This is a genomic window from Achromobacter ruhlandii (genome assembly GCF_002082135.1).
Classification (GTDB): domain Bacteria; phylum Pseudomonadota; class Gammaproteobacteria; order Burkholderiales; family Burkholderiaceae_B; genus Achromobacter; species Achromobacter ruhlandii.
In genome coordinates this window covers 1,322,546-1,436,269 of sequence record NZ_CP017433.1, presented here as the reverse complement: position 1 = coordinate 1,436,269, position 113,724 = coordinate 1,322,546, and the positions used below count along the sequence as shown (strand labels likewise).

The 113,724-nt window shown below is 67.9% G+C and carries 99 protein-coding genes and 4 tRNA genes (1 of these 103 running past the window's edge); 31 read left to right on the top strand and 72 right to left on the bottom strand.

Annotated elements, in window-relative coordinates; all coding sequences use genetic code 11:
• Both AruCF_RS29055 and AruCF_RS06510 read left to right on the top strand, forming a co-directional pair.
• Positions 1-380: the 3' portion of a hypothetical protein gene (locus AruCF_RS29055; RefSeq protein ID WP_157130033.1), read on the top strand. Its footprint begins 505 nt before the window's first position; only the last 380 of its 885 coding nucleotides appear in the window; its start codon lies off the left edge, out of view; its stop codon occupies positions 378-380.
• 398 nt (positions 381-778) lie between these two features.
• Complete coding sequence (locus AruCF_RS06510; RefSeq protein WP_049072664.1) at positions 779-1,483, top strand: DUF3053 domain-containing protein; 705 nt, start codon at positions 779-781, stop codon at positions 1,481-1,483.
• 66 nt (positions 1,484-1,549) lie between these two features.
• On the opposite strand, the gene AruCF_RS06505 is transcribed toward AruCF_RS06510, so the two are convergent.
• On the bottom strand, positions 1,550-3,037 hold the full coding sequence (locus tag AruCF_RS06505) for a sensor domain-containing diguanylate cyclase (RefSeq protein ID WP_049072663.1): 1,488 nt from the start codon (positions 3,035-3,037) through the stop codon (positions 1,550-1,552).
• A gap of 146 nt (positions 3,038-3,183) precedes the next feature.
• On the opposite strand from AruCF_RS06505, the gene AruCF_RS06500 reads away from it, so the two are divergent.
• Complete coding sequence (locus AruCF_RS06500) at positions 3,184-4,329, top strand: GGDEF domain-containing protein (protein ID WP_049072662.1); 1,146 nt, start codon at positions 3,184-3,186, stop codon at positions 4,327-4,329.
• Positions 4,330-4,376: 47 nt separating this feature from the next.
• Here the strand turns inward: AruCF_RS06500 and AruCF_RS06495 are convergent, their stop codons facing one another.
• From AruCF_RS06495 to msbA, 3 genes are all read right to left on the bottom strand, one after another.
• The gene (locus AruCF_RS06495) at positions 4,377-4,604 is read right to left on the bottom strand and encodes a hypothetical protein (RefSeq protein ID WP_049072661.1); all 228 of its coding nucleotides are present in this window, start codon (positions 4,602-4,604) and stop codon (positions 4,377-4,379) included.
• A 145-nt stretch (positions 4,605-4,749) separates the two neighbouring features.
• Complete coding sequence (locus AruCF_RS06490) at positions 4,750-6,567, bottom strand: monovalent cation:proton antiporter-2 (CPA2) family protein (protein ID WP_049072660.1); 1,818 nt, start codon at positions 6,565-6,567, stop codon at positions 4,750-4,752.
• A gap of 48 nt (positions 6,568-6,615) precedes the next feature.
• A complete protein-coding gene (msbA, locus tag AruCF_RS06485) occupies positions 6,616-8,391 on the bottom strand; it encodes a lipid A export permease/ATP-binding protein MsbA (protein WP_049072658.1) in 1,776 nt (591 codons plus the stop codon).
• A 109-nt stretch (positions 8,392-8,500) separates the two neighbouring features.
• Here msbA and AruCF_RS06480 point away from each other — a divergent pair, with 109 nt between their 5' ends.
• From AruCF_RS06480 to AruCF_RS06470, 3 genes are read left to right on the top strand one after another with little or no spacing between them, the layout of a single operon-like run.
• Positions 8,501-9,472, top strand: a complete 972-nt coding sequence (locus AruCF_RS06480) for a glycosyltransferase family 9 protein (RefSeq protein ID WP_049072657.1) — start codon at positions 8,501-8,503, stop codon at positions 9,470-9,472.
• A 15-nt stretch (positions 9,473-9,487) separates the two neighbouring features.
• Positions 9,488-10,252, top strand: coding sequence for a YdcF family protein (locus AruCF_RS06475; RefSeq protein ID WP_049072656.1), 765 nt, complete (start codon positions 9,488-9,490; stop codon positions 10,250-10,252).
• Between the two features lie 2 nt (positions 10,253-10,254).
• A complete protein-coding gene (locus AruCF_RS06470) occupies positions 10,255-10,530 on the top strand; it encodes a YkgJ family cysteine cluster protein (RefSeq protein ID WP_049077601.1) in 276 nt (91 codons plus the stop codon).
• An 80-nt stretch (positions 10,531-10,610) separates the two neighbouring features.
• On the opposite strand, the gene AruCF_RS06465 is transcribed toward AruCF_RS06470, so the two are convergent.
• Genes AruCF_RS06465 through dnaE form a run of 7 tightly spaced genes read right to left on the bottom strand, consistent with a single transcriptional unit; the run spans position 10,611 to position 19,768 of the window.
• Complete coding sequence (locus AruCF_RS06465; protein ID WP_049072654.1) at positions 10,611-11,759, bottom strand: glycosyltransferase family 4 protein; 1,149 nt, start codon at positions 11,757-11,759, stop codon at positions 10,611-10,613.
• Positions 11,734-12,459 carry a polysaccharide deacetylase family protein gene (locus AruCF_RS06460; RefSeq protein WP_100504340.1) on the bottom strand — a complete coding sequence of 242 codons (726 nt, stop codon included), beginning with the start codon at positions 12,457-12,459 and terminating at the stop codon, positions 11,734-11,736. The genes AruCF_RS06465 and AruCF_RS06460 overlap by 26 nt, the downstream gene beginning before the upstream one ends.
• Before the next feature lie 17 nt (positions 12,460-12,476).
• Entirely contained in the window at positions 12,477-13,592 is a 1,116-nt protein-coding gene (locus AruCF_RS06455) for a glycosyltransferase family 4 protein (protein ID WP_049072652.1), read from the bottom strand.
• Positions 13,589-14,344 carry a glycosyltransferase family 2 protein gene (locus AruCF_RS06450; RefSeq protein ID WP_049072650.1) on the bottom strand — a complete coding sequence of 252 codons (756 nt, stop codon included), beginning with the start codon at positions 14,342-14,344 and terminating at the stop codon, positions 13,589-13,591. Before AruCF_RS06450 ends, AruCF_RS06455 begins: the two co-directional genes overlap by 4 nt.
• On the bottom strand, positions 14,341-15,189 hold the full coding sequence (locus AruCF_RS06445) for a polysaccharide deacetylase family protein (RefSeq protein ID WP_049072649.1): 849 nt from the start codon (positions 15,187-15,189) through the stop codon (positions 14,341-14,343). Before AruCF_RS06445 ends, AruCF_RS06450 begins: the two co-directional genes overlap by 4 nt.
• Entirely contained in the window at positions 15,186-16,277 is a 1,092-nt protein-coding gene (locus AruCF_RS06440; protein WP_049072648.1) for a glycosyltransferase family 4 protein, read from the bottom strand. The genes AruCF_RS06445 and AruCF_RS06440 overlap by 4 nt, the downstream gene beginning before the upstream one ends.
• Positions 16,277-19,768 (bottom strand): DNA polymerase III subunit alpha, encoded by a 3,492-nt coding sequence (gene dnaE / locus AruCF_RS06435; RefSeq protein ID WP_049072647.1) that lies wholly within the window; start codon positions 19,766-19,768, stop codon positions 16,277-16,279. Before dnaE ends, AruCF_RS06440 begins: the two co-directional genes overlap by 1 nt.
• A 129-nt stretch (positions 19,769-19,897) precedes the next feature.
• Between dnaE and lpxO the strand changes: the two genes are divergently transcribed.
• Positions 19,898-20,797: a lipid A hydroxylase LpxO gene (gene lpxO, locus AruCF_RS06430; RefSeq protein WP_049072645.1), complete on the top strand. Its 900-nt coding sequence runs from the start codon at positions 19,898-19,900 to the stop codon at positions 20,795-20,797.
• A gap of 71 nt (positions 20,798-20,868) precedes the next feature.
• Here lpxO and AruCF_RS06425 read toward each other — a convergent pair whose 3' ends face one another.
• The 3 genes from AruCF_RS06425 to hrpA all read right to left on the bottom strand — a co-directional run bounded on the left by AruCF_RS06425 (position 20,869) and on the right by hrpA (position 28,015).
• The gene (locus AruCF_RS06425; protein WP_049072643.1) at positions 20,869-22,164 is read right to left on the bottom strand and encodes an ABC transporter ATP-binding protein; all 1,296 of its coding nucleotides are present in this window, start codon (positions 22,162-22,164) and stop codon (positions 20,869-20,871) included.
• Between the two features lie 9 nt (positions 22,165-22,173).
• Positions 22,174-23,907 carry an ABC transporter permease gene (locus tag AruCF_RS06420; protein ID WP_049072642.1) on the bottom strand — a complete coding sequence of 578 codons (1,734 nt, stop codon included), beginning with the start codon at positions 23,905-23,907 and terminating at the stop codon, positions 22,174-22,176.
• Positions 23,908-24,076: 169 nt separating this feature from the next.
• The gene (hrpA, locus tag AruCF_RS06415; protein ID WP_080977356.1) at positions 24,077-28,015 is read right to left on the bottom strand and encodes an ATP-dependent RNA helicase HrpA; all 3,939 of its coding nucleotides are present in this window, start codon (positions 28,013-28,015) and stop codon (positions 24,077-24,079) included.
• 136 nt (positions 28,016-28,151) lie between these two features.
• On the opposite strand from hrpA, the gene argA reads away from it, so the two are divergent.
• From argA to AruCF_RS06400, 3 genes are all read left to right on the top strand, one after another.
• Positions 28,152-29,510: an amino-acid N-acetyltransferase gene (argA, locus tag AruCF_RS06410; protein ID WP_049072641.1), complete on the top strand. Its 1,359-nt coding sequence runs from the start codon at positions 28,152-28,154 to the stop codon at positions 29,508-29,510.
• Positions 29,511-29,630: 120 nt separating this feature from the next.
• A complete protein-coding gene (locus AruCF_RS06405; protein ID WP_006384045.1) occupies positions 29,631-29,903 on the top strand; it encodes an oxidative damage protection protein in 273 nt (90 codons plus the stop codon).
• Positions 29,904-30,038: 135 nt separating this feature from the next.
• Positions 30,039-31,991 (top strand): phosphocholine-specific phospholipase C, encoded by a 1,953-nt coding sequence (locus AruCF_RS06400; protein ID WP_049072640.1) that lies wholly within the window; start codon positions 30,039-30,041, stop codon positions 31,989-31,991.
• Positions 31,992-32,078: 87 nt separating this feature from the next.
• On the opposite strand, the gene phoU is transcribed toward AruCF_RS06400, so the two are convergent.
• From phoU to AruCF_RS06375, 5 genes are all read right to left on the bottom strand, one after another.
• Complete coding sequence (gene phoU, locus AruCF_RS06395) at positions 32,079-32,804, bottom strand: phosphate signaling complex protein PhoU (RefSeq protein WP_049072639.1); 726 nt, start codon at positions 32,802-32,804, stop codon at positions 32,079-32,081.
• A 163-nt stretch (positions 32,805-32,967) separates the two neighbouring features.
• Positions 32,968-33,648 carry a ribose-5-phosphate isomerase RpiA gene (rpiA, locus tag AruCF_RS06390; RefSeq protein ID WP_049072638.1) on the bottom strand — a complete coding sequence of 227 codons (681 nt, stop codon included), beginning with the start codon at positions 33,646-33,648 and terminating at the stop codon, positions 32,968-32,970.
• Between the two features lie 38 nt (positions 33,649-33,686).
• The gene (locus tag AruCF_RS06385; protein WP_049072637.1) at positions 33,687-35,351 is read right to left on the bottom strand and encodes an isovaleryl-CoA dehydrogenase; all 1,665 of its coding nucleotides are present in this window, start codon (positions 35,349-35,351) and stop codon (positions 33,687-33,689) included.
• 54 nt (positions 35,352-35,405) lie between these two features.
• Positions 35,406-36,935 (bottom strand): amidase, encoded by a 1,530-nt coding sequence (locus AruCF_RS06380; protein ID WP_049072636.1) that lies wholly within the window; start codon positions 36,933-36,935, stop codon positions 35,406-35,408.
• Between the two features lie 99 nt (positions 36,936-37,034).
• A complete protein-coding gene (locus AruCF_RS06375) occupies positions 37,035-38,411 on the bottom strand; it encodes a DNA recombination protein RmuC (RefSeq protein WP_372364180.1) in 1,377 nt (458 codons plus the stop codon).
• A gap of 178 nt (positions 38,412-38,589) precedes the next feature.
• On the opposite strand from AruCF_RS06375, the gene AruCF_RS06370 reads away from it, so the two are divergent.
• Positions 38,590-39,324 (top strand): PhoP regulatory network YrbL family protein, encoded by a 735-nt coding sequence (locus AruCF_RS06370; RefSeq protein ID WP_049072634.1) that lies wholly within the window; start codon positions 38,590-38,592, stop codon positions 39,322-39,324.
• A gap of 14 nt (positions 39,325-39,338) precedes the next feature.
• Here the strand turns inward: AruCF_RS06370 and AruCF_RS06365 are convergent, their stop codons facing one another.
• The 9 genes from AruCF_RS06365 to AruCF_RS06325 form a co-directional block, all read right to left on the bottom strand.
• Entirely contained in the window at positions 39,339-40,019 is a 681-nt protein-coding gene (locus tag AruCF_RS06365) for a DNA-3-methyladenine glycosylase (protein WP_235432797.1), read from the bottom strand.
• A gap of 49 nt (positions 40,020-40,068) precedes the next feature.
• Positions 40,069-40,425 (bottom strand): Spx/MgsR family RNA polymerase-binding regulatory protein, encoded by a 357-nt coding sequence (locus AruCF_RS06360; protein WP_049072630.1) that lies wholly within the window; start codon positions 40,423-40,425, stop codon positions 40,069-40,071.
• Positions 40,422-41,231, bottom strand: a complete 810-nt coding sequence (locus AruCF_RS06355) for an ABC transporter permease subunit (protein ID WP_006384055.1) — start codon at positions 41,229-41,231, stop codon at positions 40,422-40,424. Before AruCF_RS06355 ends, AruCF_RS06360 begins: the two co-directional genes overlap by 4 nt.
• Positions 41,228-42,148 carry an ABC transporter permease subunit gene (locus AruCF_RS06350; protein WP_049072628.1) on the bottom strand — a complete coding sequence of 307 codons (921 nt, stop codon included), beginning with the start codon at positions 42,146-42,148 and terminating at the stop codon, positions 41,228-41,230. Before AruCF_RS06350 ends, AruCF_RS06355 begins: the two co-directional genes overlap by 4 nt.
• On the bottom strand, positions 42,145-43,272 hold the full coding sequence (locus AruCF_RS06345) for an ABC transporter ATP-binding protein (RefSeq protein ID WP_049072627.1): 1,128 nt from the start codon (positions 43,270-43,272) through the stop codon (positions 42,145-42,147). Before AruCF_RS06345 ends, AruCF_RS06350 begins: the two co-directional genes overlap by 4 nt.
• A 5-nt stretch (positions 43,273-43,277) precedes the next feature.
• A complete protein-coding gene (locus tag AruCF_RS06340) occupies positions 43,278-44,381 on the bottom strand; it encodes a polyamine ABC transporter substrate-binding protein (RefSeq protein ID WP_049072626.1) in 1,104 nt (367 codons plus the stop codon).
• Between the two features lie 150 nt (positions 44,382-44,531).
• Positions 44,532-45,197 (bottom strand): 3-deoxy-D-manno-octulosonic acid kinase, encoded by a 666-nt coding sequence (locus AruCF_RS06335; protein ID WP_232732924.1) that lies wholly within the window; start codon positions 45,195-45,197, stop codon positions 44,532-44,534.
• A gap of 55 nt (positions 45,198-45,252) precedes the next feature.
• A complete protein-coding gene (locus tag AruCF_RS06330; protein WP_080977355.1) occupies positions 45,253-45,675 on the bottom strand; it encodes a group II truncated hemoglobin in 423 nt (140 codons plus the stop codon).
• Positions 45,675-48,206 (bottom strand): ABC transporter permease, encoded by a 2,532-nt coding sequence (locus tag AruCF_RS06325; RefSeq protein WP_049072623.1) that lies wholly within the window; start codon positions 48,204-48,206, stop codon positions 45,675-45,677. Before AruCF_RS06325 ends, AruCF_RS06330 begins: the two co-directional genes overlap by 1 nt.
• A 113-nt stretch (positions 48,207-48,319) precedes the next feature.
• On the opposite strand from AruCF_RS06325, the gene AruCF_RS06320 reads away from it, so the two are divergent.
• The 3 genes from AruCF_RS06320 to AruCF_RS06310 all read left to right on the top strand — a co-directional run bounded on the left by AruCF_RS06320 (position 48,320) and on the right by AruCF_RS06310 (position 51,202).
• Entirely contained in the window at positions 48,320-49,294 is a 975-nt protein-coding gene (locus AruCF_RS06320) for a TRAP transporter substrate-binding protein (protein ID WP_049072622.1), read from the top strand.
• A gap of 95 nt (positions 49,295-49,389) precedes the next feature.
• Entirely contained in the window at positions 49,390-49,890 is a 501-nt protein-coding gene (locus tag AruCF_RS06315; protein ID WP_049072620.1) for a TRAP transporter small permease, read from the top strand.
• A 34-nt stretch (positions 49,891-49,924) separates the two neighbouring features.
• Positions 49,925-51,202 (top strand): TRAP transporter large permease, encoded by a 1,278-nt coding sequence (locus tag AruCF_RS06310; RefSeq protein WP_049072616.1) that lies wholly within the window; start codon positions 49,925-49,927, stop codon positions 51,200-51,202.
• A gap of 927 nt (positions 51,203-52,129) precedes the next feature.
• Here the strand turns inward: AruCF_RS06310 and AruCF_RS06305 are convergent.
• From AruCF_RS06305 to AruCF_RS06270, 8 genes are all read right to left on the bottom strand, one after another.
• On the bottom strand, positions 52,130-53,113 hold the full coding sequence (locus AruCF_RS06305; protein ID WP_049072614.1) for an ABC transporter ATP-binding protein: 984 nt from the start codon (positions 53,111-53,113) through the stop codon (positions 52,130-52,132).
• Complete coding sequence (locus AruCF_RS06300) at positions 53,103-54,110, bottom strand: ABC transporter ATP-binding protein (RefSeq protein WP_049072612.1); 1,008 nt, start codon at positions 54,108-54,110, stop codon at positions 53,103-53,105. The genes AruCF_RS06305 and AruCF_RS06300 overlap by 11 nt, the downstream gene beginning before the upstream one ends.
• Positions 54,107-55,594 carry an amidohydrolase family protein gene (locus tag AruCF_RS06295; protein WP_049072611.1) on the bottom strand — a complete coding sequence of 496 codons (1,488 nt, stop codon included), beginning with the start codon at positions 55,592-55,594 and terminating at the stop codon, positions 54,107-54,109. The genes AruCF_RS06300 and AruCF_RS06295 overlap by 4 nt, the downstream gene beginning before the upstream one ends.
• On the bottom strand, positions 55,594-56,787 hold the full coding sequence (locus AruCF_RS06290) for an amidohydrolase family protein (protein WP_049072610.1): 1,194 nt from the start codon (positions 56,785-56,787) through the stop codon (positions 55,594-55,596). Before AruCF_RS06290 ends, AruCF_RS06295 begins: the two co-directional genes overlap by 1 nt.
• Positions 56,788-56,817: 30 nt before the next feature.
• Positions 56,818-57,759 carry an ABC transporter permease gene (locus AruCF_RS06285; RefSeq protein ID WP_049072608.1) on the bottom strand — a complete coding sequence of 314 codons (942 nt, stop codon included), beginning with the start codon at positions 57,757-57,759 and terminating at the stop codon, positions 56,818-56,820.
• The gene (locus tag AruCF_RS06280; protein ID WP_049072607.1) at positions 57,749-58,741 is read right to left on the bottom strand and encodes an ABC transporter permease; all 993 of its coding nucleotides are present in this window, start codon (positions 58,739-58,741) and stop codon (positions 57,749-57,751) included. Before AruCF_RS06280 ends, AruCF_RS06285 begins: the two co-directional genes overlap by 11 nt.
• 87 nt (positions 58,742-58,828) lie before the next feature.
• Positions 58,829-60,406, bottom strand: coding sequence for an ABC transporter substrate-binding protein (locus tag AruCF_RS06275; RefSeq protein WP_049072605.1), 1,578 nt, complete (start codon positions 60,404-60,406; stop codon positions 58,829-58,831).
• 71 nt (positions 60,407-60,477) lie between these two features.
• Positions 60,478-61,221 carry an aspartate/glutamate racemase family protein gene (locus tag AruCF_RS06270; protein WP_049072603.1) on the bottom strand — a complete coding sequence of 248 codons (744 nt, stop codon included), beginning with the start codon at positions 61,219-61,221 and terminating at the stop codon, positions 60,478-60,480.
• A 323-nt stretch (positions 61,222-61,544) separates the two neighbouring features.
• Between AruCF_RS06270 and AruCF_RS06265 the strand changes: the two genes are divergently transcribed.
• Positions 61,545-62,189 (top strand): GntR family transcriptional regulator, encoded by a 645-nt coding sequence (locus tag AruCF_RS06265; RefSeq protein WP_231133078.1) that lies wholly within the window; start codon positions 61,545-61,547, stop codon positions 62,187-62,189.
• A gap of 142 nt (positions 62,190-62,331) precedes the next feature.
• Here the strand turns inward: AruCF_RS06265 and AruCF_RS06260 are convergent, their stop codons facing one another.
• Positions 62,332-62,622, bottom strand: coding sequence for a DUF3579 domain-containing protein (locus AruCF_RS06260; RefSeq protein WP_006388526.1), 291 nt, complete (start codon positions 62,620-62,622; stop codon positions 62,332-62,334).
• A 147-nt stretch (positions 62,623-62,769) separates the two neighbouring features.
• Between AruCF_RS06260 and AruCF_RS06255 the strand changes: the two genes are divergently transcribed.
• Together AruCF_RS06255 and argF are read left to right on the top strand one after the other, a co-directional pair.
• Positions 62,770-63,951: an aspartate aminotransferase family protein gene (locus AruCF_RS06255; protein WP_049072599.1), complete on the top strand. Its 1,182-nt coding sequence runs from the start codon at positions 62,770-62,772 to the stop codon at positions 63,949-63,951.
• A 56-nt stretch (positions 63,952-64,007) separates the two neighbouring features.
• Complete coding sequence (gene argF, locus AruCF_RS06250) at positions 64,008-64,949, top strand: ornithine carbamoyltransferase (protein WP_026382721.1); 942 nt, start codon at positions 64,008-64,010, stop codon at positions 64,947-64,949.
• 67 nt (positions 64,950-65,016) lie between these two features.
• Here argF and AruCF_RS06245 read toward each other — a convergent pair whose 3' ends face one another.
• The 5 genes from AruCF_RS06245 to AruCF_RS06225 are packed head-to-tail and all read right to left on the bottom strand — an operon-like array spanning position 65,017 to position 68,918.
• Entirely contained in the window at positions 65,017-65,904 is an 888-nt protein-coding gene (locus tag AruCF_RS06245) for an alpha/beta fold hydrolase (RefSeq protein ID WP_080977354.1), read from the bottom strand.
• Positions 65,905-65,927: 23 nt separating this feature from the next.
• Positions 65,928-66,491: a DUF4286 family protein gene (locus AruCF_RS06240; RefSeq protein ID WP_049072598.1), complete on the bottom strand. Its 564-nt coding sequence runs from the start codon at positions 66,489-66,491 to the stop codon at positions 65,928-65,930.
• Between the two features lie 12 nt (positions 66,492-66,503).
• Positions 66,504-67,034 (bottom strand): carboxymuconolactone decarboxylase family protein, encoded by a 531-nt coding sequence (locus AruCF_RS06235; protein ID WP_049072597.1) that lies wholly within the window; start codon positions 67,032-67,034, stop codon positions 66,504-66,506.
• Between the two features lie 2 nt (positions 67,035-67,036).
• Entirely contained in the window at positions 67,037-67,993 is a 957-nt protein-coding gene (locus tag AruCF_RS06230) for a Bug family tripartite tricarboxylate transporter substrate binding protein (RefSeq protein WP_049072596.1), read from the bottom strand.
• Positions 67,994-68,051: 58 nt separating this feature from the next.
• Entirely contained in the window at positions 68,052-68,918 is an 867-nt protein-coding gene (locus tag AruCF_RS06225; protein WP_174655165.1) for an amidohydrolase family protein, read from the bottom strand.
• Positions 68,919-69,020: 102 nt separating this feature from the next.
• Here AruCF_RS06225 and AruCF_RS06220 point away from each other — a divergent pair, with 102 nt between their 5' ends.
• Positions 69,021-69,965 (top strand): LysR substrate-binding domain-containing protein, encoded by a 945-nt coding sequence (locus AruCF_RS06220; RefSeq protein WP_049072595.1) that lies wholly within the window; start codon positions 69,021-69,023, stop codon positions 69,963-69,965.
• Here the strand turns inward: AruCF_RS06220 and AruCF_RS06215 are convergent.
• Genes AruCF_RS06215 through AruCF_RS06195 form a run of 5 tightly spaced genes read right to left on the bottom strand, consistent with a single transcriptional unit; the run spans position 69,962 to position 77,926 of the window.
• On the bottom strand, positions 69,962-71,335 hold the full coding sequence (locus AruCF_RS06215; RefSeq protein WP_049072593.1) for a heavy metal sensor histidine kinase: 1,374 nt from the start codon (positions 71,333-71,335) through the stop codon (positions 69,962-69,964). The two genes, AruCF_RS06220 and AruCF_RS06215, sit on opposite strands and share 4 nt — an antisense overlap.
• Positions 71,332-72,018: a heavy metal response regulator transcription factor gene (locus AruCF_RS06210; protein WP_049072592.1), complete on the bottom strand. Its 687-nt coding sequence runs from the start codon at positions 72,016-72,018 to the stop codon at positions 71,332-71,334. Before AruCF_RS06210 ends, AruCF_RS06215 begins: the two co-directional genes overlap by 4 nt.
• A 37-nt stretch (positions 72,019-72,055) precedes the next feature.
• Positions 72,056-75,259 (bottom strand): efflux RND transporter permease subunit, encoded by a 3,204-nt coding sequence (locus tag AruCF_RS06205; RefSeq protein ID WP_049072591.1) that lies wholly within the window; start codon positions 75,257-75,259, stop codon positions 72,056-72,058.
• Entirely contained in the window at positions 75,256-76,422 is a 1,167-nt protein-coding gene (locus AruCF_RS06200) for an efflux RND transporter periplasmic adaptor subunit (RefSeq protein WP_080977353.1), read from the bottom strand. Before AruCF_RS06200 ends, AruCF_RS06205 begins: the two co-directional genes overlap by 4 nt.
• A 4-nt stretch (positions 76,423-76,426) precedes the next feature.
• Positions 76,427-77,926, bottom strand: a complete 1,500-nt coding sequence (locus AruCF_RS06195) for an efflux transporter outer membrane subunit (protein WP_049072590.1) — start codon at positions 77,924-77,926, stop codon at positions 76,427-76,429.
• Between the two features lie 251 nt (positions 77,927-78,177).
• On the opposite strand from AruCF_RS06195, the gene argG reads away from it, so the two are divergent.
• The gene (gene argG / locus AruCF_RS06190) at positions 78,178-79,518 is read left to right on the top strand and encodes an argininosuccinate synthase (RefSeq protein WP_006388517.1); all 1,341 of its coding nucleotides are present in this window, start codon (positions 78,178-78,180) and stop codon (positions 79,516-79,518) included.
• Positions 79,519-79,704: 186 nt separating this feature from the next.
• On the opposite strand, the gene AruCF_RS06185 is transcribed toward argG, so the two are convergent.
• From AruCF_RS06185 to rnr, 12 genes are all read right to left on the bottom strand, one after another.
• Entirely contained in the window at positions 79,705-81,633 is a 1,929-nt protein-coding gene (locus tag AruCF_RS06185) for a potassium transporter Kup (protein ID WP_049072589.1), read from the bottom strand.
• Positions 81,630-82,745 carry a sensor histidine kinase gene (locus AruCF_RS06180; protein WP_372364183.1) on the bottom strand — a complete coding sequence of 372 codons (1,116 nt, stop codon included), beginning with the start codon at positions 82,743-82,745 and terminating at the stop codon, positions 81,630-81,632. The genes AruCF_RS06185 and AruCF_RS06180 overlap by 4 nt, the downstream gene beginning before the upstream one ends.
• Before the next feature lie 87 nt (positions 82,746-82,832).
• Positions 82,833-83,504, bottom strand: a complete 672-nt coding sequence (locus tag AruCF_RS06175; protein WP_006218435.1) for a response regulator transcription factor — start codon at positions 83,502-83,504, stop codon at positions 82,833-82,835.
• 65 nt (positions 83,505-83,569) lie between these two features.
• On the bottom strand, positions 83,570-84,049 hold the full coding sequence (locus tag AruCF_RS06170) for an ExbD/TolR family protein (RefSeq protein WP_049072586.1): 480 nt from the start codon (positions 84,047-84,049) through the stop codon (positions 83,570-83,572).
• The gene (locus AruCF_RS06165; protein WP_049072585.1) at positions 84,049-85,029 is read right to left on the bottom strand and encodes a MotA/TolQ/ExbB proton channel family protein; all 981 of its coding nucleotides are present in this window, start codon (positions 85,027-85,029) and stop codon (positions 84,049-84,051) included. Before AruCF_RS06165 ends, AruCF_RS06170 begins: the two co-directional genes overlap by 1 nt.
• A 1-nt stretch (position 85,030) precedes the next feature.
• On the bottom strand, positions 85,031-85,828 hold the full coding sequence (locus tag AruCF_RS06160; protein ID WP_049072584.1) for an energy transducer TonB: 798 nt from the start codon (positions 85,826-85,828) through the stop codon (positions 85,031-85,033).
• Positions 85,829-86,473: 645 nt separating this feature from the next.
• A tRNA-Val gene (locus tag AruCF_RS06155) sits at positions 86,474-86,549 on the bottom strand.
• A 146-nt stretch (positions 86,550-86,695) separates the two neighbouring features.
• Complete coding sequence (locus tag AruCF_RS06150) at positions 86,696-86,968, bottom strand: HU family DNA-binding protein (RefSeq protein WP_003812968.1); 273 nt, start codon at positions 86,966-86,968, stop codon at positions 86,696-86,698.
• 360 nt (positions 86,969-87,328) lie between these two features.
• Positions 87,329-88,009 (bottom strand): Fe2+-dependent dioxygenase, encoded by a 681-nt coding sequence (locus tag AruCF_RS06145; protein WP_049072583.1) that lies wholly within the window; start codon positions 88,007-88,009, stop codon positions 87,329-87,331.
• A 53-nt stretch (positions 88,010-88,062) separates the two neighbouring features.
• Positions 88,063-89,307, bottom strand: a complete 1,245-nt coding sequence (locus tag AruCF_RS06140; protein ID WP_049072582.1) for a cystathionine gamma-synthase family protein — start codon at positions 89,305-89,307, stop codon at positions 88,063-88,065.
• 50 nt (positions 89,308-89,357) lie between these two features.
• Positions 89,358-90,095, bottom strand: coding sequence for a 23S rRNA (guanosine(2251)-2'-O)-methyltransferase RlmB (gene rlmB, locus AruCF_RS06135; RefSeq protein WP_049072581.1), 738 nt, complete (start codon positions 90,093-90,095; stop codon positions 89,358-89,360).
• 212 nt (positions 90,096-90,307) lie between these two features.
• Positions 90,308-92,773, bottom strand: coding sequence for a ribonuclease R (rnr, locus tag AruCF_RS06130; protein ID WP_049072580.1), 2,466 nt, complete (start codon positions 92,771-92,773; stop codon positions 90,308-90,310).
• A 181-nt stretch (positions 92,774-92,954) separates the two neighbouring features.
• On the opposite strand from rnr, the gene AruCF_RS06125 reads away from it, so the two are divergent.
• Positions 92,955-93,039 (top strand) — tRNA-Leu (locus AruCF_RS06125).
• 179 nt (positions 93,040-93,218) lie between these two features.
• Here the strand turns inward: AruCF_RS06125 and AruCF_RS06120 are convergent.
• The gene (locus AruCF_RS06120; RefSeq protein ID WP_049072579.1) at positions 93,219-93,830 is read right to left on the bottom strand and encodes a tRNA-uridine aminocarboxypropyltransferase; all 612 of its coding nucleotides are present in this window, start codon (positions 93,828-93,830) and stop codon (positions 93,219-93,221) included.
• A 192-nt stretch (positions 93,831-94,022) separates the two neighbouring features.
• Between AruCF_RS06120 and AruCF_RS06115 the strand changes: the two genes are divergently transcribed.
• Positions 94,023-94,107, top strand: a tRNA-Leu gene (locus tag AruCF_RS06115).
• Positions 94,108-94,455: 348 nt separating this feature from the next.
• On the opposite strand, the gene AruCF_RS06110 is transcribed toward AruCF_RS06115, so the two are convergent.
• The gene (locus tag AruCF_RS06110) at positions 94,456-94,899 is read right to left on the bottom strand and encodes a GNAT family N-acetyltransferase (protein ID WP_049072578.1); all 444 of its coding nucleotides are present in this window, start codon (positions 94,897-94,899) and stop codon (positions 94,456-94,458) included.
• A gap of 118 nt (positions 94,900-95,017) precedes the next feature.
• On the opposite strand from AruCF_RS06110, the gene AruCF_RS06105 reads away from it, so the two are divergent.
• The 4 genes from AruCF_RS06105 to AruCF_RS06090 all read left to right on the top strand — a co-directional run bounded on the left by AruCF_RS06105 (position 95,018) and on the right by AruCF_RS06090 (position 100,159).
• Complete coding sequence (locus AruCF_RS06105; protein ID WP_049072577.1) at positions 95,018-95,926, top strand: DMT family transporter; 909 nt, start codon at positions 95,018-95,020, stop codon at positions 95,924-95,926.
• 31 nt (positions 95,927-95,957) lie between these two features.
• Positions 95,958-96,902 (top strand): AEC family transporter, encoded by a 945-nt coding sequence (locus AruCF_RS06100; RefSeq protein WP_049072576.1) that lies wholly within the window; start codon positions 95,958-95,960, stop codon positions 96,900-96,902.
• Positions 96,903-97,075: 173 nt separating this feature from the next.
• Complete coding sequence (locus tag AruCF_RS06095; protein WP_049072574.1) at positions 97,076-98,299, top strand: YeeE/YedE family protein; 1,224 nt, start codon at positions 97,076-97,078, stop codon at positions 98,297-98,299.
• 189 nt (positions 98,300-98,488) lie between these two features.
• Complete coding sequence (locus AruCF_RS06090; protein ID WP_049072572.1) at positions 98,489-100,159, top strand: FMN-binding glutamate synthase family protein; 1,671 nt, start codon at positions 98,489-98,491, stop codon at positions 100,157-100,159.
• Between the two features lie 53 nt (positions 100,160-100,212).
• Here AruCF_RS06090 and AruCF_RS06085 read toward each other — a convergent pair whose 3' ends face one another.
• Both AruCF_RS06085 and AruCF_RS06080 read right to left on the bottom strand, forming a co-directional pair.
• Positions 100,213-101,589, bottom strand: coding sequence for a phospholipase D-like domain-containing protein (locus AruCF_RS06085; protein ID WP_049072571.1), 1,377 nt, complete (start codon positions 101,587-101,589; stop codon positions 100,213-100,215).
• Positions 101,590-101,708: 119 nt separating this feature from the next.
• Entirely contained in the window at positions 101,709-102,041 is a 333-nt protein-coding gene (locus tag AruCF_RS06080; RefSeq protein WP_049072568.1) for an ElaB/YgaM/YqjD family protein, read from the bottom strand.
• 348 nt (positions 102,042-102,389) lie between these two features.
• Between AruCF_RS06080 and egtD the strand changes: the two genes are divergently transcribed.
• The 3 genes from egtD (at position 102,390) to AruCF_RS06065 (ending at position 104,904) form a co-directional block, all read left to right on the top strand.
• Positions 102,390-103,367, top strand: a complete 978-nt coding sequence (gene egtD / locus AruCF_RS06075; RefSeq protein WP_049072567.1) for an L-histidine N(alpha)-methyltransferase — start codon at positions 102,390-102,392, stop codon at positions 103,365-103,367.
• A gap of 34 nt (positions 103,368-103,401) precedes the next feature.
• Positions 103,402-104,718 carry an ergothioneine biosynthesis protein EgtB gene (gene egtB, locus AruCF_RS06070; protein WP_049072565.1) on the top strand — a complete coding sequence of 439 codons (1,317 nt, stop codon included), beginning with the start codon at positions 103,402-103,404 and terminating at the stop codon, positions 104,716-104,718.
• A gap of 109 nt (positions 104,719-104,827) precedes the next feature.
• Positions 104,828-104,904: transfer RNA gene (locus AruCF_RS06065), tRNA-Met, on the top strand.
• A 564-nt stretch (positions 104,905-105,468) separates the two neighbouring features.
• On the opposite strand, the gene AruCF_RS06060 is transcribed toward AruCF_RS06065, so the two are convergent.
• The 3 genes from AruCF_RS06060 to AruCF_RS06050 form a co-directional block, all read right to left on the bottom strand.
• The gene (locus AruCF_RS06060; protein ID WP_049072564.1) at positions 105,469-106,383 is read right to left on the bottom strand and encodes a hypothetical protein; all 915 of its coding nucleotides are present in this window, start codon (positions 106,381-106,383) and stop codon (positions 105,469-105,471) included.
• A gap of 171 nt (positions 106,384-106,554) precedes the next feature.
• Positions 106,555-106,746 (bottom strand): hypothetical protein, encoded by a 192-nt coding sequence (locus AruCF_RS06055; protein ID WP_049072561.1) that lies wholly within the window; start codon positions 106,744-106,746, stop codon positions 106,555-106,557.
• A 129-nt stretch (positions 106,747-106,875) separates the two neighbouring features.
• A complete protein-coding gene (locus AruCF_RS06050; protein ID WP_049072559.1) occupies positions 106,876-107,112 on the bottom strand; it encodes a hypothetical protein in 237 nt (78 codons plus the stop codon).
• Positions 107,113-107,369: 257 nt separating this feature from the next.
• Between AruCF_RS06050 and AruCF_RS06045 the strand changes: the two genes are divergently transcribed.
• Complete coding sequence (locus AruCF_RS06045; protein WP_049072557.1) at positions 107,370-107,561, top strand: hypothetical protein; 192 nt, start codon at positions 107,370-107,372, stop codon at positions 107,559-107,561.
• Positions 107,562-107,618: 57 nt separating this feature from the next.
• On the opposite strand, the gene yddG is transcribed toward AruCF_RS06045, so the two are convergent.
• The gene (gene yddG, locus AruCF_RS06040; RefSeq protein WP_049072555.1) at positions 107,619-108,527 is read right to left on the bottom strand and encodes an aromatic amino acid DMT transporter YddG; all 909 of its coding nucleotides are present in this window, start codon (positions 108,525-108,527) and stop codon (positions 107,619-107,621) included.
• A gap of 171 nt (positions 108,528-108,698) precedes the next feature.
• On the opposite strand from yddG, the gene AruCF_RS06035 reads away from it, so the two are divergent.
• The gene (locus AruCF_RS06035) at positions 108,699-108,941 is read left to right on the top strand and encodes a 6-phosphofructokinase (protein WP_049072554.1); all 243 of its coding nucleotides are present in this window, start codon (positions 108,699-108,701) and stop codon (positions 108,939-108,941) included.
• Between the two features lie 42 nt (positions 108,942-108,983).
• Here AruCF_RS06035 and AruCF_RS06030 read toward each other — a convergent pair whose 3' ends face one another.
• The 4 genes from AruCF_RS06030 to AruCF_RS29775 form a co-directional block, all read right to left on the bottom strand.
• The gene (locus AruCF_RS06030) at positions 108,984-110,558 is read right to left on the bottom strand and encodes a sensor domain-containing diguanylate cyclase (RefSeq protein ID WP_049072553.1); all 1,575 of its coding nucleotides are present in this window, start codon (positions 110,556-110,558) and stop codon (positions 108,984-108,986) included.
• Between the two features lie 340 nt (positions 110,559-110,898).
• Positions 110,899-111,171, bottom strand: a complete 273-nt coding sequence (locus AruCF_RS06025; protein ID WP_049072552.1) for a hypothetical protein — start codon at positions 111,169-111,171, stop codon at positions 110,899-110,901.
• Positions 111,152-111,682 carry a hypothetical protein gene (locus AruCF_RS06020; protein ID WP_049072551.1) on the bottom strand — a complete coding sequence of 177 codons (531 nt, stop codon included), beginning with the start codon at positions 111,680-111,682 and terminating at the stop codon, positions 111,152-111,154. Before AruCF_RS06020 ends, AruCF_RS06025 begins: the two co-directional genes overlap by 20 nt.
• Positions 111,672-111,929, bottom strand: coding sequence for a hypothetical protein (locus tag AruCF_RS29775; protein ID WP_254431174.1), 258 nt, complete (start codon positions 111,927-111,929; stop codon positions 111,672-111,674). The genes AruCF_RS06020 and AruCF_RS29775 overlap by 11 nt, the downstream gene beginning before the upstream one ends.
• Here AruCF_RS29775 and AruCF_RS06010 point away from each other — a divergent pair.
• Positions 111,916-113,343 carry a tyrosine-type recombinase/integrase gene (locus AruCF_RS06010; RefSeq protein WP_254431173.1) on the top strand — a complete coding sequence of 476 codons (1,428 nt, stop codon included), beginning with the start codon at positions 111,916-111,918 and terminating at the stop codon, positions 113,341-113,343. The genes AruCF_RS29775 and AruCF_RS06010 overlap by 14 nt on opposite strands.
• A 3-nt stretch (positions 113,344-113,346) precedes the next feature.
• Here the strand turns inward: AruCF_RS06010 and AruCF_RS06005 are convergent, their stop codons facing one another.
• On the bottom strand, positions 113,347-113,697 hold the full coding sequence (locus tag AruCF_RS06005; RefSeq protein ID WP_049072548.1) for a hypothetical protein: 351 nt from the start codon (positions 113,695-113,697) through the stop codon (positions 113,347-113,349).
• Positions 113,698-113,724: the final 27 nt, after the last annotated feature.

The following is a 113,724-nucleotide window of genomic DNA, read 5'->3' as shown; positions in this document are numbered from 1 at the left end:
GCCACGAATGCGACGGCTCCGGCCACGTCTACGTCAAGCACCAGGTAGCCGAGCGCAAGACCGACGTGCAGGAGTTCAAGGAGGAATGCGAGTGCTGCGAGGGTCGCGGCTTCGTGTTCGCCTTCCAGGACATTCCGGGGATCGAGGAATACGTGAAGGCCTGCCGCCCTGCTCCCGCTGGCGTATCCACGGTGGAAGGCCCTTGGCCTGTCGACGGCGACCATCTACCGGCTGTGCGCGCGCGGCGAATTGGTCAAGGCGCCGATCGGCAGCACCAGATCGGTGGGCATCACCGCCGCGTCGGTGAATGCTATGCTGGCGCGCATGTCACAGCCGGTCACCGAAGAGGTCGACGAGCCCAGCACCCCGACGATGGGTAGCTAAATGGGTAGCCAGGGGCAATTACCGCAACAAGAAAGCCCCGAAAACCCGCACCAGTCCTATATCTGGCCGAACACACCCGAGCAATACGACATCATCCTAGTTTGATGCTCGCTGCCTTGCCGCTGCGCGGCAGGTTCCGCATGATGCGTGATACAGGAAAGCCGCCATCGCGGCTTTCCTGCCGTTGGCGCCCCCCTTTGGATCATCACCGTTATCAGTTGCGGCGCAAACTTTCACGTCAATGTGTGTGAATTTTGTATCGCGACACTTCGATTGAAATGAAGTTTGAAACCGATGGCGACGGCGACGATGACCCGATAAGCTCGCCACCGGCTGGCTGGCCCCAGAAGTCAGAGGGCTGCGCCATTTCCCATGTTTTCCGGAGAATCACGTAATGAAAACCCTGTTCCGTCCATTCCTGCTGCTGGCCCTGGCCCTGCCGCTGGTGCTGGCCGCCTGCGGCAACAAAGAACCCGAGCAACGCGCCGCGTTCATGCAGTTCCTGCAGACCCGCATCGTCGACAAGCCCGGCGTGCGCGTGCCGCAGCTGACGGACGAAGAAAAGAAGTCGTTCGGCGACTACGCTGCCCAGTATGCGGTTATCACCGATTTCAATGCCGGCATGGATGCTTCGGTCAAGCCGATGGGCAGCCTGATGCAGAAAGGCGCCGTGCGTTCGCTGAACGATGTGATTGCTCGCCGCGACGACATCAAGACGGTGCAGACCGCGCTCAAGGACATGGGCGAGGCCCTGACCAAGGAACAGGGCAAGGCCGACGCCGCGCATGCGCAGCTCAAGCAGCCCGACGACCTGAAGGCGGTGTACGACAAGGCCTATGACAAGACCGTGACCGTGCCGGCCAACACGTTCCGCGAAGTGCTGCCGCAAATCAGCGGCACGCTGGACAGCAGCCTGAAGGTTGCGGAGTACGTGGAAGCCCACAAGACCCAGATCGACCTGTCGGGCCCGGCCCCGCGCGTGCAGGATCCGACCGTGCTGGCCGAGCTGAACAAGCTGCTGCAGGAGCTGAGCGCGCAGGCGCAGAAGGTGCAGCAGGCGCAGACCCGCCTGCAGGCGGTGATGCTGGGCGGACGCTGATCCCCCGTCGTTGATCGACGACAGGACGGCCCGACGCGGCCGTCCTTTTTTTTGCCAGCACGGGGGTCAGCCGGCAGCGGCGGGGTCGTCCGCCATCACCACCCGGTTCCGCCCCATCTCCTTGGCCCGATAGACCGCGGCATCAGCCGCCTCGACCAGGGTGGCGACATCGTCGTCCGGTCCGGGTATCACCGTGGCCACGCCAATGCTGACCGTCACGATGCCGCCCTCGTTGTCCTCATGCTGCGCGCGCAGGCCAACCACGGCCTCGCGGATGCGTTCGGCGACTTCCAGCGCTCGCTCCTTCGGGGTATCGGGCAGCAGCGCGACAAACTCCTCGCCGCCATAACGCGCCGGCAGGTCACGCGGGCGTCGCGCCTTGCCGCGCACCGTCAGCGCCAGCATCTTGAGCAACTGGTCGCCTTCCTGGTGCCCATAGCGATCGTTGTAGAGCTTGAAGCGGTCGGCGTCGAGAAACAGCAACGACAGCGGCTGGCGTTCGCGCGCGGCGCTGGCCCATTCGCGCGCCAGGGCTTCGTCGAACGTGCGGCGATTGGCGATACCGGTCAGGCCGTCGGTCTGGGCCTCTTTCTCGAGTTGGCTCTCGACCTCCCGCCGCAAGCGGGTCTCGCGCCGGTATAGGACGATCTGCGCCATCACCGAGGCGAACAGCGCGAGCGTGACGGGGATGATCAGCATTGCGCGACGCACCCAGGGCTCGAGCACCTCGTCGACCGCCATCGCCACATCGATGATCAAGGGCGCGCCAGGCACGCTGTCAAATGTGTAGAGGCGGTTGACACCGTCGGGCGCCAGCACGCCGACGAACACGCCCTCCCGCCGCGCCACGAACTGCTGGAAATCGAGCGCCTGGCCAATGTCCGAGCCGAGATCCCGCGATGAATAAGGCGTCCGCGCAATCACCACGCCATCGTTACGGTAGATGGTGATGGCGTCGCGGGGGCCGATCGACAGGCTGGCGAAGCGCTCGCGAAAATACGCCAGGCGCAACGAGCCGGAGACCACGCCCGCGAAACTGCCATCCGGATTGGAGATCCGGCGGCTGATGCCGATGCTTTCATCGCCGCCGCGCAGGCGGCTGAGATAGGGGCGGCTGATGTACATGCCGACATCGGCATTGTCGCGATGGATCTGGAAGAAATCACGATCGGCGAAATTCACGTTCGACGGCAGCAGGCTCTGCGAGTCATAGCGGATATTGCCATCCTTGTCCAGGATGAGGATGGTGCCCAGATACTCGGCGCTGGCGGCGCGGTCGAACAGGAAGCGCTGCAGGGTGGCGCGGGGCAGGCTTTCGATGTCGGGCTCGTGCAGTCGCTCGATGACGCCCTGCAGCGACAGGTCGTAGACGCGGATGGTACGGCCGATATCGGCCGAGAGAACTTCCGCCAGGTTGCTGGCGGCCACGTATGCCAGGTTCCAGGTGATGCGCCTGTCCATCCACAGCAACGCGACGGCGGCGGCGCAGATACCGATGGCGATCAGCCCCGCCAGGGCATACAGACTGCGGTGTAATAACCCGTGGGACTTCAAGACGGCGCTCCTTCGCTATCGCGGTGGGGTGTCGTGCATTTTTTACGGGCCATAATGCCGCAAGCCTACCCGCGCAGGCAAGCACGCGGATGCGGCGCTACCATGGCGCGTCGGCGTGACGTTTTCCTATCCCATTTAACAAATCTATGAATAACACGGACAGGATTTACAGCGTGCCCACCCTGCGGTTCACGCGGTGGCTGATCGATCCGGGACGCAATGTGCCGCCCGATATCCGGGTCGCGCTGGTCCGCGGGCTGTTCGGTTCGCTGCCGATTTTCTTTGGCGGCATCATCAATACGCTGCTGGTGGCCGCGTTGATCACGCTGCGCCGTCCCGACCCGCCGTTCCTGATATGGCTGGCGTTGGAATTGATGATCTGCGCCTCGCGCATCGCGGTACTGGTGTCCGCCCACCGCTCGGCGCTGGCCGGCCGACCGACACCGACCGATCTGTACGTCGTGCTGGCGCTGCTCTGGGCCGGCAGCGTCGGCTACGGCACCTTCATCAGCCTCATCAGCGGCGACTGGATCGCGGCGACGCTGGCCTGCCTGTCCGCCGCATCGATGGTCGGCGGGATCTGCGTGCGCAATTTCGGCGCGCCACGCTTGTCTGCCACGATGGTTGCGCTAAGCGTGGGGCCGTGCGCGCTGGCCGCCCTGTTTACCCGGGAACCCATTTTCTGGCTGGTGCTGGTGCAGGTGCCGCTCTATATGGCGACGATGTCGATGGCTTCGTATCGCCTGAACGCCATGCTGGTGTCGACCATGCTGGCCGAGCGCGAAAACGAGCGCCAGGCGCGGCAGGATTCACTGACCGGTTTGCTGAACCGATATGGACTGCTGCGGGCGCTGGATCTGGCCGTGGGCCGCGCGGGCCAGGGCAAGGCCGAGTTCGCGGTGCTGTACCTGGACCTGGACGGCTTCAAGTCGGTCAACGACACGTATGGCCACGGCACCGGCGACGCGCTGCTCAGGCAGGTTTCGGAGCGGCTGCTAGCGCTCAAGCCATCCGATGCCGAGGCGGGGCGCATCGGCGGCGATGAATTCGTGTTGCTGATGCGGCTGGACAGCGCGGAGGACATCCGTCGGTTTGCCGAGCGCATCATCGACAGGGTCCGGCAACCCTATGATCTTCAACAGGAAATGCCGATCTACATCGGTGGCAGCATCGGTATCGCGCTGATTCCGCGGCACGGCGCCGACACCGCGGCGGTGCTGCACGCGGCCGACCGGGCGCTGTACCTGGCCAAGTCGGCCGGCAAGAGCCGGGCGGCGATGGCCCAACTCTGACCGGTAGCCGGGCGCGCGCCCCCCACGGCCACGCGCCCGGACCGGCGTCAGGTCGCCGTGGCGGCGATGCGGAAGGGAAAGGCCTTGGCGCTGCGGACCTTGTCGGTTTCGCGGTGGGCATTGATGGCCCAGGCCTGACCGGCGCTGCCCGCCGCCTGGACCAGCTGGCGCATGGCGCTGGCGGAAAAGCCGCAACGCAGGGTCAACGCCTGGCGCCTTGCCAGCTCAAACCCGACAGCGTGCGGGGTCGTGGAAATCCGATCCGATTGCAGCATGGCAGCCTCCTGGCAGAGACGCTTCGGAAGTGAAGCGCGGTTGGAGATAAATCTACCTCAGCCGCCCGGGCTTGCGCGTGAAATGATGCGTAAAGTAATGCAAAGAGGCTGTAATACGTAAATCGATCGGCCTGTCACACGCCGGTCATGCCGGCGCGCCAGGGTCGGCGTGACCCGCCGGCGCCACCGTTTCGCGGTCCGGTTGGTCATTCCTCCCATCGGCCGGGCCGGTCATGTTGCCGTACAGCAGCGACCGTCCGGCGAACAGCCCGCCGGCCACCTCCAGGTCGAAGCGGTCGCTGTCGCGCCTGCGCACGTCGGCCACGACTTCGGCGGCCTCGTCCGGCGGCACGCCGACGGCGCGCAGCGCGGCTTCGCCGAAGACCAGGGCCGATTCAAAGGTTTCACGCACCTGATAGTCGACCCCTTCCTTGGCCAGGGCCAGCGAATGGATACGGTCGTAGGCGCGCACCACCAATTGCACCAGCGGAAATTCGGCCTTGATCAGCTTGACCATGTGGTCGACCGACTGCGGATTGTCGATACAGATGAGGATGGCCTTGGCGGTTTCGGCGCCGGCGGTGCGCAGCATGTCGATGCGCGTACCGTCCCCGTAATACACCTTGACGCCCCATTTGGCCGCCGCGCGGATGGCGTCGGTGTCGGTATCCAGGATCGATACCTTCATGTCGCGCGCCAGCATTGCCTGGGTCACGATCTGGCCGAAACGGCCAAAGCCGACGATCAGGGCGCAGCCTTCCAGGTCCTGCGCCACGTCCACCCCCTCCATCGACGGCACGGGTTTGGGCAGCAGCCAGCGCAGCGCCAGCACGCACAGCGGCGTGAACGCCATGGAAATGATGACAACCGCGATCAGCACCGCGGCCAGGTGCGCGTCGAAAATGCCGGCGGCGGCGGCCGCGCCATACAGCACGAAGGCGAATTCGCCGCCCTGCGCCAGCAGCGCGGCGCGGGTCAACGCTTCGGCATGGCTGGCGCGCAGCAGGCGCGCGACCAGGTAGACGCCGATGGACTTGACCAGCATGAACACGACCACGCCCGCCAGGATCAGTTGCCATTCGCGCGCCACGGCGGCCAGGTCCAGTGACATACCGACGCCGAGGAAGAACAGGCCCAGCAGAATGCCGCGGAACGGCTCGATCTCGGCTTCCAGCTGGTGGCGGAAGGTGGACTCGGACAACAGCACGCCCGCCAGGAACGCGCCCATGGCCATGGACAGGCCGCCCAGCTCCATCAGCAGCGCCGCGCCCAGCACCACCAGCAGTGCGGCGGCCGTCATGACTTCGCGCGCGTGCGCCGCGGCCAGCAGGCGGAATAAGGGATTGAGCAGCCAGCGGCCGGCCGCCAGCAGCGCCAGCACGCAGCCGATGGCAATGCCCGCCTGCAGCCACGGATCGCCATGCTCGCCGGTGCCGGCCGGCGCCAGCAGCGCCACCAGGGCCAGCAGCGGCACGATGGCCAGGTCTTCGAGCAACAGGATGGAAACGATGCGCTGGCCCTGGGCGCTGGCGGTCTCGTCGCGCTCGGCCAGGATCTGCATGACGATGGCGGTGGACGACAGCACGAAGCCCATCGCCGCCATGAAGGCCGCCGGGCCCGACAGGCCGGCGGCCAGGCCGACCGCGGTCAGCAATGCGCCGCAGGCCACCACCTGGGCCACGCCCAGGCCGAAGATTTCGCCGCGCAGCTTCCACAGCCGCGACGGCTGCATCTCCAGGCCGATGATGAAGAGGAACATCACCACGCCCAGTTCGGCCACGTGCAGGATGGAGCGGGGATCGGAGAACCAGCCGATGCCGAACGGACCGATGGCCAGGCCGGCGGCCAGGTAGCCGAGGACGGAGCCGAGTCCCAGGCGCTTGAACAGGGGCACCGCGATGACCGCCGCCCCCAGCAGAACGACGACGTTGACGAGCTGGTTGCCTTCTGCGGGCAGGGACATGGGCGGCTCCTGGGTGGCCTGGCGCGGCGCACGCGGCGCCGCGCGCGATCAGTCTTCGCGGAACTGCATGTTGTAGAGCGAGGCGTACAGGCCGTCGGCGGCCAGCAGCTCGGCATGCGGGCCCTGTTCGACGATCTTGCCGGCGTCCAGCACGATGATGCGGTCGGCGTTCTGCACGGTCGACAGGCGGTGCGCGATGACCAGCGTGGTGCGGCCCTTCATCAGGCGTTCGAGCGAAGCCTGCACCTGGCGTTCGGACTCGTTATCGAGCGCCGAGGTGGCTTCGTCGAGGATGAGGATGGGCGCGTTCTTGATCAGGGCGCGGGCGATCGCCAGGCGCTGGCGCTGGCCGCCGGACAGGCGCGCGGCGTTTTCGCCAACGGGGGTGTTGATGCCCTGCGGCAGGCCTTCGACGAAGTCCAGCAGGTTGGCGGCGGCGAGCGCGTCGCGCACCTGCTGTTCGCTGGCCTCGCCCAGGGCGCCGTAGCCGACGTTGGCGGCGATGGTGTCGTCGAACAGCACCACGTCCTGGCTGACCAGCGACAGGTGCGAACGCAGGCTGCGCAGCTTCAGGTCGTTGATCGGCACGTCGTCGACGTAGATGGCGCCGCTGTCGGCCAGCACGAAGCGCGGCAGCATGTTGACCAGCGTGGTCTTGCCGCTGCCGGAGCGTCCCACCAGCGCCACGGTCTGGCCGGGTTCGACCACGAACGACACGTCGTTGACGGTGTCGCGGTCGGCGTCGGAAAAGCGATGGGTGACGTTGCGGAATTCGACCTTGCCGCGCACGGGCTCGGGCAGCTCGCGCGTGCCGGTGTCGCTTTCGGGCACCTGGTCGATCAGGGTGAACACACTTTCGGCCGACACCAGCATCTTCTGCATGCGCGCGGCCAGGTTGGTCAGGCGTTTGATGGGGTCGAAGATCTGCGCCAGCGCGGCCATGAAGGAGGCGAAGCTGCCGACCGTGAGCGAGCCGTTGTTGGCCTGCCCCAGGGCGACGGCGATGACCGCGCCCACCGAGATCGAGATGCACACCTGCGTCAGGGGCGTCAGGGCGGCGTCGGCGGTGGCGGTGCGCATGGCGAAGCGGCGCAGGCGGCCGCTGACGAAATCGAAGCGGCCACGTTCGACCTCGTAGCCGTCGAACAGCTTGATGACGCGCTGGCCGTCGATGCCCTCGCTGACCACGCGGGTCAGTTCGGCGTTCATGTTGACGGTGTCGCGGTTGATGCGGCGCAGGCGCTTGATGAAGGTGCGCGCGATCAGCACCGAAACGGGCAGCATGACCAGGATGATCAGGGTCAGCACCCACGAGGTGTACAGCAGCACGCAGATCAGGGCGATGACCACCAGGGTTTCTCGCACCAGCACGGTGATGACGTCGGTGGCGTAGCCGGTGACGTTGCCCGCGTCGATGGTGAAGCGGTTCAGCAGGCGGCCGGTGTCGCCGCGCTTGAAATCGGCGTCCGGCAGGCCCAGCAGGCGTTCGAACATGTCGCGCCGCATGCCCAGCAGGACGTTGTTGGCCACCCAGGCCAGCAGGTAATCGCTGAAGAAGTTACAGACCCCGCGCAGGAAGATCAGGCCCACCACCGCCAGCGGCAGTGCCCAGACGTAGTAGGGTTTGGCGCCCGAGAAGCCGTCGTCCAGCAGGGGCTTCATAATGACGGCCAGCGTGGGCTGCGTGGCGGCGGCGCCGGCCATCAGCAGGGTCGCCAGCACCAGCCCCTTCCAGTAGGAGCCAACCCGGCTGTAGATACGGCTCCAGAGTTCGGCTCTGACGGGCTGAGAGCCCGCGGGCGTGTTGCGTGCGGCAGAATTCAATGGAATCACTCGCTTTTATACAATTGTGCCCCGGATTGTACTGGCTACGCGTTGCCGCGCGGGGCCGGGCGTCCCCCCTTTCAGTTCCTATCGCGCGGTGCGCCTGTCCATGTCCGAAATCAGTTGCCTCTACGTTCGCCTGCCCAATTGGGTGGGAGATGTCTGCATGAGCCTACCCAGCCTGCGCACCTTGCAGGCGGCCGGCCTGCCCCTGGTGATCTGCGCCCGCCCCTGGGCCCGGGACCTGTTGGATGGCGTCGACAAACGGGAGTTCCTGCCGATGCTGGGAAAAGTGGGGCCGGATCGCGCGACGGTCGGCGCCCACCGCCGTTCCCTGGGCGCCGCGGGCCGCCATGCCCGGGGGCTGCTGCTGCCGGATTCGTTGTCCAGCGCGCTGGTGTTCCGCCTGGCGGGCGTGCCGTCGGCCGGCTACCGCGACGACGGGCGCAGCTTCCTGCTACGCTGGCCGGTCGCCAAGCCGGAGGCGGCGCTGCATGCGGTGCAGTCCTGGCACCACCTGACGCGCGAAGCGCTGGGCCGCTGGGGACTGCCGACCGGCCCCGCCGAGCCGGCCCCCACGCTCGACCTGCCCCTGACGCCGGCCCACGAGAACGCCGCCGCGCTGGCGCTGGAAGCGGCCGGCCTGGCCGGACAGCGCTTCGTGCTGATCGCCCCCACGGCGACCGGCCTGCACAAAGGCAAGGTCAAGGTCTGGCCCGGATTCGATACACTTACCCGCGCGCTGCAGGCACGGGGCCATACCGTGGTAATGTGCCCCCCTCCAGCGGAAACCGACGAAGCCCGGCGCAACGCCCCCACGGCACAGTTGCTGCCCCCGTTGCCCCTGGGTGCGTTTGCCGCCCTGACGGCGCGGGCCGCGTTGGTGATTTGCAACGACTCCGGCGTGTCGCACGTCGCGGCGGCGGCGGGCGCGCGGGAGCTGACGCTGTTCGGCGTCACGCGGCCCGGCCGCACCGGCCCGTGGTCGCCCCGCGCGGTATGCGTCGGTTCGGAAACGGCCTGGCCATCCAGCGAAGTGGTGGAACAGCGGGCCAACGCGATGCTGGACGATGCGCAGTAAACAGTTTGTCTTGAAATGACCATGTCCAGCTATCTCACGAATCTGATCATTCCCTACAACCTGTGCCTGACCCTGGTGGTGGTCGGTCTGGTCCTGGGCCTGTTCCGGCTGCGCAAGACCGGCGGCGCCCTGATCGTCGCCGGCCTGCTCTGGGCGCTGGCATGGTCGCTGCCGGCGACCTCGCTGTGGCTCGGAGGCGCGCTGGAAAGCCGCTACCCGCACCTGCCGCCCGCCGAATCCCCCACCGCCGACGCCATCGTGGTGCTGGGCGGCAACACCGCCAATGGCCGCGCCAACTGGTTCCTGCCCTATGACAAGGACACCGCCGTGGTGCGCGTCGACACCGCGGCCCAGCTGTACCTGGCGGGCCGCGCGCCGAAGGTGGTGCTGTCCGGCGGCGCGCTGGAAGGCGACGTCAGCGAGGCCCGCGGCATGGCCCACGCCATCCGCCAGCAAGGCGTGCCGGAATCGGCGCTGATCCTTGAGAACGCCAGCCGCACCACCTACGAGAACGCGGCCCTGACCGAAGACCAGCTCAAGACCCGCGGCATCGGCAAGGTGCTGCTGGTGACGTCGGCCCTGCACATGCCGCGCGCCATGGCGGCGTTTTCCAAGCAGGGCGTGGTGGCCATCGCCGCCCCAGCTCCGCCGCAGATCGTGGCGCCGGCCGACGGTTCCCTGAATCCGTGGCTGCCCGACCAGCGCACCTTCGACGCCAGCCGTTCCATCATCAAGGAATACGCCGGGCTGTTCGTCTACTGGCTGCGCGGGTGGGTCTGAGCATGACGGCAACGCTGGCCTGCCGGCCGGGCTGCGGCGCCTGCTGCATCGCGCCGTCGATCACCCGGCCGATCCCCGGCATGCCCGATGGCAAGCCGGCCGGCGTCCCCTGTATCCAGCTGCTGCCGGACATGCGCTGCGCGATCTTCGGCCAGCCGTCGCGGCCGGATTTCTGTGGCGGGCTGCAGGCGCAGGCCGACATGTGCGGTGGCGATCGCGAATACGCGATCCGCTGGCTGGGCGAGCTGGAGCGGGCCACCGCGCCGGCGACGCATTGAATCGCGGACGCATCGATCGCATTGCATGAAAACGGGACCCTGGCGGTCCCGTTGTTGTTTTTGGGCCAGCGCGGCGGAGGTCAGCCGCGCTCGGCCAGCACGTCCTGGTACAGCGCCTCGTAGCGCGCCGCCACGGCCTCCCAGCTCTGGTCGCGGGCGATGGCCAGACCGCGCTCGGACAGGGCCGCGCGCAGTTCGGGCTCGTCGCCCAGCCGCTGCAGGGCCTGCGCCAGTTGGGCGCCATCGCGCGGGTCCTGCAGGATCAGGGCGTCCTTGCCCGCCGACAGGTACTGGGCGAAGCCGCAATAGGCGGGCGAACTGACCACCACCGGCAGGCCGTGCGACATGGCTTCCAGCGGCGCCATGGCGTAGCTGTCGTTGAGCGTCGGATGGGCGTAGATGTCGGCCGCCGCGAAATAGCGCGCGACCTCGGGCGTCGGGTCGACCAGCGACACGCGGCTGGCAACGGCGCCTGCCGCGCGCACCCGGTCGCGGGTGGCCTGGTCGGCGCCCACCACCAGCAGGCGGTACCTGGGCGGCAGCAGCGCCAGCGCATCGAGCAGCGCCGGCAGGCCCTTGCGCAGCGGATTGCGCGCCACCAGCAGGCAGCCGATGGTGTCGGCATCCCAGCCGACCTGCGCCCGGGTGGCGGCGCGCGCGGCGGCGGACTCGGGCGCCGGCAGCTTGACCCCGGGCGCGATGATCTCGACCGGCAGCCGCGGGCCGTAGCTGCGGTGCAGCTGGTCCATGATCAGGCCGGACACCGCCACCACGCGCCGCGCGGGCGCGCGGCGCACGCGCGATTTCTCCAGCAACAGGTAGGTGACCAGGCGCGGGCTGAGCCAGGCGAGCGCGCGCTTGAGCGGCTTGACGCGCGTCAGGCGGTTGTAGCGCACCGGCGTGACGTGCATGACCTGGATTTCACCGGCCCAGCCGTTCATGTGCGAGTGCACGATGTCATAGCGGCCGCGGGTCAGGCGGTCGGCCTTCCAGGCGAAATACAACACCCGCATCCAGCTGGGCAACCAGCCAGGAAAGCGCACCGGCAGGAAGGGAAAAGGCAGGTCGCTGTCGAAGTCGCGCGCCACCACGGAAACGTCGTGGCGCTGGCCCAGCACGCGCATCAGCTCGACCCCGTAGGCCTCGGCGCCGCCGAAGCGGTTGCCGAAGCGGTCGACCAGCAGTGCGATGCGCAGCCGCCGCTCAGCCGCGCCCGCGCTTGTCTTCATAGCGGGTCAGGCACTTCTGCAGGAAACGGAAAATGCCGGTCGAGCGCGACACCGTCACGCGCGGCAAACCGAAGGGGTCGTCGCTGGCGCTGGCCAGGCCGCGCTTGGTCAGGGTGGCGTTGTCGTAGCCCGCCTCGCGCGCCATGACCAGGTGTTCCGGGCCGTGATCGCCATAGGGATAACAGAAGGCGGTGACGGGCGCGCCCAGGGCCTGTTCCAGCACGTCCTTGGATTCGACCATCTGGCGGCGGGCCTCTTCGGGCGTCATCTCGGGCAGATGGACGTGGTCCAGCGTGTGCGAGCCGACCTCGTGGCCGGACGCGGCCCACTGGCGCATCTCGTCGACCGTCATGAGCGGCGAGAACGGGATGCCGATCTTGGCGTCCCAGACGTTGCCGCCGTCGAATTGGTTGGCCACCAGGTAGTTGGTGGCGGTGAATCCCAGCTTGTCCAGTACCGGCATCGCGTTCTGGACCACGTTGCGGTAGCCGTCGTCGAACGTCAGGCCGAACACCTTGCCGTGGCGCTCGCCGCGCACGTACGGCATGATGTCGCGCATCGACAGGCCGCGGTAGCCCAGGAAGCGCATCCAGCGCATCTGACGCGCGAAATCATCCGGGTGCACCGTCAGGCCGCGAAACGGCGTGCCCTTGGGGTTGGGCTCGCCGATCTGGTGGTACATGAGAATTGGGATAGACATGGCGCGATTATAGAGGCTCAGTGTCCGCCCAATGTCCGCTGGTAGACGTCGACCGTGGCTTGCGCGAAACGCGCCAGGTTGAAGTCGCGCTCGGCGGTCTGGCGCGCATGGGCGCCCATGGCGCGGACCTGCGCCGGGTCGTCCAGCATGCGGCGCAGGCGCGCGGTCATGGCGGCCACGTCGCGCACCGGCACGATCCAGCCGTCGACGCCGTCGGTGACGTTCTCGGGCAGGCCGCCGGCGTCGGTCACCAGCGCCGGCAGGCCCAGGCCCATGATCTCGCGGCAGGCGAACGACAGGGCCTCGCGGTACGACAGCACGAAGCCGGCGTGGCACGAGGCCAGCGCCGCGCGCACGTCGTCGAGCAGGCCGGGAAAGCGCACCTGGTCGAGCATGCCGAGTTCGCGCACGCGCTCGAGCTTGGCCTCGGACGGCGGGTCGCCGGCCACCAGCAGCAGCACGCGCTCCCTGTCGCCCGGCGGCAGCGCCGCCACGGCGGCCACCAGGTCGAGCCAGCCCTTGTCGTAATCGGTGCCGCCGGCGCTGCCCAGCAGCAGCTTGCCGCGCCAGTCCGGGCCGAAGAAAATCTCGCGCAGCTTGTCCAGGCTGTCGGGCGGCGGCGGCGCGAAAAAGCGCGTGTCGATGCCATGGCGGATCGTGGTGATCGGCCGCTTGCTGTAGGGCGAATCGGCCAGCAGCCGATGGATGTAGTCGCTGACCGCGATGCTGTGGTCGGTGGCCAGCGCCACGCGCAGCTTGTGGCCTAAGCTGGAGACCGGGTGGTCGTTGTGCTTGGTGAACACGATGCGCGGGCGGCGCGCCATCGCCAGCATGGCCAGCATCACCTGCTTGTGGTCGGCCGAGCCGTTGGCGTGGATGATGTCGAAGCGGCCCTGCTTGATCAGGTGGCGCAGCCGCGCCCGGTCGCCGAACCAGGATGACGGCCGCGTGGTGTAGCGCATGTCCACCACCGTGACGCCGGGAATCGCCTTGGCGTAGCGGTACAGCCGGCTGCTGGCCGGCGCGGCCACCGTGATCTGGTGATCGGCCGCCAGGGCGCGACACAGGTTGATGATGTAGGTGACGTGTCCACCGCCGTTGCCGGCGTGGAAATTGGTGTAGAGGATCTTCACTTGTTCTTCTCGGCCAGGAACATCAGCTTCGAATAACGGAAGAAACTGCCCGCCGCCGCGGTCACGGCCAGCACCAGCCCATGGCGGCCGTCGAGAAAGCCGCGCCGGATCAGGTAGATGCGCACGAAGGTCCAGAAGCTGTGGCCCAGCGCGCCGAACACCGAGGTGCGCTTGCCCTTGGCGTACATCATGGCGGCGGCGTCCGACGAATAGCGGTTGATCTTGGTGACCAGCGCGTCCAGGTTGTCGTACGGGTAATGATGGAAATGGCCCTTGAGCTGCAGCGGCGGCTGGCCGTTGGCCGGCACCACGCGTTCATGCACGGCGGCGTCGTTGAAGCGCGCCGCGCCGCGCTTGAACAGGCGCAGCACGTAGTCGGGCCACCAGCCGCTGTGGCGGATATCGCGACCGCAGAAATTCGACAGGCGGGCAATCTCGTAGGTGTCGGCGCGCGGCGCGGCCAGGGTGTCCTGGATCTCGCGGGCCAGCTCGGGCGTGACGCGTTCGTCGGCGTCGATCGACAGCACCCAGTCGCCGCTGGCCAGATCGAGCGCGCGGTTCTTCTGCGGGCCGAAACCGGGCCAGTCGGACGTCACCTCGACCCGCGCGCCCAAGGCCCGCGCCAGCTCCACCGTGCCGTCGGTGCTGCCCGAATCCACCACGATGAACTCATCGGCGAAGGCGACTGACTTGAGGCACTCGGCGATATTGGCCGCTTCGTTCTTGGTGATGACTATGACTGATAACTTCATCCGCGATTCCTAAGACGCTTTTTCCAGGCCTTCCAGGCGTGATAGCGCGGTCCCCAGAAGGGATCGCGCGACAGCCAGATGCGCCGGTTCAACCAGGAGCCGCCCTGATTGCGCACCGCGAAGCGGTAGATGTGGCCGGGGTCGGCGCCAGGGGTGTTCTGGCCGAAAGGGTCGGTAGTGTACAAGTGGCGAAAGCCCGCCTGCCGGGCGGCCGCCACGTAGTCGGCGTCGAAATAGCCCTGCGGCCAGCACAGATGATCGCTGACCGCGCCCAGGCGCCGCGTCAGAGTCTCTCGTGAATCGGACAGTTCCTGCGCAATGTGTGCCTTCTTGGCCTCGACATCAGCGCCGCAGACCTTGTCCCAGCGCGTGTGGGTGTGGGTATGCGAATGGAATTCGAAGGTGCCGGCGGCCCGCATCGCTTCGATTTCGCTCCAGCGCAGCATGACATCGTCGGCGCGGCCTTCGGCGATCAGCTTCTTGCTGGCGTCGTGGTCGGGCGTGGCCGGCAGCGGCAGGCCCTGGCCGGCATGCGGACGCACCGGGCCGTCGCCGATCCAGCCGGTGATGGTGAACAGCACGGCGCGCATGCCATGGCGCGCCAGCACCGGATGGGCGTGGACCCAGTTGTTGAGATAGCCGTCGTCGAAGGTGATCAGCACCGAGCGCTCGGGCGCCGGCGCGCCGGCCAGGTAGGCGGCGAACTGGTCGGCCGACAGCGACTGGTAGCCGGCGCGCGCCAGGCGCGCGATCTGGGCCTCGAACACGTCGGGCATGGCGTTGATCATGCCGCCGGCCGGCGTGACGTGGTGGTACATCAGCACCGGGACGTTGGGCGCGTTCATCGGCGCCGCTCCGCCAGCCAGCGGGTGTAGACGGCCTCGGTGGTCTCGGCCAGGCGGGCGGGCGAGAACACGCCCTCTTCCCAGACCATCTTGCGGCCGGCCTCGCCCATGCGCTGGCGCAAGGCGGCGTCGTCGATCAGTCTTTCGAGCGCGGCGGTGAGCGCGGCCGGGTCCTTGGGCGGCACCAGGATGCCGGTTTCGCCGTCGCGGAACATCTCGGACACGCCGCCGACGTCGGTGCCGATGACCGGCAGGCCGCTGGCCTGGGCTTCGACGTAGACGGTGCCGGAGGCCTCCTGCTGGGTCGCCAGCGCGAACAGGTCGCAGCCGGCCAGCAGATTGGGCACGTCGCGGCGCGTGCCCATCAGGTGGATGCGATCGGCCAGGCCGCGTTCGGCCACGTAGGCCTGGGTCTGCTCGAACACCGGCGAGCCGCCGCCCACGAACACCAGGTGCAGCTTGGGCCGGGTGGCCATCAGCGGCGCGATGGCGTCGATCAGGTCCTTGTGGCCCTTGGTGACGCGCATCACGGCGACACAGCCGACCACCAGATCGTCCGGCGCCAGCCCGAGTTCCTCGCGCAGGGTCGAATGCTCGACCGGCGGCGGCAGCACGATCGGCGAATAGACCGTGGCGACGCGATCGGCCGGCACCCCGCGTTCGATCAGGTGCTCGCGCACGTGGTCGCTGACGGTGGTGACGCGATGCGGCAGGCGCGTGTACGACCAGAGCGAGCCGACCTTGTTGGACAGGTGGCGGGTGCGCACGATCAGCGGCGTGCCCGCCAGGCGGCCGGCCGCCGCGGCGATCACGGTGTCGCGCCGGCTGTGGGTGTTGAGCACGTCGAAGCGCCCTTCGCGCAGGATGCGGCGGATGGCGGCGACGCCCTTCAGGTAGTTGACCGGCCCGTCCATCTCCAGCGTGTGGACGGTGAAGCCGGCGTCCGACAGGCGCTCGGCCAGCAGCGCGGTCGGCTGGCAGATGGCTTCCAGGTGATGGCCACGCGCGCGCATGGCGTTCATCTCCTTGAAGATACGGCCTTCCTGGCCGCCGAAACTGGTGGCGGCTTCCGAGTGGACGATGCGCATCAGTACGTGACCTCCACGCCGTTCGGCTTGGTCCAGGCGTTCAGGTTCTCGAGCAGCGTGTCGGCCATGCGCACGCGCCATTCCTCGCCCAGCCGCACCGTGCAGAGGAAATTGTTCTTGGTGTAGACGATGTCCACCGGCACGCCGGGGATGCCGTTCTCGGGCTCGGCGCGGAACGGGTTGAGCATCTGGCGCAGGCGCGCGGCGTCGGCGCCGCCATTGAGCTTGACGCGCAGCGACTTGGCGCGCGCCTCGCGCGCCAGTTGCAGGTCGTACAGTTGCTCGGCGACGATGCGCATGCCGCCCGAATAGTCATCGTTGCTGACCTTGCCCTGGACGATGACCAGTTGGTCTTCGCGCAGGCGGTTGCGGTGCTTTTCGTAGAGTTCGTTGAAAACCGAGATCTCGACCTGCGCGGTGCCGTCGTCCAGCACCGCGAACACCATCTTGCCCCGGCGTGTCATCATGACGCGCACGCTGGCCAGCACCCCGCACATCCATTGCAGGTCGCGCTGCGGCTCGACCCGCGCCAGCTGCATCGGCACGATCTGGCGCACTTCGTCGCGCCAGGCGTCGAACAGGTGGCCGCTGTAGTAATAGCCCAGCGCCGATTTTTCCTCGGTGAGCTTCTTGTGCAGGTCCCACGGCGCCACCTTGGCCAGCTCGCCGGCCACCACGTCGCTGCTGTCGTCGCCGAACAGCGAGGACTGGTTGGCGCTGCGGGCGGCCTGCTCGGCCGCTTCCATGGCGGTCGGCACCGAAGCCAGCATGGCGGCCCGGTTCGGCTCGATGGTGTCGAACGCGCCGGCCTTGATCAGGGCCTCGATGGTGCGGCGGTTGACCGCGTGCTTGCTGACGCGGCGGCAGAAGTCGAACAGGTTCTGGAACGGGCCGCCTTCCTTGCGGGCGCGCAGGATGTCCTCGACCGCGCCCTGGCCGGTGCCCTTGACCGCCCCCAGACCGTAGCGCATGGTGCGCGGCGGCTTGCCCTTTTCGGTGTACTTGTCGGCCACCGGCTCGAAGCGGTAGCCCGAGAAGTTGACGTCCGGCGGCAGCACCTCGACGCCGTTGTCCTGGGCGTCGCGGCAGAAGATCTGGACCTTGTCGGTGTCGTCCATGTCGGAGGACATGGTGGCGGCCAGGAACTCGGTCGGGTGGTAGGCCTTGAGCCAGGCGGTCTGGTACGAGATCAGCGCGTACGCGGCCGAGTGCGACTTGTTGAAGCCGTAGCCCGCGAACTTCTCCATCAGGTCGAACAGCTTGACCGCGAGATCCGGATCGTGGCCCTTTTCCTTGGCGCCCTTCTCGAACAGCTCGCGGTGCTTGGCCATTTCCTCGGGCTTTTTCTTGCCCATGGCGCGGCGCAGCAGGTCGGCGCCGCCCAGCGAGTAGCCGCCGATGATCTGCGAGATCAGCATCACCTGTTCCTGGTAGACGATGACCCCGTAGGTGCTCTTGAGCGTGCTCTCCAGATCGTTGTGGAAGTAGTCCACCGCGGCACGGCCGTGCTTGCGGTTGACGAAGTCGTCCACCATGCCCGATTCCAGCGGCCCCGGACGGTACAGGGCCAGCATGGCGATGATGTCTTCGAAGGTGTTGGGCCGCAGCTTCTTGAGCAGTTCCTTCATGCCACGCGATTCCAGCTGGAATACGGCAGTGGTGTTGGCATCGCACAGGATCTTGTAGGCGGCCGGATCGTCGAGGCTGAGCGCCATGACATCGAAGTCGCGCTTGTCCTCGTTGAACTGGCGCACGTAGCGCACGGCCCAGTCCAGGATGGTCAGGTTGCGCAGGCCCAGGAAGTCGAACTTGACCAGGCCGGCGGCTTCGACGTCGTCCTTGTCGAACTGCGAGACGGCGCTGTTTTCCTGCCCCGGCTGGCAATACAGCGGGCAGAAGTCGGTGAGCTTGCCGGGCGCGATCAGCACGCCGCCGGCGTGCATGCCGATGTTGCGGGTCAGGCCTTCGAGCGGCTTGGCCAGGTCGACCAGCGCGCGCACTTCCTCTTCCTGCTCGTAGCGGTCCTTGAAAGCCGGCTCGTCCTTCAGGGTGCGTTCGAGCGTCCACGGATCCATCGGGTTGAACGGGATCAGCTTGGACAGGCCGTCGCAGAACATGTAGGGCATGTCCAGCACCCGGCCGGCATCGCGCACCACGGCCTTGGCGCCCAGCGTGCCGAAGGTGGCGATCTGGCTCACGGCGGCGCGGCCGTACTTTTCCTTGACGTAGTCGATGACGCGTTCGCGGTTGTCCTGGCAGAAGTCGATATCGAAGTCGGGCATCGAGACCCGCTCGGGGTTCAGGAAGCGCTCGAACAGCAAGTCGTAGCGGATCGGGTCAAGGTCGGTGATGCCCAGCGCGTACGCCACCAGCGAACCGGCGCCCGAACCCCGGCCCGGGCCGACCGGCACGCCGTTGTTCTTGCCCCAGTTGATGAAGTCTTGCACGATCAGGAAGTAGCCCGGGAAGCCCATCTGGATGATGGTCTTGCATTCCCAGCGCAGGCGCTCGTAGTACTGCTCGCGCTTGGATTCGCGTTCGGCCTCGTCCGGGAACAGGAAGGCCATGCGCTTTTCCAGGCCCTCTTCGGACAGCTGCACCAGGTAGTCGTCCAGCGACACGCCGTCGGGCGTGGGGAAATTCGGCAGGCGCGGCTTGCCCAGCACCAGGCTGAGGTTGCAGCGCTTGGCGATCTCGACCGTGTTGGCCAGCGCCGAGGGCACGTCGGCGAAGCGGCGCGCCATTTCCTCGGAACTGAGCAGGTATTGCTCTTTGGTGAAGCGGCGCACGCGGCGCGGATTGGCCAGGATCTCGCCTTCGGCGATGCAGACGCGGGCTTCGTGCGCCTGGAATTCGTATTCGTCCAGGAACTGCACCGGGTGGGTGGCCACCACCGGCAGGCCGGCCTCGGCCGCCAGGCGCATGGCGGCCTGGGTGTAGGCTTCGTCGCCATCCATGCCGGCGCGCTGCAGCTCGATGTAGTAGCTGCCCGGGAACATATGCGCCCACTGGCGCGCCAGCGCCAGCGCCGACACCGCGTTGCCGGCGTCCAGCGCCTGGCCGACGTCGCCGCCGCGGCCGCCCGACAGCACGATCAGGCCGTCCTGGCCCTGCAGCCATTCGCGGCGGATTTCGGCGCGGCCCTTGCCCTGGTTGGTCAGGAACGCGCGCGACAGCAGTTCGCACAGGTTCAGGTAGCCCTGGTGGTTGCGCACCAGCAGCAGCACGCGGAACGGCTTGGCGGGATCTTCGTCGTTGCTCAGCCAGACGTCGCAGCCGGCGATGGGCTTGATGCCCGCGCCGCGCGCGCCCTTGTAGAACTTGATCAGGCCGAACAGGTTCGACAGATCGGTCAGGGCGACCGCGGGCTGGCCCAGCTTGGCCACGCGCTTGATGAGGTCGGGGATGCGCACGATGCCGTCCACCACCGAGAACTCGGAGTGGACACGCAGGTGGACAAATGGGGACGGGGTTGTTACGGCTTCGGACATGGTAGGAATTGTACCCAGTCGGGCGGTCGAAAAGCGCTGCCGGAGCGATCGCGCCGACGTGCGTCCGGCGCCCCTGTGTAACAATAGACGATTGGACCTGACTCACCCGCCGCAGGACGAGATTTACGTATGAAATGGCTGATACCCGGGATCTGGCTCGCCGCCATCCTGTTCGCGCACTTCCGTGGCCGCGTCAAGCTGCCGCTGGGCCGGCAATTGCTGGATCACTCGGTGCTGCTGGCGCCGATCAACGCCTTCATGGTGCTGAGCTCGCGCGTGCCGTCGACGCCCTACCTGACCACCAGCGAAATCGCCGAGCTCAAGGTGCTGGACGACAACTGGGAGACGATCCGCGACGAAGCCCTGCAAATGGCCGAGATGCGCCGCATCAAGGCGGCCGACAGCCACAACGACATCGGCTTCAATTCGTTCTTCAAGTACGGCTGGAAACGCTTCTACCTGAAGTGGTATGACGCCCGCCACCCCTCGGCCGAGGAACTGTGCCCCAAGACGGTGGCCATCCTGAAGACGCTGCCCAAGGTCAAGGCGGCCATGTTCGCCGAACTGCCGCCCGGCGGCCAGCTCAACCCGCACCGCGACCCGTTCGCCGGGTCGCTGCGCTACCACCTGGGCCTGGCCACGCCCAACGACGACCGCTGCCACATCATCGTCGACGGCGAAACCTACAGCTGGCGCGACGGCGAAAGCGTAGTGTTCGACGAGACCTACGTGCACGAGGCCTACAACCACACCGACCAGAACCGCATCATCCTGTTCTGCGACGTCGAGCGGCCGCTCAAGTGGGGCTGGGCCGAGGCCTTCAACCGCTGGTTCGGCCGGGTCGTGATGTCGGCGGCCAGCTCGCCCAACGACGGCGGCGACCAGACCGGCGCCATCAACAAGCTGACCCATGCGCACTGGGTCATCGACCAGAAGCGCAAGGCCTTCAAGGCCTGGAACCGCAACGTCTACAAGGCCACCAAGTACGGCCTGATCATCCTGGTGATCGCGGGCTTCATCGCCCTGTGATCGGGCCGACCGCGCGGATCGCGCGGTCATCACGCCAGCACGGCGGGCCGTCCGGCCCGCCGCTCCCCACCCTACCCCGCGGCGCGCTCCGGCAAGGTCAACAGGCCGGTGTGGTAGTCGTAGCCGTAGATTTCGCCATAGCGCCCCCATTCCACCGCGATCTTCAGCACGCGCTCGGCTTCGTCGGGCTTGAGGAATTCCTCCAGCGAATCCAGGAAGTTCTTTTCCGGCAACTCGCCGGCAGGCTCCTGCTCCAGGCTGTGGCGAATGTGCGCGGCCAGCGGCACGTGCGCCAGCAGCTGGCGGCCGAAGATGGCCTGCTTCTGGCCCTGGTCGGCCTGCACGTAGCGCTGGCCCAGCGGCGTCAGGAAGATGTCGCCCTTGTCGATCTGGGCCAGGCCGAACAGGCCCAGCGCTTCGCAGGCCGGCAGCAGGTCGTCGTCCGAGATCTCGGCTTCCTCGGCCAGCTTGGGCAGGTCGGCGCGGCCATTGAACGGCGCCTCCGCCAGCACGTCCAGCACGCCTTCCATGCGCTCGACCTCGGTCTGCGGAAAGCGGTAGCCCAGGCCCTGCTGGCGCGGCGTCGGCACGTCGTGCGCCGGGCGCTGCGTCATCAGCGCATAGACCTCGTCGATCAGCGCCCGCACCTGCGGCGAATCGGCGTTGCGCGGCCGCGGCAGGCCGATCTGCACCTGGCTGCGGATGCGGCCGGGGTCGCTGGAGAACACGATGATGCGGTCGGCCATCATGACCGCTTCCTCGATGTTGTGCGAAACGATCAGGATGCCCTTGGTCGAGATGCGGCTCTCGTCCCACAGCTCCAGCATGTCGTCGCGCAGCGTTTCGCCGGTCAGCACGTCCAGGGCCGAGAAGGCTTCGTCCATCAACAGCACGTCCGGGTTCATGACCAGCGCGCGGGCGATGCCGACGCGCTGGCGCATGCCGCCGGACAGCTCGCGCGGCAAGGCGCCGCCGAAACCGCCCAGGCCCATCAGGTCGAGCACCGCATCGGCGCGCCTGGCGCGCTCGGCCGGCGCCACGCCCTGGGCCTCCAGGCCCAGCTCGACGTTCTGCTGCGCGGTCAGCCAGGGAAACAGCGCGAACGACTGGAACACCATGGCGATGCCCGCCGCCGGGCCGTACACCGGCTGGCCGCGGTAGGTGACGGTGCCCTGGTCGGCGTTGACCAGCCCCGCCATGATGCGCAGCAGCGTCGACTTGCCCGAGCCGGACTTGCCCAGCAGGGCCACGATCTCGCCTTCGCGCAACGTGAAGTCCACGTGTTCCAGCACGTGCCGGGCGGTGCCGTCCGCGGCGCGGAACGACTTGCCGACGTCGTGCAGTTCGATCAGGAAATTGGAATTCATGAGGACTCCCTACCGGCCGCGGTCTTCGGCCAGCAAATACAGTTTGCGCCAGAAAAACCGGTTCAGCAGCATGACGAAAATGCTCATGACGCCGATGCCGAGCGCGATGCGGTGGAAATCGCCCTGCTCGGTCATCTGCTTGATGTAGCTGCCCAGGCCATCGGCCACCAGGGAGGTATTGCCCCAGGACACGTACTCGGCCACGATGCTGGCGTTCCAGGAGCCGCCGCTGGCCGTGATGGCGCCGGTGATGAAGCTGGGGAACACCGCCGGCAGGTACACCCGGCGCCATAGCAGCCAGCCCTTCAGACCGAGGTTGCTGGCGGCCAGGCGCAGTTCGTTCGGAATGGTCGAGGCGCCGGCCACCACGTTGAACAGGATGTACCACTGGGTGCCGAAGATGATCAGCGGGCTGAGCCAGATGTTGGGGTTGAGCTTCAACGCCACCATCACGAACACCACCGCCGGGAACAGCAGGTTGACCGGGAACGCCGCCAGGAACTGCGCCACCGCCTGCACCCGCTGCGAATACTTGGGCCGCAGGCCGATCCAGACCGCGATCGGCACCCAGATCAGCGACGCCAGCCCGATCAGCACCATCACCCGCACCAGGGTGATGCCGCCCAGGCCGATCACGTGCAGCACCTCGCTCCAGCCCACCTCCGCGTGCACGAAGACGACCAGTTTGTAGGTGGCCAGCAGCGCGCCGGCGGCCAGCAGCGCATCCCAGACGCGCGTCCAGCGCGGGTCTGGCGCCTTGGCGCGGGCGCGGATCGAGGTGCCGTCGTACGACACGCTGAACCAGCCCAGCGCGCGCCGCATCTGCGCCCAGAACATATTGGACAACGCCTGCATCCAGCGGCTGCGGCGGGTCCAGTCCAGCAGCCAGGACTGCTGCGCCACGTCGGCCTGCGATTCCTCGAAGCGGAACTTGTCGGCCCAGGCCAGCAGCGGCCGGAAGAACAACTGGTCGTAGAGCAGGATGCCGGCCATCATGGCGCCGATGGCCCAGGCGATGGCGCGGCCGTTCTCGGCGTCGATCGCCACGGCGATGTAGGAGCCGATGCCAGGCAGCTTGATGTCCTGCCCGGCCACCGAGATGGCCTCGGCCGCCACCAGGAAGAACCAGCCGCCGGACATGGACATCATCATGTTCCACAGCAGGCCCGGGGTGGCATACGGCAGTTCCAGCCGCCAGAAGCGCTGCCAGCCGGACAGCCGGAACACGCGCGCGGCCTCGTTCAGTTCGGCCGGCACGGTGCGCATCGACTGGTACAGGCTGAACGCCATGTTCCAGGCCTGCGAGGTGAAGATGGCGAAGATCGCCGCGCACTCGACCCCCAGCAGGTTGCCGGGAAACAGCGCGATGAAGGGCGCGATGGCGATGGCCTGGAAACCCAGGATGGGCACCGATTGCAGGATGTCCAGCATCGGGATCATGGCTTTTTCGGCGGTGCGGAACTTGGCCGCGATGGCCGCGAAGATGAAGCTGAACAGCAGCGAAAAGGCCAGCGCCGTGAACATCCGCAGGATGGTGCGCAGCAGGTAATACGGCAGGTAGATCGGATCCAGCGAGATCGGCAACTCTTCGCCGACGGCGAAGGGACGGCTCATTTGCGAGGCGCCGTAGGCCATCGCGGCCAGCACCACCAGCACCAAGGGAAGAAGCGCCCAGTCCCAGCGATTGGGCGAAGAGCGGGACGACGAGGACGGGCGCGTCCGGGTGCTGAAGAGCTCGAACATGTCGGCAATGCTCCAGGGAGCGGGGTGAAGGCCCGCGCATTGAAGCATAACCAGATGACGCGTCACTGAACAGAAAACGACTGAAATCTGGGTGTAATACGGGACGGCTCAAACCGCCCCGTATTACACCGGTGAAAAGGCCACCGCCCGCGTCGCCCGGCCCCGCAAATCAGCGTTGCAGGGACTCCCAGCTTTTCATCAGGCGCTTGACCGACACCGGCATCGGCGTGCGCAATTCCTGCGCAAACAAGGCCACCCGCAGTTCCTCCAGCAGCCAGCGGAACTCGTCCAGGCGGGGGTCGGGCGCCCCTTTCAGGGCCGAGCGGGCCCGCTGGTACTGGGTCAGGAGCGGCGCCATCTCGGCCACCAGCTTGGCGTCGCGGCCGGGGTCGGCGCGCAGCTTGTCGATGCGCGCCACCGCCGCCTTCAGGTAGCGGGGGAAATGCGACAGCTGGGCGTAGGGGGTGTCGCGGATGAACCATTTGGGCATCAGCGCCCCCAGCTGCTGCTGCAGGTCAGCGTAGGCGGCGGCGTGCGGCTTGGCCTGTGGCAGCTTGCGCTGCAGGGCCGCGTATTCCGTCAGCACCGCGCCCGCCAGGCGCGCCACTTCCTGGGCCAGCAGGCCCAGCCGGCCCTTGCCCTCGGCCCGGCGCGCCTCGAACTGCTGTTCATTGACCGGCCAGGGCTCGGCCAGGCAGGCCTGGCAGAGCGCGCAGTCGATGATCTGGTCGCGCAGTTCCTCCTGCGTGCCCAGCGTCATGTAGAGCATGCTGATCTTGGTGAGGTCGGCCAGGTTCTTTTCCAGGAACTTGACCTGCTCGCGCAGGCCCAGCCGGAACAGCTTGAGCAGGCCGGCGCGGTGCGCCTTGCGCGCCTCGTCCGGGTCGTCGAACACGTCCAGGTCGCAATGCGCGCCGCGATCGACCAGCGCCGGGTAACCGATGACCGATTGGCCGCGGCGCTTGATCTCCATGATTTCCGGCAGCGGACCGAAGGTCCAGGCGGTCAGGTTCTCGTGCGCCAGCGCCTGCGCCACCTGAGTGTCGCTGGCGGCCAGTTGCTGGAAGGTGGCCTGGGCCTGCTTGCCGAACTCGGCGCGCAGCTGCGCCAGGTTGCGGCCGGCGGCCAGCATGCGGCCGTGCTCGTCGACCACGCGGAAGTTCATGAACAGGTGCGCCGGCAGCGTCTCGAGCTTGAAGTCGGCGGCGGCCGGGCGCACCTGCACCTGATCCCACATGTCGGCGATCAGCGCATCCACCAGGCCGGTCTGCGGGTCGCCCAGGCGCTCGAACCAGCGGTCGTAGAAGCCGGCGGCATAGTCGGGCAGCGGCACGCAATGGCGGCGCAGCTTCTGCGGCAGCGACTTGAGCAGCAGGTGCACCTTCTCCTTGAGCATGCCGGGCACCAGCCATTCGCAGCGCGCCGGATCGATCTGGTTCAGGGCGAACAGCGGCACCGCCAGCGTCACGCCGTCGCGCGGCGAGCCGGGCTCGAAGTGGTAATCGAGCGCCATCGACACGCCCTGCCACTCCACCTTCTTGGGGAAGACGTCGGTGGTGACGCCGGCGGCCTCGTGCCGCATCAGTTCGTCGCGCGTCAGCAGCAGCCTGGCCGCTTCGGCCTTGTCGAGGCCGTTGACCCACTTTTCAAGCGTCGCCGTCTGCGAGATGTCGGCCGGCAGCTGGCGGTCGTAGAAGGCGTAGATCAGCTCGTCGTCGACCAGGATGTCTGGGCGGCGGGTCTGGTGTTCCAGCTTTTCGATGCCGGCGATCAGCTTGCGGTTGTGGGCCACGAAGGCCAGGCGCGTGTCGATCTCGCCCGGCACCAGCGCCTGGCGGATGAACAGCTCGCGCGCCTCGCGCGGATGGACCCGGCCGTACTGGATGCGACGGCCGCTGTAGATGGTCAGGCCGTAGAGCGTGGCGCGTTCGTTGGCCACCACCTGGCCGGCCTTCTTTTCCCAGCGCGGGTCGGACCAGTTCTTGCGGATCAGGTGGGCGCCGACCTTTTCCAGCCAGACCGGGTCGATGCGCGCGACGCAGCGCGCGTACAGCCGGGTGGTCTCGACCAGCTCGGCGGCGACGATCCAGCGCCCGGCCTTCTTCACCAGGCGCGAGCCCGGATGGATGTGGAAGCGGATCTCGCGGGCGCCCTGGTAATGGCCGCCCTCGTCGCTCTTGAAGCCGATGTTGCCTAACAGGCCCGACAGCAGTGCCATGTGCAACTGCTCGTAGGTGGCCTCGACCTGATTGACGCGCCAGCCCTGCTCGCCCACCAGGGCGGCCAGCTGGGTGTGGACGTCGTGCCATTCGCGCAGCCGGATGGGCGACAGGAAGTTCTGCCGCAGCAGGCCCACCAGCTTTCGCTGCGAGGCCTTGTGCTGCACCTGCTCGCCGTACCAGCGCCACAGCTTGAGGAAGGAAATGAATTCGGACTTGTCGTCGGCGAACTTGGCGTGCGCGGCCTCGGCCGCCTCGCGCTCCTGCATGGGGCGGTCGCGCGCGTCCTGCACCGACAGCGCCGAGGCGATGATCAGCATTTCCGCCAGGCACTGGTGCTCGCGCGCGGCCAGGATCATGCGGCCGATGCGCGGGTCCACCGGCAGCTTGGCCAGTTCGTGGCCGGTGCGGGTCAGGACGAACGAGGCGCCGGTGCGGCTGGCGTCGTCGCCGTCGTCGGCCGCGGCCAGCTCGATCGCGCCCAGCTCCTGCAGCAGGTGGTAGCCGTCGGCCACCGCGCGCCCGGGCGGGGCCTCGACGAACGGAAACTGCTCGATGTCGTCCAGCTTGAGCGACTTCATCCGCAGGATCACGGAGGCCAGCGAGGAACGCAGCACCTCGGGGTCGGTGAAGGCGGCGCGGGCGTTGAAGTCGGCTTCGTCGTAGAGGCGGATGCAAAGGCCCGGGCCGACGCGGCCGCAACGGCCGGCGCGCTGGTTGGCCGAGGCTCGGCTGACCGGCTCGATGCGCAGCTGCTCGACCTTGTTGCGCCAGGAATAGCGCTTGACGCGCGCCAGGCCGCTATCGACCACGAAGCGGATGCCGGGCACCGTCAGCGAGGTTTCCGCCACATTGGTGGCCAGCACGATGCGGCGCGCGTTGCCGCGCGGATGGAAGATCTGTTCCTGTTCGGCCTGCGACAGGCGCGCGTACAGCGGCAGCACTTCGGTGCCGGCCGGGTGGCGCTTGCGCAGCGCCTCGGCCGATTCGCGGATCTCGCGCTCGCCGGGCAGGAACACCAGCACATCGCCGGGGCCGTGGCGGGCGCACTCGTCGACCGCGTCGACGATGGCGTCGATCAGGTCGCGTTCCTCGTCGCCCGACATGCGCTCGCGGTCGCGGCCCGGCTTGGCCGGCGCGGCGTCTTCCTCGGCTTCCTCGCGCACCGGGCGGTAGCGCACCTCGACCGGGTACAGCCGGCCCGAGACCTCGATCACCGGCGCCGGCTTGTCCTCGGACGCGGCGAAATGGCGGGCGAAGCGCTCGGCGTCGATGGTGGCCGAGGTGATGATGACTTTCAGGTCGGGGCGGCGCGGCAGCAGCTGCTTCAGATAGCCCAGCAGGAAGTCGATGTTCAGGCTGCGTTCGTGCGCCTCGTCGATGATGATGGTGTCGTAGCGGCGCAGCAGCGGGTCACGCTGCGATTCCGCCAGCAGGATGCCGTCGGTCATCAGCTTGATCGACGCATTGGGGCCGGTGCGATCGTTGAAGCGCACCTGGTAGCCCACCACCTCGCCCATCGGCGTGTTCAGCTCCTCGGCGATGCGCTTGGCCACCGAGGTGGCGGCCAGCCGCCGCGGCTGGGTGTGGCCGATCATCTTCTGGCGGCCGCGGCCCAGTTCCAGGCAGATCTTGGGCAGCTGGGTGGTCTTGCCCGAGCCGGTCTCGCCGCTGACGATGACCACCTGGTGGCCGGCGATGGCGCGCGCGATTTCCTGGCGCCGCGCGCTGACGGGCAGGTCCTCGGGGTAGGTCACGGCGGGAATGGGCCGCTCGGGGCGGGGCGCCTGGCGCGCCGCCGGGGCCGCGGCGTCGGCGCGCGGCTTGCCCGGGGCCCGGGTCGGCCCGTCGGCCTGTACGGGCGGCCGCGGGCGGGAAGATTCTGGCATGTACGATTTGTCCGGTTAGCTGCCTATTATATAAACGCCGCGCGGCCATATAATTTCGCCACGCCGTCCCGTGACGGCGCGTTGACGCGGCCCCCGGGCCGCGTTGTTGCCACTCTCAGGAATTGCCCCACCCATCATGCCCGACCTGGAACCAGACACCGTCTCCGCCCTTGAAGCCCCCGAATTCGCCCCTGCCCAGTTCGTCCGATGGTTCCGAGACGTCGCGCCCTACGTGCATGCGTTCCGAGGCAAGACCTTCGTGGTGGCGTTTGGCGGTGAGTTGGTGCAGGCCGGGGCGCTGAACGCGCTGGTGCAGGACCTGTCGCTGCTGTCGTCGCTGGGCATCCGCCTGGTGCTGGTGCACGGCTCGCGCCCCCAGGTCAATGAACAATTGCGCCTGAAGGGCTTCACCCAGCAATTCGACCGCGGCCTGGCGCCCACCGACGCCGCCGCGCTGGAATGCGCCAAGGAAGCCGCCGGCGAGATCCGCCTGGACATCGAGGCCGCCTTCAGCCAGGGCCTGCCCAACACGCCGATGTCGCACGCGCACATCCGTGTCATCTCGGGCAATTTCGTCACCGCCCGCCCCACCGGCGTGCTCGACGGGGTGGACTACAAGCACACCGGCCAGGTGCGCAAGATCGACGTCGACGCGCTCAAGTTCGCCATCGAGAAGGGTTCGTCGGTGGTGCTGCTGTCGCCGCTGGGTTTCTCGCCCACCGGTGACGCCTTCAACCTGGCCATGGAAGACCTGGCCACCAGCGTGGCGGTGGCGCTGCGCGCCGAAAAGCTGATCTTCCTGTCCAGCGAACAGGGCGTGCTGAACGAAGACGGCTCGGTCGACACCGAGCTGGCCCGGGTCGACGCCGACGCGCTGCTGGCGGCCGGCTCGCTGGACGAGGAAACCGGCGCCTACCTGCAATACGCGTCGCTGGCGGTCAAGCGCGGCGTGGCCCGCGCCCACCTGGTGCCGTTCTCGCTGGACGGCAGCGTGCTGCTGGAAATCTTCACCCACGATGGCGTCGGCACCATGGTGGTCGAAGACACGCTGGACGACCTGCGCCCGGCCACGCTGGATGACGTCGGCGCCATCCTCAGCCTGATCGAGCCGCTGGAAGCCGACGGCACGCTGGTGCCGCGCCCGCGCAGCGTGATCGAGCGCGACGTCGAAAACTTCACCGTGCTCGAGCACGACGGCGTGATCTACGGTTGCGCCACGCTGCACAACTTCCCCGAGGATCACATGGCCGAGATGGCCTGCCTGATCGTGCACCCCGAATGGCAGGGGTCCGGCGAGGGCGAGATCCTGCTGCGCCACATGGAATCGCGCGCCCGCGCCAGCGGCGCCAAGCGGCTGTTCGTGCTGACCACCCGCACTTCGCACTGGTTCATGAAGCGCGGCTTCGTGCAGGGCGGCATCACCGACCTGCCGCGCGAAAAGCAGAACAACTACAACCGCTCGCGCAACAGCCTGGTGTTCATCAAGAAGCTGTGACGCGGGCCCGCCCCCGCGGCTTTTGGGGGACCCTACCCGCAGTGCCCGCAGGGGCTTGGCGGCCTTGTGGCGCCAAGCCCGCTAAAATGACGCATTACCCATTCTTTCCGGCAGCGAACCATGGCCCGTACCGTCAACTGTGTGAAATTGAAGCGTGAAGCCGAAGGGCTCGATTTTCCGCCCTACCCCGGCGAACTCGGCACCCGCATCTGGCAGAGCATTTCCAAGGAAGCTTGGGAAGAGTGGAAGCAGGTGCAGACCCGCCTGGTCAACGAAAACCGCCTGAACCTGGCCGACGCCCGCGCCCGCAAGTACCTGCAACAGCAGATGGAACGCTTCCTGTTCGAGGACGGCAGCGTCGAAGCCCAGGGCTACGTTCCGCCCTCGGCCTGATGCCGCCGCGCCGCCATGCGCGGCACGCCTGCGAAGCCCCTCGTCCGCGAGGGGCTTCTTGCTTCTGGCCGGCCGCCGTGGCGCCGCCCGGGCCTGGCTTAAGATTCCGTCATTGCTGGCCGTATTAACGCTGTCATGAAAGAAGATCCGAGTTCCGCCTCTTCCTCCGACCTGCCCCGGACCATCCGGCGCGCGCTGGCGGTTGCCCCCGATCGCAAGCACGGCACGCTCAACGACGTGCGCCATGTCGTCATCCTGATGCAGGAAAACCGGTCCTTCGACCACTATTTCGGCGGCCTGGCGGGGGTGCGCGGCTTTGCCGACCCGCATCCGGCGCCCACCAAGGCCGGCGACGTCCTGACACAAGCCGACGGCGCCGAGCGCGCGCGGCCCTATGCGCTGCAGGGCGAGTACGCCAGCGACACGCCCGTGGGCTACATCACCCCGCATACCTGGGACGACGCCCAGCGCGCCTGGAACGATGGCCGCATGGACCAATGGCTGGTCGCCAAGCGCCGCCTCGGCATGGGCGCCTACCGCCCGGCCGAGGTGCCATTCCAGACGGCGCTGGCCAACGCCTTCACGCTGTGCGACGCCTACCACTGCTCGATCCAGGCAGGCACCAATCCGAACCGGCTGTTCCTGTGGACCGGCACCAACGACCCGCTGGGCCGCGCGGGCGGCCCGGCATTGGTCAACACTTTCGACCGCCTCGGGCCGGCCGACCAGGGCTACGGCTGGACTACCTACCCGGAACGCCTGCAGGCCGCCGGCATCGACTGGCGCATCTACCAGGACATGGCGGACAACTTCCACGACAATCCGCTCGCCGGCTTCCGCCAGTACCGCCGCCAGCACGATGCCGGCGGCGCCGACGCGCCGCTGCGCGACCGGGGCCTGTCCACCCGCACCCTGGACGACCTGGCGCGCGATGTGGAACAGGGCGCGCTGCCGCAGGTCTCCTGGATCATCGCCCCCGCCGCCGACTCCGAACATCCCGAGGTCTCGTCGCCGCGCCAGGGCGGCGCCTACACCGAACGCGTGCTCGATATCCTGACGCGCAACCCGGCCGTCTGGAGCGGCTGCGTGTTCCTGGTCACCTACGACGAGAACGACTGCTTTTTCGACCACATGCCGCCGCCCGCCCCCCCGGCGCGCGACGCCGATGGCCGCTCGGGCGGCCTGTCCACCGTAGAACTGGACGGTGAATACCACGACACGCGCCACGGTCCCAGCGCGGCCACGCCGGACGATCCCCCGGCGCTGCATGGTCGCGCCTTCGGCATGGGTCCGCGCGTGCCGATGCTGGTGGTATCCCCCTGGAGTCGAGGCGGATGGGTCAATTCGCAGGTGTTCGACCACACCTCGGTGATCCGCTTTCTCGAAGCCCGCTTCGGCGTGGCCGAACCCAACATCAGCGCCTGGCGCCGCGCCGTGGCCGGCGACCTGACCTCGGCCTTCGATTTCGCCGGCGACCGCGCCGCGCTGCACGCCGACAGCGTGCGCCACGCCTGCGCCCTGCCCTATGCGCTGGAGGCCGTGGGCCGCATGACCGCCGACGGTGAACACTACCGCCTGACCTTCCGCAACCCCGGCACCGTGGGCGCGGTGCTGCATGTGTACGACCGCCTCGCGCTCGAGCGCGCCCCGCGCCGCTACACCATCGGCGCCGGCGCGCGGCTGGACGACGGCTGGCGCCTGGATGCCGAGGGCGCCTACGACCTGTGGCTGCTCGGCCCGGACGGCTTTCATCGGCGTTTTCGTGGCGACGCGCGGGATGCCGGCCTGCTGGAGGCGCAACTGGTGCCGGTAAGCTCGGGCGTGCGCCTGCGGCTCGTCAACCACGGCGACACGCCCCTGCCCGTGCAGGTCGAATCGCGCATGGGCGATGGCTGGCGCGCCATGGCCCACGTGCAGGCCGGTGGCGCGCTGGAACTGAAGTACGCCGGCTGCGAGGGCTGGTACGACCTGGAGGTCGGCGCCCAAGGCTTGCCGGCCTTCGGCCGTCGCCTGGCTGGCCGCATCAACGCGGGCAAGTCCGGCGTGCCGGATCCGCGGCTGTGCCAGGGCGCCGAACTGCCGCTGTAGGCGCACGCGCAACGAAAAACCCCAAGCGCCGAGGCGTCTTGGGGTTTTTTTGTTGCCTGACGGCGGGCGACCGGGCGGCCGCGGCGATCAGTCGTCCTGTTCGGGGGTGTCTTCTTCGCCGCGCGCCAGGCGCTCGGTGTTCTTGACGCCGGTGTGGCGCACGTCGGCGCCCTTGACCATGTAGATCACGCGTTCGGACATGTTCTTGGCATGGTCGCCGATGCGTTCGAGCGCGCGGGCGATGAAGATCATGTCGATGGCGCGCGAGATCGTGCGCGGATCTTCGATCATGTAGGTGATCAGGTGGCGCAGCGCCCCCTTCCATTCCTTGTCCACTTCCTTGTCGCTGCGCACGACGGCGGCAGCCAGGATGGGATCGAGACGGGCGAAGGCGTCCAGCGCCTGGTGCAGCATGGTGCGCACGTTCGAGGCCATGTGGCGCAGCTCGATCACCGGGATGTGACGGACTTCCGATTCGTGGATACGACGCGCCACCGTGGCCACTTTCTCGGCCTCGTCGCCGGAGCGTTCCATGTCGGTCAGCATCTTCGACACGGCCATCAGCATGCGCAGGTCGATGGCGGTGGGCTGGTGGCGGGCGAGGATGCGGCTGATGCTTTCGTCGATCTCCACTTCGTGGCGATTGACTTCCTTTTCGCGCTCGCGCACCTTTTCAACCAGCGTCAGGTCGCCGCTGGCCAGCGCGTCGATGGCCTCCTGGATCATGGCCTCGACCACGCCGCCCATTTGCAAGAATTGCGAACGGACGCTTTCCAGATCAGCGTCGAACTGCTTGTTTGTATGCTCCGTCATCCGGGCTCCCTGCGTGGTTGGTCTCATTGCATTGCCCCGATATGAAAGCGTTTCAATCAAGTATGGGCCTGCACAACCGGCAAGGTTATGACCCAAGTGTGACAGGATTATGAATCGCGGCCGGAGCGCCCGCAAGCGCGCGCGATCCGGCCCCTGGACGCACTCAGGCGCGGCGATCGAGGCGGCGGATGCCGCCCTGGGTGGCCAGCAGCGCCACGTCGGCGCCGGCGATGGCGAACAGGCCGCAGGTGACCACGCCCGGCAGGTTGTTGATGCGGGCTTCCAGGCCGGTGGCGTCGGTGATCGACAGGCCGGAGACGTCCAGGATGATGTTGCCGTTGTCGGTCACGAAGCCTTCGCGCAAGCGCGGCTGGCCGCCCATGGCCGTCATGGCGCGGGCCACCGCTTCACGCGCCATCGGGATGACCTCGATCGGCAGCGGGAACTTGCCCATGACATCGACCAGCTTGGATTCGTCGGCAATGCAGATGAAGCGGTCGGCCACCGAAGCCACGATCTTCTCGCGCGTCAGCGCGCCGCCGCCGCCCTTGATCATGTGCAGGTTGGCGTCGATCTCGTCGGCGCCGTCGACGTAGATCGGCATCGACGTCACGTCGTTCAGGTCCAGCACCTTCAGGCCATGGCCGGCCAGGCGCGCGGCGCTGCGCTCGGAACTGGCCACGGTGCCAGCGATGCGCCCCTTGAAACGCGCCAGGCCGTCGATGAAGAGATCGGCCGTGGAACCGGTGCCGACGCCGATGATGACATCGGGTCCGGCGACCTGTTCAACCAGTTCCAGGGCCGCGTCGGCGGCTTGTTGCTTGAGTTCTTGTTGCGAGAGCATGGCGGAGTGCGCAAAAAAGGTGGGTGAAGCCGGGAAATTTAGCATGCGGCCGCGGCCGGCCAGGCCCGCGCCAGCACCGCCGCCACGTCGGCGCCGGCCGCCAGCTCGCCGAACACGCCGCCCGCCGCGCCCAGCCGGCTGTGGACAAAGCCTTGCGCCACCGGCTCGGGCGCGTGCCGGATCAGCAGCGCCGCCTGCCACAGGCGCGCCAGGCCGCAGGCAATGCGACGGGCCTGGAACTCGGCCTGGCCCGCATCGGCCAGCAGCGCGCGCCAGCGCGCCAGCGCCGCATCGAATTCCGGGTAGCGGCCGCTGGCGGGCGCGAATTCGCCTTCCAGCGCCGGCAGCGCCTCGGGCTCGCGTTGCAGCGCGCGCAGCACGTCCAGCGCCATGACGTTGCCCGAGCCCTCCCAAATCGAATTGACCGGCGTTTCGCGGTACAGGCGCGGCATCGGGCCTTCTTCAACATAGCCGTTGCCGCCCCAGGCCTCCATGCATTCGGCCACCGCCGCGATCGCGCGCTTGCAGACCCACAGCTTGGCGGCCGGCGTGCCGACCCGCGCCAGGGCGCGCGCGCCGGCGTCGCCGCGCTCGTCCACCGCGCGCGCCAGGCGCAGCCCCAGCGCCTGGGCGGCTTCCGACTCCAGCGCGAGGTCGCCCAGCACATTGCGCATCAGCGGCTGCGCCAGCAACGGCTTGCCGAAAGCCTGGCGGTGGCAGGCATGGTGCAGCGACTGCACCAGGGCCTGGCGCAGCAACGCGGCGCTGCCCAGCACGCAATCGAGGCGGGTGGTGGCGGCCATCTCCAGCAGCACCGCCAGGCCGCGCCCGGGTTCGCCGACCATGACGCCCCACGCGTCCTCGAACTCGACTTCGGCGCTGGCATTGCTGTGATTGCCCAGCTTGTCCTTCAGGCGCCGGATGCGGACCGCGTTGCGCGGACCATCCGGAATCCAGCGCGGCACCAGAAAGCAGCTAAGGCCCTCGTCGGTCTGCGCCAGCACCAGATGGGCGTCGGCCTGCGGCACCGAGAAGAACCATTTGTGGCCCACCAGCGAATAGGCGCAACCGCGCCCGATCGCGCCCAGCGGCGCGGCGCGTGTCGTGACCGCGCGCAGGTCGGAGCCGCCCTGCTTCTCGGTCAGGCCCATGCCGATCAGCGCGCCGCGCTTGCCGGCCAGCGGCGCGTCGGCGCCATCGAATTCGCGCGAATAGAGCGCGGGCAGCCAGTCGCCGGTGTAGTCGATCACGCCCGCCGGCTCGCGTTGCAGCAAAGGCACGGCGGCAAAGGTCATGGTGGTGGGACACAGCGTGCCGGCCTCGACCTGGCCCTGCATCAGGTAGGCCGCCGCACGCGCCACCTGCGCGCCCGGCACCGGCTGGGCCCAGGCGCGGCTGTGCAGGCCGCGTGCCACGATGCCGCTCATCAACAATTGCCAGGCGGGATGGAAATCGACGTGGTCGATGCGATGGCCGGTCCGGTCATAGGCCTGCAGCCGCGGCGGATAGCGGTTGGCGTCGACGCCGGCGGCCAGGGTCTGGGCGCGGCCGAGCCAGGCCCCATGGGCGCCGAGGTCGCCGAGCCAGGCGCCGGCGCCCTCGCGGACCGCCGCCTCGCGCAACGCCGGGTCGGTCTCGAACAGCGAATAGTCCTCCAGGGGCGGGACCTGGTTGAGTACGGTGTGGGTCACGAACGACGGCATGCTGGCTCCTCTTCGTTGATGCGCCGTGCACCTCGGCGCGCCCCGCCCGCTGGCCTATCTGGCGATGGGCGCCACCCGCTGCCAGGGCCGCAGGGCCTCGACCTGGGCGGCCAGTTCCAGCAGCCAGGCCTCGCTGCCCAGCGGGCCCATGACCAGGATGCCGATCGGCAGGCCGTCGGCCGACAGGCCGAACGGAATGGAAATGGCGGGCATGCCCGTCAGGTTGGCCAGGGGCGCGAACGGCGAATAGCCGATCACGCCCTTCTTGCCCAGGCGATAGGCCAGGTAATCGGCGTTGTCCATCGCATAGCGGCCGATGGGCGCCGGCGGTTGCGCCAGCACCGGCGACAGGAACAGGTCGTGGCCCTGCGTGCCCTCGCGATGCAGGAAGCGGCCAATGCGGCGCGTGATCTCGTGGCAGGTATCGACGCAAGCCACGTACTGCGCGCCGGAAATCGCGCGGGCGTACTCGCGCGCGCCCAGCGTGGTCGGCTGCAATTCGTCCGCGGCAAGGCGACGATTGCGCGCGCCGACGAAGCTGTCGATGGCATTGGCGGCGGCGCTGGCGATCAGCGGCAGCATCGGCGACAGCACTTCCTCGGAACCCACCGGCGGCGCGGCCAGCACCAGTTCGTGGCCCAGGCCGGCGAACAGGCGCGCGGCCTCGTCGACCGCCGCCGCGACCTCGGGATGGATCGGCTCGCCTTCGTAGGTGGTGTTGATATAGGCAATGCGGCGACGCGGCGATGAGCGCGGATCGGCCGACACCCGCGCCACGATGTCGCGATAGGATTCGCCCGGCCTGGCCGGCGCCGCATAGGGCGCGCCAACGTCGGCGCCGGCGCTGATATCCAGCGCCGCCGCGCAGTCGCGCACCGACAGCGTCATCATGTGTTCGGTGGCCAGGCCGCCCCAGCCCTCGCCCTTGAGCGGGCCCAGCGGCATCATGCCGCGCGAGGGCTTCAGGCCCAGCACGCCGCAGCACGAGGCCGGGATGCGGATCGAACCGCCGCCGTCGCTGCCGTGGGCGATGCGCACCATGCCGCTGGCCAGCGCCGCGCCCGCGCCGCCGCTGGAGCCGCCAGCGCTGTGCCCGGCCTTCCAGGGGTTCTGGGTGGGCGCGCCGTAGACGGGGGATTCGCTGGTGGGGCTCAGGCCCAGTTCGGCGCTGGTGCTGCGGCCGAACGGGATCAGGCCGGCGCGGCGGTAGCGCTTGACGATCTCGGCATCGACGCTCCATTCCACCTGGCCGTACAGCACCGAGCCCATGGCGCTGGGCAGCCCCAGCGCGGCGGTGCCCAGGTCCTTCAGCAGCGTCGGCACGCCCAGAAACGGACGTTCGCGCAGCAGCGCCAGGCGTTGTGCGGAAGACAGGGTCGCCAGTTCATCGTCGAGCGCGCGCGCCAGGTCCAGGCCGAGTTCGGCACGCACGCCGCAGGCCGCGTTGATCGACGGGTTGCGCGCCGCCACCCGTTCCACCGCCTGCTGCATCGCGGCAAGCGCCGTCGTGGCTCCCTGGGCGATATCGGCGCCCAGCGCCATCGCGTCGAAGGAAGAGGAATCAACTCGGTCAGCCGTGCCCATGCTTACGATGCTCCAGATATCGACGGCGGAATGCCGCAAGTACGAGGATATCGACAGAGTGGCCGGGTCACAAGCCGGACGCGGCGGCCCGCGCGCGGATCAGGGGCCGGAACCGGACGCGGCGGGCGTCTCGCTGGCGGCCGGATCGTCCGCGCCATCGTCGACCGCCACGCCCTCGGCGCCCAGCAGGCGCAGCGCCTCGGCCTCGGGCAAGGCCTCGACGCTTTTCAGGTTGCGCAGCATGGCGCGCGTGCGCACCTCGGTCTGGCCGATCTTGCTGCTGGCGGTGTCCAGCGTTTTCTTGACGCCGGCCAGCGCGTCGCCGAACTTGCCGAACTCGGTCTTGACCGCGCGCAGCACCTGCCAGACCTCGGACGAGCGCTGTTCGATGGCCAGCGTGCGAAAGCCCATCTGCAGGCTGTTGAGCAGCGCCGCCAGGTTGCTGGGACCGGCCACGTTGATGCGCAGGTCGTGCAGGCGGTCCAGCAACCCCGGACGCCGCAGCACTTCGGCATACAGGCTTTCGGTCGGCAGGAACATGATGGCGAAATCGGTGGTGTGCGGTGGCGCCACGTACTTGTTGGCGATCAGCCGCGCCTGCAGTTCGACCGCCTTGCCCAGCGCGGCGCCGGCCGCCTTCACGCCCTCGGCGTCGGCGGCTTCCTGCGCATCCATCAGGCGCTCGTATTCCTCCTTGGGAAACTTGGCGTCGATCGGCAGCCAGACCGGCGCGCCGCCATCGCCCCGCCCCGGCAGGCGGATGGCGAACTCGACCACCGCGTCGCTGCCCGGCACCGGCTTGATGTTGGCGGCGTACTGCTCGGGGGTCATGTTGTCTTCGATCAGCCGCGCCAGCTGCACTTCGCCCCAGGTGCCGCGCGACTTGACGTTGGTCAGCACACGCTTGAGGTCGCCCACGCCGGCGGCCAGCGCCTGCATCTCGCCCAGGCCCTTGTGGACGGCTTCGAGGCGGTCCGATACCTGCTTGAAGGATTCGCCCAGGCGCTGCTCGAGCGTGGCGTGGAGCTTTTCGTCGACGGTGCGGCGCATGTCGTCGAGCTTGGCGCTGTTGTCATTCTGCAACGCTTGCAGGCGCTGATCGACCGTGGTTCGAACCTCCATCAGGCGCCGCTCGTTGATCTGGATCAGGCCCTGCAGCTGTTCACCGAAACCGGCCGCGAAACGCGCCAGCGACTCGGCCGACTCGGCCCGCGCCGCCTGCGCATCGCGCGTCAGGGCGGCGCGCAGGTCGCCGTGCGACTGGGCCAGTTCCTGCCGCAGACCGCGAGTGGATTCGGCGAACTCGGCGCGCAGGCCGCGCTGGCTTTCCGCCATGTCGGCGCGCAGGGCCCGTTCGGTGCGCTCCAGGCCTTCCAGCAACGCATCGAGCCGGTCGTCGCGCGCCGGCCGCGACAGCCACGCCAGCAAGGCGATCAGGCAGGCCAGCACCGCGCCGCCGGCGGCAACCCAAAGCAAGACATCATTCGACAAAGTGGCCCCTTCAAAACGCCGCGCGCCCACGCCGGGCGCCTGAAATTATAGGACTGTGATCCGGCCCCGGTAGTCATCGGAAACGACTTCCCGGCCGCTTTAAAGGCGAAAAGCAAGCAACGGCATTAAACTGTTAACAACTTACCTATAACCTTAAAAACAGTTGAATACAGCTGATCTCCCAACGTTCTGTCCGCCCCCCGTAGCCTTCGACTCGGTCTTCGGCCCCTTGGATCTCGATGACGAGACGCCGGTCGCGATCGGCGGCGATCGCCACATCTTCCAGCACCCCCATGCCCCCTCCCTGCTGGTCAAGGTCATGGACATGCAGGCGCGCGCCGTCTACCTGGAAACCCGTCCGTTCAAGCGCTGGTACAAGCAGTACCAGCGCGAAAGCGCATACCGCGTCTATCTGAACGAAATCACCGAATACGTCACCACCACCACGCGCCCGTCGGGCGTGTGGCAGGTGCCGATGGCGCGCATCCTGGGCGTGGCGCAGACCTCGCTGGGCCTGGGCCTGCTGGTCGAGAAGATCACGGACGAGGCCGGCAACATCGCGCCCACGGTGGCGGACCTGGCACGCCAGGGCAAGATGAACGACACCTTGTCGGCACAACTGGACGAATTCGTCGAGGACCTGGCCGACGCCCACGTGGTGCTGCACGACCTGTCGCCCAGCAACATCGCCTGTGGCCTGAATGCCGACGGCAAGTCGGGACTGTTCCTGATCGACGGCTTCGGCGTGCTGCCGCTGGTGCCGGTATACGCCTGGAGCAAGCGCCTGAACCGCAAGCGCATCCAGCGCAAGTACGCCGACATGCGGGCCGCCATGGCCCGGCGCGCCCGCGAAGCGGCGCTCAGGGCGGCGAATCGGGCCGACGACCCCAAGACCTGACCTGAATCGCTTCCTCAGGGCGTCCGCTTGAGCGGCGCTCCCTGGCGGTCCACCCAGTGATAATCGCGCCCCGCCACCTGCCCGCGGCGCAGGGGATCGCGGGTGCACCACGCCGCGTAGGCCGGATCGACGTAACGGTATTCCAGGTGTTCGTCGCGTCCGGCGGGAATGCCCAGCCGGGTAGTGCTGATGAGCACCTGGGGCGACTCGCCCACGTCCTCGACGTACAGCGCCTCGGGATCGAAGCGTCGCGCGTCCCAGTCCGGCACTTTCAGACCCAGCGCGCGGCACAGCAACGTCTGGCCGGCGCACAGCCGGCCCGGCGGCCGCGGCCGCCCCTGGGCGTCGGGGTTCAGGGCCTGCATGCGGGCCAGCGCGTCGGGACCGGACAGGGCGTCGACCCAGGGATAGGCGGACTTGATCAGCACGGCATTGCCGGGACCGCCGGCGCTGAAGTTGAGCGAGTCGCCGCCGCGGGCGTAATACATGTAGACCACGCCGCCGTCCATGAACAGGGCGCGGCGCTTGTGGGTGTAGCCGAGCGAGGCGTGGCTGCCCTTTTCTTCCAGGTAGTAGGCCTCGGTCTCGATGATGCGCGCCGACAGCCACAGGCCGTCGACCCGATGGCGCACCACCTTGCCCAGCAGTTCGCGCGCCAGCTGGCGCGCATCGCGATTGAAAAAGGCATCGGGCAACGCCTTGCCGGCGCCGCGCGATGCCTTGTCGGCCCTGGCCGCCACGGGATCAGGCGAAGCGTTCGCCGTAGCGCTTTTCGCTGAAGCCGACGCCGACCTCGCCATCGGGCGTCACCGCCACCGGGCGGCGCACCAGCGCCGGGAACTCGGCGATCAGCTTGGTCCACTGGGCGTCGGTGCTGGCCGTCTTGCGCTCGTCCGGCAGGTTGCGCCAGGTCATCGAGGCGCGGTTGACCAGCTTTTCCCAACCGCCGAGCTGGCCGGCCCATTCCTTCAGGGTGGCCGCCGGCACCGGATGATCGCGATAGTCGATGAACTGGTGGTCGACGCCGTGCGCGGTGAGCCACTCGCGCGCCTTGACGCAGGTGCTGCACTTGGTCAGGCCATACAGGGTGGTTTGCTTCATTTGGGTTCGGACTCCTTGCGCCATTGCATGCGGTTGGCCAGGATGACGCAGGTGCCCACCGCCAGGATGAACAGCGTCGCCAACGCATTGATCTCGGGTTTCAGGCCCAGCCGCACGCGCGAGAAGACTTCCATCGGCAGCGTGCTGGAGCTGGGGCCGGACAGGAACGACGCCAGCACCACGTCGTCCAGCGACAGCGTGAAGGATAGCAGCCAGGCCGAGGCCAGCGCCGGCGCGATCAGCGGCAGCGTGATCTTGAAGAACACGGTGATGGGCGTGGCGCCCAGGTCCAGCGCGGCCTCTTCGAGCGAGCGGTCGAGGTCGCGGATGCGGGTCTGGATCACCACCGCCACGAAGGCCATGCACAGCGTCACGTGGCCGACCCAGATGGTGAAGATGCCGTTCTCGGCCGGCCAGCCGAGGTGGCCGCGCAGTTCCACGAACATCAGCAGGAGCGAGATGCCCAGCACCACTTCGGGGATCACCAGCGGCGCGCTCAGCATGCCGACGTACAGCGCGAAGCCGCGGAAACGGCCCATGCGCCCCAGCACGTAACCGGCCCAGGTGCCGATGATGACGGCCGCGGTGGCCGTCATGGCGGCAATGCGGAACGACAGCCAGGCCGCGCGCAGCAGCGCATCGTCGTTGAACAGCGAGTGGTACCAGCGGAACGAGAAACCGGTCCAGGAAGTGACGGCGGGCGACTCATTGAACGAGAACACCATCAGGCTGATGATGGGCACGTACAGGAAGAAGTACCCCAGCCCCAGCACCACGGCGCGCAAGGTCTTGTTGGGACCGTTCATTTGCGGCCTCCGCTGGCCAGTTCCTGCTGCTTGACCTGGTTGTACTGGAACAGCGCCAGCGGCACCAGCAACAGCAGCACCATCACGCAGGTCACCGCCGAGGCCATCGGCCAATCGGTATTGTTGAAGAACTCGTTCCACATGACGCGGCCCATCATCAGCGTGTTGGCGCCGCCCAGCATTTCGGGGATGACGTATTCGCCGACCGCCGGGATGAACACCAGCATGGCGCCGGCGATCACGCCCTGGCGCGACAGCGGCACGGTGATCTGCCAGAACGCCTGCCATGGCTTGGCGCCCAGGTCGTAGGCGGCTTCCAGCAGGCGCAGGTCCATCTTCACCAGCGTGGCGTACAGCGGCAGGATGAAGAACGGCAGGTAGGCATAGACCATGCCGATGTACACGGCCAGGTCGGTGCGGTAGATCTCCAGCGGGCTGGAGATGATGCCGAGCCATTGCAGGAAGTTGTTCAAGAGGCCGTCGTTGCGCAGGATGCCGACCCAGGCGTACACGCGCAACAGCAGCGAGGTCCAGAACGGCAGGATCACGCCCAGCAGCAGCAGGTTGCGCACGCGCGGCGACGAGCGCGCGATGTAGTACGCCATGGGATAGCCGATCAGCACACAGGCCAGCGTGGTGATGGCGGCGATCTTGACCGAGCTGAGGTAGGTGGCGAAGTACAGGCTGTCGGTGAACAGCAGGATGTAGCCGCGCAGGTGCAGGCTGAACTGCACCGCCTCGTCCTTGAATTCGGCCAGCGAGGTGTACGGCGGAATGCCGAACTTGAGCTCGGCGAAGCTGATCTTGAACACCAGCAGGAACGGCACCAGCAGGAACAGCACCAGCCAGGCGAACGGCGGCACCACCGCCAGCGCCCGGCCCGAGGGCAGCCAGTCGCGGGGCGAGAAGCGGCTCATGACGCCAGCACCGTCGCGCTGTCGGCGTCCCAGCTGACGAAGATGTCTTCGTCGATGCCCGGGGCGTCCAGTTGGGCCAGTTGCAGGCTGGGCACGCTGGCCTCGACCATGGCGCCGGAGTCCAGGCGGATCTGGTAGAGCGCGTAGCTGCCCATCCAGGCCATGTGGCTGACCATGCCGTGGGCCCAGTTGTAGTCGCCCGTCGGCTGTTCGCGCGACACCACCATGCGCTCGGGGCGGATGGAGACGTGCACGTCCATGCCCAGCGGCTCGCTGACGCCGTGGCTGACGTACAGCGGGCGGCTCAGTTCGGGGCTTTCGATGGCGACGTGGTCGGGTTCATCGACCACGATGGTGCCGGTGAACATGTTGGTCGAGCCGATGAAGCTGGCGACGAAGCGCGAGTTGGGGAAGGCGTAGACATCCTGCGGCGTGCCGCACTGGACGATCTGGCCCTCGGTCATGACCGCCAGGCGGTGCGCCATGGTCATGGCCTCTTCCTGGTCGTGGGTGACCATGATGCAGGTCACGCCGACCTGCTCCAGGATCTTGACCAGCTCGATCTGGGTCTTCTGGCGGATCTGCTTGTCCAGCGCCGACATCGGCTCGTCCAGCAGCAGCAGCTTGGGCCGCTTGACCAGGCTGCGCGCCAGCGCCACGCGCTGCTGCTGGCCGCCGGACAGCTGATTGGGCTTGCGGCGCGAATAGCCGGCCATCTGCACCAGGTCGAGCGCCTCGAACACGCGGTCGTGGATCTCGGCGCGGTCCACGCCTTCCTGCTTCAGGCCGAAGGCCACGTTGGCCTCGACCGTCATGTGCGGGAACAGCGCGTACGACTGGAACATCATGTTGACCGGCCGCCGGTACGGCGGCACGCTGGTGATGTCCTCGCCATCGAGCAGGATCTGGCCCGAGGTGGCTTCCTCGAAACCGGCCAGCATGCGCAGCAGCGTCGACTTGCCGCTGCCGGAACTGCCCAGCAGCGCGAAGATCTCGTTGCGCTTGACCGAGAGATTGACGGAACGGACGGCGACCACGTCGCCGAAGATCTTGACCACGTCGGCGACGCGGACGAACTCGTCCGGATCGGCCGCATGCTGCGCCGAGTAACGGCTATCGCTCATGATGCTCAGCGCCCCGACTTCAGCTCGGCCCACATGCGCGTCTGCAGGCGCTGGATGTTCAAGGGCTGGGCCTTGATGACATACAGCGACTTGGAGACCTCGGGCGACGGGTAGATCATGGGGTTGTCGGCCACGTCCTTGACCACGTACTTGCGCGCCTCTTTGTTGGCGTTGGGGTAGAACATGGTGTTGGTGATGGCGGCGTGCACCTGCGGCGTCTCGATGTAGTTGATGAACGCCAGGGCCTCTTCCGGATGCGGCGCGTCCTTCGGAATGACCATCAGGTCGAACCAGGCCGGGGCGCCGCCCTTGGGAATGAAGTAGTTCACTTCATACGGTTTCTTGGCCTCCTGGGCGCGCTTGCGGGCGATCATGACGTCGCCCGAGAAGCCGTAGACCATGCACAGGTCGCCCACGGCCAGTTCGTCGATGTAGCCCGACGAGCTGAACTGGCGGATGTACGGGCGGATCTGCTTGAGCACGTCCAGCGCGGCCTTGTAGTCGTCCGGGTTGGCGCTGTTGGGGTCCTTGCCCAGGTACTTGAGCACCGCCGGGAACACCTGCGCGGCCTCGTCCAGCATCGAGATGCCGCATTCCTTGAGCTTGGCGGCGTTCTCGGGCTTGAAGATCATGTCCCAGTTGGCCAGGTCGACGTTGTCGCCCATGATCTGCTTGACCTTGGTGACGTTGTAGCCCAGGCCGTTGGTGCCGTAGCCCCACGGAATGGCGTATTCGTTGCCGGGATCGACCGAGGCGACCAGCGCCATGACGTCGGGATCCAGGTACTTCCAGTTGGGGATCTTGGACTTGTCCAGCTTCTGGAACAGGCCGGCCTCGATCTGGCGCGAAGCGTAATGCGTGGACGGGACAACGACGTCGTAACCCGATTTGCCGGCCAGCAGCTTGGCCTGCAGCGTGTCGTTGCTGTCGTAGACGTCGTAACGGACCTTGATGCCGGTTTCCTTCTCGAAACCCGAGATCGTGTCCGGGGCCGTGTACTCGGCCCAGTTGTAGACGTTGACGACCTTGTTCTGCGCCATCGCCGCCGACGTGGCTGCCGCGACCAGCATCGTCCCCAGCGCCCAGCGCATTCCCGCCCGTAGTTTCATTACCAGCCCCCCAGCGATATGCCGTAAGTTACAGGAGTACCAAAAGGCGGAATCATAAAGCCTTTTAGCGCTGGCCTGCCCAACTTTACCGGGAGATTTAGCGTAATTTGGCGCAATTGGGCCCGGATCAGGGCCGCGGCGTTGCCTGCCTCAAGGCTGTACGCCAACCCCCCAGGCGGTCCAGTAGCTATCGCGCAGTTTGAGCCAGAAACGCTCGCCGTCCTCCCCGGCCACCTTGACCAGGGAGCGGCGCAGCCGTTCCAGGTTGCCCTGGCGCTGGCGGTCGGACAGCCCGCCCTGGGTGCCGCGGTCGAAATCGATCAGCCAGACCCGGCCGTCCGAGCCGATCAGGATGTTGAAGGCGTTCAGGTCGGCGTGCCAGACGCCGGCCCGGTGCATGCGCACGATGGCCTCGGCCACCGGCTGCCACAGGGGTTCGGCCAGCGCCTGGGCCAGCGGCCGCACGCCCGGGATGCGCTCGACCACGATGGCGGCGCGGTAGGTCGGGCCCTGGCGCCAGTAGGCCGCGGCCAGGGGAGCCGGCACCGGCAGCCCCTGGGCGCGCATGGCGGCCAGCAGGCGGAACTCACGGAAGCTGCGGGTGCGGGCCTCGCCCGCCCACAGGTACGTGTCGCGGCTGAGCTTGGCGATCAACCCGCCGCGCCGGTAGCGCCGCAGCACGCCCTGCCAGCCCGGCCCCTGCACGAACCAGGCCGCCTGGCGGCCGCCGGCGTCCACCGGCCGGGCGCGCTCGCCATAGTGGGCCGGGTTGAACAGTTCGGGGCCGGATTCGCCCAGGCGCGGATCGGCCAGCATGGCGCCGGCCAGCGGCGCCGGCCAGCGGTGGCGCCGGGCGCCGGAGGGATCCCGCTCAGCCTTCACGGTTGCGCATCCAGTCGGCCACGCCGAAGAACGATTGCAGCAGGCGCTCGACCAGGGCGGGGTCGATGCCCTCGTCCTCCATGGCGCGGCCCATGCAGGCCACCCATTGGTCGCGCTCGATCTCGCCGATCGAGAACGGCAGGTGCCGCGCCCGCAGGCGCGGATGGCCGAAGCGCTCTATATAGTGGTCCGGGCCGCCGAAATAGCCGCACAGGAACCAGAACAGCTTGTCGCGGGCCTGGTCCAGGCTGGGGCCATGCGCGGCGCGCAGTTCCTTCAGGTCCGGCTCCATGTCCATCAGGTCATAGAAACGGTCGACCAGGGCGCGCACGCCGGGCTCGCCGCCCAGGAGATCGAAAATGCTGCGGGAGGTTTCCACGGGTTCGGCAGGGGTTTGGACGGAAGTCGTCATCAGGTTTCTCTCAGGGTGACCAGCGGCGGGGTGCGCAGCACGCCGCGCAGCGCCAGCGCGCCACCGGCCCAGGCGCCGAGCATACCCGCGCCGACCCCCACCAGCCAGGGCCAGAGGCTGAGGGTAATCGTGAAATCGAACACCTGGGTTGATAAAACCCAAGCGATCGCGCTGGCGCCGGCCGCCGCCAACAGGCCGGCCAGGCCGCCCACGGCCCACAGCTCGATGCGCTGCGAACGCGCCAACTGGCGCCGGGTGGCGCCCAGCGCGCGCAGCACCGCGGCTTCGCGCATGCGTTCGTCGCGGGTGGCGGTCAGGGCGGCCGACAGCACCAGCACGCCGGCCGCCAGCGTGAACAGGAACAGCAGCTGCACCGCGCGGCCGACCTCATTGAGCACCGACTGCAGCTGTTGCAGGATGGCGCCCACGTCGAACACCGTCAGGTTCGGGAACTGCCGCACCAGCGCGGGCAGCACCTGGGCCTTTTCCGGCGGCAGGTAGAAGGACGTGATCCAGCTTTGCGGCATGTCGGCCAGGGTCTCGGGCGTGAGGATGGCGAAAAAATTGACTCGCATCGTATCCCAATCCACCCGCCGGGTGCTGGAGACGGCCACCTCGAACTGCTGGCCGGCCACGTCGAAGGTCATCTTGTCGCCCAGCTTGATGCCCAGGGTCTTGGCCAGGCCCGACTCCAGCGACACCTCGGCCGAGCCCGGCTTGAGCCAGCGGCCCTGCTCGATGCGGTTGGACGACGGCATCTGCTCGCCGTAGGACAGGTTGAATTCGCGGTCCACCAGGCGCTTGGCGCGCGGTTCCTCGTAGTCGTCCGGTCCCACCGGCTTGCCGTTGACGGCGATCAGGCGGCCCCGCACCATCGGCGACAGCACGATCTGGCCCAGCCCTTCGCGGGTCAGCGCGTCGGTCACGGCCTGGCGCTGGTCGGGCTGCACATTGATGAGGAAGCGGTTGGGCGCGTCCGGCGGCAGCGTGCGCTGCCAGCCCTGGATCAGGTCGGTGCGGGTCATGGCCAGCAGCAGCAGGGCCATCAGGCCCACCGCCAGCGCGCACACCTGGGTGATGGTGGCGGCGCGCCGGCGCACCACGCCGGCCAGCGCGAACCGCAGCGCCGGCAGGCCGGCGGCCAGGCCGCGCAGGCGCGCCAGGCCCAGGATGCAGAGCCAGGCCACCAGCGCGAACAGCGCGAACGCCCCCAGGAACCCGCCCGCCACCACGCCGCCCAGCTTGGCGTCGCCGGCGAACCACCAGATCAGCAGCGCGAAGCCGACCGCGCCGACGCCGTAGCCGACCGCGCTGCGGGCGCTGATGACGTCGGCGTCGCGCCGCAGCACCCGCGCCGGCGGCACGTGGCGCAACTGCGCCAGGGCCGGCAGGGCAAAGCCCAGCAACAGCAGGAGGCCGGTCAGCAGGCCCTGCAGGGCCGGAATGGCCGAGGGCGCGGGCAGGGTCGTGTCGATCAGCGTGCCCAGCAGCATCACCAGCACCTGGTGCACCGCATAGCCCAGGAGGCAGCCCGCCGCCGAAGCGAACAGGCCGACCAGCGCGAATTCCAGGGTCAGCATGCGCGAGACCTGCGACTGCACCGCCCCCAGGCAGCGCATCACGGCGATGCCGTCGCGGTGGCGCGTCATGTAACGGCCCGCCGCCAGCGCCACCGCCACGGCCGAGATCAGCACCGCCAGCAGCGCCACCAGCGACAGGAAGCGCTGCGCCCGGTCCAGGGTGCGGCGCACCTCGGGCCGGCCCGATTCCAGCGTGGCGACCTTCTGGCCGCGCTTGAGGTTCTGCCCCAGCCAGGCCGAGTAGCCGGCCACCGCGTCCGGCTGGCCCGCCACCAGCAGGGCGTAGCCGATGCGGCTGCCGGGCGCGATCAGCCCGGTGGCCGGCAGGTCGCTGGCGCGCAGCATCACCCGCGGCGCGACGTTGACGAACTGCATGCCGCGGTCAGGTTCATAGGTGATGACCCGGTCGATGCGCAGGTGGGCGTCGCCCACGTTGAGGGTGTCGCCGACCTTCAGGCCCAGCAGCGACAGCAGTTGGCCGTCCACCCAGACCGCGCCCTCGGGCGGAATGTCGCGGGTGGGGCCGTCGGGATTGAACGGCGCGTCCGTCACCCGCAGGGCGCCGCGCAGCGGATAGCCCGGCTCGACCGCCTTCAGGGCCGCCAACTGGGCGCCGTCGCCGGCGCTGACCATGGACGGGAACTGCCAGGTATTGGAGACGGACAGGCCGCGCTCGCGGGCCTGATCGAGGAAGGCCGCCGGCACCGGTTCGTCCGCGTCCAGCACCAGGTCTGCGCCCAGCATCTGCCCGGCGTCGCGCTCCAGCGCCCGGCTGACCCGGTCGGCCAGAAAGCCGACGCTGGTGACGGCGGCCACCGCCACCACCAGGGCCAGCACCAGCAGCCGCAGCTCGCCGGCGCGGGCGTCGCGCATCATCATGCGGGCGCCCAGCGCCAGGGTGGTCCAAAAGCCGGGGCGCCTGGCCCGTGAGACATCAGGGAAATCCATCATCTGCCAATGTTAACCAACGGCCGGAATGGGGGCCGAATCCCGCTATCATGCGCGAAGCGCCTTGCGGCGCCGCATACCCACTGCAAAAAAATACCGAATCCCTGGAGAAGACAATGCGTAAATCCTGGCTCGCGGCCACGATCCTGGCCGCCTGCGCGGTCGCCGCGCCCCTGGCCGCCTCGGCCCAGACTCCCCTGAAGATGGCCTATGCCCTGTCCACGTCGTCGCACTATGGCGCCGGGGCCGACGCCCTGGCCAAGTCGATCGAGGCGTCCAGCAACGGCAAGTACAAGGTACAGCAATTCGCCAACAGCGCGCTGGGCGGCGAACGCGAGGTGATCGAGGGCCTGCAGATCGGCACCATCGACCTGGCGATCGTCTCGACCGGCGCCACCCTGAACTTCGTGCCCGAGACCGGCGTCTTCGACATCCCCTTCCTGCTGCGCGACCTGCCACATGCGCGCAACGTGCTCGACAGCAAGATCGGACAGGATATGCTGGCAAAGTTCCCCAGCCGCGGCATCATCGCGCTGGCCTGGGGCGAACAGGGCTTTCGCCACCTGACCAACAACGTGCGCCCGGTCAAGACGCCGGCCGACGCCAAGGGCCTGAAGATCCGCACCACGGAAAACCCGATCCACATCACCGCCTTCCGCCAGATCGGCATCCTGCCGACCCCGATGGCCTGGCCGGAAGTGGCCACCGCCCTGCAGCAGGGCACCATCGACGGCCAGGAAAACCCGCTGTCGGTGATCACCTCGGCCAAGCTGTCGCAGATGCAGAAATACCTGTCGCTGACCGGCCACGTCTACGGCCCGGCGCTGGTGCTGATGTCGGCCAACGTCTATGACGGCCTGTCGGCCGACGACAAGGCCAAGTTTGACAAGGCCGGCAAGGAATCGGCCCAGGCCATGCGCGCCTACGTCGACAACATCGAGAAGACCGGCGTCGAGCAGCTCAAGAAGGAAGGCATGCAGGTCACGGAAGTCGACCGCGCCGCCTTCGCCGCCGCCGTCGAGCCGGCCTACCCCGAGTACTACAAGAAGTTCGACAAGAAGCTGATCGAGTCGATCCGCGACACCAAGTAAGCGCAGGGGCCGGCGCGGCCGCGGACGGCGGACGGAAGCGGTTTCCGCCCGCCCCCTGCCGCCGCGCGCCCTGTCATCCGCTCCTGGAAATCCTCATGCGTCTGCTCTGCGCCTTCGACCGCGTCCTGTTCAAACTGGTGTCGGTCATTGCCCAACTCCTGCTGGTGGCCGCCGCGGCCGCCGCCTTCTACCAGGTCATCGCCCGCTTCGTGCTGCATTCGCCCGCCGACTGGAGCGAGGTGCTGACCCGCGCCCTGCTGATCTGGACGGTGCTGCTGGGCGTGGCCCTGGCCTTCCGTCATGGCGCAATGATCAGCGTCGAACTGCTGCGCAACCTGCTGGGCGGCATGCGCCGCCGCGTGCTGGAGGCCGTCATCGGCCTGGTCTGCGCCGGCTTTCTCGGCTTCATCGCCTGGATCGGCGGCCAGATGACCTACCGCGTGCGTTTCCAGAACGTGCCCAGCCTGGACATCTCGATCTCCTGGATCTACCTGGCGATCCCGGTGGGCGCGACGCTCGCCGCCATCGCCGTGCTGGCGCGCTGGTGCGCCGGCGAGGAAGACAACACGCCCGTGCGCAACGACGCGCAGGGTTGAGCCCCGGTCCCGAATCCAAGCAGCCGATATCGCCATGTCCCAATTAATGATTGTCTCGATGCTGATTTTCTTCGGGCTGTCCGTGCCGGTCGCCGTGTCGATCGGGCTGGCCAGCCTGGCGGGGGTCGGCGCCGCCAACCTGCCCTGGCTGGTGGTGGCCCAGCAGCTTTATGCCGCGCTGGACAAGTACCCGCTGGTCGCGATCCCGTTCTTCATCCTGGCCGGCAACCTGATGGAAGCCGGCGGCATCTCCGAACGCATGGTGGAGTTCGCCAAGAGCGTGGTCGGCGGCATCCAGGGCGGCCTGGCCTGCACCTGCGTGCTGACCTGCATGATCTTCGCCGCCGTGGCCGGCTCCAGCGTCGCCACCACCTTCGCGGTGGGCGCCATCCTGATCCCGGCCATGATCCGCCACGGCTACCCCGCCCCCTTCGCCGCGTCATTGCAGGCCAGCGCGGCCGAGCTGGGCGTGATCATCCCGCCGTCGATCCCGATGATCCTGTTCGCGGTGTCCACCGACACCTCCACCGGCGAGCTGTTCATCGCCGGCGTCATGCCCGGCATCCTGATCGGCCTGGCGCTGATGTTCTACGTCTGGTTCTACGCCAAGCGCAACAACCTGGGCAAGCGCGACGGCGAGGGCCGCCTGCCGCTGTGGCCGGCCTTCAAGCGCGCCTGGCTGGCGCTGATGATGCCGGTGATCATCCTGGGCGGCATCTACGGCGGCGTCTTCACCCCGACCGAGGCCTCGGTGGTGGCGGTGATGTACGCGGTGGTGGTGGGCAAGTTCATCTACCGCCGCCTGAGCTTCAAGCAGTTGTCGGACACGCTGCACAAGTCGGTGGTGTCGACCGCCGTGATCATGTTCGTGATCGCCAACGCCGGCGTCTTCAGCTTCCTGCTGAACCGCGCCGGCATCCCCGATGCGCTGGGCGTGTGGCTGGCGCAGCTGTTCGACACCCAGTTCTCGTTCCTGATGGGCGTGAACCTGGCGCTGTTCGTGATCGGCATGTTCATCGAGACCTCGGCCTCGATCGTGGTGCTGGCCCCGCTGCTGCTGCCGGTGGCGCTGAAGTTCGGGCTGGACCCGGTGCACTTCGGCATCATCATGGTGGTCAACCTGGCCCTGGGCATGATCACGCCGCCGTTCGGGGTGAATCTGTTCGCGGCCTGCGCGGTGGCGAAGCTGCCGCTGGAGCGGTTGATCAAGCCCTTGATTCCGTTTGTGGGGGTGGTGATTGTTTGTCTGATGGTGATTACTTATTGGCCGGGGTTGTCATTGGGACTACGGGATTTGGTTTATTCGAAGTAGTTTTTTTGATTGCGGTGGTGGCTTCGTAGGCCGCCTGTTGCGGCGGGGTGGGCCGGGTGGGGCGCCAACGATTGCGGTCCGGAGCGTTCGCTCCGGACTTGCCTAGGCGGTCCCCCCCCATCCTCATCCTTGTAGTCGCCTGCGGCGACTGCCTTCGGATTCCGTCGGGCGCATCGACGGCGCCCCACCCGGCCCACCCCGCCGCAACAGGCTACCGGCATCCAGACATGGGGCGCTGCTACATCGAGGTGCGGGGAGAGAGATTTGCGGGGCCCGCCCCAGGCCGGCCGCGCGGGCGGCCTTTTGGGGCTTACGCGGGGTCTTGCGTCGGGATGATGACGCTATCGCGTAGGGGAAAGGGGCTGTGTGGAGCAGCCGCGGCATGGATATGAGCACGTGCTGATAGCCCAGCCACGGGGACTCTTCGCAATCGTGCGCCAATGAAACGCCGCCCGCATCACGCCTGTTTGTGGTCGGCGCGAGGGGATCGTCACGCGCAACATGGCGCATGCCGCGCCGACCACCACCGCCCCTCCCCCTGACGTGCGGGGCCATTAGAAAACCGCTCGCCGCCAGCGCGCAGCGCACCCGGGTCACTTTCAAATGCACAGACGCCCAGCGTGGCCGCCCGCGCGGCCGCGATGGGCAGCCACGCAGGTTCCATTCCCTGCATACAGGTCTAGCAGCGCGACAAGCCTAGATACGCGTAGCCCCTCGGGCGGGCGGACCCGATGGCGGGCAACCTCGATGCGCCCGACGGAATCCGAAGGCAGCCGCCGGCAGGCGGCAACGAGGATGAGGCAGGGGAAGTCCGGAGCGAACGCTCCGGACCGCAATCGTGGGCGCCCGCCATCGGGTCCGCCCGCCCGAGGGGCGACCTACGAAGAACACTCCCGCGCCCTCAAGTCCCAACAAGAGAAAAGGCAATCAAACAGTCTGCAGAACCGCCCACTCCACGGCATGACACCGCACCTCACGCCCGCCCACAACCGCCACCTCAGGCGCCCTCTCCCGACACGCCGCCCTAGCGCTCGGGCATCTTGGATGAAACGTGCATCCGCTTGGCGGTTGAATCGGGTTCGGCACCTCGCCGCCCATCGGCTCGCGGTCGCGCCTGGGATCGTCCAGATCTGGAATCGTGTCCAGCAGCATTCTTGTGTACGGATGTTCCGGCGCATCGAACAACTCGTCCGCCGGCGCCTGCTCCACGATCCGGCCCAGGTACATCACCGCCACCCGGTCCGACACGTGGCGCACCACCGACAGATTGTGGCTGATGAACACATACGTCAGGCCGAACTCCTTCTGCAGATCGCCCATCAGGTTCAGGATCTGCGCCTGCACCGACACATCCAGCGCCGAGGTCGGCTCGTCGCACACCAGGAATTCGGCCTGCGTCGCCAGCGCCCGCGCGATCGAAATGCGCTGGCGCTGGCCGCCCGAAAACTCGTGCGGATAGCGCGACGCGTCGTTCGGCGACAGGCCCACCAGGGTCAGCAGCTCCTCCACCCGGCGCCGCGTGTCCGCCGGCGTGGCGCGCAGGCCCAGCGTGACGATAGGCTCGGCCACGATCGCGCCCACCCGCCAGCGCGGATTCAGGCTGGCGTACGGGTCCTGGAAGATCATCTGCGGATGCAGCGCGCCGCCCGTGCGGCTGCGACCATAACGCAGCGTGCCGCGGGTCGGCGCCACCAGGCCCACCAGCAGCTTGGCCAGCGTCGACTTGCCGCAGCCGGACTCGCCGACAATGCTCAGCGTGGTGCCGCGCGGCACCGCCAGCGACACGCCGTCGACCGCCTTGAGCGTCTGCGGCGGCTGGCGCGACAAGGCGCGTTCGAGCCAGGGCGGCGAAACGTCGAACCAGCAGGCCAGGTCATCGGCCCGCAACAGGATGTCATCGTCATGCGGCATGGGCAACGCCTCCTTGGTGCAGCCAGCAGGCGCTGAGGGTCGCGCCCGACGGGGTGGACGCCAGCGCCGGGCGGTCCATGCCGCAGCGCGGACCGGCCATGGCGCAGCGCGGATGGAACGCGCAGCCGTCCGGCATCGCGTGCAGGCGCGGCATGGCGCCGTCGATCTGGTTCAGGCGCGCGGCGCGCTGGCGCAGGCCGGGAATCGCGTTCATCAGGCCCTGCGTATACGGATGGCCGGGACGCCGCAGCACCTCCAGCACCGGGCCGATCTCGACGATGCGGCCGGCGTACATCACCGCCACCCGGTCGGCGGTCTCGGCGATCACGCCCATGTCGTGCGTCACCAGCAGCACCGAGGTGCCCTGCTCGCGGCACAGCCGGCGCAGCAGCGCGGTGATCTGCGCCTGCACCGACACGTCCAGCGCGGTGGTCGGCTCGTCGGCGATGATCAGCCGCGGCCGCGCCGCCAGCGCCAGCGCGATCACCACCCGCTGGCGCATGCCGCCGGAGAACTGGTGCGGATAGTGGTCGATGCGACGGTCCGCCGCCGGAATGCCGACCGCCAGCAGCAGTTCGAGCGCCCGCTGGCGGGCCGCGGCGGCCGACACCCTGTCGTGGTGGCGGATGGTCTCGACCAGTTGGTCCCCTACGGTGAACAGCGGGTGCAGGCTCGTCAGCGGATCCTGGAAGATCGCGCCGATCTCCTTGCCGCGCAGTTGCTGACGCGCGCGGGCCGGCAGGTTATCGATGCGGCGGCCGGCCAGGTGGATCTCGCCGCCGCCCAGGCGGCCCGGCGGTTCCAGCAGGCCGATCACGGCCATGCCGGTCAGCGACTTGCCGGCGCCGGACTCGCCCACCATGCCCAGGATCTCGCCCGGCTGGATGTCGAAACTGATATCGCGCGTGGCCACCAGGAGGCCGTGGCGGGAAGGAAACTCCACCGACAGGCCGCGCACCGACAGGGTGGGCGCGGCGGGATTCGGAACGGTCGTCATGACGGGCTCCTGGGAAATCTCGGGTAGCTGGAGGAAAAGATCTCGTCGACCGGCGGATGGCCCAAGGTGCGGTCAGGGTAGCGCGCCACCAGCCGGTCGAACTGCGCTTGCGCCTGGTCCTGCGCCAGCCGGGCATCGAAGCCGGGAATGCGGCCATCGACCATGACGAAGCGGCCGTCGATCACCACCTGCGACACGTCGCGGCCGCTGCCGCCGACCATAAGCGTCTGGATCGGATCGATCAGCTGGCCGTTGCGGTCGTGGGAAAAATCGAACACCACGATGTCAGCCTTGGCGCCCGCCGCCAGCCGTCCCAGGTCGGCGCGGCCCAGCGCGTCGGCCCCGCCCAGCGTGGCGGCGTCGTAATAGTCCTCCGAGCGCGCCGCCTCGGTGGATTGGTCCATCACCCGGCACAGCATCATGCCGACCTGCATGTTCAGCACCATGTCCGGCGGCCAGGTGTCGGTGCCCATGCCGATCTTCACGCCCAGCTTGCGATAGCGGGCGAACGATTCCAGCGTGGCGCCGTGGCGCGCCGACACCAGCGGACAGTGCACCACCGTGGCGCCGCCGTCGCGGATGATCTCCAGGTCCTGCCCCGGCCGCTTGATCTGGCGCGAGCCGGACACATAGGTGCCGTGCGGCAGCAGCGCGCGCTCGGACAGAAAGCCCAGGCTGCGCAGCCATTCCGGCGGGCTCATGCCGTGCTGCGCCAGCACCAGGTCGTATTCCAGGCGCGACTGGCAGCAATGCAGGCGGATCGGGATGGCGCGTTCGCGCGCCGCGGCGGCCGAGGCGCGCAGCAGCTCGGGCGTGCAGGTCTCGATGCGGTCCGGCGAAAGCATGGCGCGCACGCGGCCGTCGTACAGGCCCTCGACCTCGTCGGCGAACGCCACCGCCTGTTTCAGTCCGGCCATGCCGCGCGCCGCGTCGTAGTGGCAGCGGATGCGCCCTTCCCCGTCCACATAAGTGTGGCCGCTGCGATAGGCCGGCCCCAGGTAGACGCGCAGCCCCAGTTCGCCGGCGGTGCGCGCCGCCGACAGGAATTCCTCGCGGGTCTCGCCCCACACGCGGTAGAACAGCGAGGCGATCGGCAGCGCGGTGGTGATGCCGTTGCGGATCAACTGGGCAAAGGCGTAGCGCTTCTGGAACGCCAGCTCGTCCGGCGTATACATCTCGTAGGGACCGCGCTGCATATACGTGTCGGGCCAGATGCGGCCCTTGCGCCAGGCCGGCGAGTTGTCGAAACCCAGGATGGTCGTGTCCAGGTCCGACAGCGCATCCAGGTCGACGAAGCCCGGGCCGATCAGGGCGCGGCCGTAGTCGTGGCGCCGCGCCACCGGGCCCGGATAGCGCGGGCCGGCATAGACGATGCGGTCGCCCTGGAACACCACCTCGCCATTCTCGTAGAGGCAGTGGCGGCCGTTTTCGTGGCCGACCACCCAGCGCGCGGTCAGCAGCGTGGCGTCGTCGCGAGCGGCCATCACGGCGCCTCCACCAGCGCGCGGCCATCGCGCGCCACCACCCGGCCGCGCTTAACGACCAGCTTGCGCACCGGGCGCGAGACGATCGCCTCGGCCACCGTCTCGGCGTCCACCAGCACGAAGTCGGCGTGGCAGCCCGGCGCCAGGCCGTAGTCCGCCAGGTCCATGACGCGCGCATTGCCATAGGTCGCCACGTGTAGCGCCAGCGCCAGTTCGTCGTCGCGGCGGAAGTTGTTGCGCAGGCCCACCAGCATGGTGCGTTCCAGCATGTCGGGCTTGCCGTAGGGGCCCCAGGTGTCGCGCATGCCGTCGTTGCCGGTACAGACGGTGACCCCGGCCGCGTGCAGCCGCGCCACATTGGGCACCGGACGCGAGGCCGAGCCGGTCGTCATGATATGCACGCCCGCCTCCACCAGCCCGTCCACCAGCCCCTGTACCGCCTGCGCGTCGGGCATGCCCAGGCAGAACGAATGCGACAGCGTCACCTTGCCCTGCATGCCCAGCGCCAGCACCCGGTCGATGGTCATCTGCATCGAGAACGCGCCCAGCTCGCCCGCCTCGTGCAGGTGGATGTCGATCGGCTTGCCGTGCTTGTCGGCCAGCGCGAAGATCGCGTCCAGATGGCCCTTGGGGTCGCGGTCCATGCCGGCCGGATCCAGCCCGCCTACCACGTCCGCCCCCATCCGCAGGGCCTGCTCCATCAGTTCCAGCGTGCCCGGGCGGATCAGCAGCCCGCTCTGCGGAAAGGCCACGATCTGCACGTCGATCTGGTCGCGGTACTGGTCGCGGGCGCGCATCACGCCCTCGATCGCCGCCACGCCGATGTCGGTATCCACGTCGACGTGGCTGCGGACGTGACTGGTGCCGTCGGCCACCGACATCACCAGTTGCCGCGCCGACTGGCGATAGGGATCGATGCCCAGGCGGCGCTTCTCGGCGCGCTCGTTCTCGATCTTGTCGATCAGGCGCGGGCCCACCTCGTTGCGGTACCAGGGCATGCCGTACAGGGTCTTGTCCAGGTGCGCGTGGGCGTCGATCAGGCCAGGCAGCAGCAGCGCGCCGCCGCCATCGATGCGCGGCACGCTATCCGGCACCGCGCCGTCCATGGCCGCGAAGCGGCCGTCGCGCACCAGCACCGAGGTGGCTTCGCCACCCGCCGGCCGCACGTGGGTATACAGGGTTGCGTTGTCCATGGTTCTCTTGTCTCCGTGTTCTTGCCGCGCTCAGCGCAGGCGGGGATTGAGGGCATCGCGCAGCCAGTCGCCCAGCAGGTTCACCACCAGCACCACCAGGCTCAGGTACAGCGCGGGAAACACCACCACCCACCACTGCCCCGAGAACAGGAACTGGTTGCCCAGCCGGATCAGGGTACCCAGCGACGGCTCGGTCGGCGGCATGCCCACGCCCAGGAAGCTCAGGGTGGCCTCGATCAGGATCGCCAGGCCCAGATTCAGGGTCGCGGTCACCATCACCGGCGTCAGCGTGTTCGGCAGGATGTGGGTCAGCATGATGCGCAGCGGGCTGACCCGGATCAGCCGCGCCGCCTGCACGTATTCCTTGCCGCGCTCGACCAGCGCCGAGGCGCGCACGGTGCGGGCGTACTGCACCCAGTTGGTCATCGAGATCGCCAGGATCAGGATCACCGCCGATAGCGTCTCGCGCAGGCCCGGCGGCAGCAGTTGCCGGAACACCGCCGTCACCAGGATCGCCACCAGGATGGTGGGAATGCTCAGCAGCGTGTCGCCCAGGCGCATCAGCGCATTGTCGATCCAGCCGCCGAAATAGCCGGCCGCCAGCCCCACCAGCAGACCGATCGCCAGCGACAGCACCACCGTGGCCAGCCCGATCACCAGCGACATGCGCGAGCCATACAGGATCGCCGACCAGACATCGCGCCCCTGGGTGTCGGTGCCCAGCAGGAACTGGGCCTCGCCGCCCGCGATCCAGCGCGGCGGCAGCTCGGCGTTGAGCAGGTCGAGCTGCGCCAGGTCGTAGGGGTTCTGCGGCGCGATCCAGGGCGCGAACAGCGCCAGCAGCACCACGGCGATCAGCACCACGCCCGCCCCCATCGCCACCGGATCCTGCCGCAGGCTCCACCACAGGTCGCCCTGGAAGAAGCGCGCCAACCGGCCGCGGCCCGCGTTCGACATCGGTTTAGTGAGCATTGACGCCTCCCTTGACGTGCTGGCTGCGCAGGCGCGGGTCGACCACGCCGTACATCATGTCCACCAGCGTGTTCAGCGCCACGAAGATGAAGGACACGATCACCAGATAGGCGGCCATGACGGGAATGTCCACGAACATGACCGATTGGATGAACAGCAGGCCCATGCCGGGCCACTGGAACACGGTTTCCGTGATGAGCGCGAAGGCGATCAGGTTGCCGATCTGCATGCCGGTCACGGTGATGACCGGCATCAGGCAATTGCGCAGCGCCAGCCGGAAATGCACCACCCGGTCCGGCAGGCCGCGGGCGCGGGCGAATTTGATGAACTCGGTGCGCAGCGTCTCCAGCATCTCGGCCCGCACCAGCCGCATGATCAGCGTGATCTGAAACAGCGCCAGCGTGATCGACGGCAGCACCAGCGCGGCGCGGCCCGAGGGCGTCAGCAGGCCGGTGGTCCAGCCGCCGATGCGCACCGTGTCGCCGCGCCCGAAACCGGGCAGCCAGCCCAACTGCACCGAGAACACCAGGATCAGCATGATGCCGACCACGAAGCTGGGCAGCGAAATTCCCAGGATCGAGACGAACTGCAGCGCCTGCGCCAGGCGCGACTTGCGGTAGATGGCGGTCAGCACGCCCAGCGGCACCCCGATCACCAATGACAGCAGCGTCGCCATCATCACCAGCTCGAACGTCGCCGGGAAGCGCTCGGCCACCAGCGCGAACACATCCTGCTGGTTGCGGTAGGAAATGCCGAACTCGCCGCGCGCCGCGTTGGCGACGAAGTGCACGAACTGCATGCCGACCGAGGCGTTCAGGCCCAGCCGCTCGCGCAGCTCGTCGCGCTGCGTCTGCGAGGCCTGCTCGTTGAGCATCATGTCGACCGGGTCGCCGACGAAACGGAAAATCACGAAGGCCAGCAACGCCACGGCCAGCATCACGCCGACCGCATTGCAGACCCGCCTAACTATGAACGCCAGCATGTGCGCCTCCTGTCAGCCCCTTGGGGGGCATCTCGACATTCCAAGCCAGGAGCGCCGCGGCCGATGCAGGACGCGGCGCCTCGCCCATCACTTCATGCGCACCGTCCACAGCCGCGCCTTGTTGTCGGGCATCTGCAGCACGTCACCGACGTTGGCGCCCACCGCCCAGGCCATGGGCTGCTGGTGCAGCGGCAGGAAGCGCACGTCGTCGTGCAGGGTCTGCAGGATGTCGCTCATCATCTGCACGCGCTTGGGGCGGTCCATCTCGGCGGCGGCGGCATCGATGCGCGCGTCCAGCGCCGGATCGCCCCACTGCCCCCAGTTGAAGACCCCGGCCGGGCCGGTGCGGCTGTGCATCACCTGCAGCAGGATCGACAGCGCGTCGATCTGCGGCTCGTTGGCCCAACCGTGGATGGTGATGTCGAACTCGCCACGCGAGCGCTTGGGGTTCTGCAGCGAACGCGGACCGCTGGCCAGCGAAGCCTTCACGCCGATGCGCGCCCACATCGAGGCGGCGGCCTGGCACAGTTCCTCTTCGTTGACGAACATGTCGTTCGAGCACAGCAGCGACAACGTGAAGCCGTCGGGGTAGCCGGCCTCGGCCAGCAGCTTCTTGGCGCGGGCGGCATCGAATGGCAGGCGTTCCTCCTGCCGGGCGTCATAGCCCGGGATCGACGGCGCCACCAGCGCGCCGGTGGTGCGCGACAGCCCGCGCATCACGCGCTTTCGCAGAAGCTCGGGCGACAGCGCCATGTACAGCGCCTGGCGCACGCGCAGGTCCTTGAGCGGGTTCTTGTCGGTGATGTTGGAGCCGACCAGCTTGTCGCCCAGGTTGAAGCCGAAATACAGCGTGCGCAGCTCGGTCGCGGCCAGCACCTTGACGTTGGGCGCGGCGCGCAGGCGGTCCAGGTCCTGCAGCGGCGCGTTCTCGGTGAAGTTGATGTCGCCCGACAGCAGCGCCGCCACCCGCGTCGGCGCCGAGGCGATCGGCGTGAACTCGATGCGGTCCAGGTTGTGGCGCGGCTTGTCCCACCAGTCCGGATTCACCACCAGCACGGTGCGGGTGTCGGGCCGGTACGACTCGACCTTGAAGGGGCCGGTGCCGTTGGCGTTGTGGGTGGCGTAGCCCTCGATCTTCTTGGCCGCGTCGGTCGGCTTCAGGCTGTTGTTGTCCACCAGCCACTGGCGGTTGAAGATGAAGATGTTGGTCAGGTCGTTGAGCATCAGCGGGTACGGATGCGTCATCTCGATGTCGACCGTGTAGTCATCCACCTTGCGCACCGCCTTGAAGGCCGGCAGGTTGCCCTTGAGCGGCGAGGCGTCGTCGGACACCCGGGTCATGGACGCCACCACGTCGTCGGCCGAGAACGGCGCGCCGTTGTGGAACTTGACGCCGCGGCGCAGGTGAAAGCGCAGCACCGTCGGCGACGGCGACTCCCACGACTCGGCCAGCGCCGGCGTGATGTTGAACTTGTCGTCGTAGCGGATTAGCGCTTCGTACACGTGGTTCAGGAACGCCAGGTTGAAGGTGCTGCCGTAGGAATACGGATCGAGCGAGTCGAGGTCGCGGGCGGCGCCCCACTTCAGGGTGTTGGCGGCGGATGCCCCGGTGATGGCCGATAGCGCGATCACGGCCCCGGCGGTCCACTTCAGCAGCGTCTTCATGATGGCAATGCTCCCTTGGAGGTGGGTATGGAATACGTCTGGAGGCCGGCGCGGACGGCCGGCGGCGGTAATCAGTGGCCGGCGGTCTGGCGCTGGGCGCGCTCGAGCGTGGCCAGCGCCAGCACCTGCGACAGGGCGGCGCGATAGGAATCGATCACGGGCACGGCGGGCAGGCGCGGCAGGCTGGGCAGGAAACCCGCCAGCGCGGCGCCGGCCACGATGACCACGTCGGCGCCCTGGGCGACCGCGTCGTCCAGCGCCTGGCCCACGGCGGCGATGGTCGCGGGCGAGCGCGTGACGTAATCGAGCGCATTGCCCGGCAGCGCCAGCAGGCCGGCGCAGCGCGACTCCAGCCCGAGCTGGCGGATCTGCTCGCGCAGCATGCCCGGCCACAGCCGCCCCACCGTCACGATGGCGTAGCGGTCGCCGCGCTGCAGGGCGGTGAGGATGGCGGCCTCGGCCATGCCGGCCACCGGCATGCGCAGGCGCTCGCGCACCGCGCCGATGCCGGGTTCGCCGAAACAGGCCAGCAGGCAGGCGTCGAATGGCTCGCCGGCGGCCTCGGCCTGGGTGGCCTCGCGCTCGGCGGTTTCGCAGACGGCGTGGGCCGACACCGCGGCCTGCGCCCGGCTGGCGATATAGGCGGGCCCGAACGGCACCGTCACGGCATGCACCCGGGCTGCGTCGCCAAAAAAGGCGCGCGCCTGCTCGGCGAGGCTGGCGGTCAGGTCGGCGGTGGTGTTGCCATTGATCACCAGCAGGCGGCTGGGCGTGACGGCCAGGCGGTCGGAAAGGACGGCGGGTGCTGCGGACATGAATCAAACCCCTGATGGTTTGTATACAAAGCCATTCATACAAAACCCACAGCTTCCTGAATTTTGTATAAATCTTTGTATACGATTTATGGCGACAATGTACGCCATCGGTCCGACGCTTCAAGCTATCGCTAACCCTTAGCGGCCGATGGTGTATGCTGTTTCGCACCTAGAAAAGTGCGCACCGGCGCGATTCCGCCGGCAGATTCCCCGCACCGGAACGCGCACGCATCGGAGATCCACACCAGATGACGGCCCCCATTCCCGACGCGGCGGAGCCCGCCCGGAAAGACGTAAACCGCACGGAAATCGTATACAAAAACTTGCGGCAGGCGATCATCGAGCAGGCCTTGCTGCCGGGCGACAAATTGCCCGAGGACGTCATCGGCGAGCGTTTCGGCGTCAGCCGCACCATCGTGCGCGGCGTGCTGACGCGCCTGTTCAGCGAGGGCCTGGTCGACCTGCGCCCCAATCGCGGCGCGGCGGTGGCGCGCCCCAGCCTGGAAGAAGCCCACGACATCTTCGAGGCGCGCCGCTGCCTCGAACGCGACGTGGCGCGCCGGCTGGTGCAGCACGTCACCGAGGCCGGCTTGGCGCGGCTGGAACAGCACGTGGCGCAGGAAGAAGCCGCGCGCGCGCGCAACAGCGTCAACGAGTCGATCCGCCTGTCCGGCGAATTCCACATCCTGATGGCGGAACTGTCGGGCAATGCGGTCTACGCCCGCTACGTCAATGAGATCGTGTCGCGCTGCTCGTTGATCCTGGCGCTTTACGGCCGGCCGCATTCGAGCGAATGCGCGGTAAGCGAGCACCGCGAAATCGTCGCCGGCCTGCGCGCGCGCGACGAAAAGCACGTGCTGCACCTGCTGGGACATCACCTGGAGTCGGTCACGGCGCGCGCGCTGCTCAGTCCGGACGGCGCGGGCGTGCGCGACATCCGCAAGATCCTCGACCGCTACGGCACCTAGGGGGACCGCGGCGCGGCGGCCCGCGGGCGGGCGCGGCGCGCGGGTAGGAGACGGCCCGCCCCCGGCGAAGGGGGCGTGGCCTGGCGTGGCAAGCCTGAAATGGAAAAGCGCCCGGTTCGGGCGCTTTGTGGTTTCGGCAAGCCTAGATTTCGCGTTCTTCCGTCTTGAGGTGGTTGTCGCGGGCGAAATCCACCACGAACTTGTACGCCAGCGGTTCGAGATCGCGCAAGCGCTGGTCGACCACGATGCCGCGCACGCCGTCGATCACGACGGGAAGCACGTAGGGCGAATAGGTGAGGTGGTTACCCGCACAGCCGGCGGGCCGGAACTGTGCCATTACGCCGGCGAGCCGTTCCGCCCAATCGCTGGGGCGAAAGCGGCTACCGCTTTCGGTAACGCCATGAATTACGAATTGTCTGACGCGAGTTGCCATGGATTCTTCACTACGGGACGCCCTTCACTGGGCCGGATCTTCGGCGTGATCAAACATGCGCCCCGCGCCGCGAATTGTATATGATTGATCCTTTGCCCTGTCCCGAAAGGCGCTCCGCCCAGGGAAAAATGCCCAGGAGGACCCGTCATGACCTCGCCTCTGGCCAATATCTACGCCCGGCTGCCGGTCTCGTTCACGCACGGCCAGGGGGTCTGGCTATGGGACGCGCAGGGCCGCAAGTACCTGGACGCGCTGGCGGGCATCGGCGTCTCCTGTCTGGGCCATGCCCATCCCCGGCTGGTCGCGGCCATCAGCGAGCAGGCCGCGCGCGTCATCCACACCTCCAATATCTACGAAGTCCCGCAGCAGGCCGAGCTGGCCGCGCGCCTGGCGGCGCTGTCCGGCATGCGCGACGTGGTCTTCAACAACAGCGGCTCCGAGGCCAACGAGGCCGCCATCAAGCTGGCGCGCTACTACGCCTACCAGCGCGGCAACAGCCACGCCCACATCATCACCATGGATTCGTCCTGGCACGGGCGCACCCTGGCCACGCTGGCGGCCACCGGTAGCGACAAGGCGCGCAAGGGCTTCGAGCCCCTGCCCTCCGGCTTCATCCAGGTGCCATACAACGACGCCGCCGCGATCCGCGCCGCCGGCGACGCCGAGCCGCGCGTGGCCGCCGTGCTGCTCGAAGCCCTGCAGGGCGAAGGCGGCATCCGTCCCTCCGATGCCGCCTTCCTGCGAGAGGTACGACAACTGTGCACCGAGCGCGGCTGGCTGCTGATGATCGACGAGGTCCAGTCGGGCATCGGCCGCACCGGCAAATGGTTCGCCCACCAGTGGGCCGACATCGTGCCGGACGTCATGACCCTGGCCAAGGGCCTGGCCGGCGGCGTGCCGATCGGCGCGATGCTGGCCGCCGGCCCCGCGGCGGGCGTGTTCACCCCCGGCAGCCACGGCACCACCTTCGGCGGCGGCCCGCTGGTCTGCGCGGCCGGCCTGGCGGTGCTGAACGCGCTGGAATCGGAAAACCTGCTGGACAACGCGCACAGCGTCGGCGGCCACCTGAAGGCGCGGCTGGCGCAGGAACTGGCTGGCCTGCCCGGCGTGGCGGATGTGCGCGGGCGCGGCCTGATGCTGGGCATCGAGCTGGCCCGTCCCTGTGGCGTGCTGGCGCTGCGCGCTTTGGAAGCGGGCCTGTTGATCAACGTCACCCGCGACCGCGTCATCCGCCTGCTGCCGCCCCTGGTCCTGTCGCGCGCCGAAGCCGACCGGATCGTAGACACCCTGGCGCCGCTGATTCGACAGTTCCTGGCCGAACATCCATAATCAACCTCCCGCCCGGGCCACGAGCCCGTCCGGGCCCAATGACCTGCGACATCACCATGACTCCTCCCACGACTCAAAACGGCCCGTTGCGGCACTTTCTGCAGTTCAAGGACTTCTCGTCCGCCGAGATCGCCTACGTGCTGGACCGCGCGCGGCTGATCAAGGAAAAATTCAAGCGTTACGAACCCCACATGCCGCTGCACGACCGCACGCTGGCGATGGTGTTTGAAAAAGCCAGCACCCGTACCCGCGTCTCGTTCGAGGCCGGCATGTACCAGATGGGCGGCTCGGTCATCAACCTGACCTCCAACGATTCCCAGCTGGGCCGCTCCGAGCCCATCGAGGACACCGCGCGCGTCATCTCGCGCATGGTCGACATCGTCATGATCCGCACGTTCGAGCAGACCCGCATCGAGCGCTTCGCCTCGCACTCGCGCGTGCCCGTGATCAACGGCCTGACCAACGAATTCCACCCCTGCCAGATCCTGGCGGACATCTTCACCTACATCGAGCACCGCGGCCCCATCGCCGGCAAGACGGTCGCCTGGGTCGGCGACGCCAACAACATGGCCTACACCTGGCTGCAGGCCGCCGAGATGCTGGGCTTCACGCTGCACGTGTCGACCCCGGCCGGCTACGAGCTCGAAGCCGCCCGCATCGGTTCGCCGTCCGACAAGGTGCTGCGCCAGTTCAAGGACCCGATGCAAGCCTGCCAGGGCGCGCACCTGGTCACCACCGACGTCTGGACCAGCATGGGCTACGAGGCCGAGAACGAAGAGCGCCGCGCCGCCTTCGCCGACTGGTGCGTGGACGCCGAGATGATGGCCGCCGCCGATCCCCAGGCCGTGTTCATGCACTGCCTGCCCGCCCATCGCGGCGAGGAAGTTACCGGCGAAGTCATCGACGGCCCGCAGAGCGTGGTCTGGGATGAAGCCGAGAACCGCCTGCACGTGCAGAAGGCGCTGATGGAGTTCCTGCTGCTGGGCCAGCTCAAGTAAGCAGCTCGCCCATGAAAAAAGCAGCCCCGTGGGGCTGCTTTTTTTGTATCCGCGCCAGGCGCGGCATTCAGGGCTTGAGCGACTTTTCCCAGCGCACGATGGCGTCGACCACCGCCTGCGGCGCTTCCGGCACCAGCGCGTGGCCGGCGCCCGGGATCACCACCACCGACACGCGCTCGCCGAATTCGTCGCGGATCTCGTTGCGGGTCGATTCCGGCTTGAACAGGTCGGCGCCCGCCTGCAGATCGAGCAGCGGCTTGCTGCCGCCCGACCACCAGTCCGACTGGCGCGTGGCCTTGCCGGCCAGGCGTTGGCTCTCGCTGACCTCGGGGTACCAGCCGTTGAGCCAGACGCTGGCGTCATGGCCCGGTGCGAAGAACGCGTACTGGATGGACTTGAGGCGCTCGGCGTCGGGCAGCGACAGGTCGGCGCTGCGGTCGACGTGCTCGCTCAGGCCGGCAGGGTACTTCTTGGCCGCCGCCGCCACGATCACCACGCCGCGCACCAGGTCGGGGTGGTCCACGCCCGTGGTGCGCGCCACCCAGTTGCCGAACGCGTGCCCGATCATCACCACCGGCTGCTTGGCGACATCGCGGATCACCGCCGCCATGTCGTTGCCGAAGTCATGCAACGTGATGTCCTTCATCGGCCCGCTGCTGCCGCCGATGCCGCGCGGCTCGGGCCGCAGCACGCGGTAACCGGCCTGCGCCAGCCGCGCCGCCAGGTCGTCGAAATCCTCCTGGCCACGGCCGCGCGACGGCAACAGCACCAGGGCCGGGCCCTGGCCCTGCACCAGCACTTCGATGCGGGCGCCGTTGCCCGGCAGCACCGTGACCCGCTCGACCTTGTCGGCCGCCGCTGCCGCGGCAGGCGTCGGCGCGGCCTGCGCGGCCAGCGACAGCCCGGCCGCGCTCAACGCGCCCCACAGCACAACCCTCGCCCATCGCTTGCTCATCGTTGTCTCCTCGTTCTTCTGTGTCAAAGAATCTTCTGGAACATGGTGCGGCGCGTGTTGCGGAACGACGGCCGCACCCGGCTGCTCCAGTCGGTGGCGCGCACCGCCAGCCACGGCGGGCTGCCGAAGGTCTCGCGCGTCTCCAGGTCATAGCAGGCCAGGTAGCGCGGCCCCTGGTCGCGGCATTCATAGCGCTGCGCGCGCACGGTGCCGGGCACCGAGGCCAGCCCCGGCAGGTGTTCCTGGTCGTACCAGGCATTCAGGTCCGCCTCGGCCTCGGGCAGCACGTCGGTCTCGACGATGTAGTGCCAGGGCGCATCCAAGCCGGCCGAAGCGCCGGCCAGGTCCAGGGTCAGGTGCAGCACGCGCGCCTGCGCCCCCGGGAACAGCTCGGCCAGTCGCGCCTGCACTTCCGGCTGCGCGGCGGCGTCGCCGTCGACGTACACGTAGGTGTCATCCTCTTCGACCGCGGCGAAAGCGCGCAGCCGCACGCCGTCCAGGCCCTCGGTCAGGCGTTGCGCCATGTCGGCCGCGCGCGCCGCGTCGAAACGCTCGCCCAGCGACACCAGCAATACCGTCTTGTCCATGCAAAGCTCCTATCAGTGCCCGACGCGCAGCGCCACCAGGAAGCGCGACACCATGTTGTAGGCGGCTACCGTCGCGGCCAGTTCGACCAGTTCCTGATCGTTGTAGCGCGAACGCAGCGGCGCGAACAGCGCGTCCGGCACCTCGATATCGCGGGTCATGGCGTCGGTCAGGGCCAGCACGTCGGCCTCGCCCGCCTCCAGCCCCTGCACCGCGTCCGCTTGCGGGCCGCCGCGCAGCTGGTCGACCACGGCCTGCGGCATGCCCGCCGCCAGCGCGTGCGGCACGTGCGCGTCGAACTCGTAGGGCGCGTTGTTCAGGGTCGCCACGCGCAGGATGATCAGTTCGCGCACCCGCGGCGACAGCGACGTGTTCAGGCGGATCGCGGTCAGCATCGCCTCCCAGCCCTGCACCACGGCGGGGCTGTTCAGCAGCACCTGGTACAGCGGCGAGATGCGGCCGCGCGCGGCCGCGATGCGCGCTTCCATTTCGGCCAGGGCCGGGCGCGTGCCCGGCGCGACCGGCGAGACTCGGCAATCGCTCATGCTCACTCCGGACGGATGTTCTTGCGTTGAATCAGCGAACCCCACTTCTCGCGGTCGGCGGCGATCAGCGCCGCCAGTTCCTGCGGCGAGCTGGGCGCGGCCTGGGCGCCGAACTTCTCGAGCTTGGCGCGTACCGCCTCGTTGCCCAGCGCGGCGCGCAGGGCCTGGTTCAATTTCTCGACCGTGGCCGGCGGCGTGGCGGCGGGCGCGACGATGCCATACCAGTTGTTCGATTCGACGCCGGCGATGCCCTGCTCGGCCAGCGTCTTGACGTCCGGCAGCAGCGGATGACGGGTCGGCGCGGCGATGCCCAGCGCCTTGAGCTTGCCGCTCTGGATGTGGCCGATCAGGCCAGGCACGTCGCCGAAGAAGCCGTTCACCTGGTTGCCCAGCACGTCGTTGATCACCGGCGCGGCGCCCTTGTAGGGCACGTGCAGCACCTTGGCCTTGCTGGCGTCGGCGAACATTTCCAGCGTCAGGTGCGGGATGCTGCCGATGCCCGACGAGCCGATCGCCACGGACTGCGCCGCCGCCTGCGAGCGCTTGACGAAGTCCGCCGCATCGGTGGCCGGGTTGGCCGGGTTCACCACGAACACGGTGGCGTTGTTGACCACGCGCGACACCGGCGCGAAATCGCGCACCGGGTCATACGGCAGGTCCTTGTACAGGGCCGGGCTGATGGACACCGCGCCGACGCTGGTCAGGAACAGCACCGAGCCATCGGCCGGGGCCTTGGCCACGTAAGCCGCGGCGATGTTGCCGTTGGCGCCGGCCTTGTTCTCGACGATGACCGACTGCTTGAGCTCCTTGCCCAGCTGTTCGGCCAGCACCCGGCCGACCAGGTCCACCGGGCCGCCCGGCGGGAAGGCAATGATCAGGCGCACCGGGCCATCGGCATGCGCCGCGGGCGCCAGGCTGGCCAGGCCGAGCAGGCCGGCGAACAGGAATTTCTTGAACATGGATTGTCTCCTCGGGATATCGTGTTTTCTTGTTGCCCGAAATCGGGCGATGGCGCGGCTACGGGAAGCCGTAGAGACGCGCCGGGTTGTCCACCAGGACCTGCCGGCGCGTTTCCGCGTCCGGGCAGGCCAGGAAAAAAGCGTCGGCCAGTTCGCCGTCGTCGGGCATGTCGCCCGCCACGTTCGGATGCGGCCAGTCGGTGCCCCACAGCGTACGCTCGGGCAGCGCGTCCACCAGGGCGCGCACGAACGGGATGCCTTCGGCAAAGGGGCGCTTGCCCGAGGCGATGCGGTCGATGCCCGACACCTTGACCCAGGCGAGCGGCTCGCGCGCCAGGTCCAGCAGCGCGCGGAACGCCGGCGCGTCCAAGCCGTCGGCGGCCTTGACGCGGCCCATGTGGTCGATCACGAACGGCACCGGCAGCGCCCGCAGGCGCGGCAGCAGCTCGGGCAGCGTGGCGCCGTCCAGGTGCAGGCAGACGTGCCAGCCCAACGGCGCGATCAGCCCGATGACGTGGTCGAACACGGCCGGATCGGGCGCGCCGCCCAGGTGCGGCACAAAATTGAAGCGCGCGCCGCGCACGCCGCCGTCATGCAGCTGCCGCACGCTGGCGGCGGTGGCGTCCGCCCCCAGCAGCGCCACGCCGCGGTAGCGGCCCTGGCTCTGCGCCAGCGCGTCGAGCAGCGCGGCATGGTCGCCGCCGTGGCAGTTGGCCTGCACCACCACCGCGCGCTGCACGCCCAGGTGCGCATGCAGCGCCGCCATCCTGGCGTAGGGCGCGTCGGGCGGCGTGTAGGAACGTCCTTCGGCATAGGGAAACCGGTCAGCCGGACCGAACACGTGGCAATGCGTGTCGCAGGCCCCGGCCGGCAGCGCGTGGCGGGGACGGGAAGGCGTGGCAAGCGGAGGACGGCAGTCGGGCACGGCGGGATCCAGCGGGGAAAACGCCATCCTCGCGGATTGCGGCCTGCCGAACAATGCTATATCTTTGATTTCAGATATAGAAAATATCAATATCAAGTCGCCATGGACCTCAAGCAGATCGAATATTTCGTGCGCGTCGCCGAGCGCCGCAGCTTCTCGCGCGCCGCCGAAATGCTCGACGTGGCCCAACCGACGCTGAGCCGCCAGGTGCGCCTGCTGGAACTGGAGCTGGGCCAGCACCTGCTTTACCGCAACGGCCGCGGCGCTGAACCGACCGAAGCCGGCCTGCGCTTTCTGGAACATGCCCGCGCCCTGCTGGCCCTGGCCGACCGCGCCAAGCAGGACCTGCAGACCCTGCGCGAAACGCCGACGGGCAAAGTCGTGGTGGGCTTGCCGCCACGCATCGCGCGGGTGCTCACGCCGCCCCTGGTGCAGGCTTTCCGCCGCCGCTTTCCCGACGCCTCGATCGCCGTGGCCGAAGGCCTGAGCGCGCAGATGCGCGAATGGCTGCTGGCCGGCCGCGTCGACCTGGCGCTGCTGTACGACCCGGCGCCGTCGCCGCAACTGGGCTATGAATCGCTGTTCCGGGAAAACCTGGTGCTGGTGGCCGCGGCCAACCATCAGCCGCCGCTGCCCGCACGCGTCGCGGTGGCCGGGCTGGGCGCCTATCCGCTGGTGCTGCCCAGCCTGCCCAACGCCATCCGCACCCTGGTCGAGAGCATCTGCCGCGCCCAGGGCGTGCGCCTGCAGGTGGCGGCCGAGGTCGATGCGGTGCAGACCATCGTCGAACTGGCGGCGCAGGGCGACGCCTACGCCATCCTGCCGCGTTCGGCCGCGCGCGGGCCGGCGGCCGAACACGCGCTGTCGCTCAGCGAAATCGTCGCGCCCGGCATCACCAACAATCTGGTGCTGGCCAGCGCCCGCCACCGCCCCGCCACCCGGCTGGCCACGGCCACCGGCGATCTGATCCGCCAGTTGAACCTGGCCGCCCTGTTCGAGCCCGCGCCGCCGGCGCCGCCACGAGGCGGCCGAGCGCCCCGGCGTTAGCCCTCGACGCTGAACGCCACGCGCGTCAGGCCGTCGCCGCTAGCCGCCGACACCGTGCCGCCGTGCATGGCGGCCACCGCCTTGACGATGGCCAGGCCCAGGCCATGGCTATGCTCCACGCCATCTCCGCGACGCGCCGCATCGACCCGGTAGAAGCGCTGGAACAGGTGTGGCAGGTGCTCGGGCCCGATCGGCGGGCCGGGGTTGCTGACCGCCACTTCCAGCCCGCCATCGCGCCGCTGGATCGCCACGACGATCTCGGCGCCCGCCGACGAATACTGGATGGCGTTCTGCAGCAGGTTGGTCACCGCGCGACGAAACAACGCGGTGTCGATCAGGGCAACGGCGTCGCGCTCGCCCTCGATCCGCACGCGCATGCCGGCTTCGTCCAGCAGGAACTCGAAGAACTCCACGGTCTTGGCGACTTCGTCGGCCAGCACCGCATGGATGCGACCGGTGGCGGCCTCGCCCTGGTCGGCGCGCGCCAGGAACAGCATATCGTTGACCATGGCGCGCAGCCGGTCCAGTTCTTCGAGGTTCGACTGCAGCACCTCGCGCAACTCGCCCGAGCCGCGTGGCCGCGACAGCGCCACCTGGGTCTGGCCGATCAGGTTGGTGAGCGGCGTGCGCAGCTCGTGGGCGACATCGGCGTTGAACGCTTCCAACTGGTTGTAGGCGCCTTCCAGCCGCGCCAGCGCGCCGTTGAACGAGGTGGCCAGGTCCTCCAGCTCGACCGGCAGCGCCGCCATGCTCAACCGTTGCGACAAGGCGCTGGGGCGCAGCGCGCGGGCCTCGGCCGACAAGCGGCTGAGCGGACGCAGGCCCAGCCGCGTCACCCAGAAGCCCAGCAGCCCCACCAGCAGGATGGCGGTCAAGGACAAGGCCGCCATGGCCCACAACAGGTAGCGCAGCGTATGCGCATAGGGCGCCGAATCCATGCCGACGATCAGCCGCACCCGCGGCCGCTGCTGGAAAGGGTCGACCGTGACGGTAATGGTCCGCAGGGCGTTTGCGCGATCCGGCAGTTCGATGGTGCCGAAGCCGTCCGGATGGCGTTCGAGGCGGTCGACATCGGCCAGGCCCTTGCCGTACTCGTAGGCCGGATCATCCGACAGCACCCAGAACCGCAGGCTGCCGTCGGCCGGCGTCAGGGTATCGAGCTTGGCCTTGAAACGGCCCCAGCGCTCGGGATCGCCGCTGCGCGTGAGCGAATAGCTGACCTCGTGCGCCGTGGTGCGCAAGGCGTCCTGCTGGATGCGGTCGAGCTGGCGGTCCAGCACCCCGTAAAGCGCCACCCCGGTCAGCGCGAAGGTGGCCGCCGCCGCCACCGCGAACATCAGCACCAGCCGGGATTTGAGCGAGGATTTCATTCCGCCGGCTCGTCGTCGCGCAGTTCCAGCACGTAGCCCATGCCGCGGATGGTGTGCAGCAGCCTGCGGTCGAACGGCGCGTCGACCTTGCCGCGCAGCCGCTTGATCGCCACCTCGACCACGTTGACGTTGCTGTCGAAGTTCATGTCCCAGACCAGTTCGGCGATCGCCGTCTTGGACAGGATCTCGCCCTGGCGCCGCGCCAGCACCGCCAGCAGCGCGAATTCCTTGGCGGTCAGGTCCAGCCGGACGCCGGCGCGCCAGGCCTTGCGGCTGATCAGGTCGATCTGCAGGTCGCCGATGCGCAGCTGCACCGGCTCCTGGGCGCGGCCGCGCCGGGTCAGCGCCTGCAGCCGCGCCAGCAGTTCCAGAAACGAGAACGGCTTGACCAGGTAGTCGTCGGCGCCATCGTGCAGGCCGCGGATGCGGTCCTCGACGCCGTCGCGCGCGGTCAGCATGATGACCGGCGTCTGGCGCACGCTGCGCAGCGACCGCAGCACCGCGAAGCCATCCATGCCCGGCAGCATCGCGTCCAGCACGATCACGTCGTAATCGTGCTCCAGCGCCAGGTGCTGGCCGTCGATGCCGTTATGGGCGACATCCACCGCGCAGCCCTGCTCACCCAGGCCCTTGCGCAGGTAATCCGCCGTCTTCAGTTCATCTTCGACTATCAGGATTTTCATGGCAGCCCCGCCAGGGCACGTCGACGATCAAGGAAGCCTATTTTGACTCAACTCCGGGCTGGGCAGGCGCTCCCGCCTCGCCTGACGCCACGCCAGCCGGCACGGACGCCCCCGCCTTGCGCGCGGCGCGTTCCTGCTTCTTGCGCATGTACCAGAAATGCGCCCGATCCAGGTACAGGTACACCACCGGCGTCGTGAACAGCGTCAGCGCCTGCGACACGATCAGGCCGCCCACCATCGCATAGCCCAGCGGCCGGCGCAACTCCGAGCCCTGGCCGTGGCTCAGCATCAGCGGCAGGCCGCTGAGCAGCGCGCACATGGTGGTCATCATGATCGGCCGGAAGCGCAGCACGCAGGCCTGGTAGATCGCCTCGGCTGGCGACATGCCGTGCTCGCGCTCGGCCGTCAGGGCGAAGTCGATCATCATGATGCCGTTCTTCTTGACGATGCCGATCAGCAGGATGATGCCGATCAGCGCGATCACGCTCAGGTCGTAGCCGCCCACCATCAGGATCAGCAGCGCCCCCACCCCGGCCGACGGCAGCGTCGACAGGATCGTCAGCGGATGGATGTAGCTTTCGTACAGCAGCCCCAGCACGATATACACCGCGATCAGCGCCGCCGCGATCAGGTAGGGCTGGGTCGCCAGCGAGTCGCCGAAGGCCTTGGCCGTGCCCTGGAACGCCCCCGTCAGGCTGGCCGGCGCGCCCATCTGCGACTGGGCCTGCTGGATCGCCTGCACCGCCTGGCCGAGCGAGGCGCCCGGCGCCAGGTTGAACGAGATCGTCACCGCCGGGAACTGGCCCTGGTGGCTGATCGACAGGTAGGCGGTCTTGTCGGTGTCGAGCTTGATGAAGGTCGACAGCGGCACCTGCTGGCCGGTCAGCGGCGAGGTCAGGTAGAGCTTGGAGAACAGGTCCGGATCCTGCTGCAACCTGGGCGTCACCTCCAGCACCACGTGGTAGCTGTTGATCTGGGTGAAGTACTGCGCCACCTGGCGCTGGCCAATGGCGTCGTAGATGGTGGCGTCGATCAGCGCCGGCGAGATGCCGAACGACGAGGCCCGCGCGCGGTCGATGGTGATGGAGGCGGTCGCCGCCGCGTTCTGCTGGTCGGACGCCAGGTCGGTCAGCATCGGCAGCTCGCGGAACTTGGCCAGCAGCCGCGGCGCCCACACGTTCAGTTCGTCCAGGTTCGAGTCCGTCAGCGTGTACTGGTACTGGGTGCGCGACAGCCGCCCGCCGACGTTGATGTCCTGGCCCGCCTGCATGAATAGCGTCACGCCCTCCAGCTTGGCCAGCTGCGGCCGCAGCCGCGCGATGACCTCGTCGGCCGACGCCGTGCGGCCCTCGTCCTTCGGTTTCAGGCCGATGTAGAAGTTGCCGGTGTTGTAGGTGCTCTGGCTGCCGTTGAAGCCAAAGCTGGCGATGTCCGGATCCTGCCGGATCACATCGGCCATCTGGATCATGCGCTGATTCATCAGCGAGAACGACGAATCCTGGGCCGATTCGGCGAAGCCGAAGATGAAGCCGGTGTCCTGCTGCGGGAAGAACCCCTTCGGGATCATCACGAACAGCGCCACCGTGCACGCCACCGTCGCCAGGAACGAACACAGCGTGGCGAACGGGTGCCGCAGCACCAGCTTCAGGCCGCGCTCATAGCCATGCAGCATGGCGTCGAAGCCGCGCTCGAACAGCAGGTACAGGCGGCCATGGCGGTCGCCATGGTGGTTCTTCAGGTAGCGCGAGCACAGCATCGGCGTCAGCGTCAGCGACACCAGCACCGACACCACGATGGTCAGCGTCACCGTCACCGCGAACTCGCGGAACAGCCGGCCGACGATGCCGCCCATCAGCAGCAGCGGAATGAACACGGCCACCAGCGACACCGAGATCGAGACGATGGTGAAGCCGATCTCGCCCGCGCCCTTGTAGGCGGCCTCCATCGGCGACATGCCGGCCTCGACGTGGCGGTAGATGTTCTCCAGCATCACGATGGCGTCGTCCACCACGAAGCCCACCGCGATCGTCAGCGCCATCAGCGACAGGTTGTCCAGGCTGAACCCGACCACGTACATGATGGCGGCCGTGCCCATCAGCGCCAGCGGCACCGTCACGCACGGAATCAGCGTCGCCGCCACATTGCGCAGGAACAGGAAGATCACCAGCACCACCAGGACGATGGTCAGCGTCAGCGTGAACTCCACGTCCTGCACCGAGGCGCGGATGGTCTGGGTGCGGTCGATGATGGTGTTGACGTGCACCGACGGCGGAATCGAAGCCTCCAGCCGCGGCAGCGCCGCGCGAATCCGGTCCACCGTGTCGATCACGTTGGCGCCCGGCTGCTTGCTGATCTGCAGCACGATCGAACGGCCGTTGGTGATGGTGTTGTCCGGCGGCGAGGCCGGCCCGGCGTAGGCCCAGCCGGCCAGCTTGGTGTTTTCCGGCCCGTCCACCGCCATGCCCACGTCGCGCACCCGGATCGGCGCGCCGTTGCGGTAGGCCAGCACCATATCGTTCCATTGCGACGCCGACAGCAGCTGGTCGTTGGTGTAGGTGGTGAAGCTCTGGCGCGGCCCGTCAATCGTGCCCTTGGGCTGGTTGACGGTAGTGGTGGCGATGACGCCGCGGATGTCCTCCAGGCTCAGCCCCAGCGCCGCCAGCTTGCCCGGGTCCACCTGGATGCGCACGGCCGGCTTCTGCTGGCCGCCGATGTTGACCAGCCCCACGCCCGAGATCTGCGATATCTGCTGCGCCAGGATGTTGTCGGCGTAGTCATTGACCTGGATCAGCGGCAGCGTGTCCGACTGCACCGCCATCACCATGATCGGCGCGTCGGCCGGATTGACCTTGCGAAAGGTCGGCGGATTCGGCAGGTTGTTCGGCAACTGGCCGGTGGCGGCGTTGATCGCGGCCTGCACGTCCACCGCCGCCGAGTCGATGCTGCGGTTCAGGTCGAACTGCAGCGTGATCTGGGTCAGGCCGATGGCGCTGACCGAGGTCATCTGCGACAGGCCTGCGATCAGCGAGAACTGCCGCTCCAGCGGCTGCGCCACGTTGGACGCCATGGTCTCGGGACTGCCGCCGGGCAGGCTGGCCTGCACCTGGATGGTGGGAAAGTCGACCTGCGGCAGCGGCGCCACCGGCAGCAGCGGCCAGGCCGCGATGCCGACCAGCAGGATCGCCAGCGCCAGCAGCGAGGTGCCGATCGGCCGCTTGATGAAATTCGCCGAGATGCTCACTGGCCGCCCCCCGCCGCCGCGGCCAGCTCACGCACCTTGCTGCCGGGCTTGAGCTTGTATTGGCCGTCCACCACCACGCGCTGGCCGGCGTCCAGCCCCTGCTGGATCACGGCCAGGCCGTCCTGCATGCGCTCCACCTTGACCGGCCGCGGCTGCGCCACGCCGGCGCCATCCACCACGTACACGAAGGTATCGGTCTGGCCGCGCTGCACCGCGGCCGCCGGCACCGTCACGACGCTCTCGCGGGGGTCCAGCACCAGTCGCGCATTGACGTACTGCCCGGGCCACAGGCGATGGCGCGGATTGTCGAAGCGGCCCTTGAGCTGCACCGTGCCAGTGGCGGTGTCGATCTGGTTGTTCAGCAGCACCAGCTGACCCTGCTCCAGCGGCTCGTTGCTGCCGCGCGCATAAGCCACCACGGTCAACGCCTGGCCCTTGTCCATGGCCGCGTTGATCGCCGGCACCGATTCTTCCGGCAGCGAGAACAGCACCGTAATCGGATCGATCTGGTTGATCACCACCAGGCCGTTGACGTCGGCCGCGTGCACGATGTTGCCTGGATCCACCAGCCGCGCCCCCACCCGGCCGGAGATCGGCGCGACGATACGGGTGTAGTCCAGCTGCACCTTGGCGTAGCTGATCTGGGCGTCGTCGGTCTGCGTCGCGGCCTCCAGCTGCGCCACCAGCGCGCGCTGCGTGTCCAGCGTCTGCTGGGTGGCGGCGTCCTCGCGCTGCAGGCGGGTGTAGCGCTGCAGGTCCAGCCTCGCGTTCACCAGCGTGGCCTGGTCCTTGGCGCGCTGCGCCTGGGCCTGGGCCAGTTGCGCCTGCAGGGCGCGCGGGTCGATATTGGCCAGCACCTGGCCGGCCTTCACGTCCTGGCCCTCGACGAAGCCGACGCTGTCGAGCTGGCCGTCGATGCGCGCCTTGACCGTCACCGTCGCCGCCGACGTCACCGTGCCGACGCCAGTCAGGTAGCGCGGCACGTCCTGGCGCTGCGCCAGCGCGGTGGCCACCGGCACCGCCGGCGCCGGCGCGGGCGCCGCCTCGCGGCCCGCGCGCAGCCACCACCATGCCGCCAGGCCACAGGCCGCCAACGCCAGCGCCAGCAGCGCCGCCTTGCGGCCGCCCGCGCCCGGAGGGGAAATCGTCACAGCCTTGTCCATGGACTTACTCGTTCTCGGTAGGGGATTTGGGCGCGGCCGGCGCCGCGCCGGCCGCCGCCAGCGCCTGCGCATCCGGCGTGTTCAGGGCGGACGCGTTCCAGCCGCCGCCCACGGCCTTGATCAACGCCACGCTGGCCACCATCTGGCGGCCGCGCAACTGCACGGCATTGCGTTCGTTCGACAGCGTCAGGGCCTGCGCCGTGGCCACCGCCAGGAAGGTGGTGGTGCCGGCGCGGTACTGCGCCAGGGCCAGTTGCTCGCTCAGGCGCGAGGCCGCCACCGCCTGGTCCTGCGCCCGCGCCTCGTCGTCCAGCACGCGCAAGGTGGACAGGTTGTCCTCCACCTCCTGGAACGCGCCCAGCACCGTCTGCTTGTATTGCGCGGCGCTGGCGTCGAACGCCGCCACCGTCTGGGCATCGCGCGCGCGCCGCAGGCCGCCGTCGAAAATCGTCTGCGCCAAGGCCGCCCCCAGCGACCAGACCCGGCCCGGCGCGTTGAACCACTGCGCGAAGCTGGCCGCGCCGAAGCCGCCGCTGGCCGACAGCACCAACGACGGGAAGTAGGCGGCGCGCGCCACGCCGATGGCGGCATTGGCCGAGGCCACCTGACGCTCGGCGGCGGCAATGTCCGGACGCCGCTCCAGCAGGTCGGACGGCAGGCCGGTCGGCACGGCGGGCACGCGCAACATCCAGGGCTGCTCGGGCGGCAGCGGCGCCAGGCTGAATTGGGCCGGCGCCCGCCCGGTCAGGATGGCGATGGCGTGTTCCAGTTGATGGCGCGAGGCGTCCAGGTCGATCGCCTGCGCCTGCGCGGTCTTGAGCTGGGCCTCGGCCTGCGCCACGTCCGAGCGCAGCGCCACGCCCGCGTCATACTGGCTGCGGGTGAGTTTCAAGGTGCGCTCATAGGCCTGCAGGGTCCGGGCGTACAGATCCTTTTCCCGATCCACCGTCCGCAATTGCAGGTAGTCCTGCGCCAGCGCCGCCTGGATGCTGAGCCGGGCGGCGGCCAGGTTGGCCTCGCTGGCCTGGGTCGAGGCGTCGCTCGCCTCGACCTGGCGGCGCACCGCACCCCACAAGTCCGGTTCCCAGGACACGTCGATGGCCGCCGCATAGCTGTTGGAAACGGCCACCACCCCGCTGCTCTTGGCCCGCGCGCGCTGCGCCGACACATTGGCGCCGACCGTGGGCCAGAAGCCGGCGCGAGCCGCATCGGCCGCCGCGCGCGCCTGACGGTATTGCGCCTGGGCCTGCTGGATGGTCTGGTTGGCGCCGTTGGCAGCCACGATCAGACCATTCAGGGTCGGATCCCCATAGGCCTCCCACCACGGCTGCGAACCGTCGATCACGCCCGGCTGCGCCGTCTTCCAGGGCCCCGCCTCTTTGTAACCGGAGGGCAGATCCATGGCCGGCCGCTGGTAATCCGGCCCGACGGCACAGCCGGCCAGGCCAGCCACCGCCACCAGCCCCGCCGCCCACCGCGACGCCCTGCGCTTGCCTGTGTTCATTTTCCGGGGCCGCCCGCGCGGCTGACAGTCAGTACGGCTCCCAATGTAGAAAGCCCTGCGGGACTCCACGCTGTCCGCTCCCTGACAATTCGGACAGGTTGGCGCCCCTTCCCCCCGGCCGCCCGCGCCGACGCCGGCTTTGCGTCCCGCCGCTCCGGGCCGCCCCCGCCCAAAAGAGTTAAAATGGCGGCCAGATTTCTTGTTTGGCGGCTCGTTGCTGTCAAAGTCCCGTTGGCGTCCCACCTCAAACAATGACCACTATCCTCCCGAACCTTCCCACCGGCCAGAAGGTCGGCATCGCCTTTTCCGGCGGCCTCGACACCAGCGCCGCGCTGCTCTGGATGCGCAACAACGGCGCCATCCCCTACGCCTACACCGCGAACCTGGGCCAGCCCGACGAATCCGACTACGACGAGATCCCGCGCAAGGCCATGGCCTATGGCGCCGAGAACGCCCGCCTGATCGACTGCCGCGCGCAACTGGTGGCCGAAGGCATCGCCGCCCTGCAGGCCGGCGCCTTCCACATCTCGACCGCCGGTATCACCTACTTCAACACCACGCCCATCGGCCGCGCCGTCACCGGCACCATGCTGGTGGCCGCCATGAAGGAAGACAACGTCAACATCTGGGGCGACGGCAGCACCTTCAAGGGCAACGACATCGAGCGCTTCTACCGCTACGGTCTGCTGACCAACCCGGACCTGAAGATCTACAAGCCCTGGCTCGACCAGCAATTCATCGACCAGCTCGGCGGCCGCTCGGAAATGTCCGAGTACATGCGCCAGGCCGGCTTCGACTACAAGATGTCGGCGGAAAAGGCCTACTCCACCGACTCCAACCTGCTCGGCGCCACCCACGAAGCCAAGGACCTGGAACACCTGAACTCCGGCATCCGCATCGTCAAGCCCATCATGGGCGTGGCTTTCTGGCGCGACGACGTCGCCGTCAAGGCCGAGGAAGTCACTGTCCGCTTCGAGGAAGGCCAGCCGGTCGCCCTGAACGGCGTGGAATACAGCGACCCGGTCGAGCTGATGCTCGAAGCCAACCGCATCGGCGGCCGCCACGGCCTGGGCATGAGCGACCAGATCGAAAACCGCATCATCGAAGCCAAGAGCCGCGGCATCTACGAAGCCCCGGGCCTGGCCCTGCTGTTCATCGCCTACGAGCGCCTGGTCACCGGCATCCACAACGAAGACACCATCGAGCAGTACCGCGAAAGCGGCCGCAAGCTCGGCCGCCTGCTGTACCAGGGCCGCTGGTTCGACCCGCAAGCCATCATGCTGCGCGAAACCGCCCAGCGCTGGGTCGCCCGCGCCATCACCGGCGAAGTGACCATCGAACTGCGCCGCGGCAACGACTACTCGCTGCTCAACACCGAATCGCCCAACCTGACCTACGCTCCCGAGCGCCTGTCGATGGAAAAGGTCGAGAACGCCCCCTTCACCCCCGCCGACCGCATCGGCCAGCTGACCATGCGCAACCTCGACATCGTCGACACCCGCGCCAAGCTGTTCACCTACACGAAGACCGGCCTGCTCTCCGCCTCCGGCACCTCGCTGCCGCAACTGAAGGACGAGGCCAAGAAGAAGTAATACTTCTTTCCGCCCAACAAAAAGCCCCTCGGCAACACCGAGGGGCTTTTTTATTACGCAACAGCCACAAGATACTCGCCCCTGCCAACAAACTGTAGGCAAGCACGCCAAGAAAACCACCCGCCCCAGCAGCCGCCAACGGGCGTCTCAAGAACTCAAACAACAACCGCCCCAGCCCAACAACGCCTACAACTCCACCTGCATCCCCATCTCCACAACCCGATTCGCCGGAATCTTGAAAAACTTCGTGCTCCGCGTCGAATTGCGCGCCATGAACGAAAACACCGCCCGCCGCCAGCGCCACAGCGCCGGCTTCCTGGCCGCCACCACCGTCTGCCGCGAAAGGAAATAGGACGTGCGCATCGGCTCCAGATCCAGCTCCGGATACGCCTCGGCCACCAGCCGCAGCGCCTCCGGCACATCCGGATCTTCCTTGAAGCCGTAGTTGATCGTCGCCGCCCAGCTCGACGCGCTCATCTTCTGCACCGAAAAGCGCTCGTCCTCCGACACGTACGGCACATCCGCCACCCGGATCGTCAGGAACAGCACATGGTCATGCAGCACCTTGTTGTGCTTGAGGTTGTGCAGCAACGCCGGCGGCACGTTGCCCGAATTCATCGTCATGAAAATCGCCGTGCCCGGCACCCGCGACGGCGGATAGGCCTCCAGCTGTTCCATGAACTCCTTGAGCGGCTGGCGGTCGCGCTGCTGCATGTCCGACAGCAGCCGGCGGCCCCGACGCCACGTCATCATCAGCGTGAACACCACGATCGCCACCACCAGCGGCAACCAGCCGCCTTCGTGGATCTTGAACACGTTGGCCGAGAACAGCAGCACATCGAACAGCAGCAACAGGCCCAGCACCACGAACCACAGCATGCGCTTGGCGCCCGTGGTGCCGCGCGGCAGCACCGCGAACGCCAGCACCGAGGTCGTCAGCATCGTCCCCGTCACCGCGAAACCGTAGGCCGCCGCCAGGTTGTCCGAATTGCGGAACACCAGCACCAGCACCAGCACCGCGCACAGCAGCAGCGCATTGACCTGCGGCAGATAGATCTGGCCCTTCTCCACCGCCGAGGTATGCAGGATCTGCATGCGCGGCCAGAAGCCCAGTTGCACCGCCTGGCGCGTCACCGAATACGCGCCCGAGATCACCGCCTGCGACGCCACGATGGTGGCCACCGTCGCCAGCGCCACCAGCGGCGCCAGGCCCCATTCCGGCGCCATCATGAAGAAAGGATTGCGGATCGCGCTGGGATCGCGCAACAGCAGCGCGCCCTGCCCGAAATAGCACAGCGTCAGCGCCGGCAGCACCATGCTGAACCACGCGCTGCGGATGGCCGGGCGGCCGAAGTGGCCCATGTCGGCATACAGCGCCTCGGCGCCGGTCAGCGCCAGCACCACCGCGCCCAGCAGCACGAAACTGATCCACGGGAACTCAACGATGAAACGCAGGCCCCACATCGGATTGAGCGCCGCCAGCACCTCGGGCGTCTGCCACACCTGCCAGCCGCCCAGCGCCGCCAGCGTGCCGAACCACAGCAGCATCACCGGCCCGAACAGCTTGCCCATGGCGCCCGTGCCATGCGACTGGATCGCGAACAGCGCCACCAGCACCACCAGCGCCAGCGGCACCACCCACGCGTCCAGCGTATGCGAAACAATGCCGATCCCTTCCAGTGCCGACAGCACCGAAATCGCCGGCGTGATCATGCTGTCGCCATAGAACAGCGCCGCGCCGAAGATGCCCAGCACGATCAGGATCCAGCGCAGCTTGCCCTCGCGGCTGCGCACCGCCAGCTCCAGCAGCGCCAGCGTGCCGCCTTCGCCCCGGTTATCCGCGCGCAGGATCAGCGTCACGTACTTGAATGACACCACCACCATCAGCATCCAGAACAGGATGGACAGCACGCCCAGCAAGTGGGCTGGCTCCAGGTCGGTATGCACGCTCAGCCCCGTCAGGCAAGCCCGCAGGGTGTACAGCGGACTGGTGCCGATATCGCCGTACACCACGCCCAGCGCCCCCAGGACGAGGGCGGCGCGCGAGGACGGGGCGTGGCCGGCGGGCGCCCCGCCGGTAGAGGAAGAAGGAACGCTGACCGAGCCCTGGCTCATGATGTGGGTTCTTGCCGAGTGAGTTGAGCCCCCTTGCGAGGGCCGGGAAACACGACCGACAGCCGCGTTCCGGAAAAATCGGGCCGGCTGGTGAGCTTCCACCAGGCGCCGTGGGCATGCGCGATCTCGCGCACGATGGCCAGGCCCAGCCCCGAACCGCCGGCCGTGACCGACGGCGAACGATAGAACGCCTCGAACACGCGATCGCGTTCCTCGGGGGGAATGCCGGGGCCGTCGTCCTCCACCGTCAGCGACGGCGGATTGGCGCCGACGATCAGGGTGATCTTGCCGGTGGCGTTGCCATAGCGCAGTGCATTGTCGATCAAATTGCCCAGCAGTTCTGCCAGCAACAGGGGATCGGCGTCGATCCAGATCGGCGCGTCCGGCGCCACCAGGTCCAGTTCATAACGCGCCTCGCGCACTCGCGGGAACCATTCGGCGCCATGCGCCCGCACCCATTCGCACAGGTCGATACGCACGAAACTATCCTGCGGCCGCGCATTGGGATCGGCGCGCGCCAGCACCAGCAACTGCTGGCCCAGCCGGATCATGCGGTCGCTGACCGCCTTGATGCGTTCGGCGCGCGCGCGCACATCGTCGGGCAAGGGCCGCGCCAGCATCAGTTCGGATTCCAGCCGCAGGCCGGAAAGCGGCGTGCGCAGCTGGTGCGCGGCGTGGCCGATGAAGCGGCGCTGCGCCGCCAGCGAGGCATCCAGCCGCAGCAGCAGATCGTTGGTGTGAGTGACCAGCGGTTCGATCTCGACCGGCACGCCGGCCACTTCGAGCGGCTGCATATCATCGATGGAACGCTGGCGGATTTCCTCGGACAGATGATTGACCGAGCGCAGGCCGGAACGCACGCCCTGCACCACCACCCAGGTGAACAGGCCGATCAGCATCACCTGCCCCACCACCATCAGCCAGAAGAAATCCTCCAGCATCCACAGCGACATGTCGATCTTGTGGGTGATGACCCAGGTGGCGGCCAGGTCCAGCAGCACCAGCAACAGGATCGGCGGCATCAGCCGGATGACCAGATGCCGCGCAAGCGAGCGGGACGGGAGCAAGGGGCGAGGGGCGGGCGGAGGGGAAGGAGTGCGTTCTGACATCATGACGCGGTGCCCTCGCTGTGGACGGATGGGGAGTCAGGCCGCCGCGGGCTGGCGGGGCCGACCGGCTTCGGGCGGCCAGCCGGGCCGTCAGGCCGTTTCCACATCCAGCATGTAGCCGAAGCCGCGCACCGTCTGGATGCTGGCGCCCGTGCCTTCCAGGCGCTTGCGCAGGCGGTAGACATAGACTTCCACTGCGTTTTCACTGAAATCCGCGTCCCAGGCGGACAGCGAATTGACGATCTGGCGCTTGGTGACCACGCGGCCGACGCGCGCCATCAGCATTTCCAGCACGGACAGTTCGCGCACCGACAGCGACAGGCGCTGGCCGTTGGCCCGCACCTCGCGGCCGACGGTGTCGAACACCAGCGGACCCACCTCGATCAGCGGCTGCGCCTGCCCAGCCCGCCGGCGGCCGAAGGCGCGCACGCGGGCGGCCAGCTCGGGCAGTTCGAAAGGTTTGGTGACGTAGTCATCGGCGCCGGCATCCAGGCCGGCAACGCGGTCTTCGATGCCGTCGCGGGCGGTCAGGATCAGCACCGGAACCTGGTTGCCATCCTGGCGCAGCTGGCGCAACACGTCCAGGCCGCTCATGCCGGGCAGATTGAGGTCGAGCAGCATCAGGTCATACGGCTGGCCGGCCAGCGCGCCCAGAACCCGGTCGCCCTCGGTCAGCCAGTCGACCGCATAACCTTGGTCGGCCAGGAATTCCTGGAGCGCATGGCCCAGGGTGGTGTCGTCTTCGATTACCAGAACTCGCATGCCGCGATTCTAGCGCGATCCCGGAAAAAACGGGGCGCGAAATGCGCCCCGTTGGCGGGAATCGTTCAACGGCCGGACGGCGCGGGGGTGGCCCCACCTGCCGCCGGCGCCTCGGCAGCCGCGCCGCCCGAGGGCGGCGTGGTGACGAAACCGATGCGCGTCATGCCCGAACGACGGGCCGAGGCCATGACCTTGGCCAGCGTCTCGTAGCGGGTGTTCTGGTCGGCGCGGATGCGGATCTCGGGTTGCGGCTTGGTGCCGGCGATCGACTTGAAGCGATTGGGCAGGTCGTCGATATTGACCGGCTTTTCGTCCCAGAACAGCGCGCCCCCGGCATCGATGGCCAGGTCCACGGTCTTGGGTTCTTCCTCGATCTGCTCGGCGGCCACCTGGGGCATGTTGATCTTGATCGAGTGCGCCAGCAGCGGCGCCGTGATGATGAAGATCACCAGCAGCACCAGCATGACGTCGATCAGCGGCACCATATTGATCTCGGAAACCGTGTGGGTCCCGGATCCTTTGCCCTCGAAGCTGCCAAAAGCCATTATTCGCTCCCGCGTTGGACCGCGGCGCCGTTACCGTGCTGGCGGCGCAGGGCACGCACCTTGCTGTCCGACAGGGCCACTTGCTGGCCGGTGGTCAGGAAGGCGAAAAGGTCGTGCGCGAAGGCGTCCAGGCGCGACAGGTAGACGCGGTTGTTGCGCACGAAGGTGTTGTAGGCCAGCACCGCCGGGATGGCGACCGCCAGGCCCAGGCCGGTCATGATCAGGGCCTCGCCCACCGGACCGGCGATGCGGTTGATGGTGACGCCATCGGACAGGCCGATGCCGACCAGGGCATGGTACACGCCCCACACCGTGCCGAACAGGCCGACGAACGGCGCCGTCGAGCCCACCGAGGCCAGCACCGTCAGGCCGTTTTCGAGCTTGGCGGTTTCCTCGTCGATCACCTTGCGCATGGTGCGGGTGACGAAATCGCTGCTCGAACCCGCCTCTTCGAGCTTGGTGGCGCCGAACTTGTTGTGGTGCGCCTGGGCGTGCATGGCGTGGCTGGCCAGGTGCGAGAACGGGTCGCGCGCGCCGTGCGTGGTGATCTCGTGCTCGACCTGTTCCAGCGAACTGGCGTTCCAGAACTTGTTCAGGAAGTCGGCCGAGCGGCGGCGCATGCTGATGTTGCTGCCGACCTTGACCAGGATCAGGTACCAGGTCACCAGCGACATCAGGATCAGGATGATGAACAGGCTCTTGCCGACGAAGTCGCTCTGGGCGACGAAGTGCAGGAAGCCCATGTCGGGGACGGGCGCCGGCGCCGGGGCGACCGCCGGCAGCGCCGCGGCGGCGCTGTGCAGCGCGTCCGCGGATTGCTGGATGGCGCCGGTGGCCTGCTGGACGATGCCGCCGGCCGCGGTCGCGGCTTGCTGGGCGGCGGGCGCCGCGGCGGCGGCGGGTGCCGCGGCCGCCGGAGCCGCTGCCGGGCTGGTGGCCGCCTGCGCCACCAGGGTGGCGCTGTGCATTGCGTTGGACATCTCAGTTCCTCATTACGAAATCGAACGGAATCTTTGCTTTGGCGGGATATGCCACGCCATTGCGGCTATAAGGTTTCATGCGGGCCTTGCGCGCGGCGGCCAGTGCCGACTCGTCCAGCCTGGGAAAGCCCGAGGACGCGTCGATGGTGGCCCGCTCGACCAGCCCCTGGGTATTGATTTCCACCAGCACCACCACCCGCCCCTCTTCCCGCATGCGGCGCGATGCCATCGGGTAGTTGGGCATGGGTCGCGCGCCCAGGTATTCGATCTGGGTTTCCTGCAGGATCTGGTCGGGCGGCGGACCCTGGCGCGGGGCCTGGGTGGTCTGCGCGCCTTCCGTGGCGCCGGCCGGCGGCGTTTCCACCGGCGGCGTCTCGGGCTTGGGCTCGGGTTTGACTTCCTGCTTGGGCTGGGGCTTGGGTTTGGGTTTGGGCTTCGGCTTGGGGGCCGGCATCGGCGGCTTCTCGACCACCGGCTCGGGTTCGGGCTCGGGTTCCGGCTCCACCTTGGGATCCGGTTCGGTTTCGGGCTCGATCTCGGGTTGCGGCTCGGGCGGCGGTTCCGTCACCGGCTGCGGCACTTCCGGCGTGGGCTCGGCTTTGGCGATCTGCGGCGTGGGCGCATCCACCACGCTCACCATGATGGCCTCGGGTTCCTCCAGTTCAGGGCGGTTCTCGGGCGCCAGGTAAATGGCATAAACCACTGCGGCATGTAGCGCAACGACCGCCAGGCCTGCGCCTATGCGTATACCAAGGGAAGACGGCGGTGAAGAGTTCAGACCACGTTGAAAGCTAGGCATGAATCAGCCAGGGTGCATTAACTTATCTGGCCAGCCAGGAAAAAACGCGCGCAACGAGCGCACGCCGGCTGACCGGTACAAGCCAAAGATCATAGCTTAAATGCGAATGATTCGCACGTCATATTTCGTCTGCAATAGCGTAACACCCCGATGCGGCGCCAACCCTGCGCTGGCGCAAACGGCGGCAGTGCAAACGTCGATTGCGCCAGCGGGACCATCAGGCGGCCCGCGCGGCTCCGCCCGTGCATGCCGCCCGTGCATGCCGCCCGTGCATCTCGCCCGTGCATCTCGCCCGTGCATCTCGCCCGTGCATCCCGTCCCTGCAGCCCGCCCGCGGAACCCTGCCCCCGCAACGGGCGCGGGCGGGCAGGCAATCCCTGCGAGGGACGCAGGCAAGCGCCGAAATGCCGCGCACGCACCCCGAGCGCACGCCTGAAGCGCTTTACCCATGAATGCGCTCTGGGTCGTACACGCCCCCCATGCATGCAGCGCGTGCGCGTGCTCCATGCCCGCACCCGAAGCATGCGATCGCAGCCCTGAACCGAAACACGAACCCGACACACGAACCCGAAACGCGCATCCCAAGCGCGCAAACAAAAAAACCCGCCACGTTACCGTGTGCGGGTTTCTGTTTCGGCTTGCTGATGGTGGGTGCTACAGGGGTCGAACCTGTGACCTACGCCTTGTAAGGGCGCCGCTCTACCAACTGAGCTAAGCACCCGTCCTGGTGATGGTTTCGCCGCAAACGAACTGCGGAAAACGCTAGCCGGGGTACTCAAAAGCAATACGCGGGCCGGAGTATACCGGACCGCGTACCTGTCGGCAAATCAACGGGTGCCGTGCCCGCTCGATCCGCCGATCCGTCAATTAGTTGACGGCGTCCTTCAGGGCCTTGCCCGGACGGAACTTCGGCACCTTGGCCTTCTTGATCTTGATGGTTTCGCCCGTGCGCGGATTGCGGCCGGTGCGAGCGGCGCGGGCCGACACGGCAAACGTGCCGAAGCCCACCAGGGTGACCGTACCGCCCTTCTTCAGGGTGGTCTTGACGGCGCCAATCAGGGCGTCAAGCGAACGACCGGCGGCAGCCTTGGAGATATCGGCCTTGCTGGCAATGTGATCGATGAGTTCGGTTTTGTTCATGCAGGTGTACCCCTCACAAGGTATGGAGTCTGCCGGGAGTGCAGTTCATCATGGCTGTCATGCTGGACATCACGACTAGGCGCGTAGACCCGACAAACGACGAACAGACTAGTGGATAAACTTTTTCTTGCGCTGCAAAGCACAACTTTTAAACTGCTGCGCCGCCTAGGTTTCAAGGGTTTCAAGACCCCTGAACCGTCAGCGACGCAGACATGTATTAGGCCTTGGCGTAGAGCGGCTGTCAAGCGAAAACCTCACGTCAAGCCGCACCAATACTAGCTTTTAGGCCTTTCCGCAATAAACATAAACGCGCATTTCGGGGTTTGCGCGACACCGGCGCACGGCCCCTCGGCGCGGCCTTCACACATCGGCCCAGCGCCGCAGCAAATTGTGATAGATGCCGGTGAGCTGGACGATCGAAGGGTGGCCCGCGGCATCCTGGTTCAAACGCTGAATGGCCACATCCATGTCGAGCAACAGCGCACGCTGGCTGTCTTCGCGCACCAGGCTCTGCATCCAGAAGAACGCGCTGACACGGGCGCCGCGCGTGACCGGATTGACCTTGTGCAGGCTGGTGCCGGGATACAGCACCATGTGCCCGGCCGGCAGCTTCACGGTGCGCGGCCCGTAGGTGTCGTCGATGACCAGCTCGCCGCCGTCGTAGGAATCAGGCTCGGAGAAGAACAGCGTGGCCGACAGGTCCGTGCGCACGCGCTCGGCGGTGCCGACGATGCCGCGCACGGCGTTGTCGACGTGATAACCGAAGGCCTCGCCACCCTCGTAGCGGTTGAACAGCGGCGGAAAGATCTTGCGCGGCAGCGCCGCCGACATGAACAGGTTGTTGCCGGACAGGCGCTGCAGGATCAGGTTGCCGAGTTCCTGCGCCAGCGGATGCTGCTCGGACAACTGGCGGTTGTGCTTGACCGAGGCGGACTGGAAGCCCGCGGTAACCTTGCCATCCACCCAATCGGCGGCATCGAGACGCTGGCGGATGGCGGCCGCCTCGTCGGAGGTGAATACTTCGGCGATCTGTATAAGCATGGGTTCCTGCGCAGGTAACGGCCGGCGCGTCACCGCGCCGAAGCCCCGCCAGATTATCCCTGCAGGCAGCCGTTGAGCGCCTGATCGAAGTCAAATAGCAGATCAGTCTCGTCTTCGATGCCCACCGACACCCGGATCAGACTGTCGGCGATGCCCATCTGCTTGCGACGCTCGGCGCCCATCTCGTAGTAGATGGTGTGCGCGGCGGGCAGCGCCAGGCTGCGCGTGTCGCCCAGGTGCGTGGCCATCAACACGATGCGCAGGCGGTTCAGGAAATCGAAGCAGTCGACGCCGTCGGCCAGTTCCACGCCCAGCAGGCCGCCGAAGCGCGAACCGAACAGTGCCGCGGCGCGCGCATGCTGCGGGTGGCTGGCCAGGCCCGGATAATGCACCTTGGCCACGCCGCGATGCTCTTCCAGGAAGCGCGCCAGCGCCAACGCGTTGGAACAATGCTTGGCCATGCGCAGGGCCAGCGTCTCGGCGCCCACCGCAATGCGGTGCGCGGGCTCCGCCGCCAGCGTGCCCCCCATGTCGCGCAGGCCCTTCTTCTTGATCTGGGTCAGGCCCCAGCCGGTGGACGGGCCCTTGCGATAGGCGTCGTAGATGTTCGAATAATCGGCCCAGTCGTACAGGCCGGTGTCGGTGACCGAGCCGCCCAGCGCGTTGCCATGGCCGCCGATGTACTTCGACAGCGAGTTCATCACCAGCGACGCGCCGACCGTCGACGGCCGGAACATCCACGGCGAGGTCAGCGTGTTGTCCACCACATAGACCAGTCCCTTTTCGCGGCAGATCTCGCCGATCACCGCCAGGTCGGCAACCTGAGTGCCGGGATTGGCGATGGTCTCGGTGAACACCATGCGGGTGTTGGGCTGGATCGCCGCGCGCACCTGCGCCGAATCGGTGGCATCCACGAACGTGATCTCCACGCCCAGTTCCAGCAGCGTGCCCAGCAGGCTGTTGGTGTTGCCGAACACGTACTGGCTCGACACCAGATGGTCGCCCCGGCGCAGCAGCGTGGTGAAAATGGCGGCCAGCGCGGCCATGCCGGTGGCAAAACTCACCGTGCCCTTGCCGGCTTCCATGTGGTTGATCTTGGCTTCCAGCGCCGTGGTGGTCGGCGTGCCCTGGCGGGCATAGGTGAAGCCGGGCTTGCCCTGGAACACCGCGGCCAGCTCGCGCGCATCGGCGTAGGCAAACTCCGACGAAGGGTGCATCGGCTTGTGCACCGCTCCGTGCTCGACGGATTGCTGGCGGTCGGAATGGAGGATCGTGGTGGTAAAGCCGTTCTGGTGCATGATGGGCTACGCGGAAAGAAGGGAACTACGAAAAGAAGGGCGCGGCCGGCTCAGGCCTGCCGCTGGCGCACGGTCTCGTACAGGCACACCGCGCTGGCCACGCTGACGTTCAGGCTTTCGACCGAGCCCAGCATGGGAATGTTGACCAGTTGGTCGCAGGTCTCGCGCGTCAGGCGGCGCATGCCCTCGCCCTCGGCGCCCATGACCCAGGCCATCGGCTGGCGCGCATCGACCTGGTGCATGCTTGTCGTGGCCTGGTCGTCGGTGCCGACCAGCCACACGCCGCGATCCTTCAGGCCGCGCATGGTGCGCGCAAGGTTGGTGACCATCAGGTACGGCACGGTATCGGCCGCGCCGCAGGCCACGCGCTGCACGGTGCTGTTCAACCCCACCGCGCGGTCGCGCGGCGCGATCACGGCGTGCACGCCGGCGGCGTCCGCCGTCCGCAGGCAGGCGCCCAGATTGTGCGGATCGGTCACACCATCCAGGATCAGCAGCAGCGGCGGCCCCTCGATCACGTCGAGCACCTCATCCACGTCCACCGCCAGCTGGCGCTCGTCAGCCAGCGCCACCACGCCCTGGTGGCGGGTGCCGCGCGCCAGGCCATCCAGGCGCTCCATGGCGACCGGGTGCAGGCGGCAGCCGGCCTTCTCGGCCTGCTCGATGAACGTCTGCATGCGCTTGTCGCGGCGCGACGCTTCTACGTAGATTTCCTTGATCGACTCGGGCGCGTGGCGCAGCCGCGCGACAACCGCGTGAAACCCGGCAAGGACTTGGGTCGACGCCATAAATGCAAATACCTTTAGAGAAACGAATGCCCGTCCCAGAGCGGAACGGGCCGCCGGACAGGCCGGCCATAGGCGCAATGTTACCCCTTATGGCGCCGTCACCCGCCTTTGCCCGACCGAAGGTGCGCCCCCAAAACAGCGTGCCGGCGAATCGCGGGCCCGGCGGCGGGGCCGCGGCGCCCGCCCTCCCGGGCGGAACGCCGCGCCGCGCATCAGTGGCGCTTGCGCGTGGCTTTCTTGGCCGGCGCGGCGCGTTGCGGGGTATTGGACGGCTTGCCGGCCTTCTTGGCCTCGGCGCGCCGCTCCTTGGCGGTCTGGCCCTTGAGCGCGGCCGGCTTGGGCGCCGCCGCCTTCTTCACGCGGCGCGGACCTTCATCGGGACCACGCGCGGCCGCCTTGCGCAAGGCGTCGAAGCTGGTGCCTTGCACCAGGCGGAACTCGATGCGACGGGCTTCCAGGTCGACCCGCGACACCTGCACCTGGACCTTGTCGGTCAGGCGGTAGCGCATGCCGGTGCGTTCGCCGCGCAGCTCGTGCAGCGCGTCGTTGAACTGGAAGTATTCGCCGCCCAGCTCGGACACGTGCACCAGCCCTTCGACGTGCAGCGTATCCAGCGTGACGAAGATGCCGAAGCTGGCCACGCCGGTGACGGTGCCGCTGAAGTCCTCGCCCACGCGCTCCTTGACGAACCAGCACTTGAGCCAGGCCTCGACGTCGCGCGAGGCCTCGTCGGCGCGGCGTTCGCTGGCCGACAGCACCAGGCCCAGCTTTTCCCAGATAGCGTGCTCGTGCTCGCGCTGGGTGCGGCCGATGACGACCGGCTGGTCGTCCAGGCTCGGCACATAGCGCTGGCCGGCCAGCAGGGCCTTGATGACGCGGTGCGTGAGCAGGTCGGGATAGCGCCGGATCGGCGAGGTGAAATGGCTGTAGCCGGGATACGACAGGCCGAAGTGGCCCAGATTGTCGGGGCTGTAGATGGCCTGCTGCATCGAGCGCAGGCACATGGTCTGCAGCAGCTGGTAGTCGGGACGGCCGCGCACGGAGTCGAGGAAGTCGCCGTAGTCCTTGGCCGTGGGCGTATCGCCCCCGCCCAGCGACAGCCCCATGGTGCGCAGGAATTCACGCAGCGACTGCAGGCGCTCGGGCGTCGGGCCCTCGTGGATGCGGTACAGGCCCGGATGCTTGCTGCGCGTCATGAAGTCGGCCGCGCAGGTGTTGGCGGCCAGCATGCACTCTTCGATCAGCTTATGGGCATCGTTGCGCACCGAAGGCACGATCTGTTCGATGCGCCCCAGTTCGTTGCAGACGATCTTGGTCTCGACCGTATCGAAATCGATCGCGCCGCGCTTCTTGCGGCTCTGCGAAAGCAGGTGGAACAGTTCATACAGGCTCTGCACCTGCGGCATGACGGCGCGCATGGCGTGGGCCGCCGGGCCGCCGGGCTGCTGCAGCGCCGCCCAGATATTGGTATAGGTGGTGCGGGCATGCGAGTGCATCACCGCGTTGTAGAACTGGTATGCCGTGACCGTGCCGGCCTTGGCGCCCGACGCCGGGATCACCATGTCGCAGACCAGCACCAGGCGATCGACATCGGGATTCAGCGAGCACAGGCCGTTGGACAGCGACTCGGGCAGCATCGGGATGACGCGGCGCGGGAAATACACGCTGGTGCCGCGCTCGAGCGCGTCATCGTCCAGCGCGTCGCCGGGACGCACGTAGTGGCTGACGTCGGCAATGGCCACCAACAGGCGCCAGCCCGGCCGCTTGCGCTGGCCGGTGCCCAGTTCCACCGCTTCACAATAGACGGCATCGTCGAAATCGCGCGCGTCTTCGCCGTCGATGGTGATCAGCGGCACATCGCGCAGGTCGACGCGGTCTTTCAGGTCGCCCTTGCGGACCACGTCCGGCAGGCGGGCGGCCTGCTTGCGCGCGGCCTCGGAGAATTCCACGGGCACATCGAACTTGCGCACCGCGATCTCGATTTCCATGCCGGGATCGTCGATCTCGCCCAGCACCTCGGCCACGCGCCCCAGCGGTTGCGTGTGGCGGGTCGGCTGCTCCATGATCTCGACCGACACCACCTGCCCATGCTGGGCGCCGTTGGTGTCGCTGGGAGGAATCAGGATGTCGTGCTTGATGCGCTGGTCTTCCGGCACCACGATGGAAAGGCCGTGCTCGTGCAGGAAGCGGCCCACCAGCTTGTTGGTGCGCCGCTCGATCACCTCGACAATGGTGCCTTCCGGCTTGCCGCGGTATTCGCCCGACGGCTTGACCAGCACACGGTCGCCGTGCAGCACCTTGAGCATTTCGCGCGGCGACAGGAACAGGTCCGGCCCGCCGTCATCGCGCAACAGGAAGCCGAAGCCATCGCGATGGCCCAGCACCTTGCCGGCAACGAAATCCAGCTTGGTGGCCAGCAGCAGCACGCCCTTGCGGTTCGGCATCAGCTGGCCGTCGCGTTCCATCGCACCCAGGCGGCGCTCGAATCCCACCATCGTCGCCGGACGCTCCACGCCCATGCGCTCGGCCAGCTCCACCGGAGACAACGGCGCCCCCGCGGATCGCAGCGCTTTCAGGATGGCTTCACGGGACGGGACATCAGGATCGAAGTCTGGTGGCGCTTCCGGCAACGGAGTGGATCTGTTGTTGTTCGATTCGTTATTCGATCGTTTTGCCAAAGCTAATTTTTCCGTATATAATGCGCAGCTTCTGTGGTTCGCCCAAGGCTGAACACTGAAGCAGAAATGGTCAGACGGATTGTAGAGTGATTTTGCAATTGCGCTTTGAATACATGGGAATAAAAACCTCATGCAATCGAAGTGGCAGCGTATCACAAAGTTCTGGCTGCAATGTCTCAGTGCCCAGGTGGCGGAATTGGTAGACGCGCATGGTTCAGGTCCATGTGCCGCAAGGTGTGGAGGTTCGAGTCCTCTCCTGGGCACCACGGAATTTCAGCCAAGGCTGTTTGGCTTTGCGACGGCATCACGTCGCAATATAAACAGGCAGCGTTGGCAAAAAGTTGAAAACCCCGAAAATCGCGAGATTTTCGGGGTTTTTGCTTTGCGACTTGCGCTTTGCGCGGCAGCCCCGCCCCTTCCCCGCCGCCCACGCCAAGACCTTCTTTCAGCGCCACGGCACCTTACGGTTCAGATGGTGGCGCGCATACAGGTCCGCGCCCATCCCCGCGATCTGGCCATCGATCAAGGCCTCGAACGGCCGCAGCAGTTCGTCGAAATTGCGTGGCGCCTCCAGCGCATTGAGCGCATGCGTCACCGCCTCGATGGTGGACAGCGCGCCCGGGATGTCCGCGTGCCGCACCCGGTAGCGCGTCGCCAGGCCGGGCGGCAGCATCACGCGCGGCAACGCGGCCAGTTGCGGATTGATGTGCAGCAGCTTGCGCGCATGGGTCCAGGTGCCGTCGGGCACGATCAATTGCACTGGCGCGCCCGTCGCGGCGGCGCACCCGGGCACCAATACCTCCGCGCCCTCGCCGGGAAACAACACGCGGGGCGCATAGCCGGGTTCGGCCCACTGCTCATGCTGAAAGTATTCCCCCACCAAGCGCCGCGCCCCATCCAGCCCCAGCACCGCCAGCCGCGCTGTGTTCAGCGCATGGCGCGCCTCGCTCGGATGCTGCAACACCACCACGCGGGTTCGCGGACTCAGCGCCGGGATCAGGGTGCACAGGCAGTGGGATTCGGGGCGCTTACAGCGCAGGCAAAGAGGGCGTGACATGGGGCGACACTATAGCGAAGTCGGCCGCATCGAAAAAAAAGTGAAAAAAATGCAGCATGACTTGCACACTTCCAAAAAAGTATGCATAATCTCGTTCCTCTGCTGTTGAACACGAAACGAAACGCAGCCGGTAGCAAGAAGTCGAAAGATCAAATGCAAACTGGAAAGCGACGCGGAAGGTAAGACATCAGCGCCCAGGTGGCGGAATTGGTAGACGCGCATGGTTCAGGTCCATGTGCCGCAAGGTGTGGAGGTTCGAGTCCTCTCCTGGGCACCAATTATTACATCACGAGGTACCTGTCGTGATGCGCCAAGAAAACCCCGTTCGCGAAAGCGTCCGGGGTTTTTTCTTTTCCGGTTCCGATCATGAGACCGGACGGCGGCGGCATCGACATCCGCCGCCGCGCCAGGCGATTTGCCTGACGACGACAAGCCCGCCATAACAACGAGCCCGCCACGCCAGTTGCGCCTAGCCATCTGCACCGCGCCAACGTGCACCATCCCAGCGTGCACCACGCCAGCCGCACCTCGCCAGCCCGCTGCCACAAGCCCGCTGCCACAAGCCCGCTGCCACAAGCTGGCCGCGACACCGCTGCCGCCAGGGCTGTCCGATCGCTTGCCGCGCCTAGGCCAGCACCCGCGTCATGACGACGTGCGCGATGCCGGCTTCCATGAACTCCTCGCCTTCCACCTGGAACCCGTGGGCCTCGTAGAAGCCCTTGGCGTGGGTCTGCGCGTGCAGCACCAGCATGCGGTGGCCATCGCCATGGCCCTGGCCGATCAGGGCGTCTAGCAACTGGCCGCCCACGCCCAGGCCGCGCGCCCGCTTGTGCACGGCCATGCGGCCGATGTGACCGTCGGGCAGCAGGCGGCCGGTGCCCAGCGGCGTGCCGTCAGCGGCGTAGGCCACCGCATGCACCGAGACCGCGTCGTCGTCGTCCATCTCGACTTCGGGCGGCACCTTCTGCTCGACCACGAAAACGTCATAGCGGACCGACGAGGCGTCCTCGCGCAGGCGATCCCAGGTTCCCAGGGTGATATGTACCGTCGGCTTTTGTTGGTTGGCCATTTTTTTCCCTCGCGCCACTGCTGAATATGAATCTCCTGTCGACATTTTCGCAGGGATGGCGTGTCGACGAAACAGGCGTACCATCGCGGCTGGCCCATTCCCGCAGCTGATCGCCATCATGCCGCAAGCCGCAACGCCCGCCTGGTTGAAATTCGCGCCCGCGCTTTTCCTGCTGCTGTGGTCCAGCGGCTTCGTCGTGCTGAAAGTGGGGCTGGCCTATGCCGATCCCATGACCTTTCTGGCATTGCGCTATGCCTGCGTGGTGGCGCTGCTGATGCCATTTCTGCTGGCGCTGCGGCCGCCGCTGCCGCAAGGCGCACGGGCGTGGGGCCACCTGGCCATGGTCGGCCTGCTGCTGCAGGCGGGCTACTTCTGCTTCACCTATCTGTCGCTCAAGCAAGGCATGTCCGCCGGCGGGCTGGCGTTGATCACGTCGCTACAGCCCATCCTGATCGGGCTGCTTGCGCCGGTGATCGCGCACGAACGCGTCGACGCGCGGCGCTGGGCCGGGCTGGGACTGGGCGTGTCGGGCGCCGCGCTGGTCATCGTCGCCAAGGCCTCGGTCGACCTGGCTTCGACGCTCGGCCTGGTGCTCGCGGTGGCCGCCCTGCTCTGCATCACCAGCGGCACGCTGTATGAAAAGCGCTTCGGCGTGCAGACCCACCCCGTCACGTCCAACACCGTGCAATACGCCGTTGGCCTGGCGGTCACGGCGCCGCTGGCCTTCTGGCTGGAGCCGATGCGCATCGACTGGACCGGCCCGCTGCTCGGATCGCTGGCGTACCTGGTGATTGGCAATTCGCTGGTCGCCATCACGTTGCTGCTGGCCATGCTGCGCCATGGCGAAGCCTCGCGCGTGTCGGCGCTGTTCTTCCTGGTGCCGCCATCGACCGCCGTCATCGCGCTGCTGGTGCTGGACGAGCCGATCCCGCCGCTGGCCTGGCCCGGCATGGCGCTGGCCGCGCTCGGCATCCTGCTGGTGACCCGTTCGGCGCGCACGCCCGCGCCGGCGCGGCAAGTAGAATGAGCGCCCTTTCGCGCCCATTTCTGCCGCCGCCATGAATGCCGTCATCACCGCCGCCCTGCCGGTCTTCGCGCTGATCCTGACCGGATGGCTGGCGGCGCGCTGGCGCATCCTGGGGCCGGCCGCCACCGACGCGCTGAACCGCTACGTGGTCTACCTGTCGCTGCCGGCGCTGCTGTTCCGCGCCATGACGCAGGTGGATCTGGCGCACATGGCGCACTGGGGCTTCGTCGGCGCGTTCGCCGGCGGCATCGCCGTCACCTTCGCGCTGTCGTTCCTGCCGCGCAAGCGCGGCCCGCGCGGCCTGACCGACCGCAGCATCGAAGGACTGGCGGCGGCCTACGCCAATGCCGGCTATATGGGCATCCCGCTGTGCCTGGCGCTGTTTGGCGCCGAAAGCCTGGCGCCGGCGGCCTTCACCACATTGATGACGGCCAGCGTGCTGTTCGGCTTCGCCATCGCCCTGATCGAGTTCGACCGCCAGCAGGCGCCCGGCCTGGGCGCCACGCTGGTCAAGGTCGGCCGCGCGCTGATGCGCAATCCGCTGCTGGCCGCGCCGGTGCTGGGCCTGGCGTGGGCCGGCACCGGGCTGACGTTGCCCGAGGGGCTGGATCGCTACGTGTCATTGCTGGGCGCATCCGCCAGCCCCTGCGCGCTGGTCACCATCGGCCTGTTCCTGGCGCAGACCGAGACCGCCAGCCCGGGACCGGGCGTGCTGCGGCTGGTGGCCGGCAAGCTGCTGCTGCAACCGGCCGTGACCGCGCTGCTGGCGTTCCAGGTGTTCTCCATGCCGCCGCTGTGGGCCTGGACGGCGGTGCTGATGAGCGCGCTGCCGATCGGCACGGGTCCCTTCATGCTGGCGCAGATGTACGGACGCGACGCGCGCGTGACGTCCCGCGCCATTCTGGTGTCGACAGTGCTGTCGGTCCTGACGGTGAGCCTGCTGGTGGCCTGGATCAGCGCCAACCCGATCACATAACGGCTGGATAATGCCGTTTATATAACTTCTGGTTATTAAAAAAGCTTGAATTTGTGTTTTGAGAAATGTTCCACGCCCTTTAGACTGGACGCCACGATGACGGGTGCGGCGACGCGCCCGTTTGCTTTTCCTTCGCCGCATTCCGGCCCTACCGATTGCCTCGGACCCCGATCATGAGCACCAACGCCTCCACCCTGCCTCTGCCCTCGGCGCTGCCGCCCATCCAGATCAACCGCAAGCCGCTCTGGATCGCGCTCCTGCTGGTGCTGGCCGGCGCCCTGTACCTGAACCAGACCGTCAGTTGGCGCCAGGGCGCGCTGTGGATCGTCGGCGCGCTGCTGGGCGTGGCGCTGTACCACGCCTCGTTCGGCTTCACCCAGGCATGGCGCGTGTTCGTGTCGGACCGTCGCGGCGCCGGCCTGCGCGCGCAGATGTTCATGCTGGCCATCGGCGTGCTGCTGTTCTTCCCGTTCCTGGCGCAAGGCTCGCTGTTCGGCCAGCCGGTCAACGGCCTGGTCTCGCCCCCGGGCGTGTCGGTGCTGCTGGGCGCGTTCCTGTTCGGCATCGGCATGCAGCTGGGCGGCGGCTGCGCCTCGGGCACGCTGTTCGCGGTGGGCGGCGGCAATACCCGCATGCTGGTCACGCTGCTGTTCTTCATCATCGGCTCGGTCATCGCCACCGCCCACTTCGGCTGGTGGTCGACCCTGCCCGCGCTGGCGCCGACCTCGCTCATCAAGACCTGGGGCCTGGCGCCCGCCATCATCGCCAACCTGGCGGTGTTCGCGCTGATCGCCTGGATCGCCACCGTGCTGGAAAAACGCCGCCACGGCCACGTGATCTCGTTCGCCTCGCGCACCGCGCGCCCGGCCTCGCTGCTGCAGGGCCCGTGGCCGCTGATCTGGGGCGGCGTGGCGCTGGTGGCGCTGAACTTCGCCACGCTGGCGCTGGCCGGCCGCCCCTGGGGCATCACCTCGGCGTTCGCGCTGTGGGGCGCCAAGGCGCTGGACGCGATGGGCGGCGACGTGGCCACCTGGGCTTACTGGAGCAAGCAGGCCGCGCTGGGCGCGCCGCTGCGCCAGGACGTGACCACGGTGATGGACATCGGCCTAATGCTGGGCGCGCTGGCCGCGGCCAGCGCCGCCGGCAAGTTCGCGCCGGTCTGGAAGGTGCCGGCCCGCTCGCTGGCCGGCGCGGTCATCGGCGGCCTGCTGCTGGGCTACGGCGCCCGCCTGGCCTTCGGCTGCAACATCGGCGCCTACTTCAGCGGCATCCTGTCGGGCAGCCTGCATGCCTGGCTGTGGCTGCCGGCGGCCTTCGCCGGCAGCGCCCTGGGCGTGCGCCTGCGTCCGTTGTTCGGCCTGGCGGTGGAAAAGACGCCGTCGGCATCCAGCTGCTGAGAAACACTGTTCCAGCAGCGGCCCCCGAAAAGGGGGCTTTTTTACATCCGCGCCCCGCAGCGCCAGCACTGGCGCCGTTTCCGGGGTGACGGACGGGTCCGGAAAGCGCGCCCCGCCGCCCCGCCCGTTTACCGGTTTTACAGCCGCCCTGGTGTATGGTTGCTGCATTCCGCAATACGGAGATGGACCATGCAATGGATCGCCGGCCGCTTCACGGCTTTTATCTTGACCCTGGTGGCCGCCGCCGCGACCACCATCCTGGTGTTCACGGACTCGTACTGGTGGCTGTGGGCCGCCGTGCCGCTGGTGCTGCTGGGCCTGCTGGGCGTGTACGACCTGATCCAGACGCGCCACGCCATCCGCCGCAACTATCCGGTGCTGGGCAACCTGCGCTTCCTGTTCGAATTCATCCGTCCCGAGATCCGCCAGTACTTCCTGGAAGACGACACGCAGGCCTCGCCGTTCTCGCGCGCGCAGCGCTCGATCGTGTACCAGCGCGCCAAACGCGAGATCGACAAGCGCCCCTTCGGCACCCAGGAAGACGTGTACGGCGACCGCTACGAATGGATCAACCATTCCATGTCGCCCACCCACATCGGCGACACCGACTTCCGCGTGTCGGTCGGCGGGCCCGACTGCAGCCAGCCGTATTCGATGTCGGCCTTCAACGTCTCGGCCATGAGCTTCGGCGCGCTGTCGGCCAACGCCGTGCTGGCGCTGAACGAAGGCGCGCGCCAAGGCAACTTCGCGCATGACACCGGCGAGGGCGGCATCAGCCGCTACCATCGCCAGCCCGGCGGCAGCCTGGTGTGGAACATCGGCTCGGGCTACTTCGGCTGCCGCGACGAGCACGGCGCCTTCTCCGAGGAAGCCTTCGTCAAGAACGCCTGTACGCCGCAGGTGAAGATGATCGAGATCAAGTTGTCGCAGGGCGCCAAGCCGGGCCACGGCGGCATCCTGCCAGCCGGCAAGGTCACGCCCGAGATCGCCGAGGCGCGCGGCGTGGCGCCGTGGCAGGACTGCAACTCACCCGCCAGCCACTCGGCCTTCGACTCGCCCATTGGCCTGATGAAGTTCGTGGCACGCCTGCGCGAGCTGTCCGGCGGCAAGCCGGTCGGTTTCAAGTTCTGCGTCGGCCATCCGTGGGAATGGTTCGCCATCGTCAAGGCCATGCTGGAAACCGGCATCACGCCCGATTTCATCGTGGTCGACGGCGCCGAAGGCGGCACCGGCGCCGCGCCGGTCGAGTTCGTCGACCACGTCGGCACGCCGCTGCGCGAGGCGCTGCGCCTGGTGCACAACACGTTGATCGGCGTGAACCTGCGCGACCGCATCAAACTGGGGGCCTCGGGCAAGATCATCACCGCGTTCGACATGGCCCGCGTCATGGCCATGGGCGCGGACTGGTGCAACGCCGCGCGCGGCTTCATGTTCGCCATCGGCTGCATCCAGGCCCAGGCCTGCCACACGGGCAAGTGCCCCACCGGCGTCACCACCCAGGATCCGTTGCGCCAGCGCGCCCTGGTGGTGCCGGACAAGGCCGAGCGCGTGGCCAATTTCCACAAGAACACGCTGCACGCGCTGGCCGAACTGCTGGCGGCCGCGGGCCTGACCCATCCGAGCCAGTTGCGCCCGCATCACATCGCGCGCCGCATTTCATCGAGCGAGATCCGGCTGCTGTCGGCGCTGTTTCCCGAGCTGGCCCCCGGCGAGCTGCTGCGCGGCGAGTTCCGCCACCAGGTGTTTCGCGCCGGCTGGTCGATGGCGCGCGCCGATTCGTTCCAGCCCACGCACGACATCAGCACCGCCCTGGCGCAGGAATACGTCATAACGCATCCGCCCCAGGGCACGCCGGCCTGACGGCCGGCGGCGGCGCAGGCCGTCCTGGCGCTCGTCCGCGGGGGCAACCCGGCCTACAGCCAGCGCTCGAACATGCGCGAGAAGAACTCCATGAATCGGTCATCCACGCCCCGGGCCCGCCAGGCCTCGGGCGTGATGCGCACCGACTCGGCCACGTCGCGCTGAAACAATGCCTCCATCTCGGCCGCGAACTCCGGCCCCAGCACCACCGCGTTGACCTCGTAGTTCAGCGCGAAGCTGCGCCAATCCATGTTGCTCGAACCCACGGTGGACCAGACCCCGTCGACCACCGCCGTCTTGGCATGCAGCAGCGCGTCGCGCCGCTCGTACAGCTTCACGCCGGCCTGCAGCAATCGCGTGTAGTGGGAGCGCCCGGCGTTGAACACCAGCGAGGAATCGCTGAAGCCGGGCAGCACCAGCACCACGTCCACGCCGCGCTGCGCGGCGCCCGCCAGGACATCGACAAAGGCCGGATCCGGCACGAAGTACGCCATGGTGATGTGGATCGAGCGCTGTGCGCTTTCAAAGGCGGACATCAGCGTCAGGTAGACGGTATAGCCGTCGCTGCGATCGGGCTGGTTGGCCAGGATCCGCACGCGGGTCGGCCCGGCGGCGGCCGGCGCGATGACCTGGCCGCCGCCCCGCAGCGGCTCCTTGGCCTGGGATTGCCAGCCGTCCTGGATCACCGCCTCCAGCTGCGCCACCGCCGGCCCTTCGATACGCAGGTGCGTGTCGCGCCAGGGCGCGCCATCGGCATCGGCGCGCGCGCCATCCGCGCCATCCGCCCCGCTGCCGACGCCGCCGCCCGAGCCGCCGCTGCCGCCGGCCGGCGATGAGGCGTACACGGCGCTGACGTTGATGCCTCCCAGGTAGCCGACTTTGCCATCCACCACCAGGATCTTGCGGTGGTTGCGCTGGTTGGGCGACCAGCCGGCGCGGCTGCCGTTGACCGGGCTGACAGGATTGAAGACCGCGACCTGCACACCCGCGTCGCGCAGTCGCTGGAACAGCGCATCGGGCGTCTTGATGGTGCCCACCGCGTCCACCATCAACGCAACGTCGGCGCCGCGGTTGCGCGCGGCGATCAGGGCTTCGGCAAAGCGCCGCCCCGCTTCGTCATCGTCGAAGATGTAGGTTTCCATGTGGACGTAGCGCCGCGCCTGCGCGATGGAACGCAGCATGGCCTGGTAGGTGCCCGGGCCGTCGGCCAGCAGGCGCACGCGATTGCCCGCCATGAGCGGCGCGCCGCTGACGGCTTCTTCCACCGCCAAGTGGCGGGCAAGGAAATCCTCCCGGTTGTTGCGGGGATCCGCCGCGATGTCGTGGCCGCGGCGGTAGCTGTCCCGGGCCGCGTCGGCCGACAGGCCGGCCTGCGCTTTGCGGGCGGCCCGTTCCTGCGCATCGGGCACGCTGGCGCAAGCGGCCAGCATGGCGGCGCAGCAGGCCAGCGCTACCGCCCGCCACCCGCGCCGCCACGCCGCGGACGCGGTCCACGCCGCCGCGCGGACGTCGCGGGACGGGGCCGATGGCGGCCTCATGGCAGACCGGCTCAGCGCCGATTGGCCAGCAGGCAGCAGCCCAGCAATACCCCCACCAACGTGGCCACGCCAACCGACTTCCACGCGTGTTCATGGACATATTCATCGGCGTAGGCCTTGGCGCGGCGAGCCCGTTCCCGCGCCGCGCCTTCCCAGTCCCCCGCGGATTCGCGCGCATCGGCCAGTTGCTGCTTCAGGCGCGCGCGCGCCGCCTCGATCTCGGAGCCCGTATATGAAGCCGTCGAACGCAGCAGGTCTTCCGTTCCGGCCAGCAGCTCTTGGAAGCTATCGCTGACGCGTTCGCGATGCAGGGCCATTTCAGCGCGTTGGTGCTTTCGATTCATGGTCGCTCCTTATTGCTTGTGGTGTATGGGGCCTGTCGGGCACGACGCGACGCCGTGCCCGGCGGGGGCCGGGCGCATGGCGCCAGACCGTGTCCCATTGTGGCCATTCCCGGCGCGGCGCGCCCCGAGCTTTCGCAACCAGCCGTTAACCGATATTTCAGCGGCGCGGAACTTGCTGAGCATCCCGGCCCGGCGGCCCACGCCCGTGGACCCGCCGCTCCTCCGGTCACGTTGATTTAGTAAAAGTCCATTGCATTTCAGGCGCTTAGACTTGACACCAGAACCCCTCTGGCGGCCACAATAAGCCTTTGCAATGCGCTTCATCAGCCTCAAAAAGGAACTGAACGCATGGTCTCCCCCTCCGCACTGCTCGCTGGCGCCGACCCGCACTTCCTCGCGCCCTCCCCCCAGCCCCACAGCGCCGAGCAGCACGAATTGCGCGACGGCTTGCTGGACGACCCCGCCCATATCGATCCGAAGTTCCTGTACGACGCGCTCGGCTCGTCGCTCTTTACCGCCATCACCCAATTACCCGAGTACTACCCGACGCGCTGCGAGGCCGAGATCTTCGAACGCCACGGCCAGGACATTGCCCGCCACATCGGGCCGGTACAGACCATGATCGACCTGGGCGCGGGCGACTGTGCCAAGGCCGAACGGATGTTCGCCAGCCTGCGGCCGCGCCACTACGTGCCCATCGACATCTCCGCCGACTATCTGGAATCGGCGGTGCGCCGGCTGCGCCTGTCGTATCCCGACCTGCGCATCACCCCGATCGGCCTGGACTTTTCCCAGGCGCTGGCGCTGCCCGCCGACATCGCGCCCGAGCAGCGCCTGTTCTTCTACCCCGGCTCCAGCATCGGCAACCTGGATCCGGACGCCGCCCTGGCGATGCTGCGACGCATCCGGCGCCAATGCGCGGGCGGCGGGCTGCTGGTGGGCGTCGACCGGGTCAAGCCCCGGCAGGTCCTGGAACCGGCCTACGACGATGCCCTGCATCTGACGGCCGCCTTCAACCTCAACCTGCTGCGCCACGTCAACGGCGTGCTGGGCAGCGACTTCGACGTGGGCGACTGGTCCCATGTGGCGCTGTTCAACAGCGAACGGTCACGCATTGAAATGCACCTGCAGGCGCGCCATCCGGTCACCGTCACCTGGCCTGGCGATGCGCGCCACTTCGCCGCCGGCGAACGGATCCACACGGAAAACTCGTACAAGTTCACGCCGCCGGCCTTCACTGATCTGCTGCGGCGGGCGGGCTTCGACGGCATCGAGCACTGGTCGGACACACGCGGCTGGTTTTCGGTATTCAGCGCCCGCGCCTGACGCGGCTCCCCTCAACCCGCCCCGGAGGATCGCCATGGAACCTGCCTGCCTGCTGACCCATCCCGCCAACGGCCCCTACGCGGCCGGACAGGCCGGCCAGCACGACCGCTACGACGCCGTACGCGCCACCACCATGGCGCTGGCGGCGCCTTTGAGTCCGGAGGACTGCCAGGCGCAGTCCATGCCGGACTGCAGCCCGGTCAAATGGCACCTGGCGCACACCACCTGGTTCTTCGAGACCTTCCTGCTGACCCATTTCCCGCCGCCCGTGCCGGTGTTCCATCCGCAGTATCGGATGCTGTTCAATTCGTACTACAACGCCGTCGGCGCCAAGCATCCGCGGCCGCAACGCGGCCTGCTGACCCGGCCGCCGCTGGCGGACGTGATGCGCTACCGCCAGCATGTGGACCAGGCGATGCACACGCTGATCTCGCGGCTGGGCGGCAACGATCCCGCCTTTGACGCGCTGCTGGAACTCGGCTTGAACCACGAGCAACAGCACCAGGAACTGATCCTGACGGATCTCAAGCACCTGCTATACGCCAATCCATTGCGGCCTGCCTATGTGGCTTCGGGCTCGCCGGCCCTGCCGCCGGGCACGCCGGCCGGCTGGACGCGCTACGCCGGCGGCGTGGTCCGCATCGGCCATGATGGCCGCGATTTCGCCTTCGACAACGAAGGGCCGGCGCACGAGGTGTTGCTGCGGCCGTTTCACCTGGCCGATCGCCTGGTGACGCAGCACGAGTACCTGGCGTTCATCCGCGACGGCGGCTACAAACGGCCGGAACTGTGGCTGTCGCTGGGCTGGGAACGGGTCTGTGCCGAAGGCTGGCGCGCGCCGCTTTACTGGGAGGGCCAGCGCGACGACTGGCGCGTCTTCACGCTGCGCGGCATGCAGGAGCTGGAGTTGCAGGCGCCCGTCACCCATATCAGCTATTACGAGGCCGACGCCTATGCGCGCTGGGCCCGGGTGCGCCTGCCCCGCGAGGCGGAATGGGAGCACGCCGCCCGGCAATTGCCCGACGGCGCCCGCTCGAACCGCGCCAACCTGCTGGAAAACGGCCATCTCGATCCCCGGCCCGCGCCAGCCCGGCTCGGCGCCAGCGGGCCCGCGCAGTTGTACGGCGATGCCTGGGAATGGACCGCCAGCGCCTATGACGCCTATCCCGGCTTTACCCCCGATGCCGGCGCCGTGGGTGAATACAACGGCAAATTCATGTGCAACCAGTACGTGCTGCGCGGCGGCTCCTGCGCCACGCCGCGCGGCCACATCCGCCCCAGCTACCGCAACTTCTTTCCGCCCGAGGCCCGCTGGCAGTTCTCCGGCATCCGCCTGGCCCGGGACGATTGAGGCGGCAAGCAAAAAAAGCTGCCTGGGACAGTTGCATCGGCCGAAAATTCCATGCTAGAATTTCGTTCTTCGTTGCTTGACTCTCTTTGAATTGAGCGGCGATAAGAATGGCGCATTAGCTCAGCCGGTTAGAGCGACGGAATCATAATCCGCAGGTCCCCTGTTCGAATCAGGGATGCGCCACCAAGGAATTCAAAAGGCCTTCACTTTGCGTGAAGGCCTTTTTCATTTAGGCCGCGCGACCCGCGCGTTATTTCTGGTGGGTCGCCCCTGGCGCCGGTTCTGGTGGGCCGCCCCTGGCGCCGGGTGGGTGCAAAAGGCGGGGCGGCGTGCAGCGCCCCTCGTGGATTGTGCGAGGCGGCCCCAAAGTGGAAAAAATACGCGGAAAAAATACGCGGAAAAAAATACCTACCGATGGCGATTTTCCATGGACTGGGCGGCAGCGGCGGCTTGGGGCTGCATCGACGTGGGCACCGTATCGGTTTAAAGGCGCCGGCTTAAAACACCGCCCCCTACTGTCACGCACCGCCCTCACCCACGGCTTGGAATACGACATGATCGCGCATCGGTCCCCCCGCGCCGCCCGCCCTCATACCTGCGGCGCGAACGCCTGGGGGTGTCGTCTGTCCTCCCCCGTATGCGGTACCCATCATCGCATCGCGCCGGAGCTGCCGGCCGCGGGGCCTTGGCGCGACGGGCTGTTCCAGCAACGCCCGCCCTTGCGGCAAACCCCGGCGCGACACCCCTGCGCTACACCTTGAACGGCAGATCACGGCGCCGGCCGCCCCAGGTGGCGCACAGGCTGGCCACGAACGCGCCGATCAACATGGACGCGAAGCCCCACAGCGCCACGGTCGCCGCCGCCTTGCGCGCCTGGTCGGCGGCCTCGCGCGCCTTGCGCTTGGCGTCATCAACCGCCTGCCGGGCGCTCTGCAGGGTCTGGTCGACCCGCTGTTGCGCCGCGGCCGGATCAATGCCCGCCTGGGCCGCGACCACCTTGGCCACGTAATCCCGATCCGCCGGCGCCATCTCGCCGCGCGCCAGGCTCATCGCCACGATCCGACCGACTTCGGCCCGGGCCGCAACGCGGTCGCCCGCGGCGTCCGGCCGCTCCGAGCGCAGCAGCACATCGGTGAAATAGTCGCCGGCCTGATCCATGCCGCCGCCCGCCCCCGCGCCAGCGGCCGCGGTGGCGGTCACGGCCGCGCCGGCTCCCGCCGCCACCGAAGCGCCAGCCTTGGCCGCGCCGGAGGCCAGCGTCGCGAGCGCAGACCCGAGCAATGCCGCGCTGACCACGGCGCTCAATGCCCACACCAGGAACCCATGCGCGGTATCGCGGAAATAGACCTCGTCAAGATGCGCGTCCACCCACTTGGTGCGCAGGCGACCGGCGACATAGCCACCGATGCCATAGGCCACGATCTGCGTGAACAGCATCCAGGCAACGATGCCGATGCCGGCGGCCGGAGCCGACAGGCCTTCCCCGCTCCAAGGGGAAACCGACAGCAGGCCCAGCCCGGAACCGCCGGCAAACAATGCCAGCGACAGGGCCGCGGCGATCACTGCGCCGGCGAACACCGCCGCCCAGGAAACGGCCGAGACCGCCGATTCGCGCACCGCTGGCGCGCCGTCCAGGGCGCGGCCGCCCGATATTGCATTTTCCATGGTGGTTCCTTGTTCAGTTCGCGCGCGGCGGTTGCCGGCGCGGATTCAAGCCGTCCTTCAATGCCAGAACAGCGCCAGCAGGATGATGATGGGAATGGGCACGCCCAACAGCCACAGCAGAATGGAACGCATACAAGCCTCCTTTGCTCGAGCGAAATGATTCCCGGCGGATCAGGCCAGGTCGATGGTGCCCGGCGCACGCGGATTGGGCGCAGGCGGGGTGACATCGGGTCCGCCCGGGTCGCCGGGCAAATGACGGGGGTCCGGACGCGGATCGTCCGGCGGCGGATTGCCGGGCAGCGGCGGATCGTCGGCCGGCACGTCGTCAGGCGCGCCTGGCGGACGGTGTTGGATTACAGACATGGCGGATCTCCTCGGCGGCGCCAAAACGCGCCGGTCCGCTATCAGCAATTGCCGTGCCCATGTCCGCACCGGCTCGCGGAACGAAAAAAAGCCCTCGTTCGAGGGCTTTGGGGGCATTGGGAAGCGGTCTCAGGGCCTGGACGTCTTGGCGTCCCCGTCGTTCTGGTTTCCCAGGAATTCCATTACCGCGGCCTTGCCGGCAGCGGAGGCCTCGTCGTGGCTGGAGTAGCGGCGCTCGGAATAATTGGTGCTGCGCACATTGCCCGTATCCGGATCCAGCAAGGTGATGATCCAGGCGAACTCGCCCGGCAGCAATTGCCTGATCTGCAATGTGGCGCGCGTGCCGGGGCGGAGTCGTTGCGGCATTTCGCGGCCTCAAGAGGAGATTCGAGTGATTCGACGCCGCCATCGTAGCGCAAAGCGCGTGCTCCGCGACACGGCGGGAATGTTGCGCCGCACACCGATTTCATGCTGCAGCGTGCGCGGCGAAAACGCCACACCGGTTGGCGGGGGCCAGGAAAACCCTAGCGCCATGCCCCCCAATACAGGCGCACAATCAGACCAAACACCTAGACCGTAGCAACGGCGCCGCAATCCCTTAATCAGGCGAGGACGGAGACAACATGACTTACGTAGCAGTGGTAATCAGCTGTTTGATGGTTGTGGGTATCGTCGCGTTGGTGATTCAAACGATTCAAAGCGCGGGGCCCGAGCCCTGGCTGAAGATATCGGCGGCGATTGTCAGTTCCCTGTTCGCTTCCCTGTTGCTCATTCCGCTGGGCTACGCCGTGGCCCAGACCATGGTTTTGGAATGAGCGCGCAGCCGCTGCGCGGCTGAACCGGGATCGATCCCGCTTTTCGACGCCCGGGGGTTACCCACCCCGGGCCGGCCGGCCGCGTGTCGCCGCCCAGCAGATCAACGAGCCGGCGGTGACCATGGCCACGCCTTGCCAGAACGTCGCGGTCAGGCGCGTCGACAGCCAGACCGCCGCGAAAAAAGTCGACAGCACCGGCGTGAAATACGACGCCGTGGCCAGCAAGGTCAAATTGCCGTTCAGTATGCCCACGTTCCACAGCGCATAGCCCGCCGCCATGGCGCCGCCCGTCACGCACAACTCCAGCACCGCGGCGCCTTTGAATGCCAGCGCCGGTTCCGCGCTCAGGGCGTATTTGATCCACAGCGCCGCCGCGGTCAACATGAAAAACAATGCCACGCCGTTCTTGCCGTCGGCAAAGCGTTTGGTGACATTGCAATAAACGGCCCATATGATGGCACCGCTGAACGCCAGGCCATAACTGAGGGGATTGCTCGATACATTGGCGACCACGCGCTGCCACGAGACGCCGCCGTCGCCGCCGACCACCCAGACGATGCCGCACAGCGACAGCGCGATGCCCGGCACCACCCAGGCGCCCGCGCGCTGGCCGTTGATCAGTATCGCCAGGATGACCGTGAAGCACGGCCACAGGTAATTGACGATGCCCAGCTCGATCGCCTGGCCGCGGTTGGCGGCAAAGCCCAGCGACAGCGACAGGCAGATTTCATAGGCCACGAAGAGGACGCTGCCGCACACCAGATAAGACCGCGGGAAAGTGCGCAGCCGGGGAAATCCCAACAGCAGCACCAGGAAGATCGAACCGACCGTATAGATCAGGGCCGCGCCCCCGATCGGCCCGAAGCTTTCGCTGACGCTGCGGATCAGGCCGACGACGGTGCCCCACAGCACGACAGCCATCAGTCCCAGGAATGTCGCCGTATTCCGGCCGGGAGCATGTTGCATCACTTTTTCCGATTACCCGATTTCCACCCGATACGCCGCGCCGGGCCACGCGCGAGAACGACGCAGTGTAGCGAAAACGGGAACAGGGCCGCGGCATGGCCGGCATCCAGGGAATCGATGCCGGCGCGCGGCGCAACCGTCCGACTAGGAACAAGAGGGAGACCAAGCCGCATGACAATCTCTGTACGCAGACTGGCCGACGTACTCGCCGCCACGGCAGCGGGCCGACTCTATCGCATCGAAGTGTTCTCGCAGGCCGACCCTCAAGCCGGCCCGCCCCCGGTCACTCGCTACATCCTCAGGACGACGGAAGGCGAACGCGTCATCGCCCTGGGCGAACGGCGCTACCGCTTGAAGTCGGGTGAAGTGCTGACCGCGCTCGCGCCCGCGCCGGCGCCGCGCCACGATGCCTGAACCGCATCGCGGCGCCCCGGCGGCATGCCGGGATCAACCGCGTCAGCGATCGGATGCCACCCGCCGCTTGCCCAGGCCCTTGGCCCGATACAGCGCGACATCGGCCCGCTCCAGCAACTGCAGCATGGTGACGCCCGACTGCGGATACACCGCGATCCCCACACTGGCCGACACCGCCACCCTGATCTTGGGATAGGGCAGCGACAGGCTTTCGACCAGCGCCTCGGCTACCGCCTGGGCCCCGTCCTGGTCGCTCTCCAGCAGCAGCACCGCGAACTCGTCGCCCCCCAACCGCGCCGCCACATCCGACACCCGGATGGCACGCGCCATGCGGTCAGCGGCCTCTTTCAGCACGGTATCGCCGGCCGCATGCCCATGCAGATCGTTGACGGCCTTGAAGCCGTCCAGATCGATTGCCAGGATGGCGAAGGACTGGCCGCTGCGCTGGGCCACGGCCAGTTCGCGCAGCACCAGTTCGCCGAAAAGCACCCGGTTGCACAGCCCCGTCAGGGGATCGTAGTGGGCCAGGTGCTGCGCGTGCGCCAGCATGCGGGAGGCCTGCAACAACGCCGTGCCAACCTCTTCGGCCTCCTTGACGCTCGTGGCCGGCAACTCCACGGTACGGCCTTCGCCCAGCGCCAGCGCCGGCCCCACCAGGCCCTGCACCGCCGACGTCAGGCGATTCGCCAGGCGCAACGCCAGCCACAGGCCCAGGCTGAAGGCCGTCAGCGTGCCCAGCGCCAGCCAGGCGATGGAACGGTAAAGGTCGGTCGTCACCAGCGTCATCGGCGCCCCGGCGGCGATGGTCCAGCCGGTCAGCGAGGAACGGCTAAAGGCGGTGTAGACCGGCGTGCCCTCTTTGGTAGTGGATTCGAGCGAACCCTCGCTTTCCATCTGCACCGCCCGCGCCAGCGTCGGCACGGCCTTCTGGCCGACATACCTCTCGGCGTCGCGGGTGCGCGCAATGATGGTGCCGCTCCTGTCCAGCACCGCCGCCACCCAGCCCTCCGGCAGGCCGCGCCGGCCGAGCACATTGCCGATGCGCTCGGGCGACAGCCCGACATTGAGGCTGTAGATGACTTCGTCGCCCCGCACCACCGGCACCCCTAGCGCAATGACGGGGACCCGGCTGACCGCCCCCGTGAACAGGCTGCTCAGCACCGGTTCGCGCGCCCGGAACACCCGCGTCAGCTCCTGCGACACGCCCGAGGATGGCAGCGCCGTGCCATAAGGCACCAACGTGTTGACCACTTGGTGGCCATCCTTGTCGGTCAGCACGTAACTGTCGACGATCTGGAACTTGATGGCATCGCGCGCGCGCTGGTGGAATCCCGCCAGATCCCCTGCGAGCAGGTCGGGCGACGAAGCCAATATCTGCACACCGGCCTCGACCCCAGTCATTTCACGGTCGAGGATGGCGGTCAGATTGCGCGCCAGGAAAATCGTGTCGCGGAAAATCCGCTCGCGCTGGATCTGATAGCTTTCGTAGACCGCGACCGAGGCCACCATCAGGGCCGGCGCGATACAGGCGAACACCAGCACCAGCAGACCGGCTCGCATCGAATACCGGTAGCGCGGGCGAACCTGCGTGGCGGCCAGGCTTTCGCCATCAGCCATATTATTTTTCCTGGCGCTTTTGCGCGGCGCAAAGCGCTTGCCGACACTGCACTTTCTGACCCATGGCGCGTCTCCTGGAACTATCGGCCGGACCGGAACCCGGCAGCACGGCAAACCAGAAATTATTGCAGAACCAGACCGCGACGTATCCATCCGCCCTTGAACCGGCGCCGGCAATCGGATGTGCCCGCAACGGAAAAGTCGCGTCCCCAATTTACCTCAAAAACAGAGCCGGGCAACCATCTCGTTATGTTCGAGTATCTGGCGGCGAATGGCCGCTGGCGTGGCATCGACTTCGGCCGAGGAATTGAAATACACCGGCCGCGCATGATCGCAATACTCAATCCCGGTCCGAGGGGGGAGCGGCGCGCACCCACCCAGACTTGAGGCGATCAGCCACGGCGTCGTCATCGCTGCGAGCCACCTTTTCCTGCACATCCCTGGCCTCCCTGCGAGCCTGGCCAGCCCGCTCCTGGAGGCGGGCCGCATTGTCCGAGCGTTCCCGCGCCCGGCCCATGGCCCGCCCCCGCCAATAAACCCCGGCAATGGCGGCCAGGCCCGCCAGCACTGCCGCCATTACGCCGAGGCCCCGCTTAATCCACTGCTGCAACATGGGTCGCCCTCCTGTCCGCCCGGGCCCGCACGGCCGCCACCGCCTGTGAATACAGGGCCGGCCAGCTGTCCGGCTTGGGCTTGCCCGGACGCCAGGTGCGCAGATACAGCGCCCAGGCCGCGACCGCATCGCCAACCGGCGGCAATGCCTGCGGGTCGGTCCAGAGCAACAGGCGCGCAACGCCCGCCGCCAGCACATCGTCATGCTCGAGCCCGGCGTGGATCGCGTCCGGATCGCAGGCCACGCCGCGCGCCTGGCACAGCACGGCCAGGTGCGCCTTGCTCGCGGCGTGCAGGAATACCCCCCACACCCCGCCACGGCTGGCGCGCGTGCCCTTCTCGAATTGCCAGAAACCGCGAGCCGGTCCGCCGATCTGGCGCCGGTGCACGAAGCGGCTCTCCTGCAAGCCGATCGCCAACAGCATGCATTGCGCCTCGCGCGTATCCATGCGCGCCGGCAACAGCGCCAGCGCCAGCCGCAGCGCCTCATCCATGATCTGGTCAAGCGTCATGCCTGCCCTCCTTGTCCGTTTGCGTATCCATCCCCAGCGTCTTACGCCGGATCTCCACCGCCCAATCCACCAGGTCCTGGTTCTGCAACTTGGCGGTCAGGCGCAGGTAGGCGCCCAGCACCCACCAGGCCGGCAGCCCGGCCAGCAGCATGCAGGGGCCGAGCACGTAGAACATGGCCAGCAGCCCGTCCTCGCCCAGGCCGGTGCGTTGCGCCATCCAGTAGGCGGACGACATGATGTCGGGCATCCACGCGATCATGCCGATCGCCAGCAAAGGCCCGAACAGAAAAGAGCTGACCACCGTACAGGCGGTGCGCGCGACGAACTCGCGCGGGCTGCGCGGCGGCATCAGCAACATGCCGATCAAGGCCGCCATCGCCGCCGGCATGCCGAAAGCCAGCGCAATTTTCAGGGCGGCGAACCCGCCCAATCCCGTAGATGCCGGTTCCATGGTTACACCGCTCCTGTCGACGGTGCGCATCGCTGCCTCCCGTGAACATCACGGGCGCCGCGGGGGCGCACCGGATGAAAAATTTGAAATCCGGGCGACACTGTCGTCCGTTCGACGCGGGAGTTGCCCGCATCGGTACTGGTATCTTTCCTGTCTATTGCCCTTCCCTCTCTCTGCCCGACCCGCCATGAAACCCTGGACCCGCCGCCAACCTCGCCGCAAGCCCGCCCCCACGCTCGCCGAGGCGCTCACGCGTTATCTCGTCGAGGTTTCCGCCACCAAGAAGGGACATACCTCGGAACAGTCGATCGCGCGGATCTGGCGCGCCACGCGCCTGGCCATCCGACCGGTGGACCGCATCCGCAGCTCCGATCTGACGGAACTGCGCGATGAATGGCTCAAGGATCGGGCGCCAGCCACGGTGGTGCGGCGCATGGCGTTCCTGTCGCATGTCTACACCGTGATTCGAAAAGACTGGGGCTTCGACCAGTTGGCCAATCCTGTCCAACTGGTGCGACGCCCTGCGGTGGATGACGCGCGCGACCGCCGCCTGTTCGACCGCATCACCCTGCGCGGACTGTCGGAGGACGACTGTCCCCGCAAAGAGCTGGAATGGATCATCCGCGCCACCCGTTCGACCGAACTGCCCACGATCCTGACGGTGGCCAAGGAAACCGGGATGCGCCGCTCCGAGGTTGTCGGCATCCAGCGCGAGCACCTGGACCTCATGCATGGGGTGGTTCATCTGCCGCATACGAAAAACGGCCGGGCCCGCGACGTACCGCTGACACCCCGGGCGCGCGAGGCGTTGCGTCGCTGGGTCACGGGCAAGCCGATGCGCGGCCGCATCTTCACGATGCAGCCGGGCTCGGTAACGCGTGCCTTCATCCGCGCGCGTCGCCGCGCCCGCCTGCGTTATGAGGGCATGTGCCGGCACTACGGCCGGCGCCCCAACGCCGCCTACTTTCGCGACCTGCGCTTTCACGACCTGCGGCACGAAGGCACCTCGCAACTGGCCACCGTGTTCCAGATCCACGAACTGGCCAAGGTCAACGGCAACGTCGACACCCGCATGCTGCTGCGGTACTACCACCCACATGGGCGCGAATTGGCGCAGAAGCTGGCGCGCAGCCAGCTGGGCCGGCGCCAGCTCGAGGAAATGCGGCGCGAGCGCGAAGTCGAAATGGAGGCCCTGCCCCTGGCCGCCTGACGGCTATACGGTGGCGCTTTCGTCCCGTCGTGGCGGTTCCACCGAGGTCAGCCAGGCCGGCAATTGCCCCCAGCCCGGATAGCTGACCTTGCCGCCGGCGCTGTCATGCTCCGCGCCGATCGAATACGGCATCCCCGTCTCCACCACCCACAGCGGCGTGGTGCGATAGTCGTCGACCATGGCCCAGGCATCGCCCACGCGCCGCGGCCATTTCCCGGCCGGCGGCGCCGGCGGCGCGTCCTCGTAGGCGCCGTAGGGGATGTTGAACGTGCCGGGCGTCAACGCCAGTTCGTTTGCGACGGATTGGTACAGGTACAGGCCGTCGTTGTCGGCCTGGAAAACTTCTTTTTGCATATTGATTGCTCCTTGGAAATGAAATTT

Excerpts from the sequence above, each read along its gene's own strand:
- lpxO (WP_049072645.1), top strand. The coding sequence starts at position 19,898 with ATGAAATGGCTGATACCCGGGATCTGGCTCGCCGCCATCCTGTTCGCG.
- AruCF_RS06275 (WP_049072605.1), bottom strand. The coding sequence starts at position 60,406 with ATGAAGACGCTGCTGAAGTGGACCGCCGGGGCCGTGATCGCGCTATCG.
- AruCF_RS06095 (WP_049072574.1), top strand. The coding sequence starts at position 97,076 with ATGAGCACCAACGCCTCCACCCTGCCTCTGCCCTCGGCGCTGCCGCCC.
- AruCF_RS06475 (WP_049072656.1), top strand. The coding sequence starts at position 9,488 with ATGACCATGTCCAGCTATCTCACGAATCTGATCATTCCCTACAACCTG.
- AruCF_RS06240 (WP_049072598.1), bottom strand. The coding sequence starts at position 66,491 with ATGGACAAGACGGTATTGCTGGTGTCGCTGGGCGAGCGTTTCGACGCG.
- AruCF_RS06180 (WP_372364183.1), bottom strand. The coding sequence starts at position 82,745 with ATGATGTCAGAACGCACTCCTTCCCCTCCGCCCGCCCCTCGCCCCTTG.
- AruCF_RS06110 (WP_049072578.1), bottom strand. The coding sequence starts at position 94,899 with ATGGCCAACCAACAAAAGCCGACGGTACATATCACCCTGGGAACCTGG.
- AruCF_RS06350 (WP_049072628.1), bottom strand. The coding sequence starts at position 42,148 with ATGAGCCGCTTCTCGCCCCGCGACTGGCTGCCCTCGGGCCGGGCGCTG.
- AruCF_RS06220 (WP_049072595.1), top strand. The coding sequence starts at position 69,021 with ATGGACCTCAAGCAGATCGAATATTTCGTGCGCGTCGCCGAGCGCCGC.
- AruCF_RS06355 (WP_006384055.1), bottom strand. The coding sequence starts at position 41,231 with ATGAACGGTCCCAACAAGACCTTGCGCGCCGTGGTGCTGGGGCTGGGG.
- AruCF_RS06085 (WP_049072571.1), bottom strand. The coding sequence starts at position 101,589 with ATGCTGGCCGCTTGCGCCAGCGTGCCCGATGCGCAGGAACGGGCCGCC.
- AruCF_RS06210 (WP_049072592.1), bottom strand. The coding sequence starts at position 72,018 with ATGAAAATCCTGATAGTCGAAGATGAACTGAAGACGGCGGATTACCTG.
- AruCF_RS06175 (WP_006218435.1), bottom strand. The coding sequence starts at position 83,504 with ATGCGAGTTCTGGTAATCGAAGACGACACCACCCTGGGCCATGCGCTC.
- AruCF_RS06425 (WP_049072643.1), bottom strand. The coding sequence starts at position 22,164 with ATGAATTCCAATTTCCTGATCGAACTGCACGACGTCGGCAAGTCGTTC.
- AruCF_RS06305 (WP_049072614.1), bottom strand. The coding sequence starts at position 53,113 with ATGCCGCATGACGATGACATCCTGTTGCGGGCCGATGACCTGGCCTGC.
- AruCF_RS06230 (WP_049072596.1), bottom strand. The coding sequence starts at position 67,993 with ATGTTCAAGAAATTCCTGTTCGCCGGCCTGCTCGGCCTGGCCAGCCTG.
- AruCF_RS06490 (WP_049072660.1), bottom strand. The coding sequence starts at position 6,567 with ATGTCCCTGCCCGCAGAAGGCAACCAGCTCGTCAACGTCGTCGTTCTG.
- AruCF_RS06290 (WP_049072610.1), bottom strand. The coding sequence starts at position 56,787 with ATGGACAACGCAACCCTGTATACCCACGTGCGGCCGGCGGGTGGCGAA.
- argG (WP_006388517.1), top strand. The coding sequence starts at position 78,178 with ATGACCACTATCCTCCCGAACCTTCCCACCGGCCAGAAGGTCGGCATC.
- AruCF_RS06380 (WP_049072636.1), bottom strand. The coding sequence starts at position 36,935 with ATGGGCACGGCTGACCGAGTTGATTCCTCTTCCTTCGACGCGATGGCG.
- AruCF_RS06450 (WP_049072650.1), bottom strand. The coding sequence starts at position 14,344 with ATGAAGTTATCAGTCATAGTCATCACCAAGAACGAAGCGGCCAATATC.
- AruCF_RS06420 (WP_049072642.1), bottom strand. The coding sequence starts at position 23,907 with ATGTTCGAGCTCTTCAGCACCCGGACGCGCCCGTCCTCGTCGTCCCGC.
- AruCF_RS06020 (WP_049072551.1), bottom strand. The coding sequence starts at position 111,682 with ATGACGCTTGACCAGATCATGGATGAGGCGCTGCGGCTGGCGCTGGCG.
- AruCF_RS06150 (WP_003812968.1), bottom strand. The coding sequence starts at position 86,968 with ATGAACAAAACCGAACTCATCGATCACATTGCCAGCAAGGCCGATATC.
- AruCF_RS06035 (WP_049072554.1), top strand. The coding sequence starts at position 108,699 with ATGACAATCTCTGTACGCAGACTGGCCGACGTACTCGCCGCCACGGCA.
- phoU (WP_049072639.1), bottom strand. The coding sequence starts at position 32,804 with ATGACGGAGCATACAAACAAGCAGTTCGACGCTGATCTGGAAAGCGTC.
- AruCF_RS06310 (WP_049072616.1), top strand. The coding sequence starts at position 49,925 with ATGTCCCAATTAATGATTGTCTCGATGCTGATTTTCTTCGGGCTGTCC.
- AruCF_RS06280 (WP_049072607.1), bottom strand. The coding sequence starts at position 58,741 with ATGCTGGCGTTCATAGTTAGGCGGGTCTGCAATGCGGTCGGCGTGATG.
- AruCF_RS06440 (WP_049072648.1), bottom strand. The coding sequence starts at position 16,277 with ATGCGCATCGTCCACTCGGAAGCCGCCACCAGTTTCGGCGGCCAGGAA.
- AruCF_RS06060 (WP_049072564.1), bottom strand. The coding sequence starts at position 106,383 with ATGGAAAATGCAATATCGGGCGGCCGCGCCCTGGACGGCGCGCCAGCG.
- AruCF_RS06360 (WP_049072630.1), bottom strand. The coding sequence starts at position 40,425 with ATGAAGCAAACCACCCTGTATGGCCTGACCAAGTGCAGCACCTGCGTC.
- hrpA (WP_080977356.1), bottom strand. The coding sequence starts at position 28,015 with ATGCCAGAATCTTCCCGCCCGCGGCCGCCCGTACAGGCCGACGGGCCG.
- AruCF_RS06215 (WP_049072593.1), bottom strand. The coding sequence starts at position 71,335 with ATGAAATCCTCGCTCAAATCCCGGCTGGTGCTGATGTTCGCGGTGGCG.
- AruCF_RS06195 (WP_049072590.1), bottom strand. The coding sequence starts at position 77,926 with ATGAACACAGGCAAGCGCAGGGCGTCGCGGTGGGCGGCGGGGCTGGTG.
- AruCF_RS06335 (WP_232732924.1), bottom strand. The coding sequence starts at position 45,197 with ATGCTGGCCGATCCGCGCCTGGGCGAATCCGGCCCCGAACTGTTCAAC.
- AruCF_RS06105 (WP_049072577.1), top strand. The coding sequence starts at position 95,018 with ATGCCGCAAGCCGCAACGCCCGCCTGGTTGAAATTCGCGCCCGCGCTT.
- egtD (WP_049072567.1), top strand. The coding sequence starts at position 102,390 with ATGGTCTCCCCCTCCGCACTGCTCGCTGGCGCCGACCCGCACTTCCTC.
- AruCF_RS06500 (WP_049072662.1), top strand. The coding sequence starts at position 3,184 with ATGAATAACACGGACAGGATTTACAGCGTGCCCACCCTGCGGTTCACG.
- AruCF_RS06140 (WP_049072582.1), bottom strand. The coding sequence starts at position 89,307 with ATGCACCAGAACGGCTTTACCACCACGATCCTCCATTCCGACCGCCAG.
- argF (WP_026382721.1), top strand. The coding sequence starts at position 64,008 with ATGACTCCTCCCACGACTCAAAACGGCCCGTTGCGGCACTTTCTGCAG.
- AruCF_RS06320 (WP_049072622.1), top strand. The coding sequence starts at position 48,320 with ATGCGTAAATCCTGGCTCGCGGCCACGATCCTGGCCGCCTGCGCGGTC.
- AruCF_RS06340 (WP_049072626.1), bottom strand. The coding sequence starts at position 44,381 with ATGAAACTACGGGCGGGAATGCGCTGGGCGCTGGGGACGATGCTGGTC.
- AruCF_RS06025 (WP_049072552.1), bottom strand. The coding sequence starts at position 111,171 with ATGTTGCAGCAGTGGATTAAGCGGGGCCTCGGCGTAATGGCGGCAGTG.
- AruCF_RS06510 (WP_049072664.1), top strand. The coding sequence starts at position 779 with ATGAAAACCCTGTTCCGTCCATTCCTGCTGCTGGCCCTGGCCCTGCCG.
- AruCF_RS06235 (WP_049072597.1), bottom strand. The coding sequence starts at position 67,034 with ATGAGCGATTGCCGAGTCTCGCCGGTCGCGCCGGGCACGCGCCCGGCC.
- AruCF_RS06495 (WP_049072661.1), bottom strand. The coding sequence starts at position 4,604 with ATGCTGCAATCGGATCGGATTTCCACGACCCCGCACGCTGTCGGGTTT.
- AruCF_RS06260 (WP_006388526.1), bottom strand. The coding sequence starts at position 62,622 with ATGGCAACTCGCGTCAGACAATTCGTAATTCATGGCGTTACCGAAAGC.
- AruCF_RS06300 (WP_049072612.1), bottom strand. The coding sequence starts at position 54,110 with ATGACGACCGTTCCGAATCCCGCCGCGCCCACCCTGTCGGTGCGCGGC.
- AruCF_RS06345 (WP_049072627.1), bottom strand. The coding sequence starts at position 43,272 with ATGAGCGATAGCCGTTACTCGGCGCAGCATGCGGCCGATCCGGACGAG.
- argA (WP_049072641.1), top strand. The coding sequence starts at position 28,152 with ATGCCCGACCTGGAACCAGACACCGTCTCCGCCCTTGAAGCCCCCGAA.
- AruCF_RS06470 (WP_049077601.1), top strand. The coding sequence starts at position 10,255 with ATGACGGCAACGCTGGCCTGCCGGCCGGGCTGCGGCGCCTGCTGCATC.
- AruCF_RS06120 (WP_049072579.1), bottom strand. The coding sequence starts at position 93,830 with ATGTCACGCCCTCTTTGCCTGCGCTGTAAGCGCCCCGAATCCCACTGC.
- AruCF_RS06330 (WP_080977355.1), bottom strand. The coding sequence starts at position 45,675 with ATGACGACTTCCGTCCAAACCCCTGCCGAACCCGTGGAAACCTCCCGC.
- AruCF_RS06245 (WP_080977354.1), bottom strand. The coding sequence starts at position 65,904 with ATGAGCAAGCGATGGGCGAGGGTTGTGCTGTGGGGCGCGTTGAGCGCG.
- AruCF_RS06010 (WP_254431173.1), top strand. The coding sequence starts at position 111,916 with ATGATGTCGGGCATCCACGCGATCATGCCGATCGCCAGCAAAGGCCCG.
- AruCF_RS06465 (WP_049072654.1), bottom strand. The coding sequence starts at position 11,759 with ATGAAGACAAGCGCGGGCGCGGCTGAGCGGCGGCTGCGCATCGCACTG.
- AruCF_RS06005 (WP_049072548.1), bottom strand. The coding sequence starts at position 113,697 with ATGCAAAAAGAAGTTTTCCAGGCCGACAACGACGGCCTGTACCTGTAC.
- AruCF_RS06270 (WP_049072603.1), bottom strand. The coding sequence starts at position 61,221 with ATGTCCGCAGCACCCGCCGTCCTTTCCGACCGCCTGGCCGTCACGCCC.
- AruCF_RS06480 (WP_049072657.1), top strand. The coding sequence starts at position 8,501 with ATGTCCGAAATCAGTTGCCTCTACGTTCGCCTGCCCAATTGGGTGGGA.
- AruCF_RS06460 (WP_100504340.1), bottom strand. The coding sequence starts at position 12,459 with ATGTCTATCCCAATTCTCATGTACCACCAGATCGGCGAGCCCAACCCC.
- AruCF_RS06285 (WP_049072608.1), bottom strand. The coding sequence starts at position 57,759 with ATGCTCACTAAACCGATGTCGAACGCGGGCCGCGGCCGGTTGGCGCGC.
- AruCF_RS06295 (WP_049072611.1), bottom strand. The coding sequence starts at position 55,594 with ATGGCCGCTCGCGACGACGCCACGCTGCTGACCGCGCGCTGGGTGGTC.
- AruCF_RS06385 (WP_049072637.1), bottom strand. The coding sequence starts at position 35,351 with ATGCCGTCGTTCGTGACCCACACCGTACTCAACCAGGTCCCGCCCCTG.
- AruCF_RS06160 (WP_049072584.1), bottom strand. The coding sequence starts at position 85,828 with ATGCCTAGCTTTCAACGTGGTCTGAACTCTTCACCGCCGTCTTCCCTT.
- AruCF_RS06315 (WP_049072620.1), top strand. The coding sequence starts at position 49,390 with ATGCGTCTGCTCTGCGCCTTCGACCGCGTCCTGTTCAAACTGGTGTCG.
- dnaE (WP_049072647.1), bottom strand. The coding sequence starts at position 19,768 with ATGTCCGAAGCCGTAACAACCCCGTCCCCATTTGTCCACCTGCGTGTC.
- AruCF_RS06405 (WP_006384045.1), top strand. The coding sequence starts at position 29,631 with ATGGCCCGTACCGTCAACTGTGTGAAATTGAAGCGTGAAGCCGAAGGG.
- AruCF_RS06080 (WP_049072568.1), bottom strand. The coding sequence starts at position 102,041 with ATGAATCGAAAGCACCAACGCGCTGAAATGGCCCTGCATCGCGAACGC.
- AruCF_RS06400 (WP_049072640.1), top strand. The coding sequence starts at position 30,039 with ATGAAAGAAGATCCGAGTTCCGCCTCTTCCTCCGACCTGCCCCGGACC.
- AruCF_RS29775 (WP_254431174.1), bottom strand. The coding sequence starts at position 111,929 with ATGCCCGACATCATGTCGTCCGCCTACTGGATGGCGCAACGCACCGGC.
- egtB (WP_049072565.1), top strand. The coding sequence starts at position 103,402 with ATGGAACCTGCCTGCCTGCTGACCCATCCCGCCAACGGCCCCTACGCG.
- AruCF_RS06055 (WP_049072561.1), bottom strand. The coding sequence starts at position 106,746 with ATGTCTGTAATCCAACACCGTCCGCCAGGCGCGCCTGACGACGTGCCG.
- AruCF_RS06050 (WP_049072559.1), bottom strand. The coding sequence starts at position 107,112 with ATGCCGCAACGACTCCGCCCCGGCACGCGCGCCACATTGCAGATCAGG.
- rlmB (WP_049072581.1), bottom strand. The coding sequence starts at position 90,095 with ATGGCGTCGACCCAAGTCCTTGCCGGGTTTCACGCGGTTGTCGCGCGG.
- AruCF_RS06030 (WP_049072553.1), bottom strand. The coding sequence starts at position 110,558 with ATGGCTGATGGCGAAAGCCTGGCCGCCACGCAGGTTCGCCCGCGCTAC.
- AruCF_RS06185 (WP_049072589.1), bottom strand. The coding sequence starts at position 81,633 with ATGAGCCAGGGCTCGGTCAGCGTTCCTTCTTCCTCTACCGGCGGGGCG.
- AruCF_RS06325 (WP_049072623.1), bottom strand. The coding sequence starts at position 48,206 with ATGATGGATTTCCCTGATGTCTCACGGGCCAGGCGCCCCGGCTTTTGG.
- AruCF_RS06100 (WP_049072576.1), top strand. The coding sequence starts at position 95,958 with ATGAATGCCGTCATCACCGCCGCCCTGCCGGTCTTCGCGCTGATCCTG.
- AruCF_RS06165 (WP_049072585.1), bottom strand. The coding sequence starts at position 85,029 with ATGTCCAACGCAATGCACAGCGCCACCCTGGTGGCGCAGGCGGCCACC.
- AruCF_RS06200 (WP_080977353.1), bottom strand. The coding sequence starts at position 76,422 with ATGGACAAGGCTGTGACGATTTCCCCTCCGGGCGCGGGCGGCCGCAAG.
- AruCF_RS06170 (WP_049072586.1), bottom strand. The coding sequence starts at position 84,049 with ATGGCTTTTGGCAGCTTCGAGGGCAAAGGATCCGGGACCCACACGGTT.
- yddG (WP_049072555.1), bottom strand. The coding sequence starts at position 108,527 with ATGCAACATGCTCCCGGCCGGAATACGGCGACATTCCTGGGACTGATG.
- AruCF_RS06255 (WP_049072599.1), top strand. The coding sequence starts at position 62,770 with ATGACCTCGCCTCTGGCCAATATCTACGCCCGGCTGCCGGTCTCGTTC.
- AruCF_RS06045 (WP_049072557.1), top strand. The coding sequence starts at position 107,370 with ATGACTTACGTAGCAGTGGTAATCAGCTGTTTGATGGTTGTGGGTATC.
- AruCF_RS06145 (WP_049072583.1), bottom strand. The coding sequence starts at position 88,009 with ATGCTTATACAGATCGCCGAAGTATTCACCTCCGACGAGGCGGCCGCC.
- AruCF_RS06090 (WP_049072572.1), top strand. The coding sequence starts at position 98,489 with ATGCAATGGATCGCCGGCCGCTTCACGGCTTTTATCTTGACCCTGGTG.
- AruCF_RS06445 (WP_049072649.1), bottom strand. The coding sequence starts at position 15,189 with ATGAACGCGCCCAACGTCCCGGTGCTGATGTACCACCACGTCACGCCG.
- rpiA (WP_049072638.1), bottom strand. The coding sequence starts at position 33,648 with ATGCTCTCGCAACAAGAACTCAAGCAACAAGCCGCCGACGCGGCCCTG.